This is a genomic window from Streptococcus sp. Marseille-Q6488, assembly GCF_946902925.1.
Lineage (GTDB): Bacteria > Bacillota > Bacilli > Lactobacillales > Streptococcaceae > Streptococcus.
In genome coordinates this window covers 1-86698 of the sequence record NZ_CAMPPZ010000015.1, presented here as the reverse complement: position 1 = coordinate 86698, position 86698 = coordinate 1, and the positions used below count along the sequence as shown (strand labels likewise).

Genomic DNA, 86698 nt, shown 5'->3' with positions numbered 1-86698 from the left:
TTACTCAGAGTTAAGTGACGATAGCCTAGGAGATACACCTGTACCCATGCCGAACACAGAAGTTAAGCCCTAGAACGCCGGAAGTAGTTGGGGGTTGCCCCCTGTGAGATATGGAAGTCGCTTAGCTTTATTCCGCCATAGCTCAGTTGGTAGTAGCGCATGACTGTTAATCATGATGTCGTAGGTTCGAGTCCTACTGGCGGAGTAGATAATTAAAAGAGGTCAAGACCTCTTTTTTTTACCTCTTTGTCAACTGTAGTGAGTTGAAGAAAAGCTAAGCTCGAGAAAGGACAAATTTCGTCCTTTCTTTTTTGATGTTCAGAGCGATAAAAATCCGTTGTTTGAAGTTTTCAAAGTTCCGAAAACCAAAGGCATTTCGTTTGATAAGTTTGATGAGATTATTGGTCGCTTCCAGTTTAGTGTTTGAATAGGGGAATTGAAGGGCATTGACGATTTTCTCTTTGTCCTTGAGAAAGGTTTTAAAGACAGTCTGAAAAAGAGGATGAACCTGCTTTAGATTGTCCTCAATGAGTCCGAAAAATTTGTCAGCATCCTTATTCTGAAAGTGAAAAAGTAAGAGTTGATAGAGATTATAGTGGTGTTTTAAGTCTTCTGAATAGCTCAAAAGCTTGTCAAGAATCTCTTTATTTGTTAAGTGCATACGAAAAGTAGGGCGATAAAAACGTTTCTCACTGAGTTTACGACTATCTTGTTGAATGAGCTTTCAGTAACGCTTGATAGCCTTGTATTCATGAGACTTTCGATCCAATTGATTCATGATTTGGATACGCACACGACTCATAGCACGGCTTAGATGTTGTACAATGTGGAAGCGATCTAGAACGATTTTGGCACACGGAAAAAGCTGTTTAGCCAAGTCATAGTAGGGACTAAACATATCCATAGTAATGATTTTTACCTGACAACGAATAGCTCTATCGTATCGAAGAAAGTGATTTCGAATGATGGCTTGTGTTCTTCCCTCAAGAACAGCGATGATGTTGAGTTTTTTAAAATCTTGCGCAATAAAGCTCATCTTTCCCTTGGTAAAGGAGTACTCGTCCCAGGACATAATCTCAGGGAGGTAAGAAAAATCATGCTTAAACCGGAAGTCATTGAGCTTGCGAATAACAGTTGAAGTTGAAATAGACAGCTGATGAGCAATATCGGTCATAGAAGTTTTTTCAATCAGCTTCTGAGCAATTTTTTGGTTGATAATACGAGAAATTTGGTGATTCTTCTTGACGATAGAAGTCTCAGCCACCATCATTTTCGAGCAATGATAGCACTTAAAACGACGTTTTCTAAGAAGAATTATGGTTTGAATTTTTTTATACTACAAAATCAGATCCATAATACCTATATAAAAACATTATAGTTATAATAGGGTTTACCCAAAAGTTTTAAGGCGGTCTTTTTAGGACTTTAATCTTTTGAAATTCAGGTAGTAAATTTGTTTCTATTCTGTCAACTTTTCCTATTTTTTATCTTGTTGAGGTTGGTATTTTAACAATTCAGGAATTGTTAATAACTGTTTAAAATTTTTTGTTAGAATAAGTTTATAAAAAAGAAAAGGAGTATATATTTATGCTAAAAAGTATTTATGAGCAGATGGCAGATTTTTATAGAAATATTGAAGAAGAGTATGGTACTGTATTTGGTGATAATTTTGACTGGGAACATTTTCATTTTAAATTTTTGATTTATTATTTAGTGAGATATGGTATTGGGTGTCGTAGGGATTTTATTGTTTACCATTATCGTGTTGCTTATCGTTTGTATCTTGAAAAATTGATAATGAAACAAGGTTTTGTTGCTTGTTGAGACAGTATGAGTTAATTTCCGAACAAATTCAACTTTTTGTGGGAAAATAATGATAAATAGCCGGAATTTTTTCTAAAACATTTTTTAATAGTTGGAAATAGCAAATCTTTCTATTGTTTCTTCTTGATAAAAAGGCGATTTTTTCTTATAATAAATTGTAAGATATAATTGCGGGTGAGATTCCTGCCATGTATGTGAGAAAGGAAGAGCCTGAGGGCTCAGACAAGATTATGACTTCAGTTGTTGTTGTAGGTACCCAATGGGGTGATGAAGGTAAAGGGAAGATTACAGACTTCCTTTCAGCGAATGCAGAAGTGATTGCACGTTACCAAGGTGGTGATAATGCAGGTCACACGATTGTGATTGATGGTAAGAAATTTAAATTGCACTTGATTCCATCTGGGATTTTCTTCCCTGAAAAAATCTCTGTTATTGGAAACGGAATGGTTGTAAATCCTAAATCTCTTGTAAAAGAGTTGAGCTATCTTCATGAGGAAGGTGTGACAACTGATAACTTGCGTATTTCTGATCGCGCGCATGTTATTTTACCTTATCATATCGAGTTAGACCGTTTGCAAGAAGAAGCTAAGGGCGACAATAAGATTGGGACTACAATCAAGGGAATTGGTCCAGCTTATATGGACAAGGCTGCTCGTGTTGGGATTCGTATTGCAGATCTTTTGGATAAAGACATTTTCCGTGAGCGTTTAGAACGTAACCTTGCTGAAAAGAATCGTCTTTTTGAAAAATTGTATGACAGTAAAGCCATTGCTTTCGATGATATTTTTGAAGAATATTACGAATATGGTCAACAAATCAAGAAGTATGTGACAGACACATCTGTTATCTTGAATGATGCGCTTGATAATGGTAAACGTGTACTTTTTGAAGGTGCACAAGGTGTTATGCTAGATATTGACCAAGGTACGTATCCATTTGTTACGTCATCAAACCCTGTAGCTGGTGGTGTGACAATTGGTTCTGGTGTCGGTCCAAGCAAGATTGACAAGGTTGTTGGTGTATGTAAAGCCTATACGAGTCGTGTAGGAGATGGTCCTTTCCCAACTGAATTATTTGATGAAGTGGGAGAACGTATCCGTGAAGTCGGTCATGAATATGGTACAACAACTGGTCGTCCACGTCGTGTGGGATGGTTTGATTCAGTTGTGATGCGCCATAGTCGTCGTGTTTCTGGTATTACTAATCTTTCATTGAACTCTATCGATGTTTTGAGTGGTTTAGATACAGTGAAAATCTGTGTGGCCTATGATCTTGACGGTCAACGTATTGACTACTATCCAGCTAGTCTTGAGCAATTGAAACGTTGCAAACCTATCTATGAAGAGTTGCCAGGTTGGTCAGAAGATATCACTGGAGTTCGTAATTTGGAAGATCTTCCTGAGAATGCGCGTAACTATGTTCGTCGTGTGAGTGAATTAGTTGGCGTTCGTATTTCTACTTTCTCAGTGGGTCCTGGTCGTGAACAAACAAATATTTTAGAAAGTGTTTGGTCCTAAGAGATTTTTAAGATTTGTTTAAGATAGGTCGGGTATACTATAGACAGTTACAAGAAGACCTCCTAACTTGTTGTAACAAATATCCTAAACTTTTCTTTTTCATAATAATCTCCCTATAAAGTCACCGCATTCGGTGGCTTTTTTTGTGTTGAGATTCATGATATAATAATAAAATCGATAAGTAGGAAAAGAGAAACGGATGAATTATACAGTTGAAGAAAAAGAAGTCTTCATGAGAGAGGCCTTGAAAGAAGCTGAGATTGCTCTTGAACACGATGAAATTCCAATTGGTTGTGTGATTGTGAAAGATGGCGAAATCATTGGTCGTGGGCATAATGCGCGTGAGGAATTGCAGCGAGCGGTTATGCATGCGGAGATTATGGCTATAGAGAATGCGAATCTGAGTGAGGAGAGCTGGCGCTTGCTGGATTGCACGCTTTTTGTGACCATTGAGCCGTGTGTCATGTGTAGTGGGGCGATTGGACTCGCCCGTATTCCAAACGTGGTCTATGGAGCTAAAAACCAGAAATTTGGCGCTGCTGGGAGTTTGTACGATATCTTGATAGATGAGCGTCTCAATCATCGTGTGGAGGTTGAAACGGGAATTTTGGAAGATGAATGCGCAGCTATTATGCAGGACTTTTTTAAAAATAGACGGAAAAAATAATTTTGCTTTTAAAATAAATAGGAATGTGATATAATAGATAGTGGAGCAACAGTTCTGCGTGAAGCGGGTCAGGGGAGGAATCCAGCAGCCCTAAGCGATTTGAATTGTGTGCTCTTTTTTTCGTGCTTTTTCCGAATAAATAAGATAGAATAATCTAGAATAAATGATAATAGAAAAGAGAAGATGATGAAAATTCGTGGTTTTGAATTGGTTTCTAGTTTTACAGATGAAAATTTATTGCCCAAGCGCGAGACAGCGCATGCGGCTGGTTACGACTTAAAGGTTGCTGTGCGTACAGTTATCGCTCCAGGAGAAATTGTATTGGTTCCGACAGGGGTTAAGGCTTATATGCAACCGACTGAGGTTCTATACCTTTATGATCGCTCTTCAAATCCTCGTAAGAAGGGCTTGGTCTTGATTAACTCTGTGGGTGTCATTGATGGGGATTATTATGGAAATCCTGGGAATGAAGGGCATATTTTTGCTCAGATGAAGAATATCACAGATCAAGAAGTGATTCTTGAAGTTGGGGAACGTGTGGTCCAGGCTGTCTTTGCGCCTTTCTTAATCGCAGATGGAGATGCGGCTGATGGCGTTCGAACTGGTGGATTTGGTTCAACAGGGCACTAGAATGAAGATTATCTTTGTACGTCACGGGGAGCCAGATTATCGTGAGTTAGAGGAGCGTTCTTATACGGGATTTGGGATAGATTTGGCGCCCTTGTCTGAGAAGGGACGGCAGCAAGCCCAGAAATTGAGCACCAATCCTTTACTCCCTTCAGTTGAAATAATCATATCTTCTGCAGTCACAAGAGCTTTAGAAACGGCTTCTTATGTGGCTTGTGTTACTGGACTTCCTTTGAGAGTGGATCCATTATTGCATGAATGGCAGGTCTATGAAAGTGGCACAGATAATTTTGAAAAAGCTCGTACTATGTTTCTAGAAAATAAGGGGGAGTTACTTCCTAATAGTCCTATTCAATATGAGACAACTACGGAGATGAAGTCTCGTTTTCTAGAATGCATGGCTAAGTATCGAGATTACCAGACCGTGATAGTGGTAACTCACAACATGCTCATGCGTCAGTTTGTGCCAAATGAGAAGATTGATTTTTGCCAAGTAATTGAGTGTGAGTTAGAGATATAGAAAGAGGTTTATCATCGCAAAGAAAAAAGCGACATTTGTATGTCAAAATTGTGGGTATAATTCCCCTAAATATCTGGGACGTTGCCCCAACTGTGGGTCTTGGTCTTCTTTTGTAGAAGAGGTTGAGGTTGCCGAGGTCAAGAATGCGCGTGTGTCCTTGACAGGTGAGAAAACCAAGCCCATGAAACTGGCTGAGGTGACTTCTATCAACGTCAATCGAACCAAGACGGAGATGGAGGAATTCAACCGTGTACTTGGAGGCGGAGTGGTACCGGGAAGTCTCGTCCTCATCGGTGGGGATCCTGGAATCGGGAAATCAACCCTTCTCCTACAAGTCTCAACCCAGTTGTCCCAAGTGGGGACAGTTCTCTACGTTAGTGGGGAGGAGTCTGCTCAGCAAATCAAGCTACGAGCAGAGCGCTTGGGAGATATTGATAGTGAGTTTTATCTCTATGCAGAGACCAATATGCAGAGTGTTCGAGCTGAGGTGGAGCGCATCCAACCAGATTTTCTTATCATCGACTCCATCCAGACCATTATGTCTCCTGAGATTTCAGGGGTGCAGGGGTCTGTTTCTCAGGTGCGTGAGGTGACGGCTGAACTTATGCAACTGGCCAAAACAAATAACATTGCCATCTTTATCGTAGGTCATGTGACCAAGGAAGGAACCTTGGCTGGTCCTCGTATGTTGGAGCATATGGTGGATACAGTGCTTTACTTTGAAGGGGAGCGTCACCACACCTTTCGTATTTTGAGAGCGGTCAAAAACCGTTTTGGCTCCACTAATGAAATTGGGATTTTTGAGATGCAGTCGGGTGGATTGGTTGAGGTCCTCAATCCGAGTCAAGTTTTCTTAGAAGAGCGTTTAGACGGTGCTACGGGCTCGTCAATCGTTGTGACCATGGAAGGGACTCGTCCGATTTTGGCGGAGGTTCAGGCCTTGGTGACACCGACCATGTTTGGAAATGCCAAGCGTACGACGACAGGACTTGATTTTAACCGTGCTAGCTTGATTATGGCTGTTTTAGAAAAACGGGCAGGGCTTCTCTTGCAAAATCAGGATGCCTACCTCAAATCTGCTGGCGGTGTCAAATTGGATGAACCTGCCATTGACTTAGCCGTTGCTGTTGCCATTGCTTCGAGCTACAAGGACAAGCCAACTAATCCTCAGGAATGTTTTGTAGGAGAATTAGGTTTGACTGGAGAAATTCGGCGCGTGAATCGTATCGAGCAGCGCATCAACGAAGCTGCTAAACTGGGATTTACTAAGATTTATGTACCTAAGAATTCCTTGACAGGAATCACTCCGCCCAAGGAAATTCAGGTCATTGGGGTGACAACGATTCAGGAAGTTTTGAAAAAGGTTTTTGCTTAATCTGTGACAAATCCTCTTAAAAATGATAAGATAGGAGAAATATTTGACTATCAAATTTTCGAGGAGGGAATCGTGTCGTATTTTGAACAGTTTATGCAAGCCAATCAGGCTTATGTTGCCCTACATGGGCAGTTAAATTTGCCACTTAAACCCAAAACCAGAGTAGCCATTGTGACCTGTATGGACTCACGTCTGCACGTTGCACAAGCTCTAGGTTTGGCACTTGGGGATGCTCATATCTTGCGGAATGCAGGTGGTCGAGTGACTGAAGACATGATTCGTTCGTTGGTTATTTCCCAGCAACAAATGGGGACAAGAGAGATTGTGGTGCTGCACCATACAGACTGTGGTGCTCAGACCTTTGAAAATGGTCCTTTTCAGGAGTATCTGAAAGAGGAACTAGGTGTCGATGTGTCAGATCAGGATTTTTTGCCCTTCCAAGATATAGAGGAGAGTGTACGTGAGGACATGCAATTGCTTATCGAGTCTCCCCTAATACCAGACGATGTCATTATCTCTGGTGCCATTTATGATGTAGATACAGGAAGTATGACGGTCGTAGAATTGTAAAAAATTCATTTAGAAAGAAAGTGTATGAAGAAAAACAGTATTTTATTTATTTTTATTTTATTGCTATGTATTGGTTTGCAGTATGAAACTATCTACTATACGGACGGTTCGATGTCAGGTGCGGAATATGGACTCATGGGAGTTTCTATCTTTCTAGCTCTCTTTTACATGATTCCGGCTCTTTATTTCCTTTTCCGTATTGGGAAAAAATGGGAATTACCAAAGAAGGCCTTGATTTTGTCTTTATTGGGTGGGATGTTCCTTTCAGGCTGGCTATCTAGTTTTGCTAATACCTATATCCATGATTTGCTGGGTATTCTTTTCCCAGATAGTGCATTTTTAAGTGCCTTTGAAAGTGCTATTGTGGCTCCTTTGGTAGAAGAACCGCTTAAATTATTGCCACTTGTCTTTGTTTTAGCTTTGATTCCTGTGCGAAAATTAAAATCTTTGTTTTTACTTGGAATTGCTTCTGGTTTGGGATTCCAAATGATTGAGGATATTGGTTATATTCGTACGGATTTGCCAGAGGGATTTGATTTTACTATTTCGAGGATTTTAGAGCGTATCATCTCAGGGATTGCCTCTCACTGGACTTTTTCAGGTCTGGCTGTAGTAGGTGTTTACTTGCTTTACAGAGCCTATAAAGGGCAGAAGGCTGGCAAGAAACAGGGGATTATTTTCCTAGGTTTAGCCTTGGGAACTCACTTCTTGTTTAACTCTCCTTTTGTAGAATTGGAGACAGAGTTGCCATTAGCGATTCCAGTAGTTACAGCTATTGCTCTTTACGGTTTTTATCAGGCTTATCGCTTTGTTGAGAAGCACGATGAGTTGATGAACTAGAATATTTTTCAAAAGAATGATACAAGGGTACAAATATGGTGCCCTTCTTTTATTTTTGATTGAAAAATAGTGTAAAAAGCGCTACAATGGTAGATGGAAAAATCTTGTGAAAAGCACAAGCGATACATATATACCGGAGGAAATCATGTCTTTTTCTGATTTAAAGCTGTTTGCCCTTTCTTCTAATAAAGAATTGGCAGAACGTGTGGCGCAGGAGATTGGGATAGAGTTGGGGAAATCAAGTGTTCGCCAATTTTCAGATGGAGAGATTCAGGTCAACATCGAAGAATCAATCCGTGGGAAACACGTCTTTATCCTACAATCAACTAGCTCGCCTGTAAATGACAATCTGCTTGAAATTTTGATTATGGTGGATGCTTTGAAGCGTGCCAGTGCAGAATCTGTCAATGTTGTCATGCCTTACTATGGGTATGCACGTCAGGATAGAAAGGCGAGAGCGCGTGAGCCAATCACTTCAAAACTTGTCGCAAATATGCTTGAAGTAGCTGGAGTGTATCGTTTATTGACCATCGACTTGCATGCTGCTCAGATTCAAGGATTCTTTGATATTCCTGTGGATCATTTGATGGGAGCTCCTCTGATTGCGGATTATTTTGAGCGTCGTGGCATGGTTGGTTCTGACTATGTGGTTGTCAGTCCAGACCATGGAGGGGTGACTCGTGCTCGTAAGTTGGCAGAATTTTTGAAAACATCTATTGCTATCATTGACAAACGTCGTAGTGTTGATAAGATGAATACCAGTGAAGTCATGAACATCATCGGTAAGGTCGAAGGCAAGACTTGTATCTTGATTGATGATATGATTGATACGGCTGGAACGATTTGTCATGCGGCAGATGCTCTTGCGGAAGCTGGTGCTGTTGAAGTCTATGCAAGCTGTACGCACCCAGTGCTTTCTGGTCCTGCTATGGACAATATCCAAAATTCAGCTATTAAGAAATTGGTTGTTTTGGATACCATCTATCTGCCAGAAGAGCGTTTGATTGATAAGATTGAGCAGATTTCAATCGCTCATCTCCTAGGGGATGCTATCGTACGTATTCATGAAAAACGACCACTTTCTCCACTTTTCGGTATTGAGAAAAAAATTTAATGACCAAGCCTGAGATAATTCTCAGGTTTTTTTATCTCTTTTCCGAATAAATAGATAGTAGCAGTGAATCTAGTAAACCTAGATTTAAAAATGTGCTATAATGAAAGGAGAAAGAATATGACATTACGTCATCCGGGCATTAGCCCAACCAATGACTTGGTTGCTAAGAAAATCTTTAGCAATCCAGAAATCACTTGTCAATTTATTCGCGATATGTTGGACTTGCCAGCAAAAAATGTGACCATTTTGGAGGGAAGCAACATTCACGTCTTGCCTTACTTACCGTACTCGGCACAGGATTTCTATACAAGTATAGATGTTTTGGCGGAGTTGGATAATGGTACGCAAGTTATCATCGAAATTCAGGTTCATCATCAGAATTTTTTCATCAATCGTTTGTGGGCTTACTTGTGCAGTCAGGTCAATCAAAATCTTGAAAAAATTCGCCAACGTGAAGGTGATACCCACCAGAGTTACAAGCACATCGCACCTGTTTACGCAATAGCTATTGTGGATAGTAATTATTTCCAAGATGATCTAGCTTTCCACAGTTTCAGTATGCGCGAAGACACGACAGGTGAAGTCTTAACCATCACAAACAATGGACAAGAAAACCATCTAGTCAAGATGGCATTCTTGGAATTAAAGAAATACAGAGAAACCAGCAAAGACGAGGTTCGCAAGCCGTGGTTGGAGTTTTTTGGGAACAAGCCCTTTACTCAACAACCCGAGCGAGCCATCAGCCAAGCAGACCAACTGCTGGACTACAAGAGCTGGTCCGAGGAGGACAGGAAGATGTTTAGCCAACTACGTATGCGAGAAGAACAGGCCTTGTTAGCACAGGACTATGCCTTGGAACAAGCTGAGGAAAAGGGCTTAGAACGTGGTCGTGCAGAAGGTATTGAACAAGGTTTAGAGCGTGGGAAAATCTTTACCTTTCTAGATTTAGTACGCCAACATGTTTTAACTTCCGAATTCGCGAGTGAACAATTGGGTATGTCAGTAGCGGAGTTTGAAGCACTTTTGTAATACCATCACAGTAATGGCGTTCTTGGAATTAAGAAAATACAGAGAAACCAGCAAAGATAGCGTTCGCAAGCCGTGGTTGGAGTTTTTCGGGAACAAGCCCTTTACCCAACAACCCGAGCGAGCCATCAGCCAGGCAGACCAACTGCTGGACTATCAGAGCTGGTCCGAGGAGGACAGGAAGATGTTTAGCCAACTACGTATGCGAGAAGAACAAGCCTTGTTAGCACAGGACTATGCCTTGGAAACTGCTAGGGTGGAAGGTATCGAACAAGGACTGGAGCGCGGGAAAGTTGAAGGATAAATCTTTGCCTTTATTGATTTAGTACGCCAACATGCTTTGCCTTCCGAATTTACGAGTGAACAATTAGACACAAATTGAAAAAATATCAAGTTGACTTGACTTTTTTTATAGAATAGTATAGTATTTAGATACAAGCACTCCTTTTGCTCCCTGTTTCATAGCAACTGGAGTCATTTTTTTATAAATTTAGAAGGTTAATGATGTACACAACTGATAATAGTATTTCTTTGTCAAGAGATTTAAAGAGAGAAATGAAAGCATTTTTACCTCTTGAAGATTTGGTAAGTTATCTTTCAGATAAGCTAGATATGTCACCTGAAGAGGAACTAGATTCCAAAAATTTTTTACGTTGCCATAATTACTATTCGTTTTCTGCTTTTATTAAACAGGTTCCAGATAATCTTCATAAAGGAAAATTTCAAGCAGCGATTTCATTGTATGAATTTAATAACTGGTTGTCACAGTTTCTGTTTATATTTTCTGGTAGATTAGAGCAGTTTATAAAATCAACTTTTATTGAATCGCTTTGCCAGCAATATAATGGAAAATATCAAAAAGGTGAGTGTTACTTGGATGAAACTATTTATGAAAACTCTGAATTATATAACGAATTTATTTCAATTATAGAAAAACATTTATCAGAGAATCAAAGTCTGTCAATACAGCATCATATCAAAAATAAAGGTTCTAAATTCCCAATTTGGGTTCTTTTTCAAGAGATGACTTTTGGGGAAACAACTCGTTTTATAAGTGCACTGAAAAAAGAGTACCGGGAGTATTGGATAGATACTACATTTTTATCAACTGGTGTGGTAAATTCTAAAATTCATGGAGAAGAAATCCAGAGTAAATTATTTGGCTGGGTTTCAGCTACATGGTATATGAGAAATAGAACAGCACATCATTTAAGACTATATGGTCAAAATTTTACAATAGCAAGTCCAAGTTTCTTCTCAGCTGATTTGCGTCAAATAAACAAGAATGCAGAGACTAAAAAGAAAAAGACCCATAATAACGATTTATTTGCTTATCTTTTAGCTATGAAAAATCTTATACAACATCATTCACATTCTTTTGTTCAAGATTGGAACGATTTTTTAATGAGTTTAGAGGCACAGTTGATGAAAAAGTCAAATATCATATTATCTAGTAAGATTGGTTTGCCAAGTAATTGGAAAGATATATTGTGGATTAGTTGAACTAAGGAATGATTTTTTACTCAAGTTATTATTCAGAGAATCTTTGAGAATCCAGATGAGAAACCAAACATTAAGAAGTTGATTACCAAGATGAATGAAGGATAAGATGCGAGATTTGGGAATTACTATAGCGGACGATGCAACAGCTGAACAAGGTGAGAAAATCAGAATCATCAAGGAGCACTATGATGTTCTTGCCATCTGCAAAGAAGACTTAGAAACCATGATTCGGAAACTCGAACAAGAATATCAAGAACAAGTTAAGCTGATTCAAACCGTATCTGGATTCAGGGTGTTTTAATTTTAAAAATTAGGTGTCAAACTCTCTTTTAGTACAGATAAAATTAAGAATAAACAATAGTTTTAATAACTTTCTCTTTTCTTTTCCGAATAAATAGATAGTAGCAGTGAATCTAGTAAACCTAGATTTAAAAATGTGCTATAATAAAAGGAGGAAAAGGATGATTCTAAGACATCCGGGCATTAGCCCAACTAATGACTTGGTTGCTAAGAAAATCTTTAGCAATCCAGAAATCACTTGTCAATTTATTCGCGATATGTTGGACTTGCCAGCTAAAAATGTAACCATTTTAGAGGGAAGTAACATTCACGTCTTGCCTTCCGTACCTTACTCGGCACAGGATTTCTATACCAGTATAGATGTTTTGGCGGAGCTAGATAATGGAACCCAAGTAATCATTGAAATTCAAGTTCATCATCAGAATTTTTTCATTAATCGTCTGTGGGCTTATTTATGTAGTCAGGTCAATCAAAATCTCGAAAAAATTCGCCAACGAGAAGGTGATACTCACCAGAGTTACAAACACATCGCACCAGTATATGCTATCGCTATCGTGGATAGTAATTACTTCTCAGATGACTTGGCTTTCCATAGCTTTAGTATGCGCGAGGATATGACAGGTGAGGTATTAACTATCACAAGTAACGGTCAGGAAAACCATCTAGTCAAGATGGCATTCTTGGAATTAAAAAAATACAGGGAAACCAGCAAAGACGAGGTTCGCAAACCGTGGTTGGAGTTTTTCGGGAACAAGCCCTTTACCCAACAACCCGAGCGAGCCATCAGCCAAGCAGATCAACTGCTGGACTACAAGAGCTGGTCCGAGGAGGACAGGAAAATGTTTAGTCAACTACGTATGCGTGAAGAACAAGCCTTGTTGGCACAGGACTATGCCTTGGAACAAGCTGAAGAAAAAGGCTTAGAACGTGGTCTTGAACGTGGTCTTGAACGTGGTCGTGCAGAAGGGATTGAACAGGGACTGGAGCGTGGGAAAGTTGAAGGAAGGGAAGAAGGGAAACTTTTTGCCTTTCTGGATATGGTCCGCCAAGGTCTTCTGACTTCGGAGGTTGCGAGTGAACAATTGGGCATGACTGTTGCTGAGTTTGAGGAGCTATTGAAAGACCATCATAAATAAGACCTAAAAATACAGAGAAACCAGCAAAGACGAGGTTCGCAAGCCATGGTCGGAGTTTTTCGGGAATAAACCCTTTACCCAGCACCCCGAGCGAGCCATCAGCCAGGCAGACCAACTGCTAGACTACAAGAGCTGGTCCGAGGAGGACAGGAAAATGTTTAGTCAACTACGTATGCGAGAAGAACAGGCCTTGTTAGCACAGGACTATGCCTTGGAAACTGCTAGGGCGGAAGGTGGTTTTGTTATGTTAGCAAATCTTGTTCGCCAGCATCTTTTAACAGCAGAGGTTGCCAGTCAGCAATTGGGCATGACTGTCTCTGAGTTTGAAGAATTATTGAAAGACCATCATAAATAAGATCTAACAAATACAGAGAAACCAGTAAAGACGAGGTTCGCAAACCGTGGTTGGAGTTTTTCGGCAACAAACCCTTTACCCAACAACCCGAGCGAGCCATCAGCCAAGCAGACCAACTGCTGGACTACAAGAGCTGGGCCGAGGAGGACAGGAAAATGTTTAGTCAACTACGTATGCGAGAAGAACAGGCATTGTTGGCACAGGACTATGCCTTGGAAACAGCTAGGGAAGAAGGGAAACTTTTTGCCTTTCTGGATATGGCCCGCCAAGGTCTTCTAACACCTGAGGTTGCGAGTGAGCAATTAGGTATGTCAGTTGCTGAGTTTGAGTCACTATTGAAAGACCATCATAAATAAGACCTAAAATACAGAGAAACCAGCAAAGATAAGGTTCGCAAGTCGTGGTTGGAGTTTTTCGGGAATAAACCCTTTACCCAGCACCCCGAGCGAGCCATCAGCCAAGCAGACCAACTGCTGGACTACAAGAGCTGGTCCGAGGAGGACAGGAAGATGTTTAGCCAACTACGTATGCGAGAAGAACAGGCCTTGTTAGCACAGGACTATGCCTTGGAAACTGCTAGGGTGGAAGGTGGTTTTGTTATGTTAGCAAATCTTGTTCGCCAGCATCTTTTAACAGCAGAGGTTGCCAGTCAGCAATTGGGCATGACTGTCTCTGAGTTTGAAGAATTATTGAAAGACCATCATAAATAAGACCTAAAAATACAGAGAAACCAGCAAAGATAGCGTTCGCAAGCCGTGGTTGGAGTTTTTCGGGAACAAGCCCTTTACCCAACAACCCGAGCGAGCCATCAGCCAGGCAGACCAACTGCTGGACTACAAGAGATGGTCCGAGGAGGACAGAAAAATGTTTAGTCAACTACGTATGCGTGAAGAACAAGCCTTGTTAGCACAGGACTATGCCTTGGAAACTGCTAGGGTTGAAGGTCTTGAACAAGGACTTGAACGTGGCCGTGCAGAAGGCGTTGAACAGGGTCTTGAACGTGGTCTTGAGCGTGGTCGAGCAGAAGGTATTGAACAAGGTTTAGAGCGTGGACTTGAACGTGGCCGTGCAGAGGGTATTGAAAAAGGGCGCGAAGAAGGCATTGAAGAGGGATTAAAAGTAGGTTTAGTAAATCTAGTCCGTCAAGGTCTTCTGACTTCTGAGGTTGCCAGCCAGCAGTTGGGCATGACTGTCACTGAGTTTGAGTCCTTGCTATGAGGTCACATTTTAAATAGTAGAAAGTTAATGGAATGACGAGTTATTTCTAAAATACTTGTCATTTTTGCTTGACATTTGGAAGGGGTTATAGGATAATACCATAGAAGTGAGTTCTATCCAACTATCGATATGGATTAGATATGTGAGGTTTGACTCAGGGTTTAAGAAATTTGTGAGATTTTCACTTGGGAGATACGGTATTTGAAGGGTATTTCATCTCACAAAGACGTTTTTTCACCTTTTTTGAAAAAAATAGGTAAAAAGTTGATGAAAACCCTTGACAAATCCTGCAAATATTTATATACTGTATGGTAGTAAGATAGTCTTACGAAAAAATTTTTAAAGAAAAACAAAGGAGATAAAACGATGAAAAAAGTTTTATTGACAAGCGCAGTCGCTCTTGCAGCATTTGGTGCTGTACAAGCTGTTTCAGCTGAAAGACAATTGACACCTGAAGAAGCAGCATCAGTTAGAAAAGTTGAGAAAACTTACGATCCTTCTCAAGTGGAAAAAGCAACGGAAACTAACCGTTCTGAACAAGTTCTAGCAAATGGAGATAAAGTAGTATCTATTCAATATAAAGATGGTTCTACTTATACTTATTTGGTAATTAATCCTAACAATCAATACAAGGATAAAGTATCTAATCCATATGATAGCCAATTTAATCTTAAAGATGGTAAAGTTCAAAAGGTTGTACCATTCACAAATGGAACACATGGACGTATCAACGTTAAAGATAAACAAGGTGCACCAGTTGCAGGTGTTGAATTTGAGCTATTAGTTTATAAAACTACTGAAGATTTCTTGAATGCTCAAGGTGGAAAACCTGTTAAAGATGCCCCAGCTCTTGTAAGTGCTAAGACAAATGAAGCAGGTGATGCTGAGTTTGAATTACACGAGGGTGGAGTAGCGGTTTACCGTATTTTGACAGTACCAAAAGGTTACTTTTTACCTGAGCGCCTAACAAAATCTTCACTATTTACAGCAGATGCAGTTGGACGTAACGAAAATAATGATATGTATGTAAATGCATCAGTTGAAATTGAAAAAACTGACAGCTACAATGTTGTTCGTACTGAGTGGGTTCAAGGTGAAAACGGATGGCACTACTATGACAACAACAAACAAGTTACTGGTTGGAAACAAATCGACGGTAAATGGTACTTCTTTAACGCTGAAGGCGTAATGCAAAAATGGTGGGTTAAAGATGGTAACACTTGGTACTACCTAAATGGTTCAGGTGCTATGGAAACTGGTTGGTTGCAAGACGGTGGCAAATGGTACTTCCTTGAAGCATCAGGTGCTATGAAAGCTAGCCAATGGTTTGAAGTTGCTGGTAAATGGTACTACGTTAACGCTTCAGGTGCCCTTGCAGTTAACACTACTGTAGGTGGATACACTGTAAACGGAAACGGTGAATGGGTTAACTAATTTAGTTTAATCAAAAAAGCAGGAGATTTCTTCTGCTTTTTATTTTTTCCATAAAAAGTTCAGTTTTTTTTTAGAATTTTTTTAAAAAATAAGATACAATAAAACTAGGTTTATTACCTAAAATTTTAAACATGGAGAATGCTCATATGAAAAATAAAAAAGCTTTAGCCCTAGCAGTAGCTAGCTTGACAATGGCAAGTGCAGCAGTTTTAACCAGTTACTCTGCAATTACAGCTCGTCCAGTAAGTGCGGAAGAAGTTGTTTATAGAACTGAGTGGATCACAGTGATTAATGGTCGTTCACAAGAACGTAAGACAGTATTTTTTGAAGATGGGAATCAGCCGCTCTCTAAACATTCGACAATTGAAGGATTTGAATTTCAACGTGCCTATGTTGAAGGGGGAAGAAAATACTACTTATTCGTTGAGAAAGGGACAAAGATTGATGATTTTGTAAATGATCCCGATGCGTCTGTCAGTGAGTTAAATACTCAAGGCTATAAAACTTCTGATAAAGATGTAAAATGGCGTGTGTCTGCTGGTAATCGTTATCTTTACTATAAAGGAAATCCTGTAAAAGGTTGGGCTAATGTTGATGGAAAAACTTACTATTTTGATAGTGAAGGTGTTATGGCTCACGGAGTTCTTGAAAACACATCTGAACGTTACTATCTAGACGGACAAGGTGTTAAGAAAACTGGTTTCATTAAAGTAGGAGAAAAAACCTATTATTTTGTGTCAGATGGAGCTCGTAAGACAGAGATTATCTCTGAAAATGGAAAAACTTATTTTGTCAAAGATGGTGTTGTGACAATTGGAGCGCATAAGGTGGGTGCTAAATGGTACTTCTTTGCTGAAGACGGTACAACCAAGTCAGGTATTGTAAAAGATAGTGCTGGAAAATGGTATTACATTACTACAGAAGGTGAGCGTAAGACAGGTCTTATCAAGGGTGCTGGTGATAAGTATTACTATGTCACTGAAGAAGGTGAACGTAAGTTTGGGGAAATTACCGTTGATGGTAAAACATATTTCTTAACAGATGAATCTAATACAAAAGCTGGCTGGAATAAAGTTGATAGTAACTGGATTTATGTAAATAAAGAAGGCAAACGTCACGTTGGCTGGTTACAAGATGGTGGTAAGTGGTATTACTTTAACGCTGAGGGCATCATGCAAAAATGGTGGGTTAAAGATGGTAGCACTTGGTACTACCTAAATGGTTCAGGCGAAATGCAAACAGGCTGGTTGCAAGATGGTGGTACTTGGTACTACCTAAACAACTCAGGTGCTATGCAAACAGGTTGGGCTAAAGTAGGTGATTCATGGTACTACCTCAAAGGCTCAGGTGCTATGGTAACTGGCTGGTTCCAAGTTGGTGGTAAATGGTACTATGCTTATAGTTCAGGTGCCCTTGCAGTAAGCACTACAGTCGATGGTTACTATGTAAATGCCAACGGTGAATGGGTATAAAATAACAAAGAGAGTGGTTCAAACTGCTCTCTTTCTGTTATTGTTAAATATTTCTACACTTTTTATGTTTTTTATTGCATTTATTATAGGAAAGAGATATAATCTATATAAATTTAACCATTTAATAAAGGAGGTTCTTCTCATGAAGAAAACACTAACAGGTATCTTACTAGCTACTTCAGTGCTAGCTATGGCTTCAGTTCAACCAGCACAAGCTGCCGAAACAGGGGCAACAACGGCTACAACAACTTCTACGGTTAAAGAAGTCCACTATGCAACATTTAAAAATGGTGGACCTGTAGATATTAAAGATGCACTTACAGGTGCTGCTGTGACAGCTGCATCTATTGAGAATCACCCTGAAATTGCAAATTATATCTATACTTCTAGTAGAGAAGAGGATGGTATTATGTATCATATGTATGCGCCAACTGCTACAACAGGTACTACGAATTCTGGTACTCAGACCAATCCATACCATAGAGATAACAACCAAAACAATGGTAGCACTAGTAATGCTAATGGGAATAATAACCAAAATGGTACTGGTGCAAACAATAATAATGGCTCAACAACAAATTCTAATTCTCCAGTAAAAAAAGTTCGTTTTGTAGAATATAAACCTGGTAGTGATGTTCCAGTTGATATTAAAGATCCACGTACAGGCTCTGCAGCTTCTGATACCAGTCGTCTGGATATTGCCAACTATACTTATGTTACTGGTGAATTAAAAGGTGATACACTTTACCATATCTATCGCTCAAATTCAACAACTAATACTAACCAAAATCAGTCTGCAGCGGCAGGTCAGTTCAAAACAGAGAACGGAAAAGTCTACTATATCAAGGACGGTAAAAAAGTTACTGGCTGGCAAAAAATTGATGGTAAGAATTACTACTTTGAAGCTGATGGAGCTATGAAAAAAGGTCTATTGACTGCAGGTGATAAGCAATACTATTTAGATGAAAAAGATGGTGTTAAAAAGCTAGGCTTTGTAAAAGTTGCTGATAAGGTTTACTATTTTGTTGAAAATGGTGATAAGAAAACTGGCTTTATCAAAATTGATGATAAAACTTACTATCTAAAAGAAGGTGTTCGTCTAACAGGGGATATTACAGTAGACGGAAAACATTATTTCTTAGATGAGGAAGGTGTCCTTAAACCAGGTATTGTTTTAATTGATGGTAAAAAATTCTTCATTGATGATGAGGGAAATCGTCATGTTGGATGGAAGAAAATTGGACTGGATTGGTATTATTTCTCTAAAGAAGATGGAATGAAGACTGGTTGGGTCAAAGATGGGTCATGGTATTACTTGGATGAAACTGGTGTGATGAGAACTGGTTGGAAACAAGTTGATGGTAATTGGTACTATCTTAACGGCTCAGGTGCTATGCAGACAGGCTGGAAATTTATAAATGGTAGTTGGTACCATTTTGACAGTTTAGGTAAAATGGGTACTAGATGGATAAAAGACAATGGTACATGGTATTATCTTGACGGTTCAGGTGCTATGCAGACTGGTTGGAAGCTTTTAGATGGTAACTGGTATTACCTCAATGATTCAGGTGCTATGCAAACAGGTTGGCTCAAGCAAGGTGGTACTTGGTATTATCTTGCTGGCTCAGGTGCTATGAAGACAGGTTGGTACCAAGTTAGCGGTAAATGGTATTACTCATATTCATCAGGTGCATTGGCTGTGAACACAACTATCGATGGTTACACAGTAAATGCCAATGGTGAGTGGGTGTAATGGATATAATAAAGAAATAAGGGGAATTTCCTCTTATTTTTTATCATTTTGGAGTGTGATTTCTTGAATTTTTAGGAAAAAAATGGTAAAATAGCACCAAAAAAGTACCAAAGGTGGTCGATATTTTATGGATAAGAAAAAATTTCTAACTGCTAGCTTGGCTAGTGTTGCTGTTTTAGGATCAGCATTTGTTGTATCTCAACCGTCGGTTGTAAAAGCGGAAGGTCAACCTGTAGCTAGTAGTCAACCAGCTGAAAATAAAGAATCAGCACAAAAAGAATTTTTAGCTAATTTTGATAAAGCTGTAGAAGCTACAGTTAAAGAATTAAAAGAATATTTAGACAATGCAAAAGAAGATCCAGAATTACAAAAACAAATTCAAGGATTTATTGATGAATTTGAAAAACGAACTAAAGCCCAGAAGGCTGACTATGAAAAACGCTTCGAAGCAGGTTTAACTGTAGAAGAAGCTGAAAAAGAAGTAGAAGGAATTGCTAAAGAAGAGGAAATTGCAGAGGAAAAAGAAGCTAAGGAAGAGGAAGACGCACAAGTAGCATTTTTAGCTAATTTTAACAAAGCATTAAAGGATACGATTGCAAAATTAGAAGAATCTGCAAAAAATAATCCTGAAATAAAAGAACAAATTCAAGATACGATTGCAAAATTAAAAGCAGAAGCAGAGAAAACAAGAGCTAAAATCGAAGAAGGTTTCAAACAAGGCTTAACTGCAGAAGAAGCTGAAAAAGCAATCGATGATGAAAATAAAAAGTTAGCAGAAGAAGCAAAAGCAAAAGCTGAAGAAAAAGCAGCACAAGATGAATTCTTAGAGAATTATGATAAAGCGTTAGAAAAAGCAGTTGCAGAATTAGAAAAAGCTGACACAAAAAATGATCCAGAGTTAGAAAAACAAAAGAAGGAAACAATTACAGCATTAAAAGCAGCATCAGATGAAACAAGAAAACAAATTGTAGAAGGCTTCAAACAAGGCTTAACTGCAAAACAAGCTGAAAAATTTATCGATGAATTAAATAAGAAAGCAGCAGAAGAAGATAAAGAGGCTGCAGTAAAAGAAAAAGCAGCTCAAGAAGAATTTTTAGCGAACTATGATGCAGCATTGAAAGCAGCAATCGCAGAATTAGAAAAAGCAGAAACTAATAGTCCAGAAGAAGCAAAAGCAAAAGCTGATACAATTGCCGCATTAAAAGTAGCATCAGATGAAACAAGAAAACAAATTGTAGAAGGCTTCAAAAAAGGATTAACTGCAAAACAAGCAGAAAAATTTATCGATGAATTAAATAAGAAAGCAGCAGAAGAAGCTAAAGAAGCGGCAGCTAAAGAAGAAGCAGCGCAAAAAGAATTCTTAGCTAATTATGATGCAGCATTAAAAGCAGCAATTGCAGAGTTAGAAAAAGCTGAAACGAATAGTCCAGAAGAAGCAAAAGCAAAATCTGATACAATTGCAGCATTAAAAGCAGCATCAGATGAAACAAGAAAACAAATTGTAGAAGGCTTCAAAAAAGGCTTAACTGCAAAACAAGCTGAAAAATTTATCGATGAATTAAATAAGAAAGCAGCAGAAGAAGATAAAGCTAAAGAAAAACCAGCGGAGAAACCGGCAGAAAAACCAGCTGAAACTCCAGTCAAACCTTCTGTTCCTGCAAGACCAGCTAATCCTACATATGTCCCTTCATATGTTCCATCATACAACTCATATTCTGTAGTAGAACCAGCTAAACCAGCTTCTCCAAAAACAGGTTGGAAGCAAGAAAACGGTGTGTGGTATTTCTACAATACTGATGGTTCAATGGCAACAGGTTGGCTTAAAGATAATGGCACATGGTATTATCTAAATGCAAATGGTTCAATGGCGACAGGCTGGTTACAAAATAATGGTTCATGGTACTATCTAAACAGCAATGGCGCGATGGCAACAGGTTGGCTTAAAGATAATGGTACATGGTACTATCTAAATGCAAACGGAGCAATGGCAACAGGTTGGCTTAAAGATAATGGTACATGGTACTATCTAAATGCAAATGGTGCAATGGTAACAGGTTGGCTTAAAGATGGTGATACATGGTACTATCTTGAAGCATCAGGGGCTATGAAAGTAAGTCAATGGTTTAAAGTTTCAGACAAATGGTACTATGTTGACGGTTCAGGTGCCCTTGCAGTAAATACTACTGTAAATGGTTACACTGTAAACGGAAACGGTGAATGGGTTTAATTTTAGATAGTTGAATCATGACAGGAGAGAAATCTCCTGTTTTTTTGTGGTATATAATCGAGTGAGGACTTTGTTGGATAGTATAGTGGATTGAATTTAGAATAGTACGCTACGGATTCTAAAATATTTCTAGAAATTAATTTGACTTTCCTAATCAATTTGTTCATATCTTATTTCAATCTACTATAGAAAATAAAAAGTGAACAAGACGATATTTTAGTCCTGTTCGCTTTTATGTTATTAGTGATTGTATAATCTTATAACAATGCTTCAAACTCAGCGACGGTCATGCCCAACTGCTGGCTGGCAACCTCGGAAGTCAGGAGACCTTGGCGAACCATGTCTAAGAAGGCAAAAAGTTTCCCTTCTTCCCTTCCTTCAACTTTCCCACGCTCTAATCCCTTTTCCTCAGCTTGCTCCAAGGCATAGTCCTGCGCTAACAATGCCTGTTCTTCACGCATACGTAGTTGACTAAACATTTTCCTGTCCTCCTCGGACCAGCTCTTGTAGTCCAGCAGTTGGTCTGCCTGGCTAATGGCTCGCTCGGGTTGTTGAGTAAAGGGTTTGTTGCCGAAAAACTCCAACCATGGCTTGCGAACCTCGTCCTTGCTGGTTTCTCTGTATTTTTTTAATTCTTATTTATGATGATCTTTCAATAATTCTTCAAACTCAGAGACAGTCATACCCAGCTGATGGCTGGCAAATTCAGAGCTTAAAACATGTTGGTGAACTAAATCAAGAAAGGTAAAAATTTGTCCTTCAATTTTTCCTCGCTCTAGTCCCTGTTCAATACCTTCTGCTAGCCCACGCTCTAAGCCTTTTTCCTCCGCTTGTTCCAAGGCATAGTCGTGTGCTAATAATGCCTGTTCTTCACGCATACGTAGTTGACTAAACATCTTCCTGTCCTCCTCGGACCAGCTCTTGTAGTCCAGCAGTTGGTCTGCTTGGCTGATAGCTCGCTCAGGTTCTTGGGTAAAGGGTTTATTCCCGAAAAACTCCAACCATGGCTTGCGAACCTCGTCTTTGCTGGTTTCTCTATATTTTTTTAGTTCTAAGAACGCCATCTTGACTAGATGGTTTTCTTGTCCATTAGTTGTGATAGTTAAGACCTCACCTGTCGTGTCCTCGCGCATACTAAAGCTGTGAAAAGCCAAGTCATCTTGGAAGTAGTTGCTGTCCACAATTGCAATAGCGTAAACAGGAGCGATATGCTTGTAACTCTGGTGGGTGTCACCTTCACGTTGGCGAATTTTTTCTAGATTTTGATTGACCTGACTGCACAGATAAGCCCACAGGCGATTGATGAAAAAATTCTGATGATGCACCTGAATTTCGATGATAACTTGAGTGCCATTATCTAGTTCAGCTAAAACATCTATACTGGTATAGAAATCCTGGGCTGAGTACGGTAGGGAAGGCAAGACATGAATGTTGCTTCCCTCCAAAATCGTTACATTTTTGGCTGGTAAATCCAGCATATCGCGAATAAATTGACAAGTGATTTCTGGATTGCTAAAGATTTTTTTAGCAACCAAGTCATTGGTTGGGCTAATGCCCGGATGTCTGAGAATCATCTATTTCCTCCTTTTATTATACCATAGTTTTAAATCTAGGCTCACTAGATTCACTGCTTCTATCTATTTATTCGGAAAAAGTATGAAAAATATTGGGTATGGCTCTTTCCAATGGTATTTTTTGGTGCTTTCCTTTATAATGGGTGTATGGATAAGAAAAAATTATTATTGATTGATGGGTCTTCTGTTGCTTTTCGGGCGTTTTTTGCGCTCTATCAGCAGTTGGACCGTTTTAAGAATGCGGCTGGTTTGCATACCAATGCGATTTATGGTTTCCAGTTGATGTTGAGTCATTTGTTGGAGCGAGTTGAACCTAGTCATATTTTAGTAGCCTTTGATGCGGGAAAGACGACCTTCCGGACAGAGATGTATGCGGACTATAAGGGTGGTCGGGCTAAGACTCCTGATGAGTTTCGTGAGCAATTTCCTTTTATTCGTGAGTTGCTGGATCATATGGGGATTCGTCACTATGAGTTGGCTCAGTATGAGGCGGATGACATCATTGGGACACTGGATAAACTAGCAGAGCAGGATGGTTTTGATATTACCATTGTCAGTGGGGACAAGGACTTGATTCAGCTGACGGATGAGCATACGGTGGTTGAGATTTCCAAGAAAGGTGTGGCTGAGTTTGAGGCCTTTACGCCAGATTATCTCATGGAAAAGATGGGCATTACACCGACGCAGTTTATCGATCTCAAGGCGCTTATGGGAGATAAGTCGGATAATATCCCTGGGGTGACCAAAATCGGTGAAAAGACGGGTATCAAGCTCTTGCTGGAGCATGGTTCGCTTGAGGGAATTTATGAAAATATTGATGGGATGAAGGCTTCTAAGATGAAGGACAATCTCATCAATGATAAGGAACAGGCTTTTTTGTCTAAAACACTAGCGACCATTGATACCAAGGCACCGATTGAGATTGGTTTGGAGGATTTGGTCTATAGTGGTCCAGATGTGGAAAATCTTGGGAAATTCTACGATGAAATGGGTTTCAAACAGCTCAAGCAGGCTTTAAATGTGTCATCAGCTGATGTGGCTGAGAGTTTGAATTTTACTATTGTTGACCAAGTCAGTCAAGATATGCTGAGTGAAGAGTCTATCTTCCATTTTGAGCTTTTTGGTGAGAATTACCATACGGATGATTTGGTTGGTTTTGCCTGGTCTTGTGGCGATAAGCTCTATGCTACAGATAAACTTGAACTTTTGCAAGAGCCGATTTTCAAGGACTTCTTAGAAAAAACACCTCTGAGAGTTTATGATTTTAAAAAGGCCAAAGTTCTCTTGAATCGTTTTGGTGTGGATTTGCAGGCACCTGCTTTTGATAGTCGTTTGGCTAAATACCTCCTTTCGACTGTGGAGGACAATGAAATTGCGACTATTGCTAGTCTTTATGGTCAGACTTATTTGGTTGATGATGAGACTTTCTATGGTAAGGGAGTCAAGAAGGCCATTCCTGAACGTGAGAAATTCTTGGAACACTTGGCACGTAAACTTGCCGTTTTGGTCGAAACAGAGCCTGTTTTACTTGAAAAACTCAGCGAAAATGGGCAATTAGGGCTTCTTTATGATATGGAGCAACCTCTGGCTTTTGTCCTTGCTAAGATGGAAATTGCTGGGATTAAGGTTAAAAAAGAGACCTTGCTTGAGATGCAGGTTGAAAATGAGCTTGTTATTGAAAAACTCACTCAGGAGATTTACGAACTGGCTGGTGAGGAGTTTAATATCAACTCTCCTAAGCAATTGGGTGTACTTCTCTTTGAAAAATTGGGACTTCCTCTAGAATACACTAAGAAAACCAAGACAGGTTATTCGACTGCGGTGGATGTCTTGGAACGCTTGGCTCCTATTGCGCCAATTGTTAAGAAAATCCTCGACTACCGTCAGATTGCTAAGATTCAGTCTACTTATGTGATTGGCTTGCAGGACTGGATTTTGGCTGATGGTAAGATTCATACTCGCTATGTGCAGGATTTGACCCAGACTGGGCGTCTGTCTAGTGTGGATCCAAACTTACAAAATATTCCTGTGCGTTTGGAACAAGGCCGTCTCATTCGTAAGGCTTTTGTGCCTGAGTGGGAGGATAGTGTACTGCTCAGTTCGGACTATTCACAGATTGAATTGCGCGTTTTGGCGCATATTTCCAAGGATGAACACTTGATTAAGGCTTTCCAAGAAGGGGCAGATATCCATACTTCGACAGCCATGCGGGTCTTTGGCATTGAGCGTCCTGAGGATGTGACTGCAAACGACCGTCGCAATGCCAAGGCTGTCAACTTTGGAGTGGTTTACGGGATTTCAGATTTTGGTTTGTCTAATAATTTAGGCATTAGCCGTAAGGAAGCCAAAGCCTATATTGATACCTACTTTGAACGCTTCCCAGGTATTAAAAATTACATGGATGAAGTGGTGCGTGAGGCGCGTGATAAGGGCTATGTGGAGACCCTTTTCAAGCGTCGTCGTGAGTTGCCAGATATCAATTCGCGTAACTTCAACATTCGTGGTTTTGCGGAGCGGACAGCTATCAACTCACCTATCCAGGGTTCAGCAGCAGATATTCTCAAGATTGCCATGATTCAGCTAGACAAGGCTCTAGTTGAGGGTGGTTATCAGACTAAGATGCTTCTGCAAGTGCACGATGAAATCGTCCTTGAAGTTCCTAAATCTGAATTGGTAGAGATGAAAAAATTGGTCAAACAAACCATGGAAGAAGCCATTCAACTCAGTGTTCCCCTCATCGCAGATGAGAATGAAGGGGCAACCTGGTACGAGGCTAAATAAAAAGGGGGCTAGTCCTCCTTTTTGTAGTAGAATTCTGCAAGCCTTTTCAAATTGTGCTATACTGATGAAAGAGGAGGATTTTTATGAGTCAAGAATTTATCAATCCAAGTGATGGCGTGATTCGTCAGTATCTCGCAACGAGTAAAACCCTTGCTGTTGTGGGTTTGTCAGACCGTGAGGAAACAACCAGCAATCGAGTGACCAAGGAAATGCAGGCTCGGGGTTATAAAATTATCCCAGTCAATCCCAAGGCGGCAGGTGGCGAAATATTGGGTGAAAAGGCTTATGCTAGCCTTGCTGAGATTCCTTTTCCTGTAGATATTGTCAATGTTTACCGTCGCAGTGAGTTTTTGCCTGATGTGGCGCGTGATTTTCTCAAAGCTGATGCCAAGATTTTTTGGGCACAGCTAGGACTTGAAAATCTAGAAGCGGAAGAGATCTTGCGTGCTGGTGGATGCGATGACATCGTGATGAATCGCTGCATCAAAAGAGAACATACTCGCTTGATTAAGGAAGCATAAGAAAAAGGTAGCTGATGGGCTACCTTTTGTGTTATACTCAATGAAAATCAAAGAGCAAACTAGCCGCAGGCTGCTCAAAACACAGTTTTGGGGTTGTAGATAGAACTGACGAAGTCAGCTCAAAACACTGTTTTGAGGTTGTGGATAGAACTGACGAAGTCAGTAACCATACCTACAGCAAGGCGACGTTGACGTGGTTTGAAGAGATTTTCGAAGAGTGTTAGAAAATGCCGATAAGGGTCTGCACACCAAGACTAGTGAGGATGATGGCAATCCAGCAGATGGCTCCGAGAACAATGGATTTTCCGCTGGATTTGACCATAGCTACCAGATTGGTTTTGAGCCCGATAGCACTCATGGCCATGACAATAAGGAATTTAGAGAGTTCTTTGAGAGGGGTAAAGAAACTACTAGACACACCTAGAGAGGTGAGTAGTGTAGTGAGGAGAGAGGCAAGGATAAAGTAAAGGATAAAAAGTGGGAAGACTTTTTTCAGTTGTAGGCTTTGCTTGTTTTCTTGTTGGCGACTTTGCCAGTAGGATAGAAAGAGCGTGATAGGGATAATGGCCAAAGTACGTGTGAGTTTAACAATGGTTGCAGACTCGAGGGTATTGCTTTGGTAAAGGCTGTCCCAAGCGCTGGCGGCAGCCGTTACAGAGGAAGTGTCGTTGACCGCAGTCCCTGCAAAGAGGGCGAAGCCTTCATTGGATAGATGAAGCCAGGTGCCGAGGGTTGGAAAGATGAGCGCAGCCAAGACATTGAAGAAAAAGATAACGGAAATGGATTGGGCTACTTCCTTTTCCTTAGCATCAATAACGGGCGCTGTCGCTGCAATGGCAGAGCCACCACAGATTGAAGAACCTACTCCAACCAAGGTAGCCAGTTTTGTATCCAGTGCAAAGAAGCGCTGGAAGAAGTAGGCAATAATCAGAGCTATTGAGATAGTGGACAGGATGACAGGGAGTGAAGATTGGCCAACTGCGAAGACCTGCGAGATATTGAGACCAAAACCAAGCAAGACAACGGCATACTGGAGCAATTTCTTGGAACTAAAGGTCAATCCCGCATCCAGTTGTGTATAAGACGAGAGAAAGGGATGTAGGAGCATTCCCATGAAAATGGCAAAAACGGGCGCGCCAATGACAGGGAAGAATCCTCCTAAGTACCAAGATACGATAGAAATGAGAAGGCAGGCCAAGATACCTGCTCCATTTTTTGATAGAAATGACATAAAAACCTCCAAATAAAATCTTTTACCATTGTAGACATAAAAACAGGAAAAGTCAAATAGAAAGTGGAGCTAACAATTATTTGACAAGTAGTGCTAATTATGTAATAATAATCCTACAAGAACTGTAACGAAGTCTTGGCAAAAACAAAAATACCAGAGCTCCACCTCTGGTATTTCTTTTTGTCCAGTTACATTAAAACTAAACTCAGGTTATATTTTTTTGTCGCGCTTATCTAACCACTTTCTGACTATCCACTCAGAAATGACATTACCGGTAATAGTAATCAGTAATGGTGCTAGAATAACTGTAACGAAGATTAGCAAAAACTCACCTCCAAACTAAGTTCGTTAGTGGAGTTGCGACAAATCCATTTTAACATACTTCAATTTGTCATGCTAGCGTTATTCTCTAATGTATTTTTGCGGTCGGGGGGCTTTTGTAGTATAATAGAGATACGTTTTTACAGTAGGAGGTATCTATGGACTTAACTAAGCGCTTTAATAAACAGTTAGATAAGATTCAAGTTTCGTTGATTCGTCAGTTTGACCAAGCTATTTCGGAGATTCCTGGGGTCTTGCGTTTGACTTTGGGGGAACCTGATTTTACAACACCAGATCATGTTAAGGAGGCGGCCAAGCGAGCGATTGATCAGAACCAATCCTACTATACAGGGATGAGTGGTCTGCTGACTCTACGTCAGGCAGCCAGTGACTTTGTTAAGGAAAAGTACCAACTGGACTATGCTCCTGAAAATGAAATCTTGGTTACAATTGGGGCGACAGAGGCATTATCTGCTACTTTGACAGCTATTTTGGAAGAGGGAGACAAGGTGCTCTTGCCAGCTCCTGCTTATCCGGGTTATGAACCAATTGTCAATCTAGTTGGGGCAGAGATTGTCGAGATTGACACGACTGAAAATGGTTTTGTCTTGACTCCTGAGATATTAGAGAAGGCCATTTTGGAGCAGGGTGACAAGCTCAAGGCGGTTATTCTCAACTATCCAGCAAATCCGACAGGAATTACCTATAGTCGGGAGCAGTTGGAGGCCTTGGCAGCTGTTTTACGCAAGTACGAAATTTTTGTTGTCTGTGATGAGGTTTACTCAGAATTAACCTACACAGGCGAAGCCCATGTGTCTCTGGGAACCATGTTGAGAGATCAGGCTATTATTATCAATGGTCTATCTAAATCACATGCCATGACCGGTTGGCGTTTGGGACTGATTTTCGCTCCTGCAGCCTTCACAGCTCAGTTGATTAAGAGTCACCAGTACTTGGTCACTGCTGCAAATACCATGGCTCAACATGCTGCGGTGGCAGCCTTGACGGCTGGTAAAAATGATGCGGAACCTATGAAGAAGGAATACATCCAGCGTCGGGACTATATTATCGAGAAAATGACTGCTCTTGGTTTTGAGATTATCAAACCAGACGGTGCCTTCTATATCTTTGCTAAGATTCCAGCGGGCTACAATCAAGATTCCTTTGCTTTTCTGAAGGATTTTGCTCAGAAGCAGGCCGTTGCCTTTATCCCTGGAGCTGCCTTTGGGCGTTACGGAGAAGGCTATGTGCGTCTGTCTTATGCAGCCAGCATGGAGACTATCAAAGAAGCCATGAAACGACTTGAGGAGTACATGAGAGAAGCATGATTCAGTCTATCACGAGTCAAGGCTTGGTGCTCTACAATCGCAATTTTCGTGAGGATGACAAGCTGGTCAAGATTTTTACAGAGCAGGCTGGTAAGCGGATGTTTTTTGTCAAACACGCAGGTCAGTCTAAGCTGGCCCCTGTTATTCAGCCCTTGGTGCTGGCACGATTTCTCTTGCGAATCAATGATGATGGGCTCAGTTACATTGAGGACTATCATGAGGTGATGACTTTTCCCAAGATTAATAGCGACCTCTTTGTCATGGCTTATGCGACCTATGTGGCGGCTCTTGCAGATGCTAGTTTGCAGGACAATCAGCAGGATGCTCCCTTGTTTGCTTTTTTACAAAAGACTTTGGAGTTGATGGAAGCAGGTTTGGATTATCAGGTTTTGACCAATATTTTTGAAATCCAAATCTTGACTCGATTTGGGATCAGCCTCAATTTTAATGAGTGTGTCTTCTGTCATCGGGTTGGTCAGGCTTTTGACTTTTCTTTCAAATATGGAGCCTGTCTCTGTCCAGAGCATTATCATGAAGATGAGAGACGTTGCCATCTCAATCCCAATATCCCTTATCTGCTCAATCAATTTCAAGCCATTGATTTTGAAACCTTGGAGACCATTTCGCTCAAGCCTGAAATCAAGCAAGAGCTACGCCAATTTATGGATCAGCTCTACGAAGAGTACGTTGGGATTCACCTAAAATCAAAGAAATTTATTGATTCCCTAGCAGACTGGGGACAATTACTAAAAGAGGAAAACAAATGAAAAAAATCGCAGTAGATGCCATGGGAGGCGATTACGCACCCCAAGCCATCGTTGAGGGTGTAAATCAAGCCCTAGCTGACTTTTCAGATATCGAGGTTCAACTCTACGGAGATGAAGCTAAAATCAAGCAATATCTAACAGCAACAGAGCGCGTCAGCATTATCCATACGGATGAGAAGATTGATTCAGACGATGAACCTACGAGAGCTATTCGGAAGAAGAAAAATGCCAGTATGGTATTGGCGGCCAAGGCTGTCAAAGAGGGTGAAGCAGACGCTGTCCTTTCAGCTGGGAATACAGGTGCCTTGTTGGCTGCAGGATTCTTCATCGTGGGTCGTATCAAGAACATTGACCGTCCTGGACTTATGTCGACCTTGCCAACTGTAGATGGAAAAGGTTTTGACATGCTGGACCTCGGTGCCAATGCGGAAAATACAGCCCAGCACCTCCATCAATACGCGGTTCTAGGTTCTTTCTATGCTAAAAATGTCCGTGGAATTGCGCAACCACGTGTTGGCTTGCTCAATAACGGAACAGAGAGTAGTAAGGGCGATCCGCTTCGTAAGGAAACTTATGAATTACTGGCGGCTGATGAAAGTTTGAACTTTATCGGAAACGTAGAAGCACGTGATTTGATGAATGGAGTTGCGGATGTTGTCGTGGCAGATGGTTTCACGGGAAACGCTGTGCTCAAGTCTATTGAAGGGACAGCCATGGGAATCATGGGCTTGCTCAAGACCGCTATTACAGGTGGTGGTCTTCGAGCGAAACTAGGCGCCCTCCTTCTCAAGGACAGCCTCAGAGGTTTGAAAAAACAGCTCAACTACTCAGATGTTGGTGGAGCAGTCTTGTTTGGTGTCAAGGCACCTGTTGTCAAGACTCATGGCTCAAGCGATGCCAAGGCTGTTTATAGTACAATCCGCCAGATTCGTACCATGCTAGAAACAGACGTAGTTGCCCAGACTGCGCGTGAATTTTCAGGAGAATAAAAGAGATGACAGAAAAAGAAATTTTTGACCGTATTGTGACCATTATCCAAGAGCGACAGGGAGAGGGCTTTGTCGTGACAGAATCCTTGAGTCTGAAAGACGACTTGGATGCTGACTCAGTTGACTTGATGGAGTTTATCTTGACGCTGGAAGATGAATTTAATATCGAAATCAGCGATGAGGAAATTGACCAACTCCAAAGTGTAGGAGATGTGGTTAAAATCATTCAAGGAAAATAGCAATCGGAGTTCCAAGGCATTTGCTTTGGAATTTTTTATTTGGCTTAATACTATTCGAAAATCTCTTCAAACCACGTCAGCTCTATCTGCCACCTCAAAACAGTGTTTTGAGCAACCTGCGGCTAGCTTCCTAGTTTGCTCTTTGATTTTCATTGAGTATAAGTGACCGTTTAGGAACAGATTTAGTCTTTCTAGGGACAGTAGAAATCTGAGGAGAAATAAGGGATATAATAAAGTCAGAAAAAATCAATCTCCAAAAAGGAGAAAAAGAAAGGATTTTTATGATGAAAAAATATCTTTATTCTAGTTTGTTAGTTCTTGCAGGAGGCGTTCTCCTAGCAAATACTACGGTAGCCTATGCTGATTCCCCATCAGCAAGTGAGAAAGAAGCGATTGCTCAATTAGTTAATCAAGGCAAGATAAAAGCTGAAGAAGCTGATCAAGTAAAATTGATTGGTTTTGAAGATAAAGAAACCCAAGCAGAGGGAAATCAAGAGAAGAAAGCTTTCAATCAATATCGTGATCCGAAAGGAACATGGATGCAAACCAATGGTAAATGGTGGTTTAAATACGGTTCAGGTGGGTATGCTAAAAATTGGGAACAATTAGATGGCAAGTGGTACTATTTTGATGACCAAGGATGGATGAAAGAAAATACTTGGATTCAACCTGATGGTAATTATTACTACTTATCTGCTAGTGGTGCTATGGTAACTGGTTATCAACGTGTGAATGGTACACCATACTTCTTTAGAGACAGTGGTGTATGGGTAGAAAATCGTGGGCAAGCTCTTGGTGAATACGCAGAGACATTTGTAGGAAGAATTCCATATGTTTGGGGTGGGGCAGATTTGAATAGTGGCGTAGATTGTTCAGGATTTACGATGGCTATTCATGCTAAGTTTGATATTAGTATTCCTAGAGTAACCTATGGTCAAGCAACAGGAGGAAGTTATGTAAGTAATGGTTCTCAACAAGCTGGAGATTTGATTTTGTATAATAGTGAAGAGACAAATGACCACGTAGGTATTTATGTTGGTGGTGGAAAGGTAGTTCATGCTCCATATCCAGGTCAATATGTTTCTTATATGAATCAATACGGTATTACTCAAAATACAATTCGTAGATATTGGTAATATTGTCTAATTTTTCACAATATTATTGACTTTGACAATGAAAAGTATTAGAATATAGCTAAATAAAGAGGGGAAGCCCTCTTATAGCTATTCAATAAAGGAGGAAATGGCTATGAAAAAATCTAAACTACTTACACTTGGTTTGCTTGTAGGTGCTGGTTTGCTTTTATCTATCAACCAAGCACAGGCTGCAGATACTTGGGTTAAAAATGGTGCTGACTGGAATCTTTCTCAAGATGGCAGTCTAGCTAAGGATAAATGGGTACAAAATGCTGGCTCATGGTATCACTTCGACAGCACTGGTAAAATGCAGACAGGATGGCTCAAAGACGGTGATACATGGTATTCACTAGCAGATAGTGGAGCTATGCGTACTGGCTGGTACAAGGAAGGTAACACATGGTATTCGCTCGCAAGTAGTGGCGCCATGCGTACAGGTTGGTACAAAGAAGGGTCTACATGGTACTATCTTCATTTTAGTGGTTCTATGATGACAGGTTGGGAGTTCATAGATGGTAAATGGTCTTACTTTGAAAAATCAGGTGCTATGGTCGCAGATAGAGCTGTTCCAGCCAGTGATGGGGAAAGTTATGTCATTGGTAAGGATGGCTATCTAGCAAATAGAAAAGATGCTGGATACAATATTCATGATATTGTCAAACTTGGAGATGGGCAAGAATATTTGCTAAATGCTAAAGGTGACGATGTTATTATTGAAAAAAATGCTTGGTATATCAGACCAGAGTTCAAGAAGTTTTCTAATAAATATGGAGATGAGGTTGCAAATACTACCTTAGCTTTAGTGGATAATAAAGAAGAAGGACAAGAAATTGATCCTAAGGCAGTTGTACAGAACTTCCAAAACTTACCAAATCGCTACTACTTTGATGAAAATGGACATCGTGTGGTTAATATCCCAGCAATGACAACCTATTCAGAGATTAAAAAAGTTGGCAATGATGTCTATTTAGAAAATCCAGGTGCACGACTTCGTCTTGGAGCTACCCACTTTACAATCAATAACAATAAACTATACTATTTAGAAAATGAGCAAGGTAAGCTCAAAACAGGTTACTTTGTATTGATTGATGATGGTATGGCTACAACCCACTATCACATCCTAGCCTATGCGGATCAATCTGGTGAAATTCTTAAGATGAAACGCTTGCCATCAGGAGTTTCAGATTATCTGGATAAAGAAATCGATGGTTTATATGGTGAAAAAATTAAGATTGAATCTCCACACTCAAACGAATATTATAAAGTGGTTGTGGTTAAATAAAAATAACATCTTCACAACTAATCGTTAACGCTCTAACCAATATACCATTTTCAGGAGGCTTTAGATTTCTTGTATTTTAAAAGGAAACTAAAGCCTTTTGTAGATGGAGCAGGGGATAGAGTTATCTATAAAATAATGAAAAGGAGTCTGTCATGGAAATGAAAAACACATTTGTAGAATTGGAACAATTTGAAGAGTTAACCCCAGAGGTTTTGGAGGAAGTGAATGGTGGAGGGATTTTTGAAGATACTGTAAAATGGTGCAATAAATTATTTGGTACGGGTAGACACGTTGCTTAAATTCACAGTATTAGTTAGAGATTAGATTTATTTATGCTTATTTTAGAATTCTTATTTTCTGTGATATATCTACTGTTGGTAGTCGTTTCAACCATAGTTCCTACTATTTATTTGGGCGCTCAAATTTCCCCAGAATTTTATAAAAAACGTTATTGGATACTTATATTTTTAATTAGTTTATCTGCTCGTCAAACATTTGGAGAATTATTTCATATAGGAGTTCTTATCTACTTTTACTGTATTTTTTTATTAGTATTGCACAAGGGAAAAGGGGAATCTCTTTTTCTTTCTCTGTATCTTTTTCTCTTCTTTCAAAGTATTCGTTATTTATTTTTGACAATTTGGATTCGTGTATTATCTGGTGAGCATTGTTGTTTCGTAGATTCGTTTTCTACTTTATATATATCTATATTTGATTTATTATCAATCTTTCTATGTTGTAAAATTATGAAGCGTTGGTCTTTGGATTTGGATTTATTCTTTTCAGATACTTTTAAAACCCACTATCGTAAGAGCTTTTTCATTATCCTACCTCTGACTGGATTTAGGATATTCTCTTCGTTCATGACCAATAGAAATAGTTCTTTTTACGTTCGCTTTGACACGACCATTTCTCTCCTGATTTTCATTCTCTTTTTCTCCTGGCTCTTTTATATCAGACACTTAGAGCAGGTTTATCGTGATGAGCAGACCATTCAGAGACAGGAAGAAGAAAATCGTTCCTTGCAAGGGATGGTGGATAAGTTGGGTCATCTCTATGATGAGGTTCGAGGTTTCCGTCATGATTTTGCAGGGATTGTCGCTAGCATGGAGCCTGCCATAGCGAATCAAGATATGGCTGAGGTGTCTACCATTTATCAAGATGTCTTTTTAAAGACAAATGAAAAGCTGAGGAAGGCAGATTACACGGCCTTTAATCTTCATAATATCCATGATATAGCCATTCGCAATACCTTGGCAAAAGCTATGATTGTGGCAGATAATCAGGGAATTCATTTTAGTTTGGAGACGGTGGGGGTTGTCGAAGAGCTGGATTTGCCGATGTTGGAGGCTATCCGTATCCTCTCTATCCTCACGACAAATGCCTTAGAGGCAGCCAGTGAGGCGGAAAATCCGCAGATTCGGGTTGCTTTATTGGCAGGTGATAGGAGTGTCCGTTTTATCATTGAAAACACTCGTAAGAAAGAAGAACTGAATCCCATCATTCTCAGTCAAAAGGGTTACTCTACCAAGGGAAACCACAGTGGACTGGGTTTAGCGACCTTGGAGGATATGGTTTTTCATTATGATTTAAACTTAGATACCCAGCTAGGAGAGACGACTTTTAGACAAGATTTAGAATTACCATTTAAGGATGAGAAACGAGGGGGAGAGGAATGAGAATTTTAGTTTTGGAAGACGATAGAGTTCAGCAGGGACGGATAGAGCAGACTTTGCTAGATATCGGTCGCTCTCGCAATTTGAGATTGGAAATTGATATTGCCAAAAACTATGGGGAAGTTGAAAAGTATTCTCAGTATTTTGACCATTACCAGCTCTATTTATTAGATTTAGAGATTGATGGAGAGCGTGAACGGGGCTTTCAGGTTGCTCAACAGGTTCGGGAGCGAGATCCCTTTACAAGCATTGTCTTTGTGTCCACGCACTCGGAGGCCTTGCCTCTAGCTTTTCGCTATCACTTGTCTGCCTTGGATTTTATTTCCAAGGATCAGCCTGAGGAGGATTACCGTCATCAGCTGGAGCGCTGTCTGGACTATGTACTGGCAGTAGATAAGAGGGAAAATATGCGTCTCTTCACCTATAGTTTTGAGGGAAGACGGGGCTTTACTCTGCCCTACCATGAGATTTTAGCCTTTGAAACCTCAGTGGAATCTCATCGTATCAAGGTCTATTATGCCAATCATTCTATCAAGACCATTTATGGCAGTCTCAAGGATATTGCTGCCAAGGCTGAAAAAGATTACTTTGTCTATGCCAATCGCAATACGTTAGTCAGTTTACAGGCCATTGAAGAGATGACTGCCACAGAAGTGACCTTGTTAGAAGGCTTGCACTTCCCCGTATCGCGAACAGCCAGAAGAACACTTAAAAAACATCTTAATGTCTAGTATCTGTTAGATTTGAATGAGTTTATCAATAAGAATATCGGAAAATTTTCTGATATTCTTATTTTTTGACTTCTTTTTCGAATAGATAAGTAAGAGGAAAAGGAAGGAGTTTGCTTTATGTATCTACCAATCTTGTATCCGTGGTTCATTAAATTATTTTTTAAATAAAATTTAATTTAGTTGTACATTTTCGACTTCTTTTTCGAATAGATAAGTAAGAGGAAAAAGAAAGGAGTTTGCTTCATGTATCTACCAATTTTCTATTCATGGTTTACTAAATTATTTTTCAAATAAAATTTGATTTAGTTGTACATTTTCGAAATTTTTTTTCGAATAGATAAGTAAGAGGAAAAAGAAAGGAGTTTGCTTCATGTATCTACCAATTTTCTATTCATGGTACATTAAATTATTTTTCAAATAAATTTAATTTAGTTGTACATTTTCGAAATTTTTTTCGAATAGATAAGTGAGAGGGAAAAGAAAGGAGCCTGGTTTATGTTTATATCAATGTTCTACCCATGGTTCACTGAGCTATTTTTTAAATAAAATTTAATTTAGTTGTACATTTTTGAAATTTTTTTCGAATAGATAAGTGAGAAGAAAAAGAAAGGAATAAAATAATGAAAGAACATTATTACGGATTTGTTGAGCTAACTTCGGAAGAATTGACCGATATTCAAGGTGGAGAAAATTGGGTGAAGACCCTTGCAGATTGGTACATTGGATTTCGTAGAGGTTTTGGTTTTTAGGAGGATAAGAGATGAATGAAATGAATGATAAGTATACTATTGAAGTATTAAAGGAAAGCGACTTAGCCTTGCTGGTGGGTGGTAGTGAGGCAAGTTACCAACATGGTTTAATGGTGGGGTTCATTTTACGTCGTGCATTATTTGGATTCTAAGATAATATTTAGAGAGTGAAGCTTACCTACAACAATGAACAGAATATATGAAAAAGGAAATACAAATAACTACCTTTTTCAATTGTTAAGAATCAAAAAAGGAGAATAAGATGGAACAAATTAAAAATATGGAAAATAATTTTCATGTAATGAGTCATGAGGAATTGGCCGATGTAGAAGGAGGCTTGCTATTTGGTCTGGTAGTAGTTGGAGGAGTCGCAATTGCAGGAACATTTTTATTGGGTGCGGTAGATGGTGCTTCAGGAGCACATGCTAAGCGTCGTGGACGTTAACAGGGAAGGATGAGCGCTAATGGAACGCATAATAGAAAGTTGGATTACTAGGGTAGAGAATTTTTACAGTTTGCAGTCAATTCCTGTAAAAGTATTCATTTTCATAGTTGGAGTAGTTGGGATTTATGCTTTAGGGACATTACTTTTAGGACCGGTTTATTGGGCGGGGCAGAAGTTTGGCGAAACAATTTACAATTATTTGTTTTAATAAAAAATTATAGATAAAGAGGAACAGACATAATGAATATGATAAAAATTGAAGAAAAATTTACAAGTCTTACAGAAAAAGATTTGGCAACAGTAGAGGGTGGTCGAGTGTCATGGAGAGGTAATATTAACATCGATGTCCACAAAGTGATTGATAGTACGGGAAGATTTTTCGGTGGTATCTATAATGCTGGTAGATCATTTGGGCGAAATGTTTACAATGCATTTTATTAATATAGTTTATTAAAATGAATATCATATATTATATTTTTGAATTCGTTTTCGAATAGATAAATAAGAGGAATACAGGGAATGATTATTTCAGTAATTCAAGATTTGGATGAAACAATTTAATAAACACTGCTATACCAAACTTATCAAGTTTGTAACAAGACAAATATTAAAAATAAAAAAGAGGTATTCGTTATAAATACAAAAACGATGTCACAATTTGAACTTATGGATACTGAGATGCTTGCTTGCCTTGAAGGTGGCGGATGCAATTGGGGAGATTTTGCCAAAGCAGGTGTTGGAGGAGGAGCAGCACGAGGTCTTCAGCTAGGAATTAAAACAGGAACATGGCAAGGTGCAGCAACTGGTGCTGCGGGAGGAGCTATACTTGGAGGTGTGGCATATGCAGCGACATGTTGGTGGTAATTATGGATTTTAAAAGTTTTATTATTGGTTTAGTAGTTGGTATATTTGGTCCTTATATGGATGATTTAATTAGAAAAAAATTTTTAAAGTCTTCGGAGAAGAAAACAGAAAAATTTGTCAAAAAATAATCAGAACGATAAATGATGAATCTGATTCAAAATTATCTTGCACATGTAAAGAGGACCATCTCTCCTCTTATCAGGTAAATAGGAGTCTTGTAGTAACGAATCAAAAAAAGGAGTAACTATGAATCGTAATTTAGAACGGTGTTATCTATTCTGACTATGAATAGATCATACCAGAGGTGGCTTAGAAATAGCAGGGACATTGGAAATTGTAGTAATAAATAGGATGTCACAAATGTTACTATCAATGATTTATTTGTTCCAAGCTTGCCTAGGGTGTCAGTAAAAAATCATTTTCCTTTCAATAGCATATTTTTAGTAGGTAGGACGCTTGTTCTGCCTATTTTTTTGCTGAAAAGTACAGTTGAAGTGTCTATTTGCATCATTTGGAGTTTTACATGTATTTTTGATAAAAAATAGGCATAGAAATTAGGAAAGTTGAAGAAAAGGAATGAAGAAGGTCTTAGTTTGTGATTTTTTACATACTTTTAAGGCTTGATGAACCAGTTTGAACTAATATATAATTGCTAGAAGTTGAATACACTACTCCTTGAGGGCATTTTGCCCTTTTTTATATTTTACAATAAGTGTAAAAAGGAGAGTTTTTATGCGTTACGGTTATGTTCGAGTATCTACAAAAGAACAAAATATTGATAGGCAATTTTCAGCCTTAGTAGAAAACAAATTATCAAAAGAAAATATTTTTATTGATTACGTTTCAGGAAAAGATTTTGACAGAATGGAATATCAAAAATTATTAGCTACCTTGAAAGAGAATGATGAATTGGTTATTAAATCAATTGATAGGTTGGGAAGAAACTATGATGAAATTTTAGAACAATGGCAAGCAATTACTAAGAAAAAGAAAGTAAATATAACTGTTTTAGATTTCCCCTTATTAAATACAAAGAATAGCAATGATAATATCACAGGAAAACTAATCTCCGATATCGTTTTACAAGTCCTATCTTATGTGGCACAGTTTGAAAGAGAACAAATCAAACAAAGACAAATGGAAGGAATACGGGAAGCACAGAAAAAAGGGAAGAAATTCGGTAGACCAAAATTGGTTGTCCCGAATAATTTCCCTGATGTGATAGCTCAATATAAGAAAAAAGAAATAACCTTACGAGAAGGTGCAGACATCTTAGGAGTATCAAAAAGCACCTTTCATAATTGGATAAAAAATTCATAGTTCTTGTCAAAAAACCTAGGATTTTTTGGACAGAAAATACAGTCTATTTTAGAAGCGTTTTCGTTAGAAAAAAGGTTCTAAAATCCAGCATTTTGACCAATTATTATTACACTTTCATTTTATCAAGTTTGTCCAAAAAAGTCTAGATTTTAGGACAAACTGATTATTTTACAATAAATAAAAATAGGGGGACACGAAATGGACACCAAAGCTAAAAAGTTCACACTTGCAACGATTTCAGCTCTATCACTTCTTGGGGTAGGAATTGTTACATCACAATCAGTAGCTGCTAATGATAGGCTGGTTTCCACTCAAGCAATCAATGGTCAATCCTACAATATCTTAAACTCTGAGGTCACTAGTACTTCTTCTGGTACTACTCTAGTTGGGATTGAAGGGACTTTCTTAACGCCAGATAAACAGGCTATCTTAGATCGTATCAATGCTATTCGAAAAGAGGCAGCAGATGAAGGTCTAGTTACTAGCTATGTTCCGATCAAATGGTCAACTGAACTAGAAAAAACAGCCTTCGTTCGGGCAGCAGAAGCTTCTGTAACCAGGCATCATAAACGTTTATCTAATAAAGATATTTGGAGTGCCTGGTCTTCAGGAAATTTCTCCCTAGCAGAAAACTTGGCTTGGAACTATGACGGATTTATGACAGCTATTAATCAATGGTATGAGGAAAAAGCCGATTATGTTAAATCTCGTAGTGGGGCAAGTGTCTCTGGTCAAACTGGACACTACGAATCCTTAATCAATCCAGAATTAACTTATATGGGACTTGCAGCCTTTGAGAATCCTAAAAATAGTTGGATTACCATTGCACAAAGTTTCGGAACAGCATCTGGTGGCTCTGAAGAATTAGCTGGCGGTTATGGAAAAGCCATTCAATACACAGAAGTCGATTCTTCTCAAATTCAAACATTTGCGACCAAGGCGAATCTTTTTGACAAAGATTTGAAGGCTATCGGAACTCATACCAGTAAGAAAACAAAACAAGGTAAGTCTAACGGGACTAATAAACCAGGTTTCTTTTTTCAAATGCAAGATATTGGTAGGGGTATGGGTTTTTGGCGACAATCGGGCTCTCGTTGGTGGTTTATGCAACTTGATGGGTCTTACCCTTACAATCAGTGGGCAAAATTAGATAATATCTGGTATCACTTCGATAGTTCAGGTTGGATGCAAACTGGCTGGATAAAAGACAACGGCACGTGGTACTATCTCGACGGTTCAGGTGCTATGAAGACTGGTTGGTTCAAAGATAATGGTAGCTGGTATTATCTTGATAGCTCAGGGGCTATGAAAACAGGCTGGATGAAGGTATCTGGTAAATGGTACTATGCCTATAGCTCTGGTGCACTCGCAATCAATACAACTACACCTGACGGTTATCGTGTCAATTACAACGGTGAGTGGGTATAAAAACAATTTCAAATTGTAAGATTAAACATATGAAAAAATTATTTCTATTCAGTATCAGTATTTTAGCTATCTCCATTTTAACAGCTTGCCAACCTCAGAGTAAAAACACTTCCTCAGAAAGTTCTGAAACAACTACTTCTAGTAGCAGTTCGCCTACTTCCACATCAGAAGAGAAGAAAAATGATTACACCCTATATAATCCTGTCCTTAAAGAATATGCCAAAGTATTAGATGATTCATCAGCTTCACCTAAAGAGCTCAATTCAAAAGCAAACTTAAAAAATACTTATCCTAAAGAATACTCTGGACTACAATACAGCTTGTATGATTTAGACCAAAATGGTACGGACGAACTTTTGGTTGCCCTTAAAACGGATTCTAACTATTACGATTTATTAGATATTCGAACTCTTAAAAATGACGAAGTTATTCGACTGACCAATGCAGAAAACAATCTGGACTTTATTGGAGAGCGAGTACATTTTAATCCTTTAGAAAATGGCTATTTCCAATTATCTACCCGAGTATCTATTAATCAAATCCAACTTAAACTATACAAGTTCAATCAGGATGGAACACGATTAGACTTAGTTATCGAATCAGATACAGAAGAGGGACTGGGCACAAAACCACCTTCCCTTGACATAAGATCTTTCTCTTGGAAATCTGTCACAAGTCTCATAAGTGAAGAATCTTCCTTTCCGTCAGAAAGTAAAGGGATGGATATTTCTGCAATTCAAAATGGAGATTTTTCTAGTGTCTCAGGAACTTGGAGGAATCGTTCAGGTATTGAATTTACTTTCGACAAAAATGGTTTAGTAAGTGATAAGTCCAAAATTTCAATTGAACATGCTAAAGAAATTGACCACTATCTTAAGGCAAATTCTGTTTCTAAAGATGGAGGTGCTGGTGCAGCTATTGCCTTTTTACCAGCAGGAATCCCTATAACCATGTCTGTCACCTCTTCTTCAGATAATGGCTATACTGACTCGTCTGATATTACACAAGACCGCTTATGGTTTGGACACCAACTTATCAATGGTAGTACCGAGGGATTTTTTTACAAGGTAGAATAGTTTTAATAGACTTACAAATTTATCAATAAGAATGTCGGAAAATTTTCTGATATTCTTATTTTTTTGACTTCCTTTTCGAATAGATAAGTAAGAGGAAAAGGAAAGGAGCCTAGTTCATGTTTATATCAATGTTCTACCCATGGTTGACTGAGTTATTTTTTAAATAAATTTAATTTAGTTGTACATTTTCGAAAATTTTTTCGAATAGATAAGTAAGAGGAAAAAGAAAGGAGTCTGGTTTATGTATCTACCAATTTTCTATTCATGGTACATTAAATTATTTTTCAAATAAATTTTGATTTAGTTGTTTATTTTCGAATTCTTTTTCGAATAAATAAGTGAGAGGAAAAGGAAAGGAGTTTGCTTCATGTATCTACCAATTTTCTATCCATGGTTTACTAAATTATTTTTCAAATAAATTTAATTAGTTGTACATTTTCGAATTGTTTTTCGAATAGATAAGTAAGAGGAAAAAAGAAAGGAATAAAATAATGAAAGAACATTACTATGGATTTGTTGAGCTAACTTCGGAAGAATTGACCGATATTCAAGGTGGAGAAAATTGGGTGAAGACCCTTGCAGATTGGTACATTGGATTTCGTAGAGGTTTTGGTTTTTAGGAGGATAAGAGATGAATGAAATGAATGATAAGTATACTATTGAAGTATTAAAGGAGAGCGACTTAGCTTTGCTGGTGGGTGGTAGCAAGGAAAGTTATCAACGGGGTCTAATTACAGGTCTATTGTTACGCGGTATATTTATTGGAACCCCATTTTTTAGAAGATAAGATTTAGAAAAAATAGAACAAGAGGAGAAAAAAGATGACAAATTTTGACAAAATGGAACAGAACTTTGTAGCTCTTACAGAAGAAGAGTTGATGGATGTGGATGGGGGAGCATTGCCTCTTGTAATCGCCGGAGTGTCTATCTGGAAGATAGGTGCAGCAGTAGCAGGTGGAGCAGCAGCGCTTTTTGCTGGAGGAGCAGCTTTGGGGTATTATGCGAATAGACCATAATCTGATTATAGTCAGAGAGGCATTTCTATGTTTTTAAAAAAAGAAGTGATATTACTAGGGGTATTGTTATCGCTACGTATTATTTTTACTATCGTTCAAATTTTAATTGACTATAAAATATTATCTGGACAGTATAGTATAAATTTTATGGATATTTCAGAAGTATTTACTTATCCAATACTCATTTTAATCATTTACATAGCAATAAAATATAATACAAAGGAGTAATGACGAACATGAACTTAGAACAATTTTATCAATTATCTGACGATGAATTAGTGGGAACAAAAGGTGGTTTTGGTCTTGTGGAAGCAGTTGGGATTGCAGGAGTACTGAATGCTGCTGTACAAATTTTTAATGCTGGTTACAAATTTGGTTCAGATTTTGCTCGTCGTGGGCGTTAGATAATGAACAGTCGCAACCTTAATCTCAATACATTGTTACCTAAACTAGCCACTATATTTCCTTTGTTGGGAATAATTCTTAATGTCGCGCTTCATGTGATTCGTACAGGTTCGTTAGTATCCTTTAATTGGCAAGGGACTTTAGTTGGGTTGCTTTTCTCAGCATATTTTGGTATTTTTCGCAAAGATTTGTCAAAAAATAATCAAAACTATAAATGAAGAACATGAATCAAAAGGATTTTGTGCATATGAATGGTAGCGTTTTTCCGCCATTCTTGTCAGGTAATTAGGAGTTTCTTATGAAAACATTTTTATTAGGCTTTGCTGAGGGTTATTTTACCGTATCGCTCATAATCTACATCGTAACGTATTTGATGTTGAAAAATCCAATCAATACCCTATTTTATCCAGAAATTTACCCCGTTTTATTTGGGCTCTTTTATCTAGGATATAAGGCCAATAAAAAGCAAGTAGAGTGAGCAGTTAAGAATGATTTGTTAGTCTGTGCTAAAATGACTAGGCTAGAATCTCAGAATGCATCACATTGGAGTTTAATATGAAATTTGTTAAATCAATACTGAAAGTTTGGCCTGAAATCATGGTATTACTTAGTTCAATGTCTTATATCATCATCAGATTAGTAGCTGACATAAATAAAGTATCTTTACCTACTTGGCTTGATAGTTTCAATATACCAACGATTGCATTATTTATGATGGTCTTCATTCTTTTATATAGAAGTAAAGAAAAAAAGAATAGATAAATTTGAAGCAGTAGACGCTCTATAGGGAATAGGTGTCTTATAGTAACGAATCAACAAAAGGAGTAACTATGAATCGTAATTTAGAACGGTATAATCTATTCTGACTATGAATAGATCATACCATAGGTGGCTTAGAAATAGCAGGGACATTAAAAATTGAAGTAACTTTAAATAGGATGTCGTAAAGGTTACTATCAATGATTTATTTGTCCCAAGCTTGCCTAGGGTGTCAGAAAAAAATCATTTTCCTTTCAATAGCATATTTTTAGTAGGTAGGACGTTTGTTCTGCCTATTTTTTGCCAAAAAAAGTGTAGTTGAGGTGTTTATTTGGAGTTTTATACTCTTCGAAAATCAAATTCAAACCACGTCAGCGTCGCCTTACCGTACTCAAGTACAGCTTGCGGCTAGCTTCCTAATTTGCTTTTTGATTTTCCTTGAGTATTACATGTATTTTTGATAAAATAGTTATAGAAATTAGGAGAGTTGAAGAAAAAAATGAATAAGATTTTAAAATATTTTTTAGTATTTGTTTTTCTATTTTTGATGAATATTTTCATCTTTAAGATACTAGCAACTCTGGGATTTCATCTGACAATGAGTGAAAAGAGTTATATTGTACCACCGCTGTTTTCGATTATCGTGTTGTATATGATTGACAAAAGAATTAGGAAGAAAAAGAAATAAATATATATTTTAGGCGTGACGTTTGTTCTGCCTATTTTTTTATCCTAAAAGTGCATTTGGGAGGGAGATAGGCGCATTTGGGAAGGAAGTCCAGTTTTTGTTTGAGGATTGGGGTAAGATAGTTGTTATCAGATGAGTTTATACTCTTCGAAAATCAAATTCAAACCACGTCAACGTCGCCTTGCCGTATATATGTGACTGACTTCGTCAGTCCTATCTACAACCTCAAAACAGTGTTTTGAGCAGCCTGCGGCTAGTTTCCTAGTTTGCTCTTTGATTTTCATTGAGTATTAGGAAAAGGAGATGAATATGAAATTTGGGAAACGTCACTATCGTCCGCAGGTGGATCAGATGGACTGCGGTGTAGCTTCATTAGCCATGGTTTTTGGCTACTACGGTAGCTATTATTCTTTGGCTCACTTGCGAGAATTGGCCAAGACGACCATGGATGGGACTACGGCTTTGGGCTTGGTCAAGGTGGCAGAGGAGATTGGTTTTGAGACGCGAGCAATTAAGGCGGATATGACGCTTTTTGACTTGCCAGATTTGACTTTTCCTTTTGTTGCCCATGTGCTTAAGGAAGGGAAATTGCTCCACTACTATGTGGTGACTGGGCAGGATAAGGATAGCATTCATATTGCCGATCCAGATCCTGGGGTGAAATTGACCAAACTGCCACGTGAGCGTTTTGCGGAAGAATGGACAGGAGTGACTCTTTTTATGGCACCTAGTCCAGACTATAAGCCTCATAAGGATCAAAAGAATGGCCTGCTCTCTTTTATCCCTATATTAGTGAAGCAGCGTGGCTTGATTGCCAATATCGTTTTGGCAACACTCTTGGTAACCTTGATTAACATTGTGGGTTCTTATTATCTGCAGTCTATCATTGATACCTATGTGCCAGATCAGATGCGTTCGACGCTGGGGATTATTTCTATTGGGCTGGTCATCGTCTATATTCTTCAGCAGATTTTGTCTTACGCTCAGGAGTATCTCTTACTTGTTTTGGGGCAACGCTTGTCGATTGATGTGATTTTGTCCTATATCAAGCATGTTTTTCACCTGCCTATGTCCTTCTTTGCGACACGCAGGACAGGGGAAATCGTGTCTCGTTTCACAGATGCTAACAGTATCATCGATGCGCTGGCTTCGACCATTCTTTCGATTTTCCTAGATGTGTCAACGGTTGTCATTATTTCTCTTGTTTTATTTTCACAAAATACCAATCTCTTTTTCATGACCTTATTGGCACTTCCTATCTACACAGTGATTATCTTTGCCTTTATGAAGCCGTTTGAAAAGATGAATCGGGATACCATGGAAGCCAATGCGGTTCTGTCTTCTTCTATCATTGAGGACATCAACGGTATTGAGACTATTAAGTCCTTGACCAGTGAAAGTCAGCGTTACCAAAAGATTGACAAGGAATTTGTGGATTATCTGAAAAAATCTTTTACCTATAGTCGGGCAGAGAGTCAGCAAAAGGCTCTGAAAAAGGTTGCCCATCTCTTGCTCAATGTCGGCATTCTCTGGATGGGGGCTGTTCTGGTTATGGATGGCAAGATGAGTTTGGGGCAGTTGATTACCTATAATACCTTGCTGGTTTACTTTACCAATCCTTTGGAAAATATCATCAATCTGCAAACCAAACTTCAGACTGCGCAGGTTGCCAATAACCGTCTGAATGAGGTTTATCTGGTAGCTTCTGAGTTTGAGGAGAAGAAAACAGTTGAGGATCTGAGCTTGATGAAGGGAGATATGACCTTCAAGCAGGTTTACTACAAGTATGGCTATGGTCGAGATGTCTTGTCAGACATCAATTTGACCATTCCCCAAGGTTCTAAGGTGGCTTTTGTGGGAATTTCAGGGTCAGGTAAGACGACCTTGGCCAAGATGATGGTTAATTTTTACGACCCAAGTCAGGGAGAGATTAGTCTGGGTGGTGTCAATCTCAATCAGATTGATAAAAAGGCTCTGCGTCAGTATATCAACTATCTGCCTCAACAGCCTTATGTCTTTAACGGAACGATTTTGGAGAATCTTCTCCTTGGGGCCAAGGAAGGGACGACTCAAGAGGATATCTTACGGGCGGTCGAGTTGGCAGAGATTCGGGAGGACATTGAGCGCATGCCACTGAATTACCAGACAGAATTGACTTCGGATGGGGCAGGAATATCAGGTGGTCAACGTCAGAGAATTGCTCTGGCGCGTGCTCTCTTGACAGATGCGCCGGTCTTGATTTTGGATGAGGCGACCAGCAGTTTGGATATTTTGACAGAGAAGCGAATTGTCGATAATCTCATGGCTTTAGACAAGACCTTGATTTTCATTGCTCACCGTTTGACTATTGCTGAGCGGACAGAGAAGGTTGTTGTCTTGGATCAGGGCAAGATTGTCGAAGAAGGAAAGCATGCTGATTTGCTTGCACAGGGTGGATTTTACGCCCATTTGGTGAATAGCTAGAAAGAGGAGAGGATGAAACCAGAATTTTTAGAAAGTGCGGAGTTTTATAATCGTCGTTACCATAATTTTTCCAGTCGGGTGATTGTCCCCATGTCCCTTCTGCTTGTGTTTTTGCTTGGATTTGCAACATTTGCAGAGAAGGAGATGAGTTTGTCTACTAGAGCTACTGTTGAGCCTAGTCGTATCCTGGCAAATATCCAGTCAACTAGCAACAATCGTATTCTTGTCAATCATCTGGAAGAAAATAAGCTGGTTAAAAAGGGAGAACTGTTGCTTCAATATCAGGATGGGGCAGAGGGTGTCCAAGCGGAGGCCTATGCCAGTCAGTTGGACATGCTCAAGGATCAAAAAAAGCAATTGAAGTATTTGCAGAAGAGCTTGCAAGAAGGGGAGAACCACTTTCCAGAGGAGGATAAGTTTGGCTACCAAGCCACCTTTCGCGACTACATCAGTCAAGCAGGCAGTCTTAGGGCTAGTACATCGCAACAAAATGAGACCATCGCATCCCAGAATGCAGCAGCTAGTCAGACTCAAGCCGAAATCGGCAACCTCATCAGCCAAACAGAGGCTAAAATTCGCGATTACCAGACAGCTAAGTCAGCTATTGAAACAGGCGCTTCCTTGGCCAGTCAGAATCTAGCCTACTCTCTCTACCAGTCCTATAAGTCTCAGGGTGAGGAAAATCCGCAAGCTAAGGCACAAGCAGTTGCGCAAGTTGAAGCACAGCTTTCTCAGTTAGAATCCAGTCTTGCTACTTACCGTGTTCAGTATGCAGGTTCAGGTACCCAGCAAGCCTATGCATCAGGTTTAAGCAGTCAATTGGAATCCCTTAAATCCCAACACTTGGCAAAGGTTGGTCAGGAATTGACCCTTCTAGACCAGAAAATCTTGGAGGCAGAGTCAGGTAAGAAAGTTCAGGGAAATCTTTTAGACAAGGGGAAAATTATGGCAAGTGAGGATGGGGTGCTTCATCTTAATCCTGAGACCAGTGATTCTACCATGGTAGCAGAAGGTGCCCTACTAGCCCAACTCTATCCGTCTTTGGAGAAAGAAGGGAAAGCTAAACTCACAGCCTATCTTAGTTCAAAGGATGTAGCAAGGATCAAGGTCGGTGATTCTGTTCGCTATACGACGACTCATGATGCTAAGAATCAACTTTTCCTAGATTCTACTATTACAAGTATTGATGCGACAGCTACTAAGACCGAGAAAGGGAATTTCTTTAAAATCGAGGCGGAGACTAATCTAACTTCGGAGCAGGCTGAAAAACTTCGGTACGGGGTGGAAGGTCGCTTGCAGATGATTACGGGCAAGAAAAGTTACCTACGTTATTATTTGGATCAATTTTTGAACAAAGAGTAATGTTCGTGTTTTTAGAGTTAAATGATTTTAAAACTGTGAGAAAGATTCTTCTTGCAGTTTTTTCTTTATGATTTTTGAGGTTACTACGTTATTTATTCGGTTAAATTCTTGTAATTTTAGGTTTTTTATGGTAGAATGTGCTCAAGTAATACGAAAGGCGAACTTTAAAATGTCAAAACAATTGATCTATTCGGGAAAAGCTAAAGATATCTATACAACTGAGGATGAAAATCTTATTATTTCAACTTACAAGGATCAGGCGACTGCTTTCAATGGTGTTAAGAAGGAGCAGATTGCGGGCAAGGGAGTATTGAATAATCAGATTTCATCTTTTATTTTTGAGAAATTAAATGCGGCTGGTGTGGCAACTCACTTTGTGGAGAAACTTTCAGATACGGAACAACTCAATAAAAAGGTTGAGATTATTCCTTTGGAAGTCGTGCTTCGCAACTATACTGCTGGTTCCTTTTCAAAACGTTTTGGTGTGGATGAGGGAATCGCCTTGGAGACTCCGATTGTCGAGTTTTATTACAAAAATGATGACTTGGATGATCCATTCATCAATGACGAGCATGTGAAATTCCTACAGATTGCGGATGACCAGCAAATCGCTTACTTGAAGGAAGAAACTCGTCGAATCAATGAACTCTTGAAGGTCTGGTTTGCTGAGATTGGGCTTAAGTTGATTGACTTTAAGCTAGAGTTCGGTTTTGACAAGGATGGCAAGATTATCTTAGCAGATGAATTTTCACCAGATAACTGTCGCTTGTGGGATGCGGATGGCAACCACATGGATAAGGATGTTTTCCGTAGAGGATTGGGAGAACTAACAGATGTTTACGAGATTGTCTGGGAAAAGTTGCAGAAATTGAAATAACAACCTCAAGGCTGTTTGGGAACATTGCAAGAGCTGAAATAAAGGAATAAGGATTGATGGATAAACGTATTTTTGTTGAAAAAAAGGCTGATTTTCAGGTTAAGTCAGAGAGTTTGGTGAGAGAACTCCAGCATAACTTGGGACTGTCAACTTTGAAAAGTATTCGCATTGTGCAAGTTTATGATGTATTTGATTTGGCAGAGGACTTGTTTGCACCTGCAGAGAAACACATCTTCTCTGAGCAGGTGACAGACCACGTCTGGGACGAAGTTGCTGTACAGGCGGATCTGGCTAACTATGCTTTCTTTGCTATTGAAAGCCTACCTGGGCAATTTGACCAACGTGCAGCTTCTTCACAGGAAGCCTTGCTTTTGCTGGGAAGTTCGAGTGATGTGACAGTTAATACAGCCCAACTTTATTTGGTCAATAAAGATATTGATGCGACTGAGTTAGAAGCGGTCAAAAACTACTTGCTTAATCCAGTTGATTCTCGTTTCAAGGATATCACGACAGGGATTGCCAAGCAGGAATTTTCTGCGTCAGACAAGACTATTCCCAAATTGACTTTCTTTGAAAGCTATACAGCAGAAGACTTTGCTCGCTACAAGGCTAAACAAGGGATGGCCATGGAAGTGGATGATTTGCTCTTTATTCAAGACTACTTTAAGTCAATCGGGCGCGTGCCGACGGAAACAGAACTCAAGGTTTTGGACACTTACTGGTCTGACCACTGCCGTCATACGACTTTTGAGACAGAGTTGAAACACATCGACTTTTCAGCTTCTAAATTCCAAAAACAATTGCAGTCAACCTATGACAAGTATATTGCCATGCGTGAGGAGTTGGGGCGTTCTGAAAAACCTCAAACCTTGATGGATATGGCGACTATTTTTGGTCGTTATGAGCGTGCTAATGGACGTTTAGACGACATGGAAGTGTCAGACGAAATCAATGCTTGCTCAGTAGAAATCGAAGTGGATGTTGATGGTGTGAAAGAGCCATGGCTCCTAATGTTCAAGAATGAAACTCACAACCACCCAACGGAAATTGAGCCATTTGGTGGGGCTGCTACCTGTATTGGTGGAGCCATTCGTGACCCATTGTCAGGACGTTCATATGTTTACCAAGCCATGCGGATCTCAGGTGCTGGTGATATTACAGCACCGATTTCAGAAACTCGCGCTGGGAAACTGCCACAACAAGTCATTTCTAAAACAGCGGCTCATGGTTATTCTTCATACGGTAACCAGATTGGGCTTGCAACAACCTACGTTCGTGAATATTTCCACCCAGGTTTCGTTGCTAAGCGTATGGAACTTGGTGCCGTTGTTGGTGCGGCTCCCAAGGGCAATGTTGTCCGTGAAAAACCGGAAGCGGGCGATGTCATTATCCTCCTCGGTGGTAAGACTGGGCGTGACGGTGTCGGTGGTGCGACGGGTTCTTCTAAAATTCAAACGGTTGAGTCTGTAGAGACTGCTGGTGCTGAGATTCAAAAAGGGAATGCTATCGAAGAACGCAAGATTCAACGCCTTTTTCGTAATGGCAATGTCACTCGTGTTATCAAGAAATCTAATGACTTTGGTGCTGGTGGTGTCTGTGTGGCTATCGGTGAATTAGCAGACGGTCTTGAAATTGATCTTAACAAGGTGCCTCTTAAATACCAGGGCTTGAATGGTACCGAAATTGCCATCTCTGAATCACAAGAACGGATGGCGGTTGTGGTGCGTCTTGAAGACGTAGATGCCTTTGTTGAAGAATGTAACAAAGAGAATATTGACGCTGTTGTGGTTGCGACAGTCACTGAAAAACCAAATCTGGTTATGCACTGGAATGGTGAGACAATTGTGGACTTGGAGCGTCGTTTCCTTGATACCAATGGTGTACGTGTCGTTGTCGATGCAAAGGTTGTGGACAAGGATGTCAAACTCCCAGAAGAGCGTACAACAAGCGCTGACACACTGGAAGCAGATACCCTTGCGGTTCTATCTGACCTCAACCATGCGAGTCAAAAAGGCTTGCAGACCATCTTTGACTGTTCGGTCGGTCGTTCAACGGTTAATCACCCACTTGGTGGTCGCTACCAACTCACACCAACTGAGGCATCTGTACAGAAATTGCCAGTCCAACACGGTGTGACTCATACTGCGTCTGTCATGGCTCAAGGGTTTAATCCTTATATTGCAGAATGGTCTCCATACCACGGTGCTGCTTATGCGGTTATTGAAGCAACTGCTCGTTTGGTTGCTGCTGGTGCCAACTGGTCTAAGGCTCGCTTCTCTTACCAAGAGTACTTCGAGCGCATGGACAAACAAGCTGAGCGTTTTGGTCAGCCAGTAGCAGCTCTCCTAGGCTCTATCGAGGCACAAATTCAGCTTGGTTTGCCATCTATCGGTGGTAAGGACTCCATGTCTGGTACTTTTGAAGAATTGACAGTACCGCCAACCTTGGTCGCTTTTGGGGTGACGACGGCAGATAGCCGGAAGGTACTTTCTCCTGAGTTCAAGACTGCTGGGGAAAACATCTACTACATCCCAGGTCAAGCTCTTGCTGCAGAGATTGATTTTGACTTGATTAAGTCAAATTTTGCTCAGTTTGAAGCCCTTCAAAAGGCTCATAAAGTGACATCTGCATCAGCTGTCAAATACGGTGGTGTGGTTGAAAGTTTGGCTCTTGCTACTTTTGGAAATCATATTGGTGCAGAGGTAACCTTGCCTGAACTTGAAAGTTCTTTGACAGCACAATTGGGCGGATTTGTCTTTACCTCTCCTGAAGAAATCACTGGAGTAGAGAAAATCGGTCAAACAAGTGCAGACTTTACACTCCTTGTCAACGGTGTGAAGCTAGATGGACACAAGCTTGACAGTGCCTTCCAAGGAAAACTGGAAAAAGTTTACCCAACAGAGTTTGCCCAAGCCAAAGAACTAGCTGAAGTACCAGCTGTGGTATCAGATGTTGTGATTAAAGCAAAAGAAAAGGTTGAAAAACCTGTGGTCTATATCCCAGTCTTCCCAGGAACAAACTCAGAGTATGATTCAGCTAAGGCATTTGAAAAAGAAGGCGCAGAGGTCAACTTGATGCCATTTGTGACCTTGAATGAAGAGGCTATTGTCAAGTCAGTTGAAACTATGGTTGACAACATCGGCAAGGCTAACATTCTCTTCTTTGCCGGTGGATTCTCAGCTGCGGATGAACCAGATGGTTCAGCCAAGTTCATTGTCAATATTCTGCTCAATGAAAAAGTCCGTGTGGCTATTGATAGCTTTATCGCGCGTGGTGGCTTGATTATCGGTATCTGTAATGGATTCCAGGCTTTGGTCAAATCAGGTCTTCTTCCATACGGGAATTTCGAGGATGCTAACAGTACTAGCCCAACCCTCTTCTACAATGATGCCAACCAACACGTGGCCAAGATGGTGGAAACCCGTATTGCCAATACCAACTCACCATGGTTAGCTGGTGTGCAAGTAGGCGATATCCACGCTATTCCTGTTTCACACGGTGAAGGGAAGTTTGTCGTGACGGCTGAAGAATTTGCGGAGCTCCGTGACAATGGTCAAATCTTTAGCCAATACGTTGACTTTGACGGCAAACCAAGTATGGACTCTAAGTACAATCCAAATGGTTCTGTCCATGCTATCGAAGGAATTACCAGCAAGAACGGCCAAATCATCGGTAAGATGGGGCACTCAGAACGTTATGAAGACGGTCTCTTCCAAAACATCCCAGGAAATAAAGACCAGCACCTGTTCGCGTCAGCGGTTAAATACTTTACTGGAAAATAAGACTTACAGATTTTCTAATAGATAGTGGCAGTAATGTAAAAATCATGTAGATTTAGCTCTTGGTGCTACACAAATAAAAATTAGGTATAAAAAATGACATACGAAGTAAAATCTCTTAATGAAGAATGCGGTGTTTTCGGTATCTGGGGACATCCAGATGCTGCTAAATTGACCTATTTTGGTCTCCACAGTCTTCAACACCGTGGTCAGGAGGGGGCAGGAATCCTCTCCAATGATCAAGGGAAACTAAAGCGACATCGCGATATGGGTCTTCTATCAGAAGTCTTCAGAAATCCTGCTAACTTAGATAAATTGACAGGAACTGGTGCGATTGGGCATGTGCGTTATGCGACTGCTGGCGAAGCTTCTGTAGATAACATCCAGCCCTTCCTCTTCCGTTTTCACGATATGCAGTTTGGGTTGGCTCATAATGGAAATCTGACCAATGCGGCCTCTCTCAAGAAAGAATTGGAAGATAGAGGAGCGATTTTCAGCGCGACTTCGGACTCGGAAATCTTGGCTCACCTCATTCGTCGCAGTCATAATCCTAATCTAATGGGCAAAATCAAGGAGGCGCTCAGTCTAGTTAAAGGTGGTTTTGCCTATATCTTGCTGTTTGAAGACAAGTTGATTGCGGCTCTTGATCCCAATGGTTTCCGTCCGCTTTCTATCGGGAAAATGGCCAACGGAGCGGTGGTTGTTTCCTCTGAAACTTGTGCTTTTGAGGTCATTGGTGCTGAATGGATTCGTGATTTGAAGCCAGGTGAGATTGTGATTATTGATGACAAGGGTATCCAGTATGACAACTATACAGATGATACTCAGTTGGCGATTTGTTCTATGGAGTATATCTATTTTGCCCGCCCTGATTCTAACATTCATGGTGTCAATGTCCATACGGCTCGTAAACGTATGGGTGCCCAATTGGCGCGTGAATTCAAGCATGAGGCGGATATCGTGGTCGGTGTGCCCAATTCTTCCCTCAGCGCGGCTATGGGATTTGCGGAAGAGTCCGGGCTACCAAATGAAATGGGGCTCATCAAGAACCAATACACCCAACGTACCTTTATCCAACCGACTCAAGAATTGCGGGAGCAAGGGGTGCGGATGAAACTCTCTGCTGTTTCAGGCGTTGTAAAAGGCAAGCGTGTGGTTATGATTGATGACTCTATTGTACGTGGAACAACCTCTCGTCGGATCGTTCAACTCTTGAAAGAAGCGGGTGCGACTGAGGTTCACGTTGCCATTGGTAGTCCAGCGCTAGCTTATCCATGTTTCTACGGGATTGATATCCAGACACGTCAGGAGCTGATTGCGGCTAATCATACGGTCGAAGAAACTCGCCAAATCATTGGTGCGGACAGTCTGACTTATCTTTCTGTTGAGGGGTTGATTGATTCAATTGGTATTGAAACAGATGCGCCAAATGGTGGTCTCTGTGTCGCTTACTTTGACGGTGACTACCCAACACCTCTCTACGACTATGAGGAAGACTATCGTAGAAGTTTGGAAGAAAAGACCAGTTTTTACAAATAGACAATAGATTCTCCATTAAAGGAAAGGAAGAGGAGATAGAATGACAAATAAGAATGCTTATGCTTCACGTCTCACTACTGACTAAAAGCTAAAGTATTTGTCAGTAGACGCTTTGTCCTATAGGATCAAAGCTAGAGCCCTGACTAGTATTTTTAGATAAAATAATTGTTTATCTAGAAATACGTCGCAATCTTTCCCCCAAAAAAAGAAAAGGAAAAATAAAATGGCAAATAAAAATGCGTACGCTCAATCTGGTGTGGATGTTGAAGCGGGTTATGAAGTTGTTGAACGGATTAAAAAGCACGTGGCTCGTACGGAGCGTGCAGGTGTCATGGGAGCTCTGGGTGGCTTTGGTGGTATGTTTGACCTTTCAAAAACAGGTGTCAAAGAACCCGTCTTGATTTCAGGAACTGATGGTGTCGGAACCAAGCTCATGCTGGCTATCAAGTACGACAAGCACGATACCATCGGTCAGGACTGTGTAGCCATGTGTGTCAATGATATCATCGCTGCGGGTGCGGAGCCCCTCTATTTCCTTGACTACGTAGCGACAGGGAAGAATGAACCAGCTAAGCTAGAACAAGTTGTCGCTGGTGTGGCAGAAGGTTGTGTGCAGGCAGGTGCTGCCCTCATTGGTGGGGAAACGGCTGAAATGCCTGGCATGTACGGCGAAGATGACTATGACTTGGCTGGTTTTGCGGTTGGTGTGGCTGAAAAATCTCAAATCATTGACGGTTCAAAGGTGGCAGAAGGAGATGTTCTTCTCGGACTTGCTTCAAGTGGGATTCATTCCAATGGTTACTCTCTCGTCCGTCGTGTCTTTGCGGATTACACAGGTGAGGAAATCTTGCCAGAATTGGAAGGCAAGCAACTCAAGGAAGTTCTTCTTGAGCCGACTCGTATCTATGTCAAGGCTGTCTTACCACTCATCAAGGAAGGGTTGGTCAACGGCATTGCCCACATCACAGGTGGTGGCTTTATTGAGAATGTCCCTCGTATGTTTGCAGCTGACTTGGCTGCTGAGATTGATGAAAGCAAAGTTCCAGTGCTTCCAATTTTCAAAGCCCTTGAAAAATACGGTCAGATTAAACACGAAGAAATGTTTGAAATCTTCAATATGGGTGTGGGACTTATGCTAGCAGTTAGCCCTGAAAATGTAATTCGTGTCAAGGAGTTGTTGGATGAACCAGTCTATGAAATTGGTCGTATCGTCAAGAAAGAAAACGAAAGTGTCATCATCAAATGAAAAAAATAGCGGTTTTTGCCTCTGGTAATGGCTCAAATTTTCAGGTGATTGCCGAAGAATTTCCAGTAGAGTTTGTCTTTTCAGACCATCGTGACGCCTATGTGCTTGAGCGTGCAGAGCAGCTCGGCGTTCTGTCCTATGCTTTTGAACTCAAGGAGTTTGAAAGCAAGGCAGACTACGAAGCAGCTATTGTCGAACTCTTGGAAGAACACCAGATTGACTTGATTTGCCTAGCAGGCTACATGAAAATCGTTGGGCCAACCTTATTGGCGGCTTATGAAGGTCGGATTATCAACATTCATCCAGCCTACTTGCCAGAATTTCCAGGAGCTCATGGGATTGAGGATGCTTGGAATGCTGACGTTGCTGAGAGCGGCGTGACCATTCACTGGGTGGATTCAGGTGTGGATACAGGCAAGGTTATCAAACAAGTCCGTGTGCCACGGTTAGCTGATGATACCATTGACAGTTTTGAAGAACGGATTCATGAAGCAGAGTATAAGTTGTATCCAGAGGTGCTGGATAGTTTGGGAGTGGAAAGGATAAATAAGAGAATTTTATGAATAAAGTAGTTGATGATTTGTTGAAAAATATAAAAGAATTTGAAGCATCCTTTAATGAATATGAAAAACAATTTTATCCTGAAATACGGAAAGAGAGACAAAGGTTGATGATATACTTTATCTTATGGATACTGTTTATCATAGGAGCTGCAATTGTATTCCAATTTTTCCCTAAATTTGTTTGTTTGAGGAATATTCTTATTTTTCTTACCATAATTTTTACAGTATTAGTTTTATTTTATACTATAAAATTTGATGAAGTTTCAGTTGGGGTGCCTAGTAAATTTACCAAATTATGTGATAAAGTCAAGTATAGATTGAAATATCTTTACGGAGATAATGCTAAAGAAGTCGCTGATATGTTGGTTAATGATTTAAGCGAGAAAAGAAATAGTCAGCTACAAAAATATGAAAATATAGTTAAAGCTATAGGTACTATTGGGAAAGTTTTGGTAACAGCAACTATTACTCTGGCTTTAAATAGATTATTCGTTGAAGATAAAACAAACATTTCTGGCGAAACGTTTGGAAATATAATTATTATTGTAGCTATAATGGTAATTTTAATCAAACTTATAGATAGTGGGATTAAAAAAATTATTAAATATCCTGTATTTGGAAAGGCTTCAAAAGAAGTGTATTTAACAGATATTTTATACGAAGTGAAGTATATGATATTAGAAAAGGAAGATAACTAACATGACTAAACGCGCCTTAATCAGCGTCTCAGATAAAGCGGGCATTGTTGAATTTACCCAAGAACTCAAAAAACTTGGTTGGGATATTATCTCGACAGGTGGGACAAAGGTTGCCCTTGACAATGCTGGGGTGGAGACTATTGCGATCGATGATGTGACGGGCTTCCCAGAGATGATGGATGGCCGTGTTAAGACCCTTCATCCAAATATCCACGGTGGGCTCCTCGCCCGTCGTGATTTGGATAGCCACTTGGAAGCGGCCAAGGAGAACCAAATTGAGCTTATCGACCTTGTAGTGGTCAACCTTTATCCTTTCAAGGAAACGATCCTCAAACCAGACGTGAGGTACGCTGATGCGGTTGAGAACATCGATATCGGTGGGCCATCTATGCTTCGCTCGGCAGCGAAGAATCATGCCAGCGTGACGGTTGTGGTAGACCCTGCTGACTATACAGTGGTTTTGGACGAGTTGTCAGCCAATGGTGAAACGACTTACGAAACGCGTCAACGTTTGGCAGCCAAAGTTTTCCGTCACACAGCGGCTTATGACGCCTTGATTGCAGAGTATTTCACAGCTCAAGTCGGAGAAAGCAAACCTGAAAAGCTCACTTTGACCTATGACCTCAAACAAGCTATGCGTTACGGTGAGAATCCTCAACAAGATGCGGATTTCTACCAAAAAGCTTTGCCAACAGACTATTCGATTGCTTCAGCGAAACAGCTCAACGGGAAAGAATTGTCATTTAACAATATCCGCGATGCTGACGCTGCCATTCGTATTATTCGCGATTTCAAAGAACGCCCAACGGTTGTAGCTCTCAAACACATGAACCCATGTGGGATTGGTCAAGCTGATGACATCGAGACTGCTTGGGACTACGCTTATGAGTCTGACCCAGTGTCTATCTTTGGTGGGATTGTCGTTCTCAACCGTGAGGTGGATGCTGCGACAGCTGAGAAGATGCACGGCGTTTTCCTTGAAATCATCATTGCACCAAGCTATACGGATGAAGCGCTAGCCATTTTGACCAACAAAAAGAAAAACTTGCGTATCCTTGCCTTGCCATTTGATGCTCAAGAGGCCAGTGAAGTGGAAGCAGAATACACAGGTGTAGTTGGTGGACTTCTGGTGCAAAATCAAGACGTAGTGAAAGAAAGCCCAGCTGATTGGCAAGTGGTGACCAAACGTCAGCCAACTGAGACAGAAGCGACAGCTCTTGAGTTTGCTTGGAAGGCTATCAAGTATGTCAAATCAAACGGAATCATTGTAACCAATGACCACATGACACTGGGTGTTGGTCCAGGTCAAACTAATCGTGTGGCCTCTGTTCGTATTGCCGTTGACCAAGCCAAAGACCGCCTTGACGGCGCTGTGCTTGCTTCGGATGCCTTCTTCCCATTTGCGGATAATGTGGAAGAAATCGCCAAAGCAGGGATCAAGGCCATCATCCAGCCCGGTGGCTCAGTCCGTGACCAAGAGTCTATCGAAGCTGCGGATAAATATGGCTTGACCATGGTCTTCACAGGAGTGAGACATTTTAGACATTAAGAAAACGAAAGGGAAGAAAACAGTTTCTTTCCTTTTTTGCGTAAAAATGCGGAGTGAAATAAGATTAAAACGAACGTTTATGGTATAATGTTATTAAATAATTCGCAAAAGAGGTTGTGAGATGAAGCTGTTAGTTGTAGGTTCAGGTGGTCGTGAACATGCGATTGCTAAGAAGTTACTTGAGTCAAAAGACGTTGAAAAAGTATTTGTAGCTCCTGGGAATGATGGGATGACTCTGGATGGTTTGGAGTTGGTAAATATCTCCATTTCCGAACATTCTAAATTGATTGAGTTTGCAAAAACCAACTATATTGCTTGGACCTTTATCGGGCCAGATGACGCCCTTGCGGCTGGTATCGTGGATGATTTCCATGCAGCGGGTCTCAAAGCCTTTGGTCCGACAAGATTGGCAGCGGAGCTGGAGTGGTCCAAGGATTTTGCCAAGGAAATCATGGTCAAATATGGCGTTCCGACAGCAGCCTATGGCACATTCTCGGATTTTGAGGAAGCCAAGGTCTATATCGAAAAACAGGGTGCGCCTATCGTGGTCAAGGCGGATGGCTTGGCGCTTGGGAAAGGTGTCGTCGTTGCGGAGACAGTCGAGCAAGCGGTCGAAGCAGCTCACGAGATGCTTTTGGACAATAAATTTGGTGACTCAGGTGCGCGTGTAGTTATTGAGGAATTCCTTGAAGGAGAGGAATTTTCACTCTTTGTCTTTGTCAATGGCGACAAGTTCTATATCATGCCGACAGCGCAAGACCACAAACGTGCCTATGATGGTGACAAAGGGCCTAACACGGGTGGTATGGGTGCCTATGCGCCAGTTCCACACTTGCCACAGAGTGTAGTTGACACAGCGGTTGAGACTATTGTCAAGCCAGTTCTTGAAGGGATGATCAAAGAAGGCCGTCCGTATCTTGGCATCCTCTACGCAGGGCTTATCCTGACAGCAGAAGGTCCTAAAGTCATCGAGTTCAATGCTCGCTTTGGAGATCCTGAAACACAGATTATCTTGCCTCGTTTGACATCTGACTTTGCACAAAATATTACAGATATTCTGGATAGCAAGGAGCCAAACATCACCTGGACGGATAAGGGTGTGACTCTGGGTGTGGTTGTCGCATCCAAGGGTTACCCGCTAGAATATGAAAAGGGTGTTGCATTGCCAGCAAAAACCAATGGCGGCATTATCACCTACTATGCAGGTGCTAAGTTTGCGGCAAATAGCAGAGCACTGCTATCAAACGGTGGACGTGTCTATATGCTCGTTAACACAGCAGATACCGTCAAAGAGGCTCAAGATACCATCTACCAAGAACTCACCCAACAAAAAACAGAAGGCCTCTTCTACCGAACAGATATCGGAAGCAAGGCGATAAAAGATTAACAGATACTAACTTTGTTATGGCGAGCGAAAGCGAGCCAAAATAGAATAATCGTCGCAGTAGTGGAACTCCTAGTAGCTTTGCTACTAGGAGCGGAAAACTGGAGACCTAGGCTCCAGTTTTAGTAATGGAACGCCCTAGGCGGTCGCTTACGTCCGCACTACATTAGACGATTATCAAAAAGAAAAATAAAAATTCACAAAATACGTTAATGACCGTATGGTTTGCGAGCGTTAGCGAGCTAATATAGAACAATCGCCGCCGTTCAGGGAAATTAGAAGACCTTGGGCTTCCAATTTAGGCATGAGACACCTTTGATGGCTGCTGCCGTCCCTCACAACCTAAGGTGATTGTTGAAAAACAGGAAAAAGGAGAAGAAATGAAACCCGTAATTTCCATTATCATGGGCTCAAAATCCGATTGGGCAACCATGCAAAAAACAGCAGAAGTCTTAGACCGCTTCGGTGTAGCCTACGAAAAGAAAGTTGTCTCTGCCCACCGTACACCAGACCTCATGTTCCAACATGCCGAAGAAGCTCGTAGTCGTGGCATCAAGGTTATCATCGCAGGTGCTGGAGGTGCAGCCCATTTGCCAGGTATGGTCGCTGCTAAAACAACCCTTCCAGTCATTGGTGTGCCAGTCAAATCTCGTGCTCTTAGTGGAGTGGATTCACTCTATTCTATCGTTCAGATGCCGGGTGGCGTACCTGTTGCGACAATGGCTATCGGTGAAGCTGGTGCGACAAATGCGGCTCTCTTCGCCCTCCGTCTTCTTTCAGTAGAGGATCAAGCTATCGCGACAGCTTTGGCAGATTTTGCAGAAGAACAAGGAAAAATCGCAGAGGAGTCTACCAATGAGCTCATCTAAAACAATCGGAATTATCGGTGGCGGTCAGCTGGGTCAGATGATGGCGATCTCAACTATCTATATGGGGCACAAGGTCATTGCGCTGGATCCTGCTGCGGATTGCCCAGCCTCTCGTGTGGCGGAAATCATTGTGGCGCCTTATAACGATGTGGATGCCCTTCGTCAGCTAGCTGAGCGTTGCGATGTCCTGACTTATGAATTTGAGAATGTAGATGCTGACGGTCTTGATGCTGTTATCAAGGATGGGCAACTCCCTCAAGGGACCGACCTGCTTCGCATCTCCCAAAACCGGATCTTTGAGAAAGACTTCCTCTCAAACAAGGCTCAAGTCACTGTAGCACCTTACAAGGTTGTGACTTCTAGCCAAGACTTGGCAGATATCGACCTGTCGAAAAACTATGTCCTCAAGACGGCAACAGGTGGTTATGATGGCCATGGACAAAAGGTCATTCGCTCGGCAGAAGACTTGGAAGAAGCCAATGCACTAGCCGATTCAGCAGACTGTGTTTTGGAAGAATTTGTCAATTTTGACCTTGAAATTTCTGTCATTGTATCAGGAAATGGCAAGGACGTGACGGTTTTCCCAGTTCAGGAAAATATCCACCGAAACAATATCCTTTCAAAAACTATTGTGCCTGCTCGCATTTCTGAAAGTTTAGCCGAGAAAGCCAAAGCTATGGCAGTGAGAATCGCTGAGCAACTCAACTTGTCTGGAACCCTTTGCGTGGAAATGTTTGCGACAGCTGATGATATCATTGTCAACGAGATTGCCCCACGACCACACAACTCTGGGCACTACTCTATTGAAGCTTGCGACTTCTCCCAGTTTGATGCCCATATTCTGGGTGTTCTGGGGGCACCATTGCCAGCTATCAAACTGCATGCTCCAGCCGTCATGCTCAATGTCCTCGGCCAGCATGTCGAAGCTGCTGAAAAATATGTCACAGAAAATCCAAGCGCCCACCTCCACATGTATGGTAAAATAGAAGCGAAGCACAACCGCAAGATGGGACATGTGACTTTATTTAGTGATGAACCAGATAGTGTGGGAGAGTTTTAGGGGAGAGGGGTCTAAAGAAAAAATGTTTGAAAAAATTAAAGGAATTAATATAAAATCAGGTATTTTTGAAGATGAAACAAAATTAGAACTCTTTGAAGGAAATTTTGAGGGAACAAATCCAGTACAAAACGATAGGGCAAGTTTATTGTTTGGAAGGAATGGTTCAGGGAAAAGTACCATTGCTCGAGGAATAAATCAATTAAAAAATGGTGAGTTTGGAACAGATAGAGTATCATTTATTGATAAAAATAATAATAATATTGTACTTAGTGATACTGAACGAAAATCGATATTTGTTTTCAATGAACACTATGTTGATCAGAAAGTCAAAATTGCTCAAGAAGGGTTAGATACAATTGTAATTTTAGGTGAACAGGTTGATATCGATGAGGAACTGGATAGATTAAGAACGCAGTTATCAGAATCACAAATTGAATCTCAAGATTATTATGCTGAATATGAAGAATATTTAGATGAAAAAAATGAAAAATCTCCAGACTTTTGGAAAAAGGAAATGACAGATTCTTTGAAAGGAGTAGGCAACTGGGCCGAAAGAGATAGGGAGATAAAAGGAAATCGAGCTGCATCTCCCGTTCATAATAATACCTTTCAAAATTTTGTTGATTTACAACCAATCTTAGATAAAAATGAGTTAGAGGTTGAATTCAACAATAAAAAAGCTAGATATTTTTCAATAAGAGATTCCGCAGTTACTATAAATAATGAACTATCTTTACCTGATATTAATTTTGATAGCAATGAATTATCAACTTTATTGTCTGAAAAAATCGAAGAACCTGAGTTGAATTCTAGGGATAAGTATTTACTGACATTATTATCTGATTCCACAAAAGGTGAACGTCATTTGAGAGAAGTTAAAGATTTCTTTGAAGATGAACATCAAAAAAAATGTCCTTTTTGTACTCAATCAGTATCAGAAGATGTTAAAGTTGAACTCACGAATGGCATAACTAAACTACTATCAAGAGCAGTCGAAGAACACCAATCCGCATTGAGAGGTAAAAAAATTGATGAGATTAATCAAGATTTTTCTGGTTATGAACAGATAGATCCAATATTAATTCAGTCTTATCAAAATAGTATTAATGCTTTGAATGCTAAATTTAACGAAATTAACTCAATAATCGATAAGAAGATTGATAATCCATATAATATAGTTGAGTTACCTAATATAAGCTTTTCTCAAGAATTAAGTCAAGCAGAGCATGATATTGAAAAAATTAACCAAGCAATTATCAAACATAATTCAGAAATCTCGGATATTCAAAAGTTAAAAGTAGATCTCCTTCAAATAAATAATGAATTAGCTTTTTATGAAATTCAAGATGCATACAAAAAGTTTCAAGAGAAAACAAATAAAAAAGCAATTTGTGAAAATAATTATAATAGCAGTAGTAAACGAGTAAAGGATTATGAGAAGCAGATTTCTGATTTAGAAGACAAGAAACTTAATATAGATATTGCAGTTGATGAAATTAATAAAAGTTTAAATTACATATTTTTTTCAAAAAATCGGTTAGCTATACAGAATCAAAACGGAAAATACTATCTGTTATCAAGAGGTAAGTCTGTGGTCCCCAGTAGGGTTTCCGTAGGGGAACGAAATGCGCTGGCATTATGTTATTTCTTTACTGAGATAATTCAACAGAGAGAGTTAGCAGATGCTTATAGTCATGAATATTTTATTGTTATTGACGATCCAATTTCTAGTTTTGATATGGAAAATAAAGTTGGAATAACCTCGTATTTAAAATACTGTTTAACTAGATTTTTTAAGGGGAATAGTAATACTAGAGTTTTACTAATGACCCATGATAAACAAACAATATATGACTTTGATATCTTTTTGAAAGAGATAATGGAATCCTGTAAAGAAGAGGAAGGTGGACAAAAATCTAAATACAAGAAGTTAGAATTGGTTTCTGGTAAATTACAAGAATTCAAAACTAGTACTCACGATTATACAGAACTACTTGAAATAGTCTTCGGTTATGCATTGGGAAATAGTACACCTACTTCGGAAAGTTTTGTTGGGAATGCAATGAGAAAAATTTTAGAAGCCTATGGTAGTTTTAATTATAAGAAGGGAATTGCCGAGCTAACAACAGATCCTTTAATTGTTGAAAAAATTGATAAAGAATACAGAACTTATTTTGAGAATCTTATGTATAGACTGGTTTTAAACGGTGAAAGTCATTTTAAGGATCCGGTTAAAACTTTGAGTATTGATTTCTTTGATACCATTTCTGATGAAGAACGAAAAAAAACAGCTAGAGATTTACTAGTTTTACTTTATCTTTTAGATGATTTACATGTTTTAAAACATTTAGAGGGTGTATCAAATGCGGAAAATAGACTTGAACAATGGAAGTGTGAGATTTTAGAATAAGAGAATCATACCATTTGACTTATTGCAATGGTTGAAGTTTGCATGATAGCTGATTAGAGTAATCAAAGGATTATTACTTCCTAATTTTATTTTCTACAAACCCTAATTTAGCATCTAATAATGCAAAGTTTCCTGAGCCTCATAGATAAAAAAGATTTTTAAGGAGAAACAACATGATCAACCGTTACTCTCGCCCGGAGATGGCGAACATTTGGAGTGAAGAAAATAAATACCGTGCTTGGCTTGAGGTAGAAATCCTCGCTGATGAGGCATGGGCTGAGTTGGGGGAAATCCCTAAGGAAGATGTAGCTTTGATTCGTGAAAAGGCGGACTTTGACATCGACCGTATTTTGGAGATTGAGCAAGAGACTCGCCACGATGTGGTTGCCTTCACACGTGCGGTTTCTGAGACTCTTGGTGAAGAGCGCAAGTGGGTTCACTATGGTTTGACTTCTACCGACGTGGTGGATACGGCCTACGGTTACCTCTACAAGCAGGCCAACGATATCATCCGTCGTGACCTTGAAAACTTTACCAACATCATCGCTGACAAGGCTAAGGAACACAAGTTCACCATCATGATGGGTCGTACCCACGGTGTGCACGCTGAGCCTACAACCTTTGGTCTTAAATTGGCGACTTGGTATAGCGAAATGAAGCGCAATATCGAGCGTTTCGAGCATGCGGCTGCTGGTGTGGAAGCTGGTAAGATTTCTGGTGCGGTTGGGAACTTTGCTAATATCCCACCATTTGTAGAGCAATATGTCTGCGACAAATTGGGTATTCGTGCCCAAGAAATCTCTACACAGGTGCTTCCTCGTGACCTTCACGCTGAGTACTTTGCGGTTCTTGCCAGCATCGCAACTTCTATCGAACGTATGGCGACTGAGATTCGTGGTTTGCAAAAATCTGAACAACGCGAAGTAGAAGAATTCTTTGCCAAAGGTCAAAAAGGTTCATCTGCTATGCCTCACAAACGCAACCCTATCGGTTCTGAAAATATGACAGGTCTTGCGCGTGTTATCCGTGGTCATATGATTACAGCCTATGAAAACGTTGCTCTCTGGCACGAACGAGACATTTCCCACTCATCAGCTGAACGCATCATCACACCAGATACAACTATCTTGATTGACTACATGCTCAACCGCTTTGGAAATATTGTCAAGAACTTGACGGTCTTCCCAGAAAATATGATCCGCAATATGAACTCGACATTTGGTTTGATTTTCAGCCAACGTGCTATGTTGACCTTGATTGAAAAAGGGATGACCCGTGAGCAAGCCTATGACTTGGTACAACCAAAAACAGCCTACTCTTGGGACAACCAAGTAGACTTCAAACCACTGCTAGAAGCAGATCCAGAGGTGACATCACGCCTCACACAAGAAGAAATCGACGAGATCTTCAACCCTCTTTACTACACTAAACGAGTGGATGATATTTTTGAACGTCTTGGATTAGGATAATTAGAAAAAATCGAATTTCTATTACTCCATTTATAGGAGTAGCAGAACTTCGATTTTTCTTTTTTATTAAAGTGCTTTAGAAAAAAATAACCAATATTTTATAATATGTTGAATATAGAATAGTATACTGTGACTTCTAAAATATTACTAGAAATTGATTTGAATTTCCTAATCGATTTGTCCATATTCTATTTCAATCTACTATGTTATATAATAAGCATAGAAAAAGCCCAAGCGATTAGGCTCAGGCTTTCTTCTTAGTGATCACGGTCACATGAGATGAATTTAATCTTGTAATAATCAGATCGTTTGTAAGTTTCACTGTATCCTAAAACTTGACCAGTTGATTCGAGTTTGGTGATTTTAGTTTGTAGGACAGTAGGGAATTGTTCATCGACTCCGAGGACTGAAGCCGCATGTTCTGGAGTTGGAAAGACTATTTCGTTGATTTCTTCAAAGTGTTCATCATTCATGTGAATGTGGTAGTCTAACTTGAAACGGTTATAGATAGAACTATAGTATTCAAGGTTTGGATAATTTGCGTTGATATATTGTTCTGGGATGTAGGATGTATGGTAGATATAAACGACACCGTTTGATTCGCGGACACGTTCAATCTTGTAGTAGAATTGATCGCCGCGTAGACCCAATTTTTCCAAGTAAGCGAGTTTGTTTCCGCGTTCAATTGAAAGAACAGTTACCTTATCATCTTTAGCATTAAAGAGTTCAATATCTGAAAACTCTACAAGCTTGTGTTTGCGTGCGCGTGAAACGAATGTCCCCTTTCCTTGTTGGCGGACAATATAGCCATCTTTAGCAAGGTCGTTTAAGGCGCGGACAACTGTGATAGAACTGACATCGTACATTGAAATGAGCTCTGCTTCAGTGTAAAATTTATCTCCGCTGCTAAATTGCCCAGAGATGATTTTATTTTTTAATTCGTCTTTTATGTATTGATATTTGGGAATTGCCATATTTTTACCTCTATTTTCCTTCTCCATAGAAAATTTTACCATAAAAGCGAAAAAAATAGTAGTCTTTTGAATAAAAAATTAGAATAATAGTTTGAAAAATTAAGCTACATAAGCATTGCTCATATTTTATAAATGTATTTTATGCAAAATTATTTTAGGTTCTCTATTCCGAATTGAAAGAGCGTTTGAAATGGGTCTAAAAATGTTTGAAACTAATTGAACGTGTGTATAATAGTAAAATCGCAGTAAATATTCCGACAATTTCTATTGACAATTCAAACAGATTGGTTTATAATTACTATAACAACAAATGAAAGCGCAAACTTTCACGGTCAGAAGGTAGTTTTATGACACGATTTGAGATACGAGATGATTTTTATCTCGATGGAAAATCATTTAAGATTTTATCTGGCGCCATTCATTATTTTAGGGTTCCTCCAGAAGATTGGTATCATTCGCTCTATAACTTGAAGGCTCTTGGTTTTAATACAGTAGAGACTTATGTGGCTTGGAATTTACACGAGTCTCGTGAGGGTGAGTTTCACTTTGAAGGAGCTCTGGATTTGGAGCGATTTCTCCAAACGGCACAAGATTTGGGTCTTTACGCTATCGTTCGTCCCTCTCCCTTCATCTGTGCGGAGTGGGAATTCGGTGGCTTACCAGCTTGGCTTTTAACCAAAGATATGAGGCTTCGTTCCTCAGACTCAGCCTATATTGAAGCTGTCGGTCGCTACTATGACCAGCTCTTGTCACGATTGGTTCCACATTTGTTGGACAATGGTGGCAATATCCTCATGATGCAGGTTGAAAATGAGTATGGTTCTTATGGAGAAGATAAGGCTTATCTGAGAGCAATTCGACAGTTGATGGAAGAGCGTGGCGTAACCTGTCCTCTCTTTACATCAGATGGTCCATGGAGAGCTACTCTGAAAGCTGGAACCTTAATCGAAGATGACCTCTTTGTAACAGGCAACTTTGGTTCTAAAGCTCCGTACAACTTTTCACAGATGCAGGAATTCTTTGATGAACATGGCAAGAAATGGCCGCTCATGTGTATGGAGTTCTGGGATGGCTGGTTCAATCGTTGGAAAGAACCGATTATCACACGGGATCCTAAGGAATTGGCAGATGCAGTTCGAGAGGTTTTGGAACAAGGCTCCATCAATCTTTACATGTTCCACGGTGGTACAAACTTTGGCTTCATGAATGGTTGCTCGGCTCGAGGAACCTTGGATTTGCCACAAGTTACATCTTATGATTACGATGCCCTTCTGGATGAAGAAGGAAATCCAACTGCCAAATATCTGGCGGTCAAGAAGATGATGGCAACACATTTTCCAGAGTATCCGCAGTTGGAACCCCTCTACAAAGAGAGTATGGAGTTGGATGCTATTCCACTAGTTGAAAAAGTTTCCTTGTTTGAAACCTTGGATAGCTTATCTAGTCCTGTAGAAAGCCTCTATCCTAAAAAGATGGAGGAGTTGGGACAAAGCTATGGCTATCTACTCTATCGAACAGAAACAAACTGGGATGCAGAAGAAGAAAGACTTCGTATCATTGATGGTCGAGATAGGGCTCAGCTTTATGTCGATGGTCAGTGGGTTAAAACCCAATATCAGACAGAGATTGGGGAAGATATTTTTTATCAAGGCGAAAAGAAAGCGTTATCTAGGATTGACATATTGATAGAAAATATGGGGCGTGTCAACTATGGACATAAGTTCTTAGCAGATACGCAACGTAAGGGAATTCGGACAGGGGTTTGTAAGGATTTGCACTTCTTACTAAACTGGAAACACTATCCACTTCCACTAGATAATCCTGATAAAATTGATTTTTCAAAAGGATGGACTCAAGGACAACCAGCCTTTTACGCTTATGACTTTACAGTCCAAGAGCCAAAAGATGCTTACCTAGACTTGTCTGAGTTTGGTAAGGGAGTTGCCTTTGTCAATGGGCAGAATCTAGGACGTTTTTGGAACGTTGGCCCAACTCTCTCGCTTTATATCCCTCATAGCTATCTCAAGGAAGGTGCCAACCGCATCATCATCTTTGAAACAGAGGGCCAATATAAAGAAGAGATTCATTTAACTCGTAAACCTACACTAAAACACATAAAGGGGGAAAACTTATGACAATTGTAGGATGCCGTATCGATGGACGTTTGATCCACGGACAAGTAGCCAATCTTTGGGCTGGAAAACTAAATGTTTCACGCATTATGGTTGTAGACGACGAAGTTGTCAACAACGACGTTGAAAAGAGTGGTTTGAAACTTGCGACACCACCAGGTGTGAAATTGAGTATTTTGCCAATTGAAAAAGCGGCAGCCAATATTCTTGCTGGTAAGTACGATAGCCAACGTCTCTTTATCGTGGCTCGTAAACCAGACCGCTTCCTTGGCTTGGTCGAAGCAGGTGTACCACTTGAAACCCTCAATGTTGGGAATATGTCTCAAACACCAGAAACTCGCGCCATCACACGTTCTATCAACGTAGTGGACAAGGATGTGGAAGACTTCCGCAAACTAGCAGAAAAAGGTGTTAAACTTACTGCTCAAATGGTTCCAAATGATCCAATTTCAGACTTTTTGAGCTTATTAAAATAGGAAAAAATTTTTAGGAGGTCATTGTTATGATACAATGGTGGCAAATTTTACTTCTCACTTTGTACTCAGCTTATCAAATCTGTGATGAGTTGACGATTGTTTCATCTGCAGGTTCCCCTGTATTTGCTGGTTTCATTACTGGTTTAATCATGGGAGATGTGACTACTGGTTTGCTTATCGGTGGTAACTTGCAACTGTTCGTTCTTGGGGTTGGTACCTTCGGTGGTGCTTCTCGTATCGACGCAACTTCTGGTGCGGTTCTTGCGACAGCCTTCTCTGTTTCACAGGGAATTGATGCACCGCTTGCAATTACTACAATCGCTGTACCAGTAGCAGCTCTCTTGACTTACTTCGACGTTCTTGGACGTATGACTACTACCTTCTTCGCTCACCGTGTGGATGCTGCAATCGAACGCTTTGACTATAAAGGTATTGAACGCAACTACCTACTTGGTGCGATTCCTTGGGCTCTATCTCGTGCCCTTCCAGTCTTCTTTGCGCTTGCTTTTGGTGGTGCCTTTGTACAACATGTAGTAGACTTAGTGACAGAATACCAATGGATTGCAGATGGTTTGACACTCGCAGGACGTATGCTTCCAGGTCTTGGATTTGCAATCTTGCTTCGTTACCTTCCAGTTAAACGTAACCTTCACTACCTTGCTATGGGATTTGGTTTGACAGCTATGTTGACTGTTCTTTACTCATATGTAACAGGTCTTGGTGGCGCTGTTGCTGGTATCGTAGGTACTCTTCCTGCTGAAGTTGCTGAAAAGATTGGTTTCGTGAACAACTTCAAAGGTTTGTCTATGATTGGTATTTCTATCGTAGGTATTTTCCTTGCAGTGCTTCACTTCAAAAATAGCCAAAAAGTAGCTGTAGCAGCACCTTCTACACCATCAGAAAGTGGGGAAATCGAAGATGACGAATTCTAATTACAAACTTACAAAAGAAGATTTTAATCAAATCAACAAACGTAGCTTGTTTACTTTCCAATTGGGTTGGAACTACGAACGTATGCAAGCTTCTGGTTACCTGTACATGATCTTGCCTCAGTTGCGTAAAATGTATGGGGATGGAACTCCTGAATTGAAAGAAATGATGAAAGTTCATACTCAATTCTTCAATACTTCACCATTCTTCCATACCATTATCGCTGGTTTTGACCTTGCCATGGAAGAAAAAGATGGTGTGGGTTCAAAAGACGCCGTTAACGGTATCAAGACAGGTTTGATGGGACCATTCGCTCCTCTTGGGGATACAATCTTTGGTTCACTTGTACCTGCTATCATGGGGTCAGTCGCAGCAACTATGGCTATCGCTGGCCAACCTTGGGGTATCTTCCTTTGGATTGCAGTTGCAGTTGCTTATGACATCTTCCGTTGGAAACAGTTGGAATTTGCTTACAAAGAAGGGGTTAACCTTATCAATAACATGCAAAGTACCTTGACAGCTTTGATTGACGCTGCATCTGTACTTGGTGTCTTCATGATGGGTGCTCTTGTAGCAACAATGATCAACTTTGAAATTTCTTACAAGTTGCCAATCGGTGAAAAGATGATTGATTTCCAAGACATCTTGAACCAAATCTTCCCACGTTTGCTTCCAGCAATCTTTACTGCCTTTATCTTCTGGTTGCTTGGTAAGAAAGGTATGACTTCTACTAAAGCTATCGGTATCATTATCGCTCTTGCAGTAGGTCTTTCTGCCCTTGGTCACTTTGCATTTGGAATGGGACCTAAATAAGTTTTATGGTAAAATCATTAATTTTGGTCAGCCATGGTCGCTTCTGTGAGGAGCTTAAAGGCAGTACAGAAATGATTATGGGCCCACAAGATAACATTCATGCAGTGGCTCTTCTTCCAGAAGATGGGCCAGAAGAATTTACTGCAAAATTTGAAGCTGCTATTGAAGGTTTGGATGATTTCCTAGTCTTTGCGGATCTTCTCGGTGGAACACCATGTAACGTGGTCAGCCGTTTGATTATGGAAGGTCGTGACATCGAACTTTACGCAGGGATGAATCTTCCAATGGTGATTGAATTTATCAATGCGAGCCTTACAGGCGCAGATGCGGACTATAAGAACCGTGCTGCAGAAAGCATTGTGAAAGTCAATGATTTATTAGCGGGCTTCGATGATGATGAAGATGAATAAGATGTGACTTAGAGCATTTTATATAGAATATACATGGGAATGGGGCTTACTCCCATTCCCATATTTGATAGAAAAAGAGGAACTCAATGCTACATTATACAAAAGAAGACTTGGTCGAATTGGGTGCAGAAATCACTACACGTGAAATCTACCAACAGCCTGATGTATGGAAAGAAACTTTTGAATCTTATCAAGCAAAACGTGAAGAAATTGCAGCCTTCCTACAAGGGATTGCTGATAAACATGACTATATCAAGGTTATCTTGACAGGTGCTGGGACTTCTGCTTATGTGGGAGATACCTTGGTACCATACTTTAAGGAAGTCTATGACGAACGCAAATGGAATTTCAATGCTATTGCGACAACAGATATCGTTGCCAATCCAGAAACTTATTTGAAAAAAGATGTGGCAACTGTACTTGTATCCTTTGCTCGTAGTGGGAACTCGCCTGAAAGTGTGGCGACTGTTGATTTGGCCAAGGCCTTGGTAGATGAGCTTTATCAAGTGACGATTACTTGTGCAGCGGACGGTAAGTTGGCTCTTCAAGCTCATGGAGATGACCGCAATCTCTTGCTGTTGCAACCAGCTGCCTCTAATGACGCTGGATTTGCTATGACTTCTAGCTTTACGTCTATGATGTTAACAGCTCTCTTGGTCTTTGATCCTACAGAATTTGCTGTTAAGTCTGAACGTTTTGAAGTTGTATCTAGTCTTGCCCGTAAAATTCTAGACAATGCAGAAGATGTCAAAGAACTTGTTGACCTAGACTTTAACCGTGTCATCTATCTAGGTGCTGGTCCTTTCTTTGGACTTGCTCATGAAGCTCAGCTCAAGATTTTGGAATTGACAGCTGGCCAAGTGGCGACCATGTATGAAAGCCCAGTCGGCTTCCGTCACGGTCCAAAATCTCTTATCAACGAAGATACAGTTGTTTTAGTCTTTGGTACAACGACAGACTATACTCGTAAGTACGACTTGGACTTGGTTCGTGAAGTTGCTAGTGACCAGATTGCTCGTCGTGTTGTGCTTTTGAGTGATCAAACCTTTGGCCTTGAAAATGTCAAAGAAGTGGCCCTTGGTTGTGGCGGTGTCTTGAATGATATTTACCGTGTCTTCCCTTACATCGTTTATGCCCAACTCTTTGCCCTATTGACTTCACTCAAGGTAGAAAATAAACCTGATACACCGTCTCCTACAGGTACCGTAAACCGTGTGGTACAAGGTGTTATCATCCACGAATATCAAAAGTAAGACAGTATTTATGAATTCTTGATAAAGGAGTTTGTAAATCATACAAGTAAACCATAGATTGTCAGTAGGCTTTCTATGGTTTGTTTGCTTGGGAGAAATAGTAAAAGGAGAAGAGAATGAAAGCATACACAGAGCGTGTATTTGGAAATCATGAGGGCAAGGATGTATTGGCCTATCGATTTGAAACTGACAGTGGCTACCAACTTGAGGTTATGACTTATGGTGCGACCATCTTGCGTTATGTCACACCTGACAAGGCTGGAAATTTTGCCAATGTTATCTTGGGATTTGATGACTTTGATAGCTATGTAGGTAATAGTCCCAAGCATGGAGCTAGCGTAGGTCCTGTGGCGGGCCGTATTGCAGGTGCGACATTTGAGCTCAATGGCAAGACTTATGACCTTGAAGTCAACAATGCTAGCAACTGTAACCACAGTGGTTCAACTGGTTGGGATTCGAGCTTGTTTGAACTAGTCGAAGTGAGCGACCATGGCTTGACCCTCTACACAGAGCGTACAGATGGGACAGGAGGATTTCCTGGAAATCTCAAGATTTGGATCAGTTACCACTTGGAAGAAACTGGTGCCTACGAAATCAGCTACAAGGTAACGACCGATCAGGATACGCTGGTCAATCCGACCAACCACAGCTACTTCAACTTGTCTGGTGATTTCACGCAGACCATTGACCGCCATGTCTTCCAACTAAACACAGAGGGCATTTACCCAATTGCTCCCGACGGTGTTCCTGCAAAAACTCCAGATGCTACTCGTGATGTGGTCAAACACATCTACAATGGTGCCTTGTTGAAAGACATCTTTGCAGAAGAAGATGAGCAAATCCAACTGGTATCTGGTTTGGATCATCCATTTGCCCTTCCTGCAGGCCATGACAATGCTGGTTTTCTTTATGAGCAAAACTCAGGTCGCTTCCTGCTCTTCAAGACAGAGGCTCCTTGCTTTGTAGTCTACACAGCAAATTTTGTGGATGAGAGTGTCATCATAGGAGGTCAGCCAATGGTACAGCACAATGGGATTGCCCTTGAAGCGCAAGCTTTACCAGATGCCATTCACAGTAACCTCAAAGACCAAGTCATCCTTAAAGCTGGTCAAACCTTCACAAGTAAGACACGTTATGAACTTGTTGTGAAATAAAAGAATCATTGCGCCTACTTTTGGGATTTAGGAATAGGTAAGCAAAGACAAATAGTAGGAAAATATGATATAATTAAACGTTGAAAGGTATCTGTTAAGATAATATTCAAACTACAATAAGGAGTAAGAAAGAAATGAAGAAAATTGTATTTGCTAGCGCCTTGGCCTTGACCTTGGCAGGAGCAGTTTTGACAAATGATGTTTTTGCCAACGACAGACTGGTTGCAACACAATCTGCTGATGGTAATGTATTGACCTCAGAGGTGCTAAAACCTTCTAGTGGCAATGTTTTGGTTGGAATCAAGGGAGAATTTTTGCCTCCTCATCAACAATCTATTTTAGATGCTATCAATAAAATTCGTAAAGAAGCAGCCGACGAAGGTTTGGTAGATAAGTATGTTCCTGTCAAATGGTCAGTTGACCATGAGAAAACGGCTTTTGTACGCGCTGCTGAGGTATCTGTTGCGCTGAAGGCTGAACGTCTTTCCAGTAAAAACAACTGGACTGCCTTTCCATCTGGTAATAGCCTAAGTGGAGAAGCTTTAGATTTGAATCCTGATGGATTTCTAAAAGCAATTGAAAACTGGCATGCTGAAAAGGCGCAATATGTGGCGAAAAAGAAAGATAAAACATCAAAAGAATTTTCATCTTATTATGAGAACTTGATTAACCCTAAATTTACCCATGTGGGTCTTGCTGCTTTTAAAAATGCAGCTAGTCCTCAGAAAGCAGCAACGGTTGCTTTGGCTCTAGGAACTACGACTTCTTCAGAGGAATTGGCTGGTGGATATGGTTCTGCTGTTCAGTACACAGAAGTGACTGCCTCAAACCTTTCAACAATTAAAAGTAAAGCTATAGTTGTAGAAACACCGCTGAAAGATTTCAGAAAATCTACGTCTGATCAGTCTGGCTGGGTGCAGTCTAATGGCAAGTGGTATTTTTATGAGTCTGGTGATGTGAAGACAGGCTGGTTGAAAACAGGTGGTCAATGGTACTACTTGAATGACCTAGGTGTCATGCAGACTGGATTTGTAGAAGTTGATGGATCGGTGTATTATCTAAGTAACTCAGGCGCTATGTTTACAGGCTGGGGAACAGATGGTAGCAGATGGTTCTACTTTGATGGCTCAGGAGCTATGAAAACAGGTTGGTACAAGGAAAATGGTACCTGGTATTACCTTGATGAAGAAGGGATCATGAAGACGGGTTGGTTTAAAGTAGGTCAACACTGGTACTATGCCTACGGTTCTGGAGCTTTGGCAGTGAGCACAACAACACCAGATGGTTACCGTGTAAATGGTAATGGTGAATGGGTAAGCTAGGATGAACATGCTGACTGAGAGGTAAGTTATCCGTCTCACTAGCAACAAGAATGAACGATAAGAAAGAGGTTGATGGCGAACATTGACCTCTTTTTTGGAGTGTCTCGAGTCAGTTGCTACTTACTGAAAATAAGAACGAGTCATCATCCATCGCAAATATGCAAGACTATTCCTAATTCAGAAATCAACCTTTTGATATATGGTAATGTGAGTTTTATCTGCAATCGAAAAGCAAATACACACCTTGTTTTGAAGTCAAGTGAGTATAAAAGAGAAACTCTAAGGGAGAGAATGTAAAGAAATACAAAAGTTTTCAAAACGATTTTCATAAAAACTTTGACAAAACAAATAAAATCCCGAACAAAAATGTAACACAAATGTAATATAAAACACTTGACAAGTATTTACGGGGGGGGTATACTTAATATAGTATAGTCTGAAAATGATTATCAGAAAAGAGGTAAATTTAGATGAATAAGAAAAAAATGATTTTAACAAGTCTAGCCAGTGTCGCTATCTTAGGGGCTGGTTTTGTTGCGTCTCCGCCAGTAACTGTGAAAGCGGAGGTGGCATCTACAGCATCTGCTTCATCTACCGTAGAACAGGCAAAGAGCAAGGTTGCTGAGGCAGAAAAAAAGGTGGCCGAAGCTCAGAAAAATTACGATGAAGCTCAGAAAAAAGCCGAAGAAAAGGCAAGTGCTGTTAAAATATTAGATGAAGAACTGCAAAAAGCTAATGAAGCGGTGCAAAGAGCTTATGTAGGCGAAAGAAAAGCACAAGAAGAAAAAAATAAACATCCAAATAGTCCTGAATATATTAAAAAATTAGATGAAGCAACGAAAAAGGTGAAGGAAGAAGTAGAAAAACAGACAGCTAAGCAAACAGAATATACACAAAAAATGTATGAGTCTATTCCTGATGTCGACTCTCTGTTGGCAAAATTAAACACCGAAAAAGCCACCCTCGAAACTGCTAAGCGACAACTTGAGGTGACTGAAAAGGCTGAGAAAGAAGCCGAAGCAGCTGCTCAAAAAGAATTCTTATCTAATTTTGATAAAGCTTTAGAAACTACAGTTAAAGAATTAGAAGAAGATTTAAACAATGCAAAAAATGATCCAGAATTAGAAAAACAAATTCAAGGGTTTATTGATGAATTAAAAAAACGAGCTGCAGATAAGAAGGCTGATTATGAAAAACGCTTCAAAGAAGGTCTAACTGCAGAAGCCGCTGAAAAAGAAATAGAAGAAAAAGCTAAAGAAGAGGAAGTTGCAGAAGAAAAAGAAGCTAAGGAAGAAGCAGCTGCCCAAAAAGAATTTTTAGCCAATTACGATAAAGCTAAAGAAGCTACAGTTAAAGAATTACAAGAATATTTAGACAATGCAAAAGGAAAAGGAGATTCAGAATTAGCAAAACAAATTCAAGGGTTTATCGATGAATTTAAAAAACGAGCTGAAGCTCAGAAGGCTAAGTATGAAGAAGGCTTCAAAGCAGGTAGTTTAACTGCAGAAGACGCTGAAAAAGAAATAGAGGAAAAAGCTAAAGAAGAGGAAGCTGCAGAGGAAAAAGAAGCTAAGGAAGAAGCAGCAGCTCAAAAAGAATTCTTATCTAATTTTGATAAAGCTGCAGAAGCTACAGTTAAAGAATTAAAAGAATATTTAGAGAATGCAAAAGGAGATCCAGAATTAGAAAACCAAATTCAAGGGTTTATTGATGAATTTAAAAAACGAACTGAAGCTCAGAAGGCTGACTATGAAAAACGCTTCAAAGAAGGTCTAACTGCAGAAGATGCTGAAGAAGAAATAGAATCAAAAGCTAAAGAAGAGGAAGTTGCAGAAGAAAAAGAAGCTAAGGAAGAAGAAGCTGCTCAACAAGAATTTTTAGCTAATTTTGACAAGGCATTAAAGGATACGGTTTCAAAATTAGAAGAAGATGCAAAAAATAATCCTGAAATAGAAGAACAAATTCAAGATACGATTGCAAAATTAAAAGCAGAAGCAGATAAAACAAAAGCTAAAATCGTAGAAGGTTTCAAACAAGGCTTAACTGCAGAAGACGCTGAAAAAGCAATCGATGATGCAAATAAAAAGTCAGCAGAAGAAGAGAAAGCAGCTCAGGAAGAATTTTTAGCAAACTATGATGCAGCATTGAAAGCAGCAATCGCAGAATTAGAAAAAGCTGAAACTAATAGTCCAGAAGAAGCAAAAGCAAAAGCTGATACAATTGCAGCATTAAAAGCAGCATCAGATGAAACAAGAAAACAAATTGTAGAAGGCTTCAAAAAAGGCTTAACTGCAAAACAAGCTGAAAAATTTATCGATGAATTAAATAAGAAAGCTGCAGAAGAAGATAAAGCTAAAGAAAAACCAGCGGAAAAACCGGCAGAGAAACCAGCAGAAAAACCAGCGGAAAAACCGGCAGAAAAACCAGCAGAAAAACCGGCGGAGAAACCAGCGGAAAAACCAGCGGAAAAACCGGCAGAAAAACCGGCAGAGAAACCAGCAGAAAAACCGGCGGAAAAACCAGCAGAAAAACCAGCTGAAGAGCCATCTCAACCAGCTCCAGAAACTCCAGCCCCAGCTCCAAAACCAGCTGGAGACACTCCAGCACAACCTTCTGTTCCTGCAAGACCATCTAATCCGACATATGTCCCTTCATACCCTTCATATGTTCCATCATACAGCTCATATTCTGTAGTAGAACCAGCTAAACCAGCCGCTCCAAAAACAGGTTGGAAACAAGAAAACGGTATGTGGTACTTCTACAATACTGATGGTTCAACGGCGACAGGATGGCTACAAGACAACGGTTCATGGTACTACCTAAACGCTAATGGTGCTATGGTAACAGGTTGGCTACAAAACAATGGCTCATGGTACTACCTCAACAGCAATGGCGCTATGGCGACAGGATGGCTCCAATACAATGGTTCATGGTACTACCTAAACGCTAACGGCGCTATGGCAACAGGTTGGGCTAAAGTCAACGGCTCATGGTACTACCTAAACGCTAATGGTTCAATGGCAACAGGTTGGCTTAAAGATGGAGGTACTTGGTACTATCTTGAAGCATCAGGTGCTATGAAAGCAAGCCAATGGTTCAAAGTATCAGACGAATGGTACTATGTCAATGGCTCAGGTGCCCTTGCAGTCAACACAACTGTAGATGGCTATAGAGTCAATGCTAATGGTGAATGGGTAAACTAATATTCAATGAAAATCAAAGAGCAAACTAGGAAGCCAGCCGCAGGCTGCTCAAAACACCGTTTTGAGGTTGCAGATAGAACTGACGAAGTCAGTCACATCTATACGGCAAGGTGAAGCTGACGTGGTTTGAAGAGATTTTCGAAGAGTATAAGCCTAATATAACTAGTTAATACTGACTTCCTGTAAGAACTCTTTAAAGTATTCCCTACAAATACCATATCCTTTCAGTAGATAATATACTCTTGTAGGAAGTTTAGATTAAAAAATAACTCTGTAATCTCTAGCTGGATTTATGGCGCTAGAGACTACGGAGTTTTTTTTGATTGGTAAAGAATGGTGGTACTCAAGAGACTCTTAGTTTGCTATTTGATTTGAAAATTACAAATTCTTTCTCTTCTTGGCATTCTTGGTCAGGGAAACCTGGTAAGTATCCTGTTTTTTAGTGAGGTAATTGATGATTTGGAAATCGTTAGTTTGAGCCTTGAAATCAACTTCATAGACAGTGGTGACTTGTTCTCCATCATTGCTAATATCAATCGAGATGAGGTCTAACTCAGTACAGAATTGTGCCAGTCCAGATTGGATAGTTTGGAGTTGCTTTTCTTGGTTGGCGATTGTGATGGTTAATAGTCTGCGGCGTTGGTGATTGCTCTTGCTTTGTTGCTTTTCTAAAAGAAGCCATACTGCTAAGATAAAGACGGTGAAGAGAACAGCTAAGGCTAGGTAGCCTGTCCCTGCTGCCAGCCCGATAATCATGGCAAGGAAGATTGCAATTAGTTCCCGTGAGCCACTGGTGGCTGAACGGAAACGAATGAGGCTAAAGGTTCCTGCAACAGCGATAGAGGTTCCTAAGCTGCCATTTACCAGAAAGATGACCAAGGTCATCAAGCAGGGGAGTAGGGTCAAACTAACCGCAAATTCCCGTGTATAGAGAGTACGGTGTTTGTAAGCCCAGGTCAGCGCCAAACCTAAAATCAGGCTGACCAAGAGAGCCAGAAAGAGCTGGATAGGATTGGCAGTAGCAGTTGTGTCGTTGAAAATAGAATTAAAAAGATTAGACATAAGTAGTACCTACACTTTCTGTGCTTGGTCGTGGGCTATAGTCCAGCCCCTGAGACTTGTGGTAGGCGCAGCTGTATTTTGAAAATTTCTGCTCTACCAGTCCATATTGGTCGAGAATATCTTGTAGCCATTGGGGTTTTCTACCAGGTGCTTTAATTTCCATGATGACAATGTCCTCGTTTAGTAGAGGGAAACCGTCCTTTCCTGAGAATAAACTGACGTTCTCATCACGATAGGTTAGATTTTGGTCAATGGTGATACGAATTTTATTGTAGGGAAATCCGCTAATTTCTTTCTTTTCCTTGAGAGAAAAACGGAGTGGAGATAAAAACTTCTTCTATATTTTTTACCCAACCCACATTTACCTACTCTATATCTTAGCAAGTCTGCTTCATTGATCAATTTTAAATCATCTTGTAACTGGGATGTTTTTGATGCAAGAAGTACTAGTGTAGGAGAGAGTTTTTGTGGATGACTAGATGATGTCAATGATTTTTTCTATTTATTTTCAGTCAAAGATGATACAATAGTAAGGTCGCAAACACTAGACTGCGCAGGCAGGAGGTGATCTTATGTGCGTTTTCATCGAACTTGTCTTGCTACCTATTCTTGCTGGTACACTAGCGAATGTCTTATCGGAGTGGCTTATCCGATTTGTAGCAAGCAAATGCGACAAGAAAAAGAAATAGCCTGAGCGCCTTGAGCAAGCGCAAAAAAACACCACTGGCGGCAACCGGTGGTGTTTCTTATGTGCTTATTTCATCGAACTTTTAAGCAAGTCCATTGTACCATTAAAAAGAGTCTCTGTCAAAAATATTGTTATTGTATTGTTTCTCTCCCCAGTTCATCAGCTTCCTCCTTGACACTCGGTCAGTTTTTGATACAATAGTACAAAATTAGAGGAGGCAGGCTATGATTCAGAAACATGCAATTCCCATTTTAGAGTTTGATGACAATCCCCAAGCGGTCCTTATGCCAACGCATGAGGGGTTAGACTTAAAGTTGCCAAAGAAGTGTGTCTATGCTTTCTTAGGTGAGGAGATTGACCGTTATGCGAGGGAAGTAGGAGCGGACTGTGTCGGTGAATTCATTTCTGCCACCAAGACCTATCCAGTCTATGTCGTGAACTACAAAGGCGAGGAGATTTGTCTGGCTCAGGCTCCTGTTGGTTCAGCTCCAGCAGCCCAGTTTATGGATTGGTTGATTGGATATGGTGTGGAGCAGATTATTTCCACAGGTACCTGTGGTGTGCTAGCCGATATAGAGGAAAATGCCTTTCTAGTCCCTGTTCGCGCTCTGCGAGATGAAGGAACCAGTTATCACTATGTGGCAGCTTCTCGTTATATGGAAATTCAGCTAGAGGCTATTGCTGCTATTGAGCAAGTTTTGGAAGACAGAGAGATTCCCTATGAAGAAGTCACGACCTGGTCTACAGATGGCTTTTACCGAGAAACAGCTGAAAAGGTAGCTTATCGCAAGGAGGAAGGCTGTGCTGTTGTGGAGATGGAGTGTGCTGCGCTTGCGGCAGTAGCCCAACTGCGTGGGGTTCTCTGGGGAGAATTGTTGTTCACAGCAGATTCCCTAGCTGACTTGGACCAGTACGATAGTCGTGACTGGGGCTCGCAAGCTTTTGATAAGGCGCTAGAACTGAGTTTAGCAAGTGTTCACCTCCTTTAGTTGTGCTGACAAAAGGTCTGCTTTATCATAAAATGTCTAGCTCATACTTTGCGAAAATAGTGTTAAACGAGGTCATCTTCCTCTTTTTGAACGTATGTTGAGATTGGGAAAAATTTTTAAAATCAGAGAAAGCGCATCATATCAGGTGATGAAAACTTTGATACTATGCGTTTTTATTGTGGTAATATGAAATAAAATCTCAACAAATTGATTAGGTAAGTTACATCAATTTCTAGTAATGTTTGAGAAACTGTAGCCTACTATTTCAGATTCAAAATGGTGTGTTTCATTTTCTCCTGAAACGCATATAGAGTAGCTGGCGTTAACAGCTCCTGTCTTGCTTTTTTGACCTATAGTCACATCTATCAAATATTGTTCTTGCCTAGGCTATCAACAAAAAGGTGGCATTTTTTAGGCTTGGTGTTAGTGGATTTTGCCTTATCCTATCTAAGTCATTTCGAGCTTTTTATGGTACAATGGAAACATGTTATTCAGATTATCTAAGGAAAAAATAGAGCTAGGCTTATCTCGTTTATCGCCAGCCCGTCGTATTTTTTTGAGTTTCGCCTTGGTCATTTTACTAGGCTCTCTTCTTTTGAGCTTGCCTTTTGTACAAGTGCCTAGCTCTCGAGCGACTTATTTTGACCATCTCTTTACAACTGTATCCATGGTCTGTGTGACAGGTCTTTTTACCCAGCCTGTCGCTTCGACCTACAATATTTGGGGTCAGCTCATTTGTATGTTCTTGATTCAGATTGGTGGTCTGGGGCTCATGACCTTTATTGGGGTTTTCTATATCCAGAGCAAGCAAAAGCTTAGTCTTCGTAGCCGTGCAACTATTCAGGATAGTTTTAGTTATGGAGAGACTCGATCTTTGAGAAAGTTTGTCTATTCTATTTTTCTCACGACTTTTTTGGTTGAGGGTTTGGGAGCTCTATTCCTCAGTTTTCGTTTTGTTCCTCAACTTGGCTGGGGGCGCGGTCTCTTTAGTGCTATTTTTCTAGCTATATCTGCCTTCTGTAATGCAGGTTTTGATAATTTTGGAAGTACGAGCTTGATTGCTTTTCAGACCGATCCCTTGGTCAATCTGGTCATCGCAGGCTTGATTATCACAGGTGGTCTTGGATTTATGGTCTGGTTTGACCTTGCTACGCATATAGGGAAAAAGAAAAAAGGGCGCCTGCATTTTCACACCAAACTGGTTTTATTACTAACGGTGGGACTACTAGCTTTTGGGACGGTGAGCAGTCTCGTTCTTGAATGGAACAATGCAGGGACGATTGGCAATCTCCCTGTTGCAGATAAGGTCTTGGTCAGCTTTTTCCAAACTGTCAGCATGAGAACGGCTGGTTTTGGGACAATTGATTACAGCATGGCTCGTCCTGTTACCTTATTGATTTATATCTTGCAGATGTTTCTAGGTGGGGCTCCAGGAGGAACAGCTGGGGGACTCAAGATTACCACATTTTTTGTCCTCTTGGTTTTTGCACGAAGTGAGCTTCTAGGCTTGCCTCATGCCAATGTCGCTCGACGGACGATTGCGCCACGAACCGTTCAAAAATCCTTTAGTGTCTTTATTATCTTTTTGATGACCTTCTTGCTGGGCTTGATTTTAATAGGGATGACAGCCAAGGGAAATCCTCCCTTTATCCACCTCATATTTGAAACCATTTCTGCTCTTGGAACAGTCGGAGTGACGGCAAATTTAACTCCAGATTTAGGGAAATTAGCTCTAAGTGTGATTATGGTTCTCATGTTTATCGGACGAATTGGTCCCTTGACTCTGCTGGTCAGCCTAGCAGATTACCATCCAGAAAAGAAAGATATGATTCACTATATGAAAGCAGATATTAGTATTGGTTAAGAAAGGAAAGAGCATGTCAGATCGTACGATTGGAATTTTAGGCTTGGGAATTTTTGGAAGTAGTGTCCTAGCTGCCCTAGCCAAGCAGGATATGAATATTATCGCTATTGATGACCACGCAGAGCGCATCAATCAGTTTGAGCCAGTTTTGGCGCGTGGAGTGATTGGTGACATCACAGATGAAGAATTATTGAGATCAGCAGGGATTGATACCTGCGATACCGTTGTAGTCGCGACAGGTGAAAATCTGGAGTCGAGTGTGCTTGCGGTTATGCACTGTAAGAGTTTGGGGGTACCGACTGTTATTGCTAAGGTTAAAAGCCATACAGCTAAGAAAGTGCTAGAAAAGATTGGAGCTGACTCGGTGATTTCGCCAGAGTATGAAATGGGGCAGTCCCTAGCACAGACCATTCTTTTCCATAATAGTGTTGATGTCTTTCAGTTGGATAAAAATGTCTCTATCGTGGAGATGAAAATTCCTCAGTCTTGGGCAGGTCAAAGTTTGAGTGAATTAGATCTCCGTGGCAAATACAATCTGAATATTTTGGGTTTCCGAGAGCAGGAAAATTCCCCATTGGATGTTGAATTTGGACCAGATGACCTTTTGAAGGCAGACACCTATATTTTGGCAGTCATCAACAACCAGTATTTGGATACCCTAGCAGCATTAAATTCGTAAAAGAGGGAGCTTCCCTCTTTTTTGATGCCCAAGATGGCAAAGAGAGACAAAAGCCTTGTATTCTAGTAAAAGTTCTTCAAAGGCTGGACTTTATGGTAAAATAGAAAGAAGTGACAAGAGAGAGTAATACTCAATGAAAATCAAAGATCAAACTAGGAAACTAGCCGCAGGCTGCTCAAAACACTGTTTTGAGGTTGTAGATAGAACTGACGAAGTCAGCTCAAAACACCGTTTTGAGGTTGTGGATAGAACTGACGAAGTCAGCTCAAAACACCGTTTTGAGGTTGCAGATAGAACTGACGAAGTCAGTATCATATACCTACGGCAAGGCGACGTTGACGCGGTTTGAATTTAATTTTCGAAGAGTATAAGAAAAAATCAGTCCCCTAAAGGAGCAGATTATGAAGTTATTGTCTATCGCCATCCCTAGCTATAATGCCGCAGCCTATCTTCATTACTGTGTGGAGTCGCTAGTGATTGGTGGTGAGCAAGTTGAGATTTTGATTATCAATGACGGATCTCAGGACCAGACTCAGGAAATAGCTGAGCGTTTAGCCAGCAAGTATCCTAGCATCGTTAGAGCCATCTATCAGGAAAACAAAGGCCATGGCGGTGCGGTCAATCGCGGCTTGGCGGAGGCTTCTGGGCGCTATTTTAAAGTAGTTGACAGTGATGACTGGGTGGATCCTCGTGCCTACTTGAAAATTCTTGAAACCTTGCAGGAACTTGAGAGCAAGGGTCAAGAGGTTGACGCCTTTGTGACCAATTTTGTCTATGAAAAAGAAGGTCAGTCTCGCAAGAAGAGTATGAGTTATGAGTCAGTCTTGCCTGTCCAGCAGATTTTTGGCTGGGATCAGGTCGGAAATTTCTCAAAAGGCCAGTATATCATGATGCATTCGCTGATTTATCGGACAGATTTGTTGCGAGCGAGCCAGTTCCAACTGCCTGAACATACTTTTTATGTCGATAATCTTTTTGTCTTTACCCCCCTTCAGCAGGTCAAGACCATGTACTATCTGCCTGTCGATTTCTATCGTTATTTGATTGGGCGTGAGGACCAGTCTGTCAATGAGCAAGTGATGATTAAGCGCATTGACCAGCAACTGAAAGTCAATCGACTCTTGGTAGACCAGCTTGATTTATCCAAAGTGAGCCACCCCAAAATGCGAGAATATTTGCTGAATCATATTGAGATTACGACGGTGATTTCCAGTGCCCTGCTCAACCGAGCTGGAACAGCGGAACATCTGGCAAAAAAACGGGAGCTGTGGACCTATATTCAGCGGGAAAATCCAGAGGTTTTTCATGCTATCCGCAAGACCATGTTGAGTCGTTTGACCAAACATTCAGTCTTGCCAGCTCGCAAACTTTCCAATGTTGTCTATCAAATCACCAAATCTGTTTATGGATTTAATTGATATAAGTATTTTATAAGAGGGATTTAAGAAAAATTTTAACTTTTTCTTAGTCCTTTTTAATTTTAGGAGATTATACTAGAGTCATCAAATAAAGAAAAACTCTAAGGAGAATCCTATGAAATTCAATCCAAATCAAAGATATACTCGTTGGTCTATTCGCCGTCTTAGTGTCGGTGTTGCCTCAGTTGTTGTGGCCAGTGGCTTTTTTGTCCTAGTTGGTCAACCAAGTTCTGTACGTGCCGATGGGCTCAATCCAACCCCTGCTCAAGTCTTACCTGAAGGGGAATCGGTAACGAAAGAGGGTGACTTAGCAGAAACTCAGGGAGACACCGTTCTTGCTCAAGCGAAACCTGAGGCCGTTACTGGAAATACAAACTCACTTTCTACACCTACAGAAGGAACTGAAGTGAGCGAGGAAACAAGCCCTTCTCGTCTGGATACACTTTTTGAAAAAGGTGAAGAAGCTCAAGAAAATCCAGAGCTAACAGATGTCTTAAAAGACGCTGTAGATACAGCTGATGTGGATGGGACACAAGCAACTCCAGAAGATATTAAAAAAGCTGTCGATGAGGATGTTAAAGACAGTATCGATGTCCCAGCGGGCTACCTAGAACAAGCCAAAGCTTCCGGTCCTTTCTTGGCTGGTGTAAACAAACCGCTTAAATATGAACTTTTCGCAGGCGATGGTATGTTGACTCGTCTCTTGCTCAAAGCATCTGACAAGGCTCCATGGTCAGATAATGGTAAGGATAAAAATGAAAAAATTCCACCAGTGAAAAATTTACCTGATGGCAAGTATTACTATCAAGTATCTTTGAATGGTAACACTACAGGTAAGCAAGATCAGGATTTGTTAGATACACTTCGTACTAATGGTACAAATACCTATGAAGCTACCCTGACTGTCTATGAAGCAGCCGGTGATAAACCAAATTTGAATAAGGTTGTCAAGGAACGTAAAGTCAATATTACCTTGAACGGTCTTGTAACAAGAAGCGATGTTAACTCTGCAGTTGAAAACAACGTTAAAGACAGTATCGATGTTCCAGCAGCTTATCTTGAAAAAGCTGAAGGAAAAGGTCCTTTCACTGCCGGTGTAAATCAAGTAATTCCTTATGAATTCTTCGCTGGTGATGGTATGTTGACTCGTCTCTTGCTCAAAGCATCTGACAAGGCTCCATGGTCAGATAATGGTACAGCTAAAAATCCTGCTTTATCTCCATTAGGAGAAAATGTGAAAACAAAAGGTCAATACTTCT

General features: G+C 40.3%; 76 protein-coding genes, 1 tRNA gene, 1 rRNA gene, 1 other RNA gene and 12 pseudogenes. 84 read left to right on the top strand and 7 right to left on the bottom strand.

Annotation, left to right across the window (positions count from 1 at the left end):
• Positions 1-10: 10 nt before the first annotated feature.
• Positions 11-126 (top strand): 5S ribosomal RNA (gene rrf, locus OVN23_RS07990).
• A 5-nt stretch (positions 127-131) separates the two neighbouring features.
• Positions 132-205 (top strand) — tRNA-Asn (locus tag OVN23_RS07985).
• 69 nt (positions 206-274) lie between these two features.
• On the opposite strand, the pseudogene OVN23_RS07980 reads toward OVN23_RS07985, so the two are convergent.
• A pseudogene (locus OVN23_RS07980) lies at positions 275-1321 on the bottom strand (ISL3 family transposase); the annotation flags it as partial.
• A 266-nt stretch (positions 1322-1587) separates the two neighbouring features.
• Here OVN23_RS07980 and comW point away from each other — a divergent pair.
• The 23 genes and pseudogenes from comW to OVN23_RS10350 all read left to right on the top strand — a co-directional run bounded on the left by comW (position 1588) and on the right by OVN23_RS10350 (position 21478).
• Positions 1588-1824, top strand: a complete 237-nt coding sequence (gene comW / locus OVN23_RS07975; RefSeq protein WP_173213476.1) for a sigma(X)-activator ComW — start codon at positions 1588-1590, stop codon at positions 1822-1824.
• 230 nt (positions 1825-2054) lie between these two features.
• Complete coding sequence (locus OVN23_RS07970) at positions 2055-3341, top strand: adenylosuccinate synthase (RefSeq protein WP_001832534.1); 1287 nt, start codon at positions 2055-2057, stop codon at positions 3339-3341.
• Positions 3342-3540: 199 nt separating this feature from the next.
• Entirely contained in the window at positions 3541-4008 is a 468-nt protein-coding gene (gene tadA, locus OVN23_RS07965) for a tRNA adenosine(34) deaminase TadA (protein WP_267240939.1), read from the top strand.
• A gap of 32 nt (positions 4009-4040) precedes the next feature.
• Positions 4041-4138: signal recognition particle sRNA small type (gene ffs / locus OVN23_RS07960), an RNA gene on the top strand.
• A 56-nt stretch (positions 4139-4194) separates the two neighbouring features.
• The gene (locus tag OVN23_RS07955; RefSeq protein WP_000701983.1) at positions 4195-4638 is read left to right on the top strand and encodes a dUTP diphosphatase; all 444 of its coding nucleotides are present in this window, start codon (positions 4195-4197) and stop codon (positions 4636-4638) included.
• Positions 4598-5155, top strand: coding sequence for a histidine phosphatase family protein (locus OVN23_RS07950; RefSeq protein ID WP_267240938.1), 558 nt, complete (start codon positions 4598-4600; stop codon positions 5153-5155). Before OVN23_RS07955 ends, OVN23_RS07950 begins: the two co-directional genes overlap by 41 nt.
• 13 nt (positions 5156-5168) lie before the next feature.
• The gene (gene radA, locus OVN23_RS07945; protein WP_077804517.1) at positions 5169-6530 is read left to right on the top strand and encodes a DNA repair protein RadA; all 1362 of its coding nucleotides are present in this window, start codon (positions 5169-5171) and stop codon (positions 6528-6530) included.
• Between the two features lie 72 nt (positions 6531-6602).
• Complete coding sequence (locus tag OVN23_RS07940) at positions 6603-7100, top strand: beta-class carbonic anhydrase (protein ID WP_004237611.1); 498 nt, start codon at positions 6603-6605, stop codon at positions 7098-7100.
• Between the two features lie 24 nt (positions 7101-7124).
• A complete protein-coding gene (locus OVN23_RS07935) occupies positions 7125-7940 on the top strand; it encodes a PrsW family intramembrane metalloprotease (protein ID WP_267240936.1) in 816 nt (271 codons plus the stop codon).
• Positions 7941-8085: 145 nt separating this feature from the next.
• Entirely contained in the window at positions 8086-9054 is a 969-nt protein-coding gene (locus OVN23_RS07930; protein ID WP_267240935.1) for a ribose-phosphate diphosphokinase, read from the top strand.
• 117 nt (positions 9055-9171) lie between these two features.
• Positions 9172-10083, top strand: a complete 912-nt coding sequence (locus tag OVN23_RS07925; RefSeq protein WP_267240934.1) for an Rpn family recombination-promoting nuclease/putative transposase — start codon at positions 9172-9174, stop codon at positions 10081-10083.
• A pseudogene (locus tag OVN23_RS07920) lies at positions 10082-10462 on the top strand (hypothetical protein); the annotation flags it as partial. The gene OVN23_RS07925 and the pseudogene OVN23_RS07920, both read left to right, overlap by 2 nt.
• A gap of 122 nt (positions 10463-10584) precedes the next feature.
• The gene (locus OVN23_RS07915; protein ID WP_267240933.1) at positions 10585-11583 is read left to right on the top strand and encodes an Abi family protein; all 999 of its coding nucleotides are present in this window, start codon (positions 10585-10587) and stop codon (positions 11581-11583) included.
• A gap of 21 nt (positions 11584-11604) precedes the next feature.
• A pseudogene (locus tag OVN23_RS07910) lies at positions 11605-11875 on the top strand (IS110 family transposase); the annotation flags it as partial.
• 169 nt (positions 11876-12044) lie between these two features.
• Positions 12045-13019 carry an Rpn family recombination-promoting nuclease/putative transposase gene (locus tag OVN23_RS07905; RefSeq protein WP_267240930.1) on the top strand — a complete coding sequence of 325 codons (975 nt, stop codon included), beginning with the start codon at positions 12045-12047 and terminating at the stop codon, positions 13017-13019.
• Between the two features lie 7 nt (positions 13020-13026).
• Positions 13027-13374 (top strand): annotated as a pseudogene (locus OVN23_RS07900) (hypothetical protein); the annotation flags it as partial.
• 8 nt (positions 13375-13382) lie between these two features.
• Positions 13383-13730 (top strand): annotated as a pseudogene (locus OVN23_RS07895) (hypothetical protein); the annotation flags it as partial.
• A 6-nt stretch (positions 13731-13736) separates the two neighbouring features.
• Positions 13737-14084 (top strand): annotated as a pseudogene (locus tag OVN23_RS07890) (hypothetical protein); the annotation flags it as partial.
• A gap of 7 nt (positions 14085-14091) precedes the next feature.
• Positions 14092-14592 (top strand): annotated as a pseudogene (locus tag OVN23_RS07885) (hypothetical protein); the annotation flags it as partial.
• A 366-nt stretch (positions 14593-14958) separates the two neighbouring features.
• Positions 14959-16026, top strand: a complete 1068-nt coding sequence (locus tag OVN23_RS10425; RefSeq protein WP_413777635.1) for an N-acetylmuramoyl-L-alanine amidase family protein — start codon at positions 14959-14961, stop codon at positions 16024-16026.
• 146 nt (positions 16027-16172) lie between these two features.
• Positions 16173-17498: a nucleoside triphosphate hydrolase gene (locus tag OVN23_RS07875; protein ID WP_267240929.1), complete on the top strand. Its 1326-nt coding sequence runs from the start codon at positions 16173-16175 to the stop codon at positions 17496-17498.
• A gap of 142 nt (positions 17499-17640) precedes the next feature.
• A complete protein-coding gene (locus tag OVN23_RS10355; protein WP_319946289.1) occupies positions 17641-19251 on the top strand; it encodes a PspC family transcriptional regulator in 1611 nt (536 codons plus the stop codon).
• Positions 19252-19378: 127 nt separating this feature from the next.
• Positions 19379-21478 (top strand): hypothetical protein, encoded by a 2100-nt coding sequence (locus tag OVN23_RS10350; protein WP_319946288.1) that lies wholly within the window; start codon positions 19379-19381, stop codon positions 21476-21478.
• A gap of 257 nt (positions 21479-21735) precedes the next feature.
• On the opposite strand, the pseudogene OVN23_RS07855 reads toward OVN23_RS10350, so the two are convergent.
• Positions 21736-22113: pseudogene (locus OVN23_RS07855) on the bottom strand (hypothetical protein); the annotation flags it as partial.
• Positions 22114-23052, bottom strand: coding sequence for an Rpn family recombination-promoting nuclease/putative transposase (locus OVN23_RS07850; protein ID WP_267240928.1), 939 nt, complete (start codon positions 23050-23052; stop codon positions 22114-22116).
• A 147-nt stretch (positions 23053-23199) separates the two neighbouring features.
• Between OVN23_RS07850 and polA the strand changes: the two genes are divergently transcribed.
• Together polA and OVN23_RS07840 are read left to right on the top strand one after the other, a co-directional pair.
• Positions 23200-25833, top strand: a complete 2634-nt coding sequence (polA, locus tag OVN23_RS07845) for a DNA polymerase I (RefSeq protein ID WP_267240927.1) — start codon at positions 23200-23202, stop codon at positions 25831-25833.
• A gap of 83 nt (positions 25834-25916) precedes the next feature.
• Positions 25917-26354 carry a CoA-binding protein gene (locus OVN23_RS07840; RefSeq protein WP_050971606.1) on the top strand — a complete coding sequence of 146 codons (438 nt, stop codon included), beginning with the start codon at positions 25917-25919 and terminating at the stop codon, positions 26352-26354.
• A gap of 220 nt (positions 26355-26574) precedes the next feature.
• On the opposite strand, the gene OVN23_RS07835 is transcribed toward OVN23_RS07840, so the two are convergent.
• Positions 26575-27585, bottom strand: a complete 1011-nt coding sequence (locus OVN23_RS07835) for a YeiH family protein (RefSeq protein ID WP_173219481.1) — start codon at positions 27583-27585, stop codon at positions 26575-26577.
• A 479-nt stretch (positions 27586-28064) separates the two neighbouring features.
• On the opposite strand from OVN23_RS07835, the gene OVN23_RS07830 reads away from it, so the two are divergent.
• The 41 genes and pseudogenes from OVN23_RS07830 to purB all read left to right on the top strand — a co-directional run bounded on the left by OVN23_RS07830 (position 28065) and on the right by purB (position 66072).
• On the top strand, positions 28065-29234 hold the full coding sequence (locus tag OVN23_RS07830; RefSeq protein ID WP_173249625.1) for a pyridoxal phosphate-dependent aminotransferase: 1170 nt from the start codon (positions 28065-28067) through the stop codon (positions 29232-29234).
• Positions 29231-30001 carry a DNA repair protein RecO gene (gene recO, locus OVN23_RS07825; protein ID WP_125451626.1) on the top strand — a complete coding sequence of 257 codons (771 nt, stop codon included), beginning with the start codon at positions 29231-29233 and terminating at the stop codon, positions 29999-30001. The genes OVN23_RS07830 and recO overlap by 4 nt, the downstream gene beginning before the upstream one ends.
• Positions 29998-30990, top strand: a complete 993-nt coding sequence (plsX, locus tag OVN23_RS07820) for a phosphate acyltransferase PlsX (RefSeq protein ID WP_023932889.1) — start codon at positions 29998-30000, stop codon at positions 30988-30990. Before recO ends, plsX begins: the two co-directional genes overlap by 4 nt.
• Before the next feature lie 5 nt (positions 30991-30995).
• Entirely contained in the window at positions 30996-31229 is a 234-nt protein-coding gene (locus tag OVN23_RS07815) for an acyl carrier protein (protein WP_173219484.1), read from the top strand.
• Between the two features lie 284 nt (positions 31230-31513).
• Positions 31514-32365, top strand: a complete 852-nt coding sequence (locus tag OVN23_RS07810; protein WP_240147171.1) for a C40 family peptidase — start codon at positions 31514-31516, stop codon at positions 32363-32365.
• 112 nt (positions 32366-32477) lie between these two features.
• Entirely contained in the window at positions 32478-33647 is a 1170-nt protein-coding gene (locus OVN23_RS07805; protein ID WP_173219491.1) for an N-acetylmuramoyl-L-alanine amidase family protein, read from the top strand.
• 152 nt (positions 33648-33799) lie between these two features.
• Complete coding sequence (locus tag OVN23_RS07800) at positions 33800-33946, top strand: smi_0057.1 family bacteriocin-like peptide (protein WP_000425304.1); 147 nt, start codon at positions 33800-33802, stop codon at positions 33944-33946.
• 447 nt (positions 33947-34393) lie between these two features.
• Complete coding sequence (locus OVN23_RS07795) at positions 34394-35326, top strand: GHKL domain-containing protein (RefSeq protein ID WP_240149753.1); 933 nt, start codon at positions 34394-34396, stop codon at positions 35324-35326.
• On the top strand, positions 35323-36054 hold the full coding sequence (locus OVN23_RS07790; protein WP_020900480.1) for a response regulator transcription factor: 732 nt from the start codon (positions 35323-35325) through the stop codon (positions 36052-36054). The genes OVN23_RS07795 and OVN23_RS07790 overlap by 4 nt, the downstream gene beginning before the upstream one ends.
• A 620-nt stretch (positions 36055-36674) precedes the next feature.
• A complete protein-coding gene (locus tag OVN23_RS07785) occupies positions 36675-36803 on the top strand; it encodes a smi_0059.1 family bacteriocin-like peptide (RefSeq protein WP_000658223.1) in 129 nt (42 codons plus the stop codon).
• A gap of 11 nt (positions 36804-36814) precedes the next feature.
• Entirely contained in the window at positions 36815-36955 is a 141-nt protein-coding gene (locus OVN23_RS07780) for a hypothetical protein (RefSeq protein ID WP_001004581.1), read from the top strand.
• 110 nt (positions 36956-37065) lie between these two features.
• Positions 37066-37248 carry a class IIb bacteriocin, lactobin A/cerein 7B family gene (locus OVN23_RS07775; protein ID WP_000435077.1) on the top strand — a complete coding sequence of 61 codons (183 nt, stop codon included), beginning with the start codon at positions 37066-37068 and terminating at the stop codon, positions 37246-37248.
• A gap of 240 nt (positions 37249-37488) precedes the next feature.
• Entirely contained in the window at positions 37489-37689 is a 201-nt protein-coding gene (locus OVN23_RS07770; protein ID WP_001055966.1) for an SPPN_00645 family bacteriocin-like peptide, read from the top strand.
• Between the two features lie 192 nt (positions 37690-37881).
• Positions 37882-38112, top strand: coding sequence for a bacteriocin-like peptide BlpU (gene blpU, locus OVN23_RS07765; protein ID WP_173219511.1), 231 nt, complete (start codon positions 37882-37884; stop codon positions 38110-38112).
• A 2-nt stretch (positions 38113-38114) separates the two neighbouring features.
• Complete coding sequence (locus OVN23_RS07760; RefSeq protein WP_007284823.1) at positions 38115-38240, top strand: PncF family bacteriocin immunity protein; 126 nt, start codon at positions 38115-38117, stop codon at positions 38238-38240.
• Between the two features lie 604 nt (positions 38241-38844).
• A complete protein-coding gene (locus OVN23_RS07755) occupies positions 38845-39432 on the top strand; it encodes a recombinase family protein (protein WP_173219497.1) in 588 nt (195 codons plus the stop codon).
• 198 nt (positions 39433-39630) lie between these two features.
• The gene (locus OVN23_RS10345) at positions 39631-40860 is read left to right on the top strand and encodes a CAP domain-containing protein (RefSeq protein WP_173219500.1); all 1230 of its coding nucleotides are present in this window, start codon (positions 39631-39633) and stop codon (positions 40858-40860) included.
• Between the two features lie 29 nt (positions 40861-40889).
• On the top strand, positions 40890-41936 hold the full coding sequence (locus OVN23_RS07740; RefSeq protein ID WP_050261356.1) for a DUF6287 domain-containing protein: 1047 nt from the start codon (positions 40890-40892) through the stop codon (positions 41934-41936).
• 491 nt (positions 41937-42427) lie between these two features.
• Positions 42428-42556, top strand: a complete 129-nt coding sequence (locus OVN23_RS07735; RefSeq protein ID WP_000658223.1) for a smi_0059.1 family bacteriocin-like peptide — start codon at positions 42428-42430, stop codon at positions 42554-42556.
• An 11-nt stretch (positions 42557-42567) separates the two neighbouring features.
• A complete protein-coding gene (locus OVN23_RS07730) occupies positions 42568-42723 on the top strand; it encodes a hypothetical protein (protein WP_001004584.1) in 156 nt (51 codons plus the stop codon).
• A 34-nt stretch (positions 42724-42757) separates the two neighbouring features.
• Complete coding sequence (locus tag OVN23_RS07725; RefSeq protein ID WP_000180815.1) at positions 42758-42952, top strand: class IIb bacteriocin, lactobin A/cerein 7B family; 195 nt, start codon at positions 42758-42760, stop codon at positions 42950-42952.
• A 236-nt stretch (positions 42953-43188) separates the two neighbouring features.
• Positions 43189-43356: a class IIb bacteriocin, lactobin A/cerein 7B family gene (locus OVN23_RS07720; RefSeq protein WP_173219503.1), complete on the top strand. Its 168-nt coding sequence runs from the start codon at positions 43189-43191 to the stop codon at positions 43354-43356.
• 3 nt (positions 43357-43359) lie between these two features.
• Entirely contained in the window at positions 43360-43575 is a 216-nt protein-coding gene (locus OVN23_RS07715; RefSeq protein WP_240147170.1) for a bacteriocin immunity protein, read from the top strand.
• An 80-nt stretch (positions 43576-43655) separates the two neighbouring features.
• Positions 43656-43835, top strand: a complete 180-nt coding sequence (locus OVN23_RS07710; protein ID WP_173219505.1) for a hypothetical protein — start codon at positions 43656-43658, stop codon at positions 43833-43835.
• 77 nt (positions 43836-43912) lie between these two features.
• On the top strand, positions 43913-44119 hold the full coding sequence (locus tag OVN23_RS07705; RefSeq protein WP_173283045.1) for a bacteriocin immunity protein: 207 nt from the start codon (positions 43913-43915) through the stop codon (positions 44117-44119).
• A gap of 496 nt (positions 44120-44615) precedes the next feature.
• Complete coding sequence (locus tag OVN23_RS07700; RefSeq protein WP_119942193.1) at positions 44616-44804, top strand: hypothetical protein; 189 nt, start codon at positions 44616-44618, stop codon at positions 44802-44804.
• Between the two features lie 309 nt (positions 44805-45113).
• Positions 45114-47267, top strand: coding sequence for a peptide cleavage/export ABC transporter ComA (gene comA / locus OVN23_RS07695; protein WP_173219025.1), 2154 nt, complete (start codon positions 45114-45116; stop codon positions 47265-47267).
• A gap of 12 nt (positions 47268-47279) precedes the next feature.
• Positions 47280-48629, top strand: coding sequence for a competence pheromone export protein ComB (gene comB / locus OVN23_RS07690; RefSeq protein WP_173219022.1), 1350 nt, complete (start codon positions 47280-47282; stop codon positions 48627-48629).
• 169 nt (positions 48630-48798) lie between these two features.
• Entirely contained in the window at positions 48799-49506 is a 708-nt protein-coding gene (gene purC / locus OVN23_RS07685) for a phosphoribosylaminoimidazolesuccinocarboxamide synthase (RefSeq protein ID WP_173219019.1), read from the top strand.
• Positions 49507-49562: 56 nt separating this feature from the next.
• Positions 49563-53288, top strand: a complete 3726-nt coding sequence (locus OVN23_RS07680; RefSeq protein ID WP_173219016.1) for a phosphoribosylformylglycinamidine synthase — start codon at positions 49563-49565, stop codon at positions 53286-53288.
• 93 nt (positions 53289-53381) lie between these two features.
• Positions 53382-54824 (top strand): amidophosphoribosyltransferase, encoded by a 1443-nt coding sequence (gene purF / locus OVN23_RS07675; protein ID WP_173219013.1) that lies wholly within the window; start codon positions 53382-53384, stop codon positions 54822-54824.
• A gap of 223 nt (positions 54825-55047) precedes the next feature.
• Positions 55048-56070, top strand: coding sequence for a phosphoribosylformylglycinamidine cyclo-ligase (gene purM / locus OVN23_RS07670; protein ID WP_173219009.1), 1023 nt, complete (start codon positions 55048-55050; stop codon positions 56068-56070).
• Positions 56067-56633, top strand: a complete 567-nt coding sequence (gene purN, locus OVN23_RS07665; protein WP_173219006.1) for a phosphoribosylglycinamide formyltransferase — start codon at positions 56067-56069, stop codon at positions 56631-56633. Before purM ends, purN begins: the two co-directional genes overlap by 4 nt.
• Positions 56630-57331, top strand: a complete 702-nt coding sequence (locus OVN23_RS07660; protein ID WP_001045459.1) for a hypothetical protein — start codon at positions 56630-56632, stop codon at positions 57329-57331. The genes purN and OVN23_RS07660 overlap by 4 nt, the downstream gene beginning before the upstream one ends.
• Position 57332: 1 nt before the next feature.
• Positions 57333-58880 carry a bifunctional phosphoribosylaminoimidazolecarboxamide formyltransferase/IMP cyclohydrolase gene (gene purH, locus OVN23_RS07655; protein ID WP_173219004.1) on the top strand — a complete coding sequence of 516 codons (1548 nt, stop codon included), beginning with the start codon at positions 57333-57335 and terminating at the stop codon, positions 58878-58880.
• A gap of 121 nt (positions 58881-59001) precedes the next feature.
• A complete protein-coding gene (purD, locus tag OVN23_RS07650) occupies positions 59002-60267 on the top strand; it encodes a phosphoribosylamine--glycine ligase (RefSeq protein ID WP_173219000.1) in 1266 nt (421 codons plus the stop codon).
• Positions 60268-60543: 276 nt separating this feature from the next.
• Positions 60544-60615: pseudogene (locus tag OVN23_RS07645) on the top strand (phosphoribosylaminoimidazole carboxylase); the annotation flags it as partial.
• Between the two features lie 29 nt (positions 60616-60644).
• Positions 60645-61133 carry a 5-(carboxyamino)imidazole ribonucleotide mutase gene (gene purE / locus OVN23_RS07640; RefSeq protein WP_038806534.1) on the top strand — a complete coding sequence of 163 codons (489 nt, stop codon included), beginning with the start codon at positions 60645-60647 and terminating at the stop codon, positions 61131-61133.
• Positions 61120-62193 (top strand): 5-(carboxyamino)imidazole ribonucleotide synthase, encoded by a 1074-nt coding sequence (purK, locus tag OVN23_RS07635; protein ID WP_173218997.1) that lies wholly within the window; start codon positions 61120-61122, stop codon positions 62191-62193. Before purE ends, purK begins: the two co-directional genes overlap by 14 nt.
• Entirely contained in the window at positions 62165-64603 is a 2439-nt protein-coding gene (locus OVN23_RS07630) for an AAA family ATPase (RefSeq protein ID WP_240148136.1), read from the top strand. The genes purK and OVN23_RS07630 overlap by 29 nt, the downstream gene beginning before the upstream one ends.
• 173 nt (positions 64604-64776) lie before the next feature.
• The gene (purB, locus tag OVN23_RS07625; RefSeq protein WP_012972422.1) at positions 64777-66072 is read left to right on the top strand and encodes an adenylosuccinate lyase; all 1296 of its coding nucleotides are present in this window, start codon (positions 64777-64779) and stop codon (positions 66070-66072) included.
• A gap of 257 nt (positions 66073-66329) precedes the next feature.
• On the opposite strand, the gene OVN23_RS07620 is transcribed toward purB, so the two are convergent.
• On the bottom strand, positions 66330-67046 hold the full coding sequence (locus tag OVN23_RS07620) for a GntR family transcriptional regulator (protein WP_173277324.1): 717 nt from the start codon (positions 67044-67046) through the stop codon (positions 66330-66332).
• A 347-nt stretch (positions 67047-67393) separates the two neighbouring features.
• Here OVN23_RS07620 and OVN23_RS07615 point away from each other — a divergent pair, with 347 nt between their 5' ends.
• From OVN23_RS07615 to OVN23_RS10420, 9 genes and pseudogenes are all read left to right on the top strand, one after another.
• Complete coding sequence (locus tag OVN23_RS07615) at positions 67394-69181, top strand: glycoside hydrolase family 35 protein (protein WP_267240920.1); 1788 nt, start codon at positions 67394-67396, stop codon at positions 69179-69181.
• The gene (locus OVN23_RS07610; protein ID WP_049496992.1) at positions 69178-69654 is read left to right on the top strand and encodes a PTS sugar transporter subunit IIB; all 477 of its coding nucleotides are present in this window, start codon (positions 69178-69180) and stop codon (positions 69652-69654) included. The genes OVN23_RS07615 and OVN23_RS07610 overlap by 4 nt, the downstream gene beginning before the upstream one ends.
• A 26-nt stretch (positions 69655-69680) precedes the next feature.
• Positions 69681-70586 carry a PTS mannose/fructose/sorbose/N-acetylgalactosamine transporter subunit IIC gene (locus OVN23_RS07605; protein ID WP_050235418.1) on the top strand — a complete coding sequence of 302 codons (906 nt, stop codon included), beginning with the start codon at positions 69681-69683 and terminating at the stop codon, positions 70584-70586.
• Positions 70573-71397, top strand: coding sequence for a PTS system mannose/fructose/sorbose family transporter subunit IID (locus tag OVN23_RS07600; RefSeq protein WP_173249690.1), 825 nt, complete (start codon positions 70573-70575; stop codon positions 71395-71397). Before OVN23_RS07605 ends, OVN23_RS07600 begins: the two co-directional genes overlap by 14 nt.
• Before the next feature lie 5 nt (positions 71398-71402).
• Positions 71403-71807 carry a PTS sugar transporter subunit IIA gene (locus OVN23_RS07595; RefSeq protein WP_000240985.1) on the top strand — a complete coding sequence of 135 codons (405 nt, stop codon included), beginning with the start codon at positions 71403-71405 and terminating at the stop codon, positions 71805-71807.
• Positions 71808-71893: 86 nt separating this feature from the next.
• On the top strand, positions 71894-73060 hold the full coding sequence (locus tag OVN23_RS07590) for an SIS domain-containing protein (RefSeq protein ID WP_173253463.1): 1167 nt from the start codon (positions 71894-71896) through the stop codon (positions 73058-73060).
• Positions 73061-73176: 116 nt separating this feature from the next.
• Complete coding sequence (locus tag OVN23_RS07585; RefSeq protein ID WP_267240919.1) at positions 73177-74214, top strand: aldose epimerase family protein; 1038 nt, start codon at positions 73177-73179, stop codon at positions 74212-74214.
• Between the two features lie 134 nt (positions 74215-74348).
• Positions 74349-75536, top strand: coding sequence for a CAP domain-containing protein (locus tag OVN23_RS07580; protein WP_267240918.1), 1188 nt, complete (start codon positions 74349-74351; stop codon positions 75534-75536).
• A gap of 2600 nt (positions 75537-78136) precedes the next feature.
• Positions 78137-78739, top strand: a pseudogene (locus OVN23_RS10420) (hypothetical protein); the annotation flags it as partial.
• Positions 78740-79117: 378 nt separating this feature from the next.
• Here OVN23_RS10420 and OVN23_RS07570 read toward each other — a convergent pair.
• Together OVN23_RS07570 and OVN23_RS07565 are read right to left on the bottom strand one after the other, a co-directional pair.
• Positions 79118-79801 (bottom strand): DUF4956 domain-containing protein, encoded by a 684-nt coding sequence (locus OVN23_RS07570; RefSeq protein ID WP_173219955.1) that lies wholly within the window; start codon positions 79799-79801, stop codon positions 79118-79120.
• Positions 79794-80117: pseudogene (locus OVN23_RS07565) on the bottom strand (VTC domain-containing protein); the annotation flags it as partial. The gene OVN23_RS07570 and the pseudogene OVN23_RS07565, both read right to left, overlap by 8 nt.
• Before the next feature lies 1 nt (position 80118).
• Between OVN23_RS07565 and OVN23_RS10415 the strand changes: the two are divergent.
• The 7 genes and pseudogenes from OVN23_RS10415 to OVN23_RS07535 form a co-directional block, all read left to right on the top strand.
• A pseudogene (locus tag OVN23_RS10415) lies at positions 80119-80199 on the top strand (conjugal transfer protein TraX); the annotation flags it as partial.
• Positions 80200-80713: 514 nt separating this feature from the next.
• Entirely contained in the window at positions 80714-81478 is a 765-nt protein-coding gene (locus tag OVN23_RS07560) for a nucleoside phosphorylase (protein WP_267240916.1), read from the top strand.
• A 484-nt stretch (positions 81479-81962) separates the two neighbouring features.
• Complete coding sequence (locus tag OVN23_RS07555) at positions 81963-83342, top strand: TrkH family potassium uptake protein (protein WP_267240915.1); 1380 nt, start codon at positions 81963-81965, stop codon at positions 83340-83342.
• A gap of 13 nt (positions 83343-83355) precedes the next feature.
• Entirely contained in the window at positions 83356-84021 is a 666-nt protein-coding gene (locus tag OVN23_RS07550; protein WP_050226157.1) for a potassium channel family protein, read from the top strand.
• A gap of 133 nt (positions 84022-84154) precedes the next feature.
• Positions 84155-84370, top strand: coding sequence for a hypothetical protein (locus OVN23_RS07545; protein WP_267240914.1), 216 nt, complete (start codon positions 84155-84157; stop codon positions 84368-84370).
• A 52-nt stretch (positions 84371-84422) separates the two neighbouring features.
• A complete protein-coding gene (locus OVN23_RS07540; protein ID WP_173219967.1) occupies positions 84423-85439 on the top strand; it encodes a glycosyltransferase family 2 protein in 1017 nt (338 codons plus the stop codon).
• Between the two features lie 115 nt (positions 85440-85554).
• On the top strand, positions 85555-86698 hold a 1144-nt coding region (locus OVN23_RS07535; protein ID WP_267240913.1), incomplete at its 3' end, for a PavB family fibronectin-binding SSURE repeat adhesin.

Coding starts and splice junctions, on each gene's coding strand:
- OVN23_RS10345 (WP_173219500.1), top strand. CDS start 39,631: ATGGACACCAAAGCTAAAAAGTTCACACTTGCAACGATTTCAGCTCTA.
- OVN23_RS07840 (WP_050971606.1), top strand. CDS start 25,917: ATGAGTCAAGAATTTATCAATCCAAGTGATGGCGTGATTCGTCAGTAT.
- plsX (WP_023932889.1), top strand. CDS start 29,998: ATGAAAAAAATCGCAGTAGATGCCATGGGAGGCGATTACGCACCCCAA.
- purB (WP_012972422.1), top strand. CDS start 64,777: ATGATCAACCGTTACTCTCGCCCGGAGATGGCGAACATTTGGAGTGAA.
- OVN23_RS07785 (WP_000658223.1), top strand. CDS start 36,675: ATGAAAGAACATTATTACGGATTTGTTGAGCTAACTTCGGAAGAATTG.
- OVN23_RS07630 (WP_240148136.1), top strand. CDS start 62,165: ATGAACCAGATAGTGTGGGAGAGTTTTAGGGGAGAGGGGTCTAAAGAA.
- OVN23_RS07570 (WP_173219955.1), bottom strand. CDS start 79,801: ATGTCTAATCTTTTTAATTCTATTTTCAACGACACAACTGCTACTGCC.
- OVN23_RS07545 (WP_267240914.1), top strand. CDS start 84,155: ATGAAAATCAAAGATCAAACTAGGAAACTAGCCGCAGGCTGCTCAAAA.
- OVN23_RS07540 (WP_173219967.1), top strand. CDS start 84,423: ATGAAGTTATTGTCTATCGCCATCCCTAGCTATAATGCCGCAGCCTAT.
- OVN23_RS07930 (WP_267240935.1), top strand. CDS start 8,086: ATGTCTTTTTCTGATTTAAAGCTGTTTGCCCTTTCTTCTAATAAAGAA.
- OVN23_RS07615 (WP_267240920.1), top strand. CDS start 67,394: ATGACACGATTTGAGATACGAGATGATTTTTATCTCGATGGAAAATCA.
- OVN23_RS07610 (WP_049496992.1), top strand. CDS start 69,178: ATGACAATTGTAGGATGCCGTATCGATGGACGTTTGATCCACGGACAA.
- OVN23_RS07590 (WP_173253463.1), top strand. CDS start 71,894: ATGCTACATTATACAAAAGAAGACTTGGTCGAATTGGGTGCAGAAATC.
- OVN23_RS07620 (WP_173277324.1), bottom strand. CDS start 67,046: ATGGCAATTCCCAAATATCAATACATAAAAGACGAATTAAAAAATAAA.
- OVN23_RS07600 (WP_173249690.1), top strand. CDS start 70,573: ATGACGAATTCTAATTACAAACTTACAAAAGAAGATTTTAATCAAATC.
- OVN23_RS07735 (WP_000658223.1), top strand. CDS start 42,428: ATGAAAGAACATTACTATGGATTTGTTGAGCTAACTTCGGAAGAATTG.
- OVN23_RS07805 (WP_173219491.1), top strand. CDS start 32,478: ATGAAAAAATCTAAACTACTTACACTTGGTTTGCTTGTAGGTGCTGGT.
- OVN23_RS07660 (WP_001045459.1), top strand. CDS start 56,630: ATGAATAAAGTAGTTGATGATTTGTTGAAAAATATAAAAGAATTTGAA.
- tadA (WP_267240939.1), top strand. CDS start 3,541: ATGAATTATACAGTTGAAGAAAAAGAAGTCTTCATGAGAGAGGCCTTG.
- OVN23_RS07550 (WP_050226157.1), top strand. CDS start 83,356: ATGTCAGATCGTACGATTGGAATTTTAGGCTTGGGAATTTTTGGAAGT.
- OVN23_RS07955 (WP_000701983.1), top strand. CDS start 4,195: ATGAAAATTCGTGGTTTTGAATTGGTTTCTAGTTTTACAGATGAAAAT.
- OVN23_RS07915 (WP_267240933.1), top strand. CDS start 10,585: ATGTACACAACTGATAATAGTATTTCTTTGTCAAGAGATTTAAAGAGA.
- OVN23_RS07755 (WP_173219497.1), top strand. CDS start 38,845: ATGCGTTACGGTTATGTTCGAGTATCTACAAAAGAACAAAATATTGAT.
- OVN23_RS07835 (WP_173219481.1), bottom strand. CDS start 27,585: ATGTCATTTCTATCAAAAAATGGAGCAGGTATCTTGGCCTGCCTTCTC.
- OVN23_RS07715 (WP_240147170.1), top strand. CDS start 43,360: ATGAACAGTCGCAACCTTAATCTCAATACATTGTTACCTAAACTAGCC.
- purH (WP_173219004.1), top strand. CDS start 57,333: ATGACTAAACGCGCCTTAATCAGCGTCTCAGATAAAGCGGGCATTGTT.
- OVN23_RS07595 (WP_000240985.1), top strand. CDS start 71,403: ATGGTAAAATCATTAATTTTGGTCAGCCATGGTCGCTTCTGTGAGGAG.
- OVN23_RS07970 (WP_001832534.1), top strand. CDS start 2,055: ATGACTTCAGTTGTTGTTGTAGGTACCCAATGGGGTGATGAAGGTAAA.
- purC (WP_173219019.1), top strand. CDS start 48,799: ATGTCAAAACAATTGATCTATTCGGGAAAAGCTAAAGATATCTATACA.
- purF (WP_173219013.1), top strand. CDS start 53,382: ATGACATACGAAGTAAAATCTCTTAATGAAGAATGCGGTGTTTTCGGT.
- OVN23_RS07905 (WP_267240930.1), top strand. CDS start 12,045: ATGATTCTAAGACATCCGGGCATTAGCCCAACTAATGACTTGGTTGCT.
- OVN23_RS07790 (WP_020900480.1), top strand. CDS start 35,323: ATGAGAATTTTAGTTTTGGAAGACGATAGAGTTCAGCAGGGACGGATA.
- OVN23_RS07710 (WP_173219505.1), top strand. CDS start 43,656: ATGAAAACATTTTTATTAGGCTTTGCTGAGGGTTATTTTACCGTATCG.
- OVN23_RS07580 (WP_267240918.1), top strand. CDS start 74,349: ATGAAGAAAATTGTATTTGCTAGCGCCTTGGCCTTGACCTTGGCAGGA.
- OVN23_RS07935 (WP_267240936.1), top strand. CDS start 7,125: ATGAAGAAAAACAGTATTTTATTTATTTTTATTTTATTGCTATGTATT.
- OVN23_RS10425 (WP_413777635.1), top strand. CDS start 14,959: ATGAAAAAAGTTTTATTGACAAGCGCAGTCGCTCTTGCAGCATTTGGT.
- OVN23_RS07730 (WP_001004584.1), top strand. CDS start 42,568: ATGAATGAAATGAATGATAAGTATACTATTGAAGTATTAAAGGAGAGC.
- OVN23_RS07555 (WP_267240915.1), top strand. CDS start 81,963: ATGTTATTCAGATTATCTAAGGAAAAAATAGAGCTAGGCTTATCTCGT.
- OVN23_RS07585 (WP_267240919.1), top strand. CDS start 73,177: ATGAAAGCATACACAGAGCGTGTATTTGGAAATCATGAGGGCAAGGAT.
- OVN23_RS07560 (WP_267240916.1), top strand. CDS start 80,714: ATGATTCAGAAACATGCAATTCCCATTTTAGAGTTTGATGACAATCCC.
- OVN23_RS07950 (WP_267240938.1), top strand. CDS start 4,598: ATGGCGTTCGAACTGGTGGATTTGGTTCAACAGGGCACTAGAATGAAG.
- OVN23_RS07815 (WP_173219484.1), top strand. CDS start 30,996: ATGACAGAAAAAGAAATTTTTGACCGTATTGTGACCATTATCCAAGAG.
- purM (WP_173219009.1), top strand. CDS start 55,048: ATGGCAAATAAAAATGCGTACGCTCAATCTGGTGTGGATGTTGAAGCG.
- purE (WP_038806534.1), top strand. CDS start 60,645: ATGAAACCCGTAATTTCCATTATCATGGGCTCAAAATCCGATTGGGCA.
- OVN23_RS07800 (WP_000425304.1), top strand. CDS start 33,800: ATGGAAATGAAAAACACATTTGTAGAATTGGAACAATTTGAAGAGTTA.
- OVN23_RS10350 (WP_319946288.1), top strand. CDS start 19,379: ATGGATAAGAAAAAATTTCTAACTGCTAGCTTGGCTAGTGTTGCTGTT.
- OVN23_RS07795 (WP_240149753.1), top strand. CDS start 34,394: ATGAAGCGTTGGTCTTTGGATTTGGATTTATTCTTTTCAGATACTTTT.
- OVN23_RS07780 (WP_001004581.1), top strand. CDS start 36,815: ATGAATGAAATGAATGATAAGTATACTATTGAAGTATTAAAGGAAAGC.
- OVN23_RS07875 (WP_267240929.1), top strand. CDS start 16,173: ATGAAAAATAAAAAAGCTTTAGCCCTAGCAGTAGCTAGCTTGACAATG.
- OVN23_RS07680 (WP_173219016.1), top strand. CDS start 49,563: ATGGATAAACGTATTTTTGTTGAAAAAAAGGCTGATTTTCAGGTTAAG.
- OVN23_RS07810 (WP_240147171.1), top strand. CDS start 31,514: ATGAAAAAATATCTTTATTCTAGTTTGTTAGTTCTTGCAGGAGGCGTT.
- OVN23_RS07740 (WP_050261356.1), top strand. CDS start 40,890: ATGAAAAAATTATTTCTATTCAGTATCAGTATTTTAGCTATCTCCATT.
- OVN23_RS07770 (WP_001055966.1), top strand. CDS start 37,489: ATGAATATGATAAAAATTGAAGAAAAATTTACAAGTCTTACAGAAAAA.
- OVN23_RS07925 (WP_267240934.1), top strand. CDS start 9,172: ATGACATTACGTCATCCGGGCATTAGCCCAACCAATGACTTGGTTGCT.
- polA (WP_267240927.1), top strand. CDS start 23,200: ATGGATAAGAAAAAATTATTATTGATTGATGGGTCTTCTGTTGCTTTT.
- recO (WP_125451626.1), top strand. CDS start 29,231: ATGATTCAGTCTATCACGAGTCAAGGCTTGGTGCTCTACAATCGCAAT.
- OVN23_RS07705 (WP_173283045.1), top strand. CDS start 43,913: ATGAAATTTGTTAAATCAATACTGAAAGTTTGGCCTGAAATCATGGTA.
- purN (WP_173219006.1), top strand. CDS start 56,067: ATGAAAAAAATAGCGGTTTTTGCCTCTGGTAATGGCTCAAATTTTCAG.
- OVN23_RS07700 (WP_119942193.1), top strand. CDS start 44,616: ATGAATAAGATTTTAAAATATTTTTTAGTATTTGTTTTTCTATTTTTG.
- purK (WP_173218997.1), top strand. CDS start 61,120: ATGAGCTCATCTAAAACAATCGGAATTATCGGTGGCGGTCAGCTGGGT.
- OVN23_RS07775 (WP_000435077.1), top strand. CDS start 37,066: ATGGAACAAATTAAAAATATGGAAAATAATTTTCATGTAATGAGTCAT.
- purD (WP_173219000.1), top strand. CDS start 59,002: ATGAAGCTGTTAGTTGTAGGTTCAGGTGGTCGTGAACATGCGATTGCT.
- OVN23_RS07720 (WP_173219503.1), top strand. CDS start 43,189: ATGAACTTAGAACAATTTTATCAATTATCTGACGATGAATTAGTGGGA.
- OVN23_RS07760 (WP_007284823.1), top strand. CDS start 38,115: ATGGATTTTAAAAGTTTTATTATTGGTTTAGTAGTTGGTATATTTGGT.
- OVN23_RS07830 (WP_173249625.1), top strand. CDS start 28,065: ATGGACTTAACTAAGCGCTTTAATAAACAGTTAGATAAGATTCAAGTT.
- comA (WP_173219025.1), top strand. CDS start 45,114: ATGAAATTTGGGAAACGTCACTATCGTCCGCAGGTGGATCAGATGGAC.
- comW (WP_173213476.1), top strand. CDS start 1,588: ATGCTAAAAAGTATTTATGAGCAGATGGCAGATTTTTATAGAAATATT.
- comB (WP_173219022.1), top strand. CDS start 47,280: ATGAAACCAGAATTTTTAGAAAGTGCGGAGTTTTATAATCGTCGTTAC.
- OVN23_RS07725 (WP_000180815.1), top strand. CDS start 42,758: ATGACAAATTTTGACAAAATGGAACAGAACTTTGTAGCTCTTACAGAA.
- OVN23_RS07850 (WP_267240928.1), bottom strand. CDS start 23,052: ATGATTCTCAGACATCCGGGCATTAGCCCAACCAATGACTTGGTTGCT.
- OVN23_RS07605 (WP_050235418.1), top strand. CDS start 69,681: ATGATACAATGGTGGCAAATTTTACTTCTCACTTTGTACTCAGCTTAT.
- OVN23_RS10355 (WP_319946289.1), top strand. CDS start 17,641: ATGAAGAAAACACTAACAGGTATCTTACTAGCTACTTCAGTGCTAGCT.